The 115,343-nt window shown below is 46.5% G+C and carries 94 protein-coding genes, 3 tRNA genes and 2 pseudogenes (2 of these 99 only partly in view); 37 read left to right on the plus strand and 62 right to left on the minus strand.

The features are described from left to right. From HPS57_RS03940 to HPS57_RS03960, 5 genes are all read right to left on the minus strand, one after another. Window positions 1–733, minus strand: the 5' portion of a protein-coding gene (locus HPS57_RS03940) for a tyrosine-type recombinase/integrase (RefSeq protein ID WP_172180346.1). 74 nt of this gene lie to the left of the window's left edge; only the first 733 of its 807 coding nucleotides appear in the window; its start codon is at window positions 731–733; its stop codon lies beyond the left edge, outside the window. 16 nt (window positions 734–749) lie between these two features. Next, window positions 750–1,259 (minus strand): transposase, encoded by a 510-nt coding sequence (locus tag HPS57_RS03945; protein WP_369811440.1) that lies wholly within the window; start codon window positions 1,257–1,259, stop codon window positions 750–752. A gap of 89 nt (window positions 1,260–1,348) precedes the next feature. Then, window positions 1,349–1,717, minus strand: a complete 369-nt coding sequence (locus tag HPS57_RS03950; protein ID WP_253946449.1) for a helix-turn-helix domain-containing protein — start codon at window positions 1,715–1,717, stop codon at window positions 1,349–1,351. A 319-nt stretch (window positions 1,718–2,036) separates the two neighbouring features. Continuing rightward, window positions 2,037–3,047 carry a GGGtGRT protein gene (locus HPS57_RS03955; protein WP_172180351.1) on the minus strand — a complete coding sequence of 337 codons (1,011 nt, stop codon included), beginning with the start codon at window positions 3,045–3,047 and terminating at the stop codon, window positions 2,037–2,039. An 18-nt stretch (window positions 3,048–3,065) separates the two neighbouring features. Beyond that, a complete protein-coding gene (locus HPS57_RS03960; RefSeq protein ID WP_135939693.1) occupies window positions 3,066–3,767 on the minus strand; it encodes an iron-sulfur cluster assembly scaffold protein in 702 nt (233 codons plus the stop codon). A gap of 275 nt (window positions 3,768–4,042) precedes the next feature. On the opposite strand from HPS57_RS03960, the gene HPS57_RS03965 reads away from it, so the two are divergent. The 7 genes from HPS57_RS03965 to HPS57_RS03995 all read left to right on the plus strand — a co-directional run bounded on the left by HPS57_RS03965 (window position 4,043) and on the right by HPS57_RS03995 (window position 9,541). Then, window positions 4,043–4,558 carry a DMP19 family protein gene (locus HPS57_RS03965; protein WP_172180354.1) on the plus strand — a complete coding sequence of 172 codons (516 nt, stop codon included), beginning with the start codon at window positions 4,043–4,045 and terminating at the stop codon, window positions 4,556–4,558. Beyond that, the gene (smpB, locus tag HPS57_RS03970; protein WP_305849717.1) at window positions 4,542–5,018 is read left to right on the plus strand and encodes an SsrA-binding protein SmpB; all 477 of its coding nucleotides are present in this window, start codon (window positions 4,542–4,544) and stop codon (window positions 5,016–5,018) included. The genes HPS57_RS03965 and smpB overlap by 17 nt, the downstream gene beginning before the upstream one ends. Before the next feature lie 69 nt (window positions 5,019–5,087). Continuing rightward, entirely contained in the window at window positions 5,088–6,620 is a 1,533-nt protein-coding gene (locus tag HPS57_RS03975) for a RapZ C-terminal domain-containing protein (protein ID WP_172180356.1), read from the plus strand. Further along, window positions 6,605–7,246 (plus strand): deoxynucleoside kinase, encoded by a 642-nt coding sequence (locus tag HPS57_RS03980; RefSeq protein WP_172180358.1) that lies wholly within the window; start codon window positions 6,605–6,607, stop codon window positions 7,244–7,246. The genes HPS57_RS03975 and HPS57_RS03980 overlap by 16 nt, the downstream gene beginning before the upstream one ends. A gap of 41 nt (window positions 7,247–7,287) precedes the next feature. Next, window positions 7,288–7,902 carry a deoxynucleoside kinase gene (locus tag HPS57_RS03985; protein ID WP_172180360.1) on the plus strand — a complete coding sequence of 205 codons (615 nt, stop codon included), beginning with the start codon at window positions 7,288–7,290 and terminating at the stop codon, window positions 7,900–7,902. A 39-nt stretch (window positions 7,903–7,941) separates the two neighbouring features. After that, entirely contained in the window at window positions 7,942–8,814 is an 873-nt protein-coding gene (locus HPS57_RS03990) for a GSCFA domain-containing protein (RefSeq protein ID WP_172180362.1), read from the plus strand. 19 nt (window positions 8,815–8,833) lie between these two features. Then, window positions 8,834–9,541 (plus strand): phosphorylase family protein, encoded by a 708-nt coding sequence (locus HPS57_RS03995; RefSeq protein ID WP_172180364.1) that lies wholly within the window; start codon window positions 8,834–8,836, stop codon window positions 9,539–9,541. Between the two features lie 79 nt (window positions 9,542–9,620). Here the strand turns inward: HPS57_RS03995 and HPS57_RS04000 are convergent, their stop codons facing one another. The 12 genes from HPS57_RS04000 to HPS57_RS04055 form a co-directional block, all read right to left on the minus strand. Beyond that, window positions 9,621–10,190, minus strand: a complete 570-nt coding sequence (locus HPS57_RS04000; protein WP_172180366.1) for a very short patch repair endonuclease — start codon at window positions 10,188–10,190, stop codon at window positions 9,621–9,623. 26 nt (window positions 10,191–10,216) lie between these two features. Continuing rightward, entirely contained in the window at window positions 10,217–10,435 is a 219-nt protein-coding gene (locus HPS57_RS04005) for a DUF3791 domain-containing protein (protein WP_135939682.1), read from the minus strand. Beyond that, complete coding sequence (locus HPS57_RS04010) at window positions 10,432–10,908, minus strand: DUF3990 domain-containing protein (protein WP_253946450.1); 477 nt, start codon at window positions 10,906–10,908, stop codon at window positions 10,432–10,434. The genes HPS57_RS04005 and HPS57_RS04010 overlap by 4 nt, the downstream gene beginning before the upstream one ends. Beyond that, complete coding sequence (locus tag HPS57_RS04015) at window positions 10,905–11,123, minus strand: DUF3791 domain-containing protein (RefSeq protein ID WP_172180368.1); 219 nt, start codon at window positions 11,121–11,123, stop codon at window positions 10,905–10,907. Before HPS57_RS04015 ends, HPS57_RS04010 begins: the two co-directional genes overlap by 4 nt. Window positions 11,124–11,159: 36 nt before the next feature. Continuing rightward, a complete protein-coding gene (locus tag HPS57_RS04020; protein WP_172180370.1) occupies window positions 11,160–11,492 on the minus strand; it encodes a hypothetical protein in 333 nt (110 codons plus the stop codon). Window positions 11,493–11,633: 141 nt separating this feature from the next. Then, window positions 11,634–13,232 (minus strand): leucine-rich repeat domain-containing protein, encoded by a 1,599-nt coding sequence (locus tag HPS57_RS04025; protein WP_172180372.1) that lies wholly within the window; start codon window positions 13,230–13,232, stop codon window positions 11,634–11,636. A 389-nt stretch (window positions 13,233–13,621) separates the two neighbouring features. Continuing rightward, window positions 13,622–14,701, minus strand: a complete 1,080-nt coding sequence (thiL, locus tag HPS57_RS04030; RefSeq protein ID WP_172180374.1) for a thiamine-phosphate kinase — start codon at window positions 14,699–14,701, stop codon at window positions 13,622–13,624. Between the two features lie 3 nt (window positions 14,702–14,704). Further along, window positions 14,705–15,877, minus strand: a complete 1,173-nt coding sequence (gene lpxK / locus HPS57_RS04035) for a tetraacyldisaccharide 4'-kinase (RefSeq protein ID WP_172180666.1) — start codon at window positions 15,875–15,877, stop codon at window positions 14,705–14,707. Between the two features lie 114 nt (window positions 15,878–15,991). After that, window positions 15,992–17,776, minus strand: a complete 1,785-nt coding sequence (gene sppA / locus HPS57_RS04040) for a signal peptide peptidase SppA (RefSeq protein WP_172180376.1) — start codon at window positions 17,774–17,776, stop codon at window positions 15,992–15,994. Window positions 17,777–17,857: 81 nt separating this feature from the next. Further along, entirely contained in the window at window positions 17,858–20,008 is a 2,151-nt protein-coding gene (gene scpA, locus HPS57_RS04045) for a methylmalonyl-CoA mutase (RefSeq protein WP_172180378.1), read from the minus strand. Window positions 20,009–20,014: 6 nt separating this feature from the next. Continuing rightward, complete coding sequence (gene mutA / locus HPS57_RS04050; protein WP_172180380.1) at window positions 20,015–21,865, minus strand: methylmalonyl-CoA mutase small subunit; 1,851 nt, start codon at window positions 21,863–21,865, stop codon at window positions 20,015–20,017. A gap of 627 nt (window positions 21,866–22,492) precedes the next feature. Further along, a complete protein-coding gene (locus HPS57_RS04055; protein WP_172180382.1) occupies window positions 22,493–22,687 on the minus strand; it encodes a hypothetical protein in 195 nt (64 codons plus the stop codon). Between the two features lie 284 nt (window positions 22,688–22,971). Between HPS57_RS04055 and rhuM the strand changes: the two are divergent. The 4 genes and pseudogenes from rhuM to HPS57_RS04075 all read left to right on the plus strand — a co-directional run. Beyond that, a pseudogene (rhuM, locus tag HPS57_RS04060) lies at window positions 22,972–23,394 on the plus strand (RhuM family protein); the annotation flags it as partial. 181 nt (window positions 23,395–23,575) lie between these two features. After that, window positions 23,576–26,281 carry a valine--tRNA ligase gene (locus tag HPS57_RS04065; protein ID WP_172180384.1) on the plus strand — a complete coding sequence of 902 codons (2,706 nt, stop codon included), beginning with the start codon at window positions 23,576–23,578 and terminating at the stop codon, window positions 26,279–26,281. Between the two features lie 105 nt (window positions 26,282–26,386). After that, window positions 26,387–26,758: a thioesterase family protein gene (locus tag HPS57_RS04070; protein ID WP_172180386.1), complete on the plus strand. Its 372-nt coding sequence runs from the start codon at window positions 26,387–26,389 to the stop codon at window positions 26,756–26,758. Window positions 26,759–26,818: 60 nt separating this feature from the next. Continuing rightward, window positions 26,819–27,418: a nitroreductase family protein gene (locus HPS57_RS04075; protein WP_172180388.1), complete on the plus strand. Its 600-nt coding sequence runs from the start codon at window positions 26,819–26,821 to the stop codon at window positions 27,416–27,418. Between the two features lie 112 nt (window positions 27,419–27,530). Here the strand turns inward: HPS57_RS04075 and HPS57_RS04080 are convergent, their stop codons facing one another. After that, window positions 27,531–29,558, minus strand: a complete 2,028-nt coding sequence (locus tag HPS57_RS04080) for an alpha-amylase family glycosyl hydrolase (protein ID WP_172180390.1) — start codon at window positions 29,556–29,558, stop codon at window positions 27,531–27,533. A gap of 324 nt (window positions 29,559–29,882) precedes the next feature. Here HPS57_RS04080 and HPS57_RS04085 point away from each other — a divergent pair, with 324 nt between their 5' ends. Both HPS57_RS04085 and HPS57_RS04090 read left to right on the plus strand, forming a co-directional pair. Then, window positions 29,883–30,233 carry a type II toxin-antitoxin system RelE/ParE family toxin gene (locus HPS57_RS04085; protein WP_172180392.1) on the plus strand — a complete coding sequence of 117 codons (351 nt, stop codon included), beginning with the start codon at window positions 29,883–29,885 and terminating at the stop codon, window positions 30,231–30,233. Between the two features lie 40 nt (window positions 30,234–30,273). Continuing rightward, window positions 30,274–30,579: a helix-turn-helix transcriptional regulator gene (locus HPS57_RS04090; protein WP_172180394.1), complete on the plus strand. Its 306-nt coding sequence runs from the start codon at window positions 30,274–30,276 to the stop codon at window positions 30,577–30,579. 132 nt (window positions 30,580–30,711) lie between these two features. Here the strand turns inward: HPS57_RS04090 and HPS57_RS04095 are convergent, their stop codons facing one another. Then, the gene (locus HPS57_RS04095) at window positions 30,712–31,143 is read right to left on the minus strand and encodes a DUF6249 domain-containing protein (protein WP_172180396.1); all 432 of its coding nucleotides are present in this window, start codon (window positions 31,141–31,143) and stop codon (window positions 30,712–30,714) included. A gap of 149 nt (window positions 31,144–31,292) precedes the next feature. Here HPS57_RS04095 and HPS57_RS04100 point away from each other — a divergent pair, with 149 nt between their 5' ends. Then, a complete protein-coding gene (locus HPS57_RS04100) occupies window positions 31,293–31,841 on the plus strand; it encodes an RNA polymerase sigma factor (protein ID WP_172180399.1) in 549 nt (182 codons plus the stop codon). Continuing rightward, window positions 31,838–32,212, plus strand: a complete 375-nt coding sequence (locus HPS57_RS04105) for a hypothetical protein (RefSeq protein WP_172180401.1) — start codon at window positions 31,838–31,840, stop codon at window positions 32,210–32,212. The genes HPS57_RS04100 and HPS57_RS04105 overlap by 4 nt, the downstream gene beginning before the upstream one ends. 430 nt (window positions 32,213–32,642) lie before the next feature. Here the strand turns inward: HPS57_RS04105 and HPS57_RS04110 are convergent, their stop codons facing one another. From HPS57_RS04110 to HPS57_RS04130, 5 genes are read right to left on the minus strand one after another with little or no spacing between them, the layout of a single operon-like run. Continuing rightward, a complete protein-coding gene (locus HPS57_RS04110; RefSeq protein WP_172180404.1) occupies window positions 32,643–33,767 on the minus strand; it encodes an OmpA family protein in 1,125 nt (374 codons plus the stop codon). An 18-nt stretch (window positions 33,768–33,785) separates the two neighbouring features. Beyond that, window positions 33,786–34,904, minus strand: a complete 1,119-nt coding sequence (locus HPS57_RS04115) for an Outer membrane protein SusF domain-containing protein (protein WP_172180406.1) — start codon at window positions 34,902–34,904, stop codon at window positions 33,786–33,788. 21 nt (window positions 34,905–34,925) lie between these two features. Continuing rightward, window positions 34,926–36,176 carry a SusE domain-containing protein gene (locus HPS57_RS04120; RefSeq protein WP_172180408.1) on the minus strand — a complete coding sequence of 417 codons (1,251 nt, stop codon included), beginning with the start codon at window positions 36,174–36,176 and terminating at the stop codon, window positions 34,926–34,928. A gap of 30 nt (window positions 36,177–36,206) precedes the next feature. Next, window positions 36,207–37,943, minus strand: coding sequence for a RagB/SusD family nutrient uptake outer membrane protein (locus HPS57_RS04125; protein WP_172180410.1), 1,737 nt, complete (start codon window positions 37,941–37,943; stop codon window positions 36,207–36,209). 22 nt (window positions 37,944–37,965) lie between these two features. Continuing rightward, complete coding sequence (locus HPS57_RS04130) at window positions 37,966–41,052, minus strand: SusC/RagA family TonB-linked outer membrane protein (RefSeq protein WP_172180669.1); 3,087 nt, start codon at window positions 41,050–41,052, stop codon at window positions 37,966–37,968. A 575-nt stretch (window positions 41,053–41,627) separates the two neighbouring features. On the opposite strand from HPS57_RS04130, the gene HPS57_RS04135 reads away from it, so the two are divergent. The 6 genes from HPS57_RS04135 (at window position 41,628) to HPS57_RS04160 (ending at window position 53,527) form a co-directional block, all read left to right on the plus strand. Beyond that, on the plus strand, window positions 41,628–42,668 hold the full coding sequence (locus HPS57_RS04135; RefSeq protein WP_172180412.1) for a LacI family DNA-binding transcriptional regulator: 1,041 nt from the start codon (window positions 41,628–41,630) through the stop codon (window positions 42,666–42,668). A 79-nt stretch (window positions 42,669–42,747) separates the two neighbouring features. Then, on the plus strand, window positions 42,748–44,055 hold the full coding sequence (locus tag HPS57_RS04140; RefSeq protein WP_172180415.1) for an SLC45 family MFS transporter: 1,308 nt from the start codon (window positions 42,748–42,750) through the stop codon (window positions 44,053–44,055). A 304-nt stretch (window positions 44,056–44,359) separates the two neighbouring features. Further along, window positions 44,360–47,044, plus strand: coding sequence for a 4-alpha-glucanotransferase (locus HPS57_RS04145; protein ID WP_172180418.1), 2,685 nt, complete (start codon window positions 44,360–44,362; stop codon window positions 47,042–47,044). Between the two features lie 433 nt (window positions 47,045–47,477). Beyond that, window positions 47,478–49,616: a glycoside hydrolase family 97 protein gene (locus HPS57_RS04150; RefSeq protein ID WP_172180420.1), complete on the plus strand. Its 2,139-nt coding sequence runs from the start codon at window positions 47,478–47,480 to the stop codon at window positions 49,614–49,616. 24 nt (window positions 49,617–49,640) lie between these two features. Continuing rightward, the gene (gene pulA / locus HPS57_RS04155; protein WP_172180423.1) at window positions 49,641–51,599 is read left to right on the plus strand and encodes a type I pullulanase; all 1,959 of its coding nucleotides are present in this window, start codon (window positions 49,641–49,643) and stop codon (window positions 51,597–51,599) included. Between the two features lie 20 nt (window positions 51,600–51,619). Further along, window positions 51,620–53,527, plus strand: a complete 1,908-nt coding sequence (locus HPS57_RS04160) for an alpha-amylase family glycosyl hydrolase (RefSeq protein WP_172180425.1) — start codon at window positions 51,620–51,622, stop codon at window positions 53,525–53,527. A gap of 191 nt (window positions 53,528–53,718) precedes the next feature. On the opposite strand, the gene HPS57_RS04165 is transcribed toward HPS57_RS04160, so the two are convergent. The 15 genes from HPS57_RS04165 to HPS57_RS04235 form a co-directional block, all read right to left on the minus strand. Then, complete coding sequence (locus HPS57_RS04165) at window positions 53,719–53,940, minus strand: DUF3791 domain-containing protein (protein WP_253946451.1); 222 nt, start codon at window positions 53,938–53,940, stop codon at window positions 53,719–53,721. Window positions 53,941–53,943: 3 nt separating this feature from the next. Then, on the minus strand, window positions 53,944–54,420 hold the full coding sequence (locus HPS57_RS04170; RefSeq protein ID WP_172180428.1) for a DUF3990 domain-containing protein: 477 nt from the start codon (window positions 54,418–54,420) through the stop codon (window positions 53,944–53,946). Next, on the minus strand, window positions 54,414–54,632 hold the full coding sequence (locus HPS57_RS04175) for a DUF3791 domain-containing protein (RefSeq protein ID WP_172180431.1): 219 nt from the start codon (window positions 54,630–54,632) through the stop codon (window positions 54,414–54,416). The genes HPS57_RS04170 and HPS57_RS04175 overlap by 7 nt, the downstream gene beginning before the upstream one ends. A 355-nt stretch (window positions 54,633–54,987) precedes the next feature. Further along, a complete protein-coding gene (locus HPS57_RS04180) occupies window positions 54,988–55,221 on the minus strand; it encodes a DUF2442 domain-containing protein (protein WP_172180433.1) in 234 nt (77 codons plus the stop codon). A gap of 348 nt (window positions 55,222–55,569) precedes the next feature. Beyond that, a complete protein-coding gene (locus HPS57_RS04185) occupies window positions 55,570–55,929 on the minus strand; it encodes a hypothetical protein (RefSeq protein WP_172180436.1) in 360 nt (119 codons plus the stop codon). A gap of 25 nt (window positions 55,930–55,954) precedes the next feature. After that, window positions 55,955–57,544, minus strand: a complete 1,590-nt coding sequence (locus tag HPS57_RS04190; RefSeq protein WP_172180438.1) for an alpha-N-arabinofuranosidase — start codon at window positions 57,542–57,544, stop codon at window positions 55,955–55,957. A gap of 726 nt (window positions 57,545–58,270) precedes the next feature. Then, window positions 58,271–58,723 carry an FMN-binding protein gene (locus HPS57_RS04195; RefSeq protein ID WP_253946452.1) on the minus strand — a complete coding sequence of 151 codons (453 nt, stop codon included), beginning with the start codon at window positions 58,721–58,723 and terminating at the stop codon, window positions 58,271–58,273. A 28-nt stretch (window positions 58,724–58,751) separates the two neighbouring features. After that, window positions 58,752–59,819 (minus strand): type I asparaginase, encoded by a 1,068-nt coding sequence (locus HPS57_RS04200; RefSeq protein ID WP_253946453.1) that lies wholly within the window; start codon window positions 59,817–59,819, stop codon window positions 58,752–58,754. A 438-nt stretch (window positions 59,820–60,257) separates the two neighbouring features. Next, complete coding sequence (locus HPS57_RS04205) at window positions 60,258–60,851, minus strand: hypothetical protein (RefSeq protein ID WP_172180440.1); 594 nt, start codon at window positions 60,849–60,851, stop codon at window positions 60,258–60,260. Window positions 60,852–60,879: 28 nt separating this feature from the next. Then, on the minus strand, window positions 60,880–61,362 hold the full coding sequence (locus tag HPS57_RS04210; RefSeq protein WP_172180443.1) for an RNA polymerase sigma factor: 483 nt from the start codon (window positions 61,360–61,362) through the stop codon (window positions 60,880–60,882). Window positions 61,363–61,530: 168 nt separating this feature from the next. Further along, complete coding sequence (locus tag HPS57_RS04215; RefSeq protein WP_172180446.1) at window positions 61,531–62,202, minus strand: vitamin B12 dependent-methionine synthase activation domain-containing protein; 672 nt, start codon at window positions 62,200–62,202, stop codon at window positions 61,531–61,533. Window positions 62,203–62,428: 226 nt separating this feature from the next. Beyond that, a complete protein-coding gene (hemW, locus tag HPS57_RS04220; RefSeq protein ID WP_172180449.1) occupies window positions 62,429–63,616 on the minus strand; it encodes a radical SAM family heme chaperone HemW in 1,188 nt (395 codons plus the stop codon). After that, a complete protein-coding gene (locus tag HPS57_RS04225) occupies window positions 63,617–64,354 on the minus strand; it encodes a peptidylprolyl isomerase (RefSeq protein WP_172180452.1) in 738 nt (245 codons plus the stop codon). A gap of 69 nt (window positions 64,355–64,423) precedes the next feature. Next, window positions 64,424–65,671, minus strand: a complete 1,248-nt coding sequence (locus tag HPS57_RS04230) for an ATP-binding protein (protein WP_172180454.1) — start codon at window positions 65,669–65,671, stop codon at window positions 64,424–64,426. Window positions 65,672–65,849: 178 nt separating this feature from the next. Further along, window positions 65,850–67,292 (minus strand): alanine/glycine:cation symporter family protein, encoded by a 1,443-nt coding sequence (locus HPS57_RS04235; protein WP_172180456.1) that lies wholly within the window; start codon window positions 67,290–67,292, stop codon window positions 65,850–65,852. A gap of 449 nt (window positions 67,293–67,741) precedes the next feature. Between HPS57_RS04235 and HPS57_RS04240 the strand changes: the two genes are divergently transcribed. Next, window positions 67,742–68,530 (plus strand): aspartate dehydrogenase domain-containing protein, encoded by a 789-nt coding sequence (locus HPS57_RS04240; protein ID WP_172180458.1) that lies wholly within the window; start codon window positions 67,742–67,744, stop codon window positions 68,528–68,530. 99 nt (window positions 68,531–68,629) lie between these two features. Here the strand turns inward: HPS57_RS04240 and HPS57_RS04245 are convergent, their stop codons facing one another. The 8 genes from HPS57_RS04245 to fusA2 all read right to left on the minus strand — a co-directional run bounded on the left by HPS57_RS04245 (window position 68,630) and on the right by fusA2 (window position 80,302). Next, complete coding sequence (locus HPS57_RS04245) at window positions 68,630–69,121, minus strand: tellurite resistance TerB family protein (protein WP_172180460.1); 492 nt, start codon at window positions 69,119–69,121, stop codon at window positions 68,630–68,632. Between the two features lie 14 nt (window positions 69,122–69,135). Then, complete coding sequence (locus HPS57_RS04250; RefSeq protein WP_172180462.1) at window positions 69,136–70,920, minus strand: AAA family ATPase; 1,785 nt, start codon at window positions 70,918–70,920, stop codon at window positions 69,136–69,138. Between the two features lie 7 nt (window positions 70,921–70,927). Then, window positions 70,928–71,419: a CpXC domain-containing protein gene (locus HPS57_RS04255; RefSeq protein ID WP_172180464.1), complete on the minus strand. Its 492-nt coding sequence runs from the start codon at window positions 71,417–71,419 to the stop codon at window positions 70,928–70,930. Window positions 71,420–71,477: 58 nt separating this feature from the next. Further along, entirely contained in the window at window positions 71,478–72,242 is a 765-nt protein-coding gene (locus tag HPS57_RS04260; protein ID WP_172180466.1) for a DUF2971 domain-containing protein, read from the minus strand. 3 nt (window positions 72,243–72,245) lie between these two features. Further along, a complete protein-coding gene (locus HPS57_RS04265; RefSeq protein ID WP_172180468.1) occupies window positions 72,246–74,741 on the minus strand; it encodes an Hsp70 family protein in 2,496 nt (831 codons plus the stop codon). Between the two features lie 15 nt (window positions 74,742–74,756). Next, window positions 74,757–75,683, minus strand: a complete 927-nt coding sequence (locus HPS57_RS04270) for a hypothetical protein (RefSeq protein ID WP_172180470.1) — start codon at window positions 75,681–75,683, stop codon at window positions 74,757–74,759. 28 nt (window positions 75,684–75,711) lie between these two features. After that, window positions 75,712–77,328 (minus strand): hypothetical protein, encoded by a 1,617-nt coding sequence (locus HPS57_RS04275; protein ID WP_172180472.1) that lies wholly within the window; start codon window positions 77,326–77,328, stop codon window positions 75,712–75,714. A gap of 814 nt (window positions 77,329–78,142) precedes the next feature. After that, complete coding sequence (gene fusA2 / locus HPS57_RS04280) at window positions 78,143–80,302, minus strand: elongation factor G2 (protein ID WP_172180474.1); 2,160 nt, start codon at window positions 80,300–80,302, stop codon at window positions 78,143–78,145. A 773-nt stretch (window positions 80,303–81,075) separates the two neighbouring features. On the opposite strand from fusA2, the pseudogene tatC reads away from it, so the two are divergent. Next, window positions 81,076–81,545, plus strand: a pseudogene (gene tatC, locus HPS57_RS04285) (twin-arginine translocase subunit TatC). Between the two features lie 49 nt (window positions 81,546–81,594). Here the strand turns inward: tatC and HPS57_RS04290 are convergent. The 8 genes from HPS57_RS04290 to HPS57_RS04325 all read right to left on the minus strand — a co-directional run bounded on the left by HPS57_RS04290 (window position 81,595) and on the right by HPS57_RS04325 (window position 89,305). After that, entirely contained in the window at window positions 81,595–83,157 is a 1,563-nt protein-coding gene (locus HPS57_RS04290) for an ATP-binding protein (protein WP_172180476.1), read from the minus strand. Between the two features lie 133 nt (window positions 83,158–83,290). Beyond that, window positions 83,291–84,253: a glucosaminidase domain-containing protein gene (locus tag HPS57_RS04295; protein WP_172180478.1), complete on the minus strand. Its 963-nt coding sequence runs from the start codon at window positions 84,251–84,253 to the stop codon at window positions 83,291–83,293. Window positions 84,254–84,319: 66 nt separating this feature from the next. Next, a tRNA-Glu gene (locus HPS57_RS04300) sits at window positions 84,320–84,391 on the minus strand. A 38-nt stretch (window positions 84,392–84,429) separates the two neighbouring features. Then, window positions 84,430–84,501 (minus strand) — tRNA-Glu (locus HPS57_RS04305). 37 nt (window positions 84,502–84,538) lie between these two features. Beyond that, window positions 84,539–84,625 (minus strand) — tRNA-Ser (locus tag HPS57_RS04310). Window positions 84,626–84,920: 295 nt separating this feature from the next. Next, window positions 84,921–85,700: an antibiotic biosynthesis monooxygenase gene (locus tag HPS57_RS04315; protein WP_172180480.1), complete on the minus strand. Its 780-nt coding sequence runs from the start codon at window positions 85,698–85,700 to the stop codon at window positions 84,921–84,923. A 512-nt stretch (window positions 85,701–86,212) separates the two neighbouring features. Further along, entirely contained in the window at window positions 86,213–88,102 is a 1,890-nt protein-coding gene (locus HPS57_RS04320) for an NAD(+) synthase (RefSeq protein WP_172180482.1), read from the minus strand. 57 nt (window positions 88,103–88,159) lie between these two features. Next, window positions 88,160–89,305, minus strand: coding sequence for a DUF2027 domain-containing protein (locus tag HPS57_RS04325; protein WP_172180484.1), 1,146 nt, complete (start codon window positions 89,303–89,305; stop codon window positions 88,160–88,162). A 308-nt stretch (window positions 89,306–89,613) separates the two neighbouring features. Between HPS57_RS04325 and HPS57_RS04330 the strand changes: the two genes are divergently transcribed. Beyond that, complete coding sequence (locus HPS57_RS04330) at window positions 89,614–90,378, plus strand: Fic family protein (RefSeq protein WP_172180486.1); 765 nt, start codon at window positions 89,614–89,616, stop codon at window positions 90,376–90,378. A 137-nt stretch (window positions 90,379–90,515) separates the two neighbouring features. On the opposite strand, the gene HPS57_RS04335 is transcribed toward HPS57_RS04330, so the two are convergent. From HPS57_RS04335 to HPS57_RS04365, 7 genes are all read right to left on the minus strand, one after another. Next, entirely contained in the window at window positions 90,516–91,754 is a 1,239-nt protein-coding gene (locus tag HPS57_RS04335) for an S-adenosylmethionine:tRNA ribosyltransferase-isomerase (protein ID WP_172180679.1), read from the minus strand. Beyond that, window positions 91,754–92,419, minus strand: a complete 666-nt coding sequence (locus tag HPS57_RS04340) for a phosphatase PAP2 family protein (protein ID WP_172180488.1) — start codon at window positions 92,417–92,419, stop codon at window positions 91,754–91,756. Before HPS57_RS04340 ends, HPS57_RS04335 begins: the two co-directional genes overlap by 1 nt. Window positions 92,420–92,566: 147 nt before the next feature. After that, window positions 92,567–93,187 carry a 16S rRNA (guanine(527)-N(7))-methyltransferase RsmG gene (gene rsmG / locus HPS57_RS04345; protein WP_216653372.1) on the minus strand — a complete coding sequence of 207 codons (621 nt, stop codon included), beginning with the start codon at window positions 93,185–93,187 and terminating at the stop codon, window positions 92,567–92,569. A gap of 23 nt (window positions 93,188–93,210) precedes the next feature. Then, the gene (locus HPS57_RS04350; protein WP_172180490.1) at window positions 93,211–93,480 is read right to left on the minus strand and encodes a type II toxin-antitoxin system YafQ family toxin; all 270 of its coding nucleotides are present in this window, start codon (window positions 93,478–93,480) and stop codon (window positions 93,211–93,213) included. Next, a complete protein-coding gene (locus tag HPS57_RS04355) occupies window positions 93,477–93,695 on the minus strand; it encodes a hypothetical protein (protein ID WP_172180493.1) in 219 nt (72 codons plus the stop codon). The genes HPS57_RS04350 and HPS57_RS04355 overlap by 4 nt, the downstream gene beginning before the upstream one ends. Before the next feature lie 340 nt (window positions 93,696–94,035). Continuing rightward, a complete protein-coding gene (locus tag HPS57_RS04360) occupies window positions 94,036–95,103 on the minus strand; it encodes a competence protein CoiA family protein (RefSeq protein ID WP_172180495.1) in 1,068 nt (355 codons plus the stop codon). 39 nt (window positions 95,104–95,142) lie between these two features. Then, entirely contained in the window at window positions 95,143–95,613 is a 471-nt protein-coding gene (locus tag HPS57_RS04365) for a helix-turn-helix domain-containing protein (RefSeq protein ID WP_172180498.1), read from the minus strand. 355 nt (window positions 95,614–95,968) lie between these two features. Here HPS57_RS04365 and HPS57_RS04370 point away from each other — a divergent pair, with 355 nt between their 5' ends. The 13 genes from HPS57_RS04370 to HPS57_RS04430 all read left to right on the plus strand — a co-directional run. After that, the gene (locus HPS57_RS04370; RefSeq protein ID WP_172180500.1) at window positions 95,969–96,667 is read left to right on the plus strand and encodes a NanQ anomerase/TabA/YiaL family protein; all 699 of its coding nucleotides are present in this window, start codon (window positions 95,969–95,971) and stop codon (window positions 96,665–96,667) included. A gap of 536 nt (window positions 96,668–97,203) precedes the next feature. Next, window positions 97,204–98,508 carry a GTPase HflX gene (gene hflX, locus HPS57_RS04375; protein ID WP_172180502.1) on the plus strand — a complete coding sequence of 435 codons (1,305 nt, stop codon included), beginning with the start codon at window positions 97,204–97,206 and terminating at the stop codon, window positions 98,506–98,508. A 33-nt stretch (window positions 98,509–98,541) separates the two neighbouring features. Further along, window positions 98,542–100,215, plus strand: coding sequence for a DUF4954 family protein (locus tag HPS57_RS04380; protein WP_172180504.1), 1,674 nt, complete (start codon window positions 98,542–98,544; stop codon window positions 100,213–100,215). Window positions 100,216–100,267: 52 nt separating this feature from the next. Continuing rightward, window positions 100,268–100,636 carry a hypothetical protein gene (locus HPS57_RS04385; RefSeq protein ID WP_172180506.1) on the plus strand — a complete coding sequence of 123 codons (369 nt, stop codon included), beginning with the start codon at window positions 100,268–100,270 and terminating at the stop codon, window positions 100,634–100,636. 276 nt (window positions 100,637–100,912) lie between these two features. Continuing rightward, a complete protein-coding gene (locus HPS57_RS04390; RefSeq protein WP_172180508.1) occupies window positions 100,913–101,260 on the plus strand; it encodes a type II toxin-antitoxin system RelE/ParE family toxin in 348 nt (115 codons plus the stop codon). Between the two features lie 4 nt (window positions 101,261–101,264). Further along, window positions 101,265–101,576: a helix-turn-helix domain-containing protein gene (locus tag HPS57_RS04395; protein ID WP_172180510.1), complete on the plus strand. Its 312-nt coding sequence runs from the start codon at window positions 101,265–101,267 to the stop codon at window positions 101,574–101,576. A gap of 114 nt (window positions 101,577–101,690) precedes the next feature. Further along, complete coding sequence (locus HPS57_RS04400; RefSeq protein ID WP_172180512.1) at window positions 101,691–104,591, plus strand: M16 family metallopeptidase; 2,901 nt, start codon at window positions 101,691–101,693, stop codon at window positions 104,589–104,591. A gap of 73 nt (window positions 104,592–104,664) precedes the next feature. Continuing rightward, the gene (locus tag HPS57_RS04405) at window positions 104,665–106,284 is read left to right on the plus strand and encodes a fumarate hydratase (protein ID WP_172180514.1); all 1,620 of its coding nucleotides are present in this window, start codon (window positions 104,665–104,667) and stop codon (window positions 106,282–106,284) included. A 134-nt stretch (window positions 106,285–106,418) separates the two neighbouring features. Next, complete coding sequence (locus HPS57_RS04410) at window positions 106,419–107,909, plus strand: aminotransferase class I/II-fold pyridoxal phosphate-dependent enzyme (RefSeq protein WP_172180516.1); 1,491 nt, start codon at window positions 106,419–106,421, stop codon at window positions 107,907–107,909. Window positions 107,910–108,155: 246 nt separating this feature from the next. After that, on the plus strand, window positions 108,156–109,007 hold the full coding sequence (gene speE, locus HPS57_RS04415; RefSeq protein WP_172180518.1) for a polyamine aminopropyltransferase: 852 nt from the start codon (window positions 108,156–108,158) through the stop codon (window positions 109,005–109,007). Window positions 109,008–109,644: 637 nt separating this feature from the next. After that, the gene (locus tag HPS57_RS04420; protein ID WP_172180520.1) at window positions 109,645–111,465 is read left to right on the plus strand and encodes a tetratricopeptide repeat-containing sensor histidine kinase; all 1,821 of its coding nucleotides are present in this window, start codon (window positions 109,645–109,647) and stop codon (window positions 111,463–111,465) included. After that, window positions 111,462–112,088 (plus strand): response regulator transcription factor, encoded by a 627-nt coding sequence (locus tag HPS57_RS04425; protein WP_172180522.1) that lies wholly within the window; start codon window positions 111,462–111,464, stop codon window positions 112,086–112,088. The genes HPS57_RS04420 and HPS57_RS04425 overlap by 4 nt, the downstream gene beginning before the upstream one ends. 290 nt (window positions 112,089–112,378) lie before the next feature. Further along, window positions 112,379–115,343: the 5' portion of a DUF4922 domain-containing protein gene (locus HPS57_RS04430; protein WP_253946454.1), read on the plus strand. It continues 674 nt past the right edge of the window; only the first 2,965 of its 3,639 coding nucleotides appear in the window; its start codon is at window positions 112,379–112,381; its stop codon lies beyond the right edge, outside the window.

Here is a 115,343-nt window from a genome sequence, read left to right on the forward strand (position 1 = left end):
CTATACTCTCATGCCCCATAAGATCAGCCAGTAATGAGATGTCATTGAATTTCTCAAGAAAATTCTTTGCATAACGATGGCGGAACGAATGCGGATAAACAACTTGTGTATTCATTCCATATTTTGCAGCATAATTCTTTAACTGCTGTGAGATTCCTCTTGTAGTAATACGCTCACCAAAGCGATTCAAAAACAGATAACCGGTTGTACGCCCCTCATTACCAAGCCAAACTATCGCCTCTTTACGTAAAGTCTTAGGAATGAACAAACGGCGATTCTTACCGCCTTTGGTGTAAAGGTCAATATATCCAACATTTACATGCTCTATCTTTATCTGAATCAATTCGCTCACACGTGCACCTGTAGCAGCAAGAAAACGCACAACAAAATACCATTCCTTGTTATCCTCCTTCTTCAGCTTATTCTTGAAAAACACATAGTCAGCATTGCTAATTACATTTTCCAAGAATGTCCGCTCTTGCACTTTTACCGACTTCAATCTCAGCCTTGAATGCTTTGTAAACTCAAGGTACTTATTGACAGCTTGAATACGCAGATTCACCGTCTTGGGCTTGAACTCTTCAATTAGATAAGCTTTATAAGCCAACAAGTTCCTCTTGGTAAGTTTTGGAAAACGCGCCTGATAATCGCGAACAGCATATAAATATGCCGCAATAGTGTTCTTCGACATATTACTATCACGAAGAAAAATCTCAAATTGTGTTGTTATCATAAGTTAGTCCACAAAATTAAGCTACATGATTTTTGAAGTTAATCATAAGCCCATTCCCCATTGCTGCCAACGCTCTGTTTGCTGCGTAAAACAAAGTGTCCGGACTCATGTAATCATGCGTCTGAATCCATTTCCCTTTGAGCATCCGCCACAGGATTTCAGCGATGTTCAGATGCGGGGAGTATGGAGGGAGGAAGAATATGTGCATTCCTCGTTTCTCCCATACAGGACACAGTGCAAGCAGCTTTTTCGCCCTGTGGACAGGTGCGTTGTCAAGCACGATGACAGTCTTTCGCCTGATGGTAAAGGAGAAGTTGTCAAGGAAGGCTATCATCCTTTCGGTGTCAATGCTTTTGACGGTAGTAAACCAATGGGTACGGCAACAACGGTCCACCATGGCGAAGCAATTGAGCCGTGCGCCACGTTGGGACGGGACATAGACATCTTCTTTGGAGAATTTCCAGCCGTAAGGCACATACCACTCCTCGCAAAGATGGGACTCGTCTCCATAATAGAGGTCTATCACACCCTTATGCCACAGTTGCTCAAGCTCTTGCAACTCCCACAGCTTGTATTGGTAGAGTTGCGGCGAGGGTTTCCCCTTTGGGCGTTTTCTTATACGTCCAAATCTTGCGCCAATGCGCTTAAAAAACGTCTGAGGGTCTCCTCGCAGGCTGTTTTGCCCGTTGCTGCCTCCCACTGTGCCTTGGCGGCCAAAACGCTTGAGCGGTCTTTCTCTATGGCTTGCCGGATGATTTCCTCGTCCTGCGTGCCGATGATGGGCTTGCGCCCACGGCCCGGTCTGGTTTCCAGCCCGTCTATGCCTTCAGACTCGAAACGTCTCACCCACTTGTTGACAGACACTTGGTGCATTTCCAAATGCTTGCCGACTTTGGGCGAACTTAAACCGTGTGCTTTCAGAAGCACTGCCTTGCATCGCATACGAAAAGAGTGCGACGCACCATTGCGGTATCCGTTTTCCAATGCGGCTTGCTGCATTGGGGTCAATTCTAATGTCTTGATTTTTCCCATATGAAGAGAGAATTTTATGGGTATAACGGATTTTCACTTCAAATATTATCGTTTAAACTATTTTTGTGGACAAACTTATTTACCATACCATATATTATAATAAGAGACAATTCTGTATTCATGTGCCACTTGCAAAAAGGAAAAAAGTCTCTTCAAGGATGAAACCTCAAAGAGACCTTATTATACTTATGACCGTGAAAAGCACGGCTCTATCCTAAAGAGAGAGACGCTTTTGGTGGTCTGCCGCACAGGATTCCCTGCAGCGTGGGATTTACTTGTTCAGCGCGAGAGCAACGTTAACGGCGCAAGCTACAGTACAGCCAACCATTGGGTTGTTGCCGATACCGAGGAAGCCCATCATCTCAACGTGAGCAGGAACAGAAGAAGAACCTGCGAACTGAGCGTCAGAGTGCATACGGCCGAGTGTGTCTGTCATGCCGTAAGATGCAGGACCTGCTGCCATGTTGTCCGGGTGGAGTGTACGGCCTGTACCGCCACCTGAAGCAACTGAGAAGTATGGCTTGCCTGCGAGGATGCGCTCCTTCTTGTATGTGCCCGCTGTCGGGTGCTGGAAACGTGTTGGGTTTGTAGAGTTACCTGTGATAGAAACGTCAACATTCTCCTTCCACATGATAGCAACGCCCTCACGAACGTCGTCAGCGCCGTAGCAGTTCACCTTTGCACGTGGTCCGTCAGAGTAAGCCTTTGTCTTAACGACCTTCAGCTCGCCTGTGAAATAGTCGAACTCTGTCTGTACGTATGTGAAACCGTTGATGCGTGAGATAATCATCGCAGCGTCCTTGCCAAGACCGTTAAGGATGACACGGAGTGGCTTCTGGCGTACCTTGTTAGCCATCTCTGCAATCTTGATAGCACCCTCTGCGGCAGCGAAAGACTCGTGACCTGCGAGGAATGCGAAGCACTCTGTCTCCTCACGGAGAAGGCGTGCTGCGAGGTTTCCGTGGCCGATACCCACCTTACGGTCGTCAGCAACAGAACCGGGGATACAGAAAGCCTGGAGACCGATGCCGATTGCCTCAGCAGCGTCAGCAGCTGTCTTGCAGCCCTTCTTGATAGCGATGGCAGAGCCTACGACATAAGCCCACTTAGCGTTCTCGAAACAAATCATCTGAGTCTCCTCACATGTCTTGTAAGGATCAAGACCTGCCTTCTCGCAAATCTCGTTAGCCTCTTCGATAGAAGAAATACCGTTCTCGTTCAGGGCAGCGAGCACCTGGTTGATACGACGGTCCTGTGATTCAAATTTTACTTCTCTAATCATAGTCTGTTTCCTCCTGCATTATTCTTTACGTGGGTCAATAGACTTAACAGCACCCTGCTCAGGTTTTGTGCGTCCGTATGTACCTGTTACTGACTTAAGAGCCTCGTTAGCATCAACGCCCTTCTTGATAGCGTCCATGAACTTGCCCATGTGAACGAACTCATAACCGCAGACCTCGTTGTCCTCGTCAAGGAACTGCTTTGTGATATATCCCTCTGTAAGCTGGAGGTAGCGTGTGCCCTTAGCCTTTGTGCCGTAGAGTGTACCGCACTGTGATACAAGACCCTTGCCGAGGTCCTCAAGACCTGCACCGATAGCAAGACCGCCCTCAGAGAATGCAGACTGTGTACGTCCGTAGACAATCTGGAGGAAGAGCTCACGCATAGCTGTGTTGATAGCGTCACACACGAGGTCAGTGTTGAGAGCCTCAAGGATTGTCTTGCCAGGAAGTATCTCAGAAGCCATAGCAGCTGAGTGAGTCATTCCTGAGCAGCCGATTGTCTCGACAAGAGCCTCCTCGATGATACCGTCCTTCACGTTGAGCGAGAGCTTGCAGCAGCCCTGCTGTGGGGCACACCAACCAATACCGTGAGTCATACCGGAGATGTCCTTAATCTCCGTTGCCTTAATCCACTTTCCCTCTTCCGGAATCGGAGCAGGACCGTGGTTAGGGCCTTTTGCAACGACGCACATGTCGTTAACTTCCTTTGTATAAATCATATTTTTGAAAAAAAATTATGAGTCATAAGTGATTGTTATTGGCAATAACGCACACTTATTGCTCAGGTTTAATAATTAAAATCCTGAATGCAAAGTTACAAAATTATTTTAAAGAATTAGGAAAAAGGATGAAGTATTTGTTTTTTTTACAGTATTTTTGATGTAAATAAAAATATTTTTCGTAATTTTGCCGTACAAATTTCACGTATCTGCCTTACTGTGCACACACTCCATACAACAACGGAACGGCAGCATACGGCAAACGCTATACCACAATGATACAGGTTACCATAAACGACAAGGCTCTGCAACTGGCGGCGAAAGCCGGAATGGACGAGTTTGTCCAAGTCTTTGTAGATGGCATAATGGACGCCATCGGAGGAGAACTGACAGCTGAGACCATGGCAGAACTGAACTCCGACCAGATTACTCTCATCGCATACTCCATGCTCCGTGAGGAGGTGATGGACGGAGGATTCATCCAACTCATACACAACGGACTGGGAAGGTTCATTTTCTTCAACCCGTTTGCCAAGGCTTTGGCGCAATGGGGGCTTGCCGACCTCGCACGGATCATAAGGAAAGGGCACAAACTGTACAAGAAATACCATGAGGAAATCGAGGTGGAATGCACTGATGAAGAATTCATGGCAATGTTTGAACGCATGCCTGAGTTTGACGACCTTGACGACGCTTTCGTTGCGGACGAAGAGAAATGGACAAGCGAGATAGCGTACTTCATTGACAACAACATAGAGAAATTCGCATCAATAGATGGCAAAGAAGGATAAGATGCCGAAAGGCAAAATCATGATAAAGAACAAGAAGGCGTCGTTCGACTACTTCTTCATCGACACTTACACAGCAGGAATGGTGCTCACCGGCACCGAAATCAAGAGCATCCGCCAGGGGAAAGCATCTCTGGTGGACACATTCTGTTATGTGCATAACGGCGAGATATGGGTGAAAGGCATGAACATCTCACCTTATTTTTATGGTTCTTACAACAACCATGAACAGAAGCGCGACCGCAAACTGCTCTTGAACAAAAAAGAAATAAGATACCTTGAGACGAACACAAAGCACCAGTCGGGTTTCACAATAATACCCATCTGTGTCTACATCAATGAGAAAGGGTTCGCAAAGATGGACATCGCCCTTGCAAAAGGAAAGAAGGAGTACGACAAGCGAAACACTATAAAGGACAAGGAGGACAGGCGCGAAATGGACCGTGCCATCAAGCGATTCTGACAAGTAACTGTTGGAAATTAGTTTACACAGAATTACTTAAATCACAAAATAGTTTTCAATAGTTACTTGATGGAACTACTTAAACAACTTTATACAGACACTTTCGGCATAGAACCGCATTCCATAGAACCGCTGACAGGGGCAGGAAGCAACCGACTTTATTACAGATTCTATGACGGAGACGGAAAGTCTGTGATTGGTGTCATAGGCACATCACAGGACGAGAACCATGCTTTCATCACAATAGCGAAGCATTTCGAGCGCAGACAGCTGCCTGTGCCTCATGTCATTGCCCAGAGCAAGGATGAAATGAGGTATTTTCAGGAAGACCTCGGCTCACGCTCACTGTTTGATGCTGTCAAGGGTGGGCGTGATGCCGGCGGCAGATACAACAACGCAGAGAAAGAACTGCTGAAGCAAACCATACGCGAACTGCCGAACTTGCAGATTCGCGGAGCACGCGAAATGGACTTTTCCGTATGCTATCCGCAACCGGAATTTGATGTCGCCAACGTGCTTTTCGACCTTAATTATTTCAAATACTGCTTCCTGAAAGCTACCGACCTTGACTTCCACGAGCTGAAACTGGAAGCCAATTTCCGTATGCTTGCAAAGGATCTTGTCGCTTTAGGCACAACGGAGAGTTTCATGTACCGTGATTTCCAGGCACGCAACGTGATGCTGGACAAGAATGGCAAACCGTACTTCATAGACTTCCAAGGTGGCAGAAAAGGTCCATATTATTATGATGTGGCATCTTTCCTCTGGCAAGCATCGGCACGCTATTCAGATGCTCTGCGCAAAGAACTCATTGAGGAATATTATACAGCATTGAAACTATACACAGAAGTGCCGAGCCGCAAGGAGTTCAACGAACGACTTCAGCTGTTTGTGCTGTTCCGCACACTGCAGGTTCTCGGCGCATACGGTTTCCGTGGGTATTACGAACGCAAGCAACATTTCATCGAAAGCATACCTCCTGCAATAGAGAATCTGCGACAGCTGCTGTGTGAGAACGATTTCCCTTACCCTTATCTCATGGATATGCTTGCACGCCTCTGCGCCCTGCCGCAATTCGCTCCTGTTCCTGAGCAGCCGAGAAAGCGAGAGGACGGTTACAAGATTGCGGAAAACGATGTCTACAAAGCCAATCCGCAGGACGGTCCTGCCACATTCTCGAAATATGACGGCAAAGGGCCTTTGGTTGTCCGTGTGATGAGTTTCTCTTTCAGAAAAGGCATTCCGGATGACCCTTCAGGAAACGGAGGAGGATATGTTTTCGACTGCCGCTCCACGCATAACCCCGGACGCTACGAGCCATACAAGCAGCTCACCGGGCTGGACGAGCCTGTCATCCGCTTCCTTGAGGACGACGGTGAGATACTTACGTTCCTCGATTCGGTTTACCAACTCGCTGACCACCATGTGGAAAGGTACATACAGCGAGGCTTCACATCACTGATGTTCTGCTTCGGATGCACCGGCGGACAGCACCGCTCTGTCTATTCGGCACAGCATCTTGCAGAACACATACACAAGAAATTCGGTATTAAGGTAGAAATCTGTCACAGAGAACAAAACATACAATGCACATTGCAATAGCCGGAAACATCGGTTCGGGAAAAACAACTCTCACACGCATGCTGGCAAAGCACTACAAGTGGGAAGCAAAATTCGAACAGGTTGTCGAGAACCCGTACCTTGAGGATTTTTATAAAGACATGAGGAGATGGTCATTCTGCCTTGAAGTGTTCTTCCTGAAAGAACGTTTCAAGGATATTCTTGCTATCTCAGAGAACAAAAACACTGTCATTCAGGACCGATCCATATTCGAGGGCGTATATGTATTCGCCAAGAACAACCACGACCAAGGGACAATCTCCGACCTTGATTTCCAGACTTACATGGAGCTATTCGAGCAGATGATGTCTATCGTGAAGATACCGGATTTGATGATTTATCTGCGGGCTGACATCAATCATCTTGTAGCTAACATACAGAAACGTGGGCGTGACTACGAGCAGAGCATCAAACTTGACTATCTGAAAGGCTTGAACCAACGTTACGAGGACTTCATCTGCAACAACTATCCCGGCAAGGTTCTCACCATCGATGTCAACAATATGGACTACGAACACAACCCGCAGGATTTCAGATTTATCACGGACAAGATTGACAGTCTACTGTACGGACTCTTCCCGCTTAAAGAAGAAGATTACAAGGACTGAAACGCTTAAAGAACAAAACATAAACACTTCATACCTTTACAATGCATATAGCAATAGCAGGAAATATCGGCTCGGGAAAGACAACTCTCACACGAATGCTGGCAAAAAGATACGGTTGGACACCACGCTATGAACCTGTGGACAACAATCCTTATCTCTCAGACTTCTACGGTGACATGAACCGCTGGTCATTCAATCTACAGATTTTCTTCCTCAACAAGCGTTTCCGCGAAGTAGTGGAAATAGCGAAGTCTGACGACATAATCATTCAGGACAGGACTATATTCGAGGATGCGCGCATCTTCGCCCCGAATCTTCATGCACAGGGCTACATGAGCGACCGCGATTTCGCAAACTATTCCGACCTCTTCGACCTCATGATGTCACTCGTCGGCATGCCTGACCTCATGATTTACATACGCTCGACCATACCGAACCTTATTTCACAAATAGAGAAACGCGGACGTGACTATGAGCAGACAATGCGTATAGACTACCTTACCGGACTCAACAACCGCTACGAAGAATGGATAAAGAACTACAAGGGCAACCTCATCATTATCGACGGTGACACTTGCAAATTCGGTGACAATCCGAAAGATTTCCAAAAGGTGACGGATATGATTGACCAAAACCACCTCTTCGGACTGTTCTAACAACATTCACACGACAGCAGAACACTTATATTTTAAAACATGGATTTATACACACCAGTCACACTCCCACCCCACGCCATCACTTTGGAAACTGATTCCAAAGTGATGATGCTTGGCTCTTGTTTTGCCGAGAATGTCGGCGGACAGTTGCAGATGCGCATGGGAAATGACAAGGTGGATGTCAACCCTTTCGGTGTTCTCTATAATCCGGCAAGCATTGCACAGGCACTGCGTCTGCTGATGAGGTCTGACTCTAAATCCATCGCTACGGACGAAAAGTATATATTCCATGGACAGGACGGTGCATGGCACAGCTGGCTCCACAGCAGCCATTTCTCCGACATGACAAAGGAAGGCTGCCTTGAAAAGATAGCATCGCGCCTTTACTCTGCAAAAGCGATGCTGAAGGAAGCGACATTGCTCTGCATAACATTCGGAACGACACGCCATTATGTGCATAACAACATCGTCGTAGCCAACTGCCACAAAGAGCCGCAACGATGTTTCACAGAGTCTGAAATGTCTCTTGACGAACTGACCGCCATTTGGAGAGACACCATAAAAGCGCTTTCGGCATTCAATCCAAAACTGCGGATATGCCTGACTGTCAGCCCTTATCGTTATAAAAAGTATGGTTTCCATGAGTCACAATTGCAAAAAGCGAAACTTTTATTGCTTTGTGACAATCTTTGCAACAACGATTATGCAACCTATTTCCCCTCCTACGAAATACAGCTTGACGAACTGCGCGACTACCGATTCTACAAAGACGACATGCTGCACCCTTCCGACTTGGCTGTAAGCATCATTTCCGAAAGGTTCATGGACTGGACTTTCTCGCCAGACATGAAAACGGAAGGCGCAAAAAGACTCAAAGAATATCGCCGCACACAACACAGGCAACTTATTTAACCTTTAATATACAGAACACATGAAAATATGCTATATCGTAGCAATGGAGGCAGAAGCGAAGCCTTTCGTCGAGAAATTCGGAGTTGAAAAAATCGAAGGCGCTTTCGGCAAACTGCCATGCTTGCTCTACCAACACAGGCTTTCGGAGAAGGATTCCCTGTACATCGTCATCAACGGACAGCAGCACGGCTCAAGCCTTATCGGCTGCGAGGCTGCGTCAATAACAACACTCAAAGCCATCGAGACAATACAACCGGACATCGTAATCAACAGCGGAACATGCGGAGCATTCAAAAAGAACGGTGCGGAAATAGGCAAAGTCTACATCGGCAACGGAGTGATGTTCCACGACCGGCGCGTAATGGGCGATGACAAATGGTATACACAATCCATCGGCAACTACCTACTCTCCAACCGTTCCGAAGAGATTGCCACAGCTCTTGGTATGCCAATGGGAAAAGTCACCACAGGCTCTTCGCTCGACATCCAGCCTTGCGACCTTGAAATAATGGCGCAGCACGGCGGCGAGCTCAAGGATATGGAGGGAGCAGCCGTGGCTTTCGTATGCTCACTGCTCGACATCCCATGTCTGCTTGTCAAGTCGGTCACCGACCTCATTGACGGTGGCGAGAACACTCTTGACGAGTTCCTGCGCAACCTTGCCCACGCTTCCGAGGAGCTGAGCAAGGCTAATGTCAGGATTGTAGAGTATCTTATAAGCCATTGAGTTCCTTGAAACAATATTCGTTGAAAAAAAAATTTGTCCATTAGAACATTGTGCTAAGTGTAACGTTCTAATGGACGAATTATTTATGGTAATCGTCAACCTCCGGCTCGGCTGCCATTGTATAGGATGAGTCATCCTCAGGACACTTGTATATTTTCGGCTTGCGCACCGTATCAAGGAATATTTCATTGAGCCTTTGCGACAACGCCATGAGTGTCTGCTCCATGCATTTCGGCTTCAGCATGCACTCCCAGACAACAAGCACACGCCAACCGGCTTGATGATAAGCGGCGTAGTTACGGTAGTCACGCTGCCTGTTACGCGTGATTTTCCTAAGCCAAAATTCCCTATTGGTGTGCGGAATCTTGCAACAGACGCTATCCGTCAGCTCAACTACGCCATGAGTGCCGGGTTCTGTGCCTACAGCCTCAACGTTATGTCCGTGCCAAAAGCAGCCATTGACAAAGATGACGGTCTTTATCTTCCTTATGACAATGTCCGGTTTCCCCAAGAATCCACTGACATAAAGCCGGTAACGCCACCCCTCGCTCCACAGCCAACGGCGCACGACCATCTCGGGCTTCGTGTCCTTAGCCCTTATGTGCGACATGCACTTGTGCCGTTGTGTAGGAGAGAGTTTATCGGACATGGTTTTGCTGTTTTGCTTATCAAGGCTTATTTTTGCTCCTCGTACTCACGCATAATCTCTGCCGCCAAATATTTGTCACTGCGACAATGTAAGTCTGCCACTTCGTCCTGAACAAGCTCTGCAATTTCTGAATTGTAGAATATATCAGTAGCCTCTTCAAGGGAAACTCCATACATTTGGCTCATCTCCATTATGATGCGTGCATATTTTGCATCCATCACTATCTGTTTGCTGTCATCGGTCATAATTTCTTACTTTCAATATACGTTAGACACTGTTGCAACATACGTTCCGAACGGATACAGTATTGAATGTTAGGATGTTCAAATTTCAAACGATTCAATGCAACTTCCTGCGTAATCTGTCCATTGAAATACAAGTCAATTGTCAAAATAACTTTATCGTTCGCTATTCCACCAACCACCATATCGTATTCTTCCGTCTGCCTCCCTGAACGACAGTTTGCCACAAAATCAAGCCATTCCTTGTCGTAAGCAAGAAACTCCCGTACCTTCCACTCATCATTGGCTGCATCCAAGGTGTAAATATTCACATAGGCATTTTGATGGCGACGAATAAAACGCTGTGCATATTTCTCAGCCTGTTCACACATGGATGTGAGATAGAAACCACGCCCAAAATCAAGATACTCACGCGAATGCTTTGTATCAGGATTATCCACTACTACATTTGAAGCGTGGTATAATGTCATTTTCATACCGCAAGAACTCCTTTCTCTTTCATATAGTCAATAATGTCATCAGTAAGGTAATGCGCCCCGAAAGTGTGAAGCACATCATACGATGGAATGATATAGCCATACAGTATACCGGAATCTTTCAGTTTCCGGTATACTATATTTCGTGGCATCTGCAATCGGCGTGAGACCTGCCCGATACAGAAAGTAACAAATTCTAATGTGGTCTTATTCATCCTTTATGGTGCAAAGATTATCTATCAACCTGCGACTTACATGAACAATGATGCAGAAAAATGTTTGATTACCGATATAGCAAAACCTAATACAATTGCATTGGCAAGAATGATTGGAACAGCTTTCTTTTCCTTCTTGCCAACAATTATGACAATCGGAAGGGACATGAGAAAAGAAACTATCGGACCAACCAAGAGATGTGATACATTCAATTGCGGGAGCGTAGTGTTGAAAATGATGAACGTTGCAACTACGTACTGAACGAAAGCCGACAAACAATCTGCCTTATCCATTTTTTTTACAAGCATAGGGACTGCATCGACAATCCCAATCACTATTCCTACTACAATAGTAAATACAGTTTCCATTGTCTTATCTTTGTTTTTTTATTTTCCATTTATAAAACAAAGGTAGCTAATAAGATACAAAATACCAAACAAAATAATGAAAAAATAAACAGGGACACACCAAATCATTGATGAATCCCTGCTTTTATAGTAAAACACCGTTTAGAACTTGTACTTTATAGACTGCTCACCTATCTTTATGATGTAGATTTCACCGCATGTAAGTGCTACCGGTATGGTGGTTGCATTTTCTGTTGATTTCCCTGTGTAGAGTTGCTGCCCGGACATGTTGTAGAGACTTATTGTTTCATCAGCCGATGTACCTGCAATCTCTATGTTTTCACCAACACTACGGATTAGCAATGCACGGTCGGTATTCATATCAATAGCATCAACCCCTGTTTCTACATCTGCAGCCTTTGACCATACCAATACTGCTGTTGCAGGTTCGCTCTGACCGCTTCCACCAACTGTTGCGTATGATGTCACAAGATACTGACCTGTCAAGGATATAGCATCACCACTTTTATGGTTGAACGTGTTTATATCATCGGAAGTTATAGTTGTATGAATCTCTGCACCCTCTGTTTCACATGTCACAACAAGCTCGTTATTTTGGATTGTGATAGATGGAGTTGCACAACTATTGTTTTCCATTTCTATAATGTTTTCAAACTCTTTCCAATGGTTAGCTTGCTCATATAAAGATTTGCAACCATATGGAACTAACAACTTGCATGCTTTTTTGTTTACATAGTGGAATGCAAATAGTCCGCTAGGAGAGTTACTATTATCACATATTGGAGGATTTTTTGCTTTTACACAAATCTCCTTTATTCCCTCACTTACCAATTCTCCATCTATCCTCTCCAAGTTTTCCCCCAAAGTTATTTTTTCCAAATTACTACAACGCAAAAAAGCTCCCTCCCCAAGAAACGTACAGTTGTTTGGCACAATTATTTCTTGGACAATTTTATTGTCACTTACGGCACGTCCTGCTATAATTCTAGTAGTTTCCTTAAATTCTGGCATAATATCAGATTTACAAGAGAGTAATATATAGTCATTCAGGTATACCGCCTTTCTATAATCATTACAAATTGGAGCAAACGCAAATACACTTGCTCCCATATATTCTATATTATCGCCTATAGTGATATCACTAAGAGATGTACAATTACAAAATGCCAAATGCTCAATGCGTGTAACCGAATTTGGTATTACAATATTATTTAATACACTGCAACCTTCAAAAGCACCACAACATATTGTTGTCAACCCTTCTTGCATGGAAACAGACTTCAGTTTACTACAATTAAAAGCATATTCTCCAATAACTATTAATGTTTTCGGAAGGGCTATAGTTGCAATGCCGCACTGTGAAAACGCTCGTTCGCCTATTTCGGTCAATCCTTCTTGTATGGATACAGTCTTAAGTTCACGACATAAACTAAATGCACTATATCCGATAGTTGTTATTGTTTGGGGAAGCGAAATACTTGTAATACCACTACCACTAAATGCATATTCTCCAATTTCTTTAACCACATATGTGTGTCCATTATATCTAATAGACGATGGAACCGTTATATCTCCTGAATATGCTTTGTAAAAGCTTGTATAGTCATCTCCTTCAAATGTCACTGCGACATTGTCAGAATCTAAAATATTATAAAAAACACCATTGCTTTCAATATCATGAGCATTGACTCCTTTCACACACGCAAGAAATCCAATAATAAACAAAAACAGTCTTTTCATTTTTCATTCATGCTCCTTTACCCACAGATAAGAGCTTTTAATATTAGTTAGATACAGAAAGCGTGAGGGCTACTCACTTATCTTTCACTGATGAGGCGTCTGGAAAAGCCTTTGTAGTTGGATAAGAAGCAACTCTCACGCCCGTATAGCTACGAACGCGAGAGTGTCTCTGCTGTCCTCCTACATGACTTTTAGTTTTCCAGACTTTCATCAGTGAGAAATTCAGTAAGACACTTTCGTGTTAATTTTCAATATGTCTGCAATGGAACAAATCCAATGCGAATGCAAAGTTACGTAATTTTGTAAACAATACCAAATATTTTTGTTACAATCTGTTCACAGCACTCTATAAATAAAGCCTATTGAACAATGTGACTACTTATAACAGATTATGCCATGTGATTCCAGCCCTGTGCTTTCAATGGGAACTCATTGTTGTCGCGTGTGACGAGGAGTTGCCCGAACTCAGGCTTTGTGATGTGGCCAATCATCTTAACGCCTTCCAATGCTTCTATCTTTGAGAGGTCGCCGATAGGGACGGTGAAGAGGAGTTCATAGTCCTCGCCGCCGTTGAGGGCGCAGGTTGTAAGGTTCATGTTGAACTCTTCGGCTGTCACAGCAACCTGATAGTCGATAGGAATGTTCTTCTCATAGACACGGCAACCACAGCCCGACTGTCGGCAGATGTGCATCAGTTCGGAAGAAAGTCCATCGGAAATGTCCATCATCGCTGTCGGTCGGATGCCGGCTTTGCGCAGAGTCTCGATGATGTCGCCACGTGCTTCCGGCTTCAACTGACGCTCAAGGAGATACTCTTTGCCTGCGAAATCAGGTGAGAAGGCAAGCATCTCGATTTGCTTGCACTGCTCCGCCTTGTCGGTATATTTAGCCTGTATCTCGCGAATCTGCTGATAATAGACAGATTTCTCACGCTCAAGAATCTGCAATCCCATATATGCCGCACCGAGGTCGCCTGTCACACAGATGAGGTCTGTATCCTTTGCGCCGGAACGATAGACAATGTCCTCCTTGCGTGCAGTGCCAATGCAGGTGATGCTTATTGCAAGACCTGTAAGCGAGGATGTTGTATCGCCGCCTACAATGTCGATGTTCCATTTGTCACAAGCAAGGCGCAGACCATTGTAAAAGTCCTCGATGTCCTCAACAGTGAAGCGTTTTGATAGAGCTATGGAGACAGTCATTTGACGCGGTGTGCCGTTCATGGCAAAGATGTCGGAGATGTTCACCATCGCACTCTTGTAGCCCAGTTGCTGCATGCTTATGTATGTAAGGTCGAAATGCACACCCTCCATGAGCATATCCGTTGTGACAAGAGTCTGTTCGTCACTGTTTCCGGCTATCACGGCACAGTCGTCACCGGCACTCTTCAAGGTGGAAGGGTTCTTTATCTCAATGTCTTTCGTAAGGCGTTCGATAAGTCCGAATTCGCCAAGTTCTTTTATTTCCATATACTATCTGAAGTTTATTTTACTTTTTTCTGACACCTTTTCCGAATCCTTCAATCGGGCAAGGATAGAGTTTTTGGAGTTTTTCTGAAGATACGACAAGATGAATTCGTCAAACTCTTCTGCACCGTCCAACATGAATCCTATCTCTATCGGCAGTGCAAGGATGTTCCTTCGCACCGCATCCGACAGTCCGTCAATGTCTTTCAGGCGTGCCGCATCTTTCTCGGTAGTAATGATTATCCGCGGTTCCGGTATGGTGTCAAAGAGATTGTTTATCTTGTCAATGTCCTTGTCAGTGAACCTGTGATGGTCGCTGAAGGTCATCGGGGTGATGTTCTTTGTGTATTTCCCAAGGTCGAGCAGCAGTTGCTGCGGTGAGGCTATACCTGTCAGGGCAACGATGTTGTGCTTCTCCGATATGTCTTCAAGTCGCATGGCATTGCCTTCCGGGAACACCGGATAAAGTGCGCCATAGTTCAGGGTCGTAAAGAAAAGTTTCTGGTACGGTCGAAGGTCCATGGCTTTCTTTATGACACGAAACTCCATCGGGCGCAAGTCCTTAGGGCATTTGGTGACAATGACAATGTCCGCACGCTCTTTCCCGCTCTTCGGCTCACGCAAGCGTCCTGCCGGGAGCAGTTTATCATAGACTATCAGGCGGTGGTAATCAACAAGGAGGATGTTAACTCCCGGCTTCACATAGCGGTGCTGATAGGCGTCATCAAGGATTATGACATCCGTATCGTCAGTCGCTTTGTCATGTCGCAACCGTTCTATTCCCTCACAGCGGTTGGCATCCACGGCTATGTAGGCACGGTTCTTATCTGTATCGGCACCGTATTTCATATACATCTGACACGGTTCGTCGCCAATGTCTGCGGATGTCATGTTGCCTTCGGCAAGGACATACCCTCGTGTCTTCCGTTTGTAGCCACGCGAAAGGACTGCCACCCTCACACGCTTCCGCAGCAGGCGCACAAGATATTCCACATGCGGAGTCTTTCCCGCCCCTCCGACGGTGATGTTTCCGACGGAGATTATCGGGATTGTGAAACTACGGCTGCGTAGTATTCCCATCTCGAAGAGCATATTACGGAATCTGACACCCATGCCGTAGAGCCAGCTCAATGGTGTCAATGCCTTATAAATCTTTATGAAATCACCTTCCATATTTATATGAGAAACCGGCAGGCAGTGTCTTTGTATGGGCACTTGCCCGCCGGGCTTTAATGTGGCTGCCGTCTGTTGGAGCAGCCAAAGTAGTGGGGTTATTGTATTAACAAGTGAGGATTACTTCATCTCAAGGAAATATGGCATACGTGCCTGAACAGGAGACTGTTCGTTGACAGTGCGCATCAGCATAAACGGTTCATAGTACGAACCAAGAGCGAGACGCAACTGCTCGTCAAGAGCGCTGCCTGTTCCGCCACTGATTTTGTTAAAGAGCTGAGACATCATGTCTGGCATGGCAGGATAATCCACAGTCTTGTAGTCATTGATCTTAGCCAGTTGAGCAGCTTTCTTCACTGCATCATCAAGTCCACCAAGCTGGTCGACAAGTCCGTTCTTCAAACCGTCAGTGGCAAGCCAAACCCTACCCTGTGCAAGCTCTTCCACTTTCTCAACCTTCATCTTGCGTCCGTCAGCAACACGTTTGCGGAAAAGGGCGTATCCTTCATTTATCCATGTCTGCATGGCAGCAATCTCGTCAGCAGTGAGAGGGCGTGACATGGCCACAGGAGAGAATGTGGAGTTAGCGTTTGTCTTGACCTCATCGTAGTGGAACTTCAGTTTCTGTGTCATCAAGCCTGTCAAATCAGGGAATGCGCCAAAGATTCCGATAGAACCTGTGATAGTGTTTGGCTGGGCAACAATCCATGAAGCGTTGCATGACATGTAGTAACCACCGGAAGCAGCACATCCGCCCATGGAGACAACAACCGGCTTCACTTTCTTCAACTCTGAGATGTAGTGCCACATCTGCTCGGAAGCATAAGCATCACCACCGGGAGAGTTGATACGCAGGACTACAGCTTTCACACCATCGTCCTTGGCAAGTTTCTCAAGGTCCTTGCACACATCCTTGCCTACAATCTGTGTTGTGCCGCCCATGGCGAAGCCTTGTACCGGATGCTGTACAATCGAGCCCTCACAGTAGTACACAGCAATCTCGTTGTCAGACTTGTTCTTTACTGGGACATTCTTCATCGCAGCGACACTGAGCTGGTTTATCTCCTTGTCAGCGTCTACTCCGAGAAGTTTCTTCACCTCTGCCTTCACCTGGTCGGCATACAGCATACCGTCGACAAGTTTCTGAGCTTTGAGAGTCTTGGTTGTGCCCATGACCGTAAAACCATCAGCTATCTTATTGAGTTCTGCGACACTGATTTTGCGTGAAGCAGAGATGTCCTTCAGAATATTCTGCCACATGCCGTTGATGTATGCGGAGACTTGCTCACGGTTAGCGTCAGACATTTTCTCCTCTGTGTACATCTCTGTGGCACTCTTGTATGTGCCCACCTTTATTATATTGTACTTCACACCGAACATCGCCATGAAATCCTTGACATACATTGGCTGTGCACCGATGCCATGGAAGTCAAGATGACCATAAGGATTGATATACACCTTATCGGCTACAGAAGCAAGATAGTATGCTCCTTGTGTGAAATACTCGCCATAAGCGACAATCCACTTCTTCTTAGCCTTGAATTCCTTCAGTTTATTGCGTATCTCCTGAATGGTAGCATTGTCAGTGGAAAGTGTACCGGTTTCGATGTAGATTCCTTTAATGTCATCATTGTCCTTTGCCTTGTCAATAGCAGAAAGGATGTCATTGAGTCCTAATGACAGTCCTTCGTCTCCAAGCAATCCTGCGAATGGGTCATCAGCACCCTGTTCATTTATCTGTCCCCGGAGATTGAGGACAAGCACCGAGTTATCCTTAACCTCAGTCTCCGTTGACGATGATGCTGCCATGCCAATAAGGCTGATAATGGAGAATGCAATGAAAATACCTATGCAAAGGAATACGCCGAATACTGTGGCGAGAATGTTCTTAAAAAAATCTTTCATCGTTTTTGCTTTTTATAAAACCTGTAACAGATTACGCTGAGGTCTTCGGATTCCGAAGGCCTCAGCGTTTTTGTGTTTATGTTAGTCCTTATCCATAAGGAGTTCCATCATTGTCTTTGCAGAGTAAGCCACAGAGGTACCAGGACCGAAGATTGCGGCAACACCTGCTTTGTAGAGGAAGTCATAATCCTGTGCAGGGATGACACCACCGGCAATGACCATGATGTCCTCACGTCCGAGCTTCTTCAGCTCCTCAAAAAGCTGAGGGATAAGAGTCTTGTGACCGGCAGCAAGGGATGACACACCGACGATGTGCACATCGTTCTCGACAGCCTCACGGGCAGCCTCGGCAGGAGTCTGGAACAAAGGTCCCATATCCACGTCGAAACCACAGTCAGCATAACCCGTAGCAACAACTTTCGCACCACGGTCATGACCGTCCTGTCCCATCTTTGCCACGAAGATACGAGGACGGCGTCCTTCCTTCTCGGCAAACTCGTTCGTCAAGCGAACAGCCTCTTCAAACTCTGCGTCCTTCTTGTACTCAGAAGAATAAACGCCTGAAATTGTTCTTACCACAGCCTTATAACGTCCTACTATTTTTTCACAAGCGTCACTGATTTCACCAAGTGTACAACGGAGCTTAGCACACTCGACAGCAGCCTCAAGCAAGTTGCCCTCACCTGTGCGTACCACCTCTGTCAGAGCATCAAGTGCCTTCTGGCAAGCCTCATTGTCGCGGTTAGCCTTGAGTTCCTTGAGCGCAGCCTCCTGCTGGAGACGCACTGCAGTGTTGTCAACCTCGAGGATGTCGATTGGGTCTTCATGGTCAAGACGGTACTTGTTTGTGCCGACGATAGTCTGCACTCCTGAGTCGATACGTGCCTGTGTGCGGGCAGCAGCCTCCTCGATGCGCATCTTTGGCACACCTGTCTCGATAGCCTTAGCCATACCGCCGAGCTTCTCGATCTCCTGGATATGCTCCCAAGCCTTCTCGACAAGCTCCTGAGTCAGAGACTCTACATAGTAAGAACCTGCCCATGGGTCAATCTCCTTACATACCTTTGTCTCGTTCTGGATGTAAATCTGTGTGTTACGTGCGATACGTGCAGAGAAGTCTGTCGGCAGTGCGATAGCCTCATCGAGAGAGTTTGTGTGCAGGGACTGTGTATGTCCGAGAACGGCAGCCATAGCCTCGATACATGTACGGCCGACATTGTTGAACGGATCCTGCTCTGTCAGTGACCAGCCTGATGTCTGTGAGTGTGTACGGAGAGCCATTGACTTAGGGTTCTTCGCACCGAAGCTCTTGACAATCTTAGCCCACAACAGACGACCGGCACGCATCTTGGCAATCTCCATGAAGTGGTTCATGCCGATAGCCCAGAAGAATGAGAGACGTGGAGCAAAAGCATCGATGTCGATACCTGCGTTCACACCGGCACGCAAGTAGTCCATACCGTCGGCGAGAGTGTAAGCAAGCTCGATGTCAGCAGTAGCACCTGCCTCCTGCATGTGGTAGCCGGAGATAGAGATGCTGTTGAACTTAGGCATGTTCTTTGATGTGTACTCGAAGATGTCGGCGATAATCTTCATGGAGAATGACGGTGGATATATATAGGTGTTACGCACCATGAACTCCTTCAGAATATCATTCTGGATTGTACCTGCCATCTCTTCGAGTTTCGCACCCTGCTCAAGTCCTGCCACGATGTAGAAGGCGAGGATTGGGAGAACCGCACCGTTCATTGTCATTGAGACAGACATCTTGTTCAATGGAATACCGTCGAACAGAACCTTCATGTTCTCAACAGAGCAGATAGAAACACCTGCCTTGCCGACATCACCGATAACACGCATGTTGTCAGGGTCATAGCCACGGTGGGTAGGAAGGTCGAATGCCACTGACAGACCTTTCTGTCCGGAAGCGAGGTTTCTGCGGTAGAACGCATTGGACTCCTCAGCTGTAGAGAATCCGGCATACTGACGGATTGTCCACGGGCGGAAAGGATACATCATTGAGTAAGGACCGCGGAGGAATGGAGGAATACCGGCAGCGAAGTCAAGATGCTCCATGCCTTCAAGGTCTTCCTTTGTATAGACCGGCTTCACCTCAATGTGCTCAGGTGTCTTCCACACGTTCTTCACACCATTGTCCTTCTGCCACTGTGCGCCGTCTTTCTTCTCGATACCTGCAAAGATATCAATATTCTTAAAATCTTTTCTTGCCATAATCGTTTAGATACCGAGTTTTGAGTTAAACATCTTCAAAGTCTCCAACTGGTTGACCTTGACATGGATAAAGTTCTCTATGCCTGCAGCCTTCAGTTCCTCGGCACATGCCGGAGCACCTGCAACGACATAGATTGCGCGGTTGTCAAGATACTTGAACGCCGGTACTGCATACTCTGCATACTCGTCATCGCTTGAACAGAGGACGACAATGTCTGCACCTGCCGCAACAGCTGCATCGACGCCCTCCTCAACAGTCTTGAAGCCGAGGTTGTCAATAACCTTGTAGCCGGCAGCGGCAAGGAAGTTGCAAGAGAACTGTGCACGTGCCTGGCGCCATGCAAGATTACCGATGGTAACCATGAACGCAACAGGCTGCTTCTCAGCCTTCTCAGTAGCAAGACGGAGGTTCTCGAAGTCCGCAGCGAGGCGTGTTGCCTTGACAGCCTTCAGCGTGCCTTCCTCGCCACATGTGCCCTTACACTCGGAAGCGAGAGGAGCCTTGCCCTCAGAAGTCTCGATGAAGTTAGGGAACTGGTTTGTGCCGAGGATAAACTCACGGCGCTGTGCAGCGTGGAGATGACGCTTGTCGTTTGTAGCGTTGATGTCATCCTGCACTGTCCCGGCCTTTATGGCAGCAAGGAAGCCACCCTGCTCCTCGACATTGAGGAATATCTTCCAAGCCTCTGTTGCGAGAGAAGAAGTGAGCTCCTCAATATAGTAAGAACCTGCTGACGGGTCAACGACAGTGTCGAAATGGCACTCTTCCTTCAGGAGCAGCTGCTGGTTGCGTGCGATGCGCTCAGAGAAATCGTTCGGCTTCTCATAAGCCGCGTCGAACGGTGTGACAACGATTGAGTGGACACCGGCAAGAGCCGCAGACATTGTCTCTGTCTGTGAACGAAGCATGTTCACATAAGCGTCAAAGACAGTCATGTTGTACTTTGTTGTCTCGGCATTCACAATCATCTTGCAAGCGCAGTCGCAAGTTGGATTGTACTGCTTGACAATCTCCGCCCACAGAAGGCGTGCCGCGCGGAACTTGGCAATCTCCATGAAATAGTTCTCGGAAATGCCCATGTTGAACTTGATTTTCCTTGCAGCGAGAGTAGCATCGACACCTGCCTCGACAAGCATCTGCAAGTACTCGGCACCCCATGCGAGAGCGTAGCCCAGTTCCTGCACGATATATGCTCCGGCATTGCTCAGTGCGACAGTGTTGACTGCTATCACGCGGAAGTGAGGATAGTCCTTGACAGCCTCAACGAGAGGCTTTGCGAACTGAAGCACGCCCTCGACATCCTTGCCGCCGAGCATCTTCTCCATTGGGTCCCAATCGATTGAAGCGACAATCTTCTCCTTGTCATAGCCTTTCTTCTCGAAGATGTCGACAAGCATTTCGGCAAGCTCAACGGAGTGACGCTTGCATGTGGTGAAGTTCAGCTCCACGCAGTCGCAGTATATTCCTTCGAGCAGAGTCTCCACGTACTCACGGCTGAGCTGTGAGCCACAGATGTGGAAACCAAGGGATGTGATGCCCTTGTTGAGCACGTCGAGTGCCTTAGCGTTTGCTTCCGCAGCAGAGTCTGCCACGATGTTCTGACGCACATACCATTCATTGTCGAGCTTCTTGTTGCCACGGACAAAAGGAAACTCGCCCGGCATAGCCTCCGGTGTCTGCAGCTTCTCCACGTCTTCCTTGCGGTAGAATGGCTGCACATTGAAACCTTCGTTAGTCTTCCACACCAGACGCTTGTTGAAATCAGCGCCCTTCAGGTCAACCTGAATCTTGTCAAGCCATTCCTGACGTGACGGTGCGACAAACTCGCTGAAGAGTTTTTCGTTTTTTTTTGCCATAATTGTTGTTAAGTTTTATTATGTTATGTTGCGATGTCAATTCATTTTATTATGAACGCACGTAATATTTTGCAAATTTACAGATTATTTCGCAAACATGAGAATCCTACAACGAAATTTAACGTAAGAATAGCATTTATCTATGATAAAACTTTGTTTTTTCATGCAACGCCTGCATTTTTCTCTTGGAAATCCACATAATGACAAGACTCTCCACGCTGGTTTCGAATGCCAACACTTTCTTACCGAATTGTTGTATCATCTGCGTATATCTGCGAAATCTGCGTGACCACCGATTAGAAAACTCACCCATTTTTTAACATAAATATTTGCCTCAAAACAAAATTCAAAAACAATAATCGGAAAATGGCTGAAATTCCACCTTTCCGTCAATCCTCTGTCAATCAACAAGATAACATTTTCCATTCTATCATCATCACCTCAAACGACTGCGATTGATATTGATTTGCAAGGCGATTAGTATTGATTTACAGGACAAAAGGTTATGAATTACACTGCAATTCGTTACTCTTCGCATCACAAACCGTTACCATTCACATCATTTTTCGCTACACATAAGGTCGCAAACATATATTTTCCACCCTCAAAAGCATAATCCTGCCGTTTTCAAGGAACAAGAATTAGAAAACTCACAAGTTTGCTTTGTAAAAACTTTTCATCGGGTTTAACATTTCCGCCCAATAAGAAAACAAATACCAAAGCAGCTAATCTGCAAACATTTTGTTTGGCGTCATACCCATAAAGCATGGCAACCAATTCCTCAGAATCAGCTCGCCAATGAATAAACTCAGCAAGTTCCAAAGCTGAATTTCAAACATTTCACAAAAAATATTTTGCTATATGAAATAAAAGAAATACCTTTTGTAGAAGGGAGAAAGATCCCACTCCACACTCACAAACTATTTGAAAAACAATTGTTGACGGAACAGTATGAATCTGAAAAACATACAACCATGGCAGAAGAAAACAAAATAACAGAATATTAGCCAACATATTGACAACATATTAAAAGACGGGGAGTTGGAAGAAAATCGAACTGTAAAGAATTTCTTGACAGTTCGCCAAGAAGGCAATCGAAAGGTGCAAAGAATACGGCAGCAGAGGTTATCTATAATCGCGTAGACAACGAGAAACCGTTTGTTGGCATGACAAATTTCAAAGGGAATTATGTCACCAAAGACGATGTCAAGATAGCCAAGAACTATCTCTCAGAAATAGAATTGCAGCGCTTGAACCTTCTTGTGTCCGGATTCCTCGACTTTGCAGAGTTTCAGGCATTGGAAATGAATCCTATGACCATGAAAGACTGGATTGATGCGCTTGACAACCAGATCATTGCGCACAAGCGTCAAGTGTTGGTTGGCAATGGAAGCATCTCACATAAGGAAGCTATCGAAAAGGCTGAAAACGAGTTTGAAATTTATCGAAGACGCGAAATGAATCTGTTTGAAAGCGATTTCGACAAAGAAATAAAAAAATGGAAAGGTCAGAAAGGTTTCGGCAAATAGTATGAATGACTATTACATGAAGCGCTTGGTGTTAGTTTTGAAAACAAGACTAACAACTTTTTCTTCATAATATGAATGTTATTATTTTATAATAAACACCTATTTTGAAAAGCTATTCACAAAAAAATCATTAATTTTGTACCTCAAATTGGAAATTAAAAATAAAGATTATAAGAAGAAAATGGAATTAGCAAGCAAGTACAATCCGAAAGATGTGGAAGCCAAATGGTATCAGTACTGGACTGACCACAAGCTCTTTTCAAGCAAGCCTGACGGCAGAGAGCCGTACACGATAGTTATCCCACCGCCTAATGTCACAGGCGTCCTGCACATGGGACACATGCTCAACAACACTATTCAGGACATCCTTATCCGCAAGGCGCGACTTGACGGAAAGAACGCTTGTTGGGTGCCGGGCACTGACCATGCATCCATTGCCACAGAGGCAAAGGTCGTGAACAAGCTCGCACAGCAGGGCATAAAGAAGCGCGACCTTACACGTGAGCAGTTCCTTGAGCATGCTTGGGCATGGACAGAGGAGCATGGCGGCATCATCCTTAAGCAGCTCCGCAAGCTCGGAGCGTCATGCGACTGGGATCGCACTGCATTCACTCTTGACGAGAAGCGTTCGGAGTCAGTGATGAAAGTGTTTGTCGACCTTTACGAGAAGGGGTATATCTACCGTGGCCTGCGCATGGTCAACTGGGATCCGAAAGCACAGACTGTGCTCTCCACCGAGGAGGTCATCTACCGTGAGGAGAAATCAAAGCTCTATCACTTGAAGTACTACGTTGCCGATGCCGACACCAATCCTGTCGTACTGACAGGCGAAGAGGGCGAAGTGTTCCATAAGGACGAGAAGGGCTACTACGCCATTGTCGCAACAACACGTCCGGAGACAATCATGGGCGATACCGCTATGTGCATCAACCCTAAGGATGTGAAGAACCAGTGGCTGAAAGGCCATAAGGTTATAGTGCCTCTTGTCAACCGTGTCATCCCTGTTATCGAGGACAGATACGTGGACATCGAGTTCGGAACGGGCTGTCTGAAGGTCACTCCGGCTCACGACGTGAACGACTATGCGTTGGGCAAGACTCACAATCTGGAGACTATCGACATCTTCAACCCTGACGGAACAATCTCCGAGGCAGGTGGCCTGTATGTCGGAATGGACCGTATGGTTGTCCGCAAGCAGATTGCCAAGGACCTCGAGGAGGCAGGGCTGATGGATCACATTGAGGATTATGACAACAAGGTGGGCTACTCAGAGCGCAACCAGGACACTGCCGTCGAGCCGCGTCTCTGCAAGCAGTGGTTCCTCTCCATGCAGCACATGGCTGACATCGCATTGCCACCGGTGCTGGAAGGAAAGCTGAAATTTTATCCTACAAAATACGTCACAACATACAAGAACTGGCTGGAGAACATCCAGGACTGGTGCATCTCACGCCAGTTGTGGTGGGGACACCGCATTCCGGCTTATTTCCTGCCTGAGACAGAGGACGGCAATGAGCGTTTTGTCGTTGCACTTACCGAGGAGGAAGCGCTTGCGAAGGCAAAGGAAATCGACCCGGCTATCACCATGGAACAGCTCCGTCGCGACGAGGATGCTCTCGACACATGGTTCTCTTCATGGCTGTGGCCTGTCTCACTCTTCGACGGCATCAACAATCCTGACAACGAGGAAATCAAGTACTACTACCCTACTTCCGACCTTGTGACAGGACCAGACATCATCTTCTTCTGGGTTGCGCGCATGATTATGGCCGGATGCGAGTACATGAAGGATATTCCGTTCCGCAATGTATACTTCACCGGTATTGTGCGTGATAAGATTGGACGCAAGATGAGCAAGTCTCTCGGCAACTCTCCTGACGCTCTCGAACTCATCGAACGCTTCGGTGCCGACGGCGTGCGTATGGGAATGATGCTTGCTGCGCCTGCCGGAAACGACATTCTCTATGACGATGCGTTATGCGCACAGGGTATGAATTTCTGCAACAAGATGTGGAATGCTTTCCGTCTTGTCAAAGGTTGGGAGGTTGCGGACATAGAGCAGCCTGAGAGCAACGCCAAGTCCATAGCATGGATGAACGCAAAAATCAAGGCCGATTATGCGGAAATCAATGACCATTTCAGTAAATACCGTCTCAACGATGCACTGATGACAGCATTCAAACTGTTCACAGACGAGTTCTCCGGCTGGTATCTTGAGATGATCAAGCCTGCTTACCAAGCTCCGATTGACCGTAAGACTTACGAGGAGACCTTGGCTATCTTCGACAAGCTCCTGCACGTAATCCATCCGTTCATGCCGTTCATCACCGAGGAATTGTGGCAGCATATCATCGACCGCAAGGACGGTGAGGCGCTCATGGTGGATGTCTTCAAGCTCGATGCTCTCACCGACGAGGAGAAGACCCTCCTTTCACGCTACGAGACAGCGAAGCAGATTATCTCCGGAGTGCGTGGCGTAAGGCAGTCAAAGAACATCGCTCCGCGTGAGCCGCTGACACTGGAGATTGTGGCAAACGAGGCAGATGCCGACACAGAACTCAACACTATCATCAAGAAGATGGCGGGACTCTCTGACATCAACTATGTGCAGCAGAAGGGCGACGGCTCATCATCATTTATGATTGGCACACGCGAATATGCCGTTCCTCTTGGCGACCTCATCGACACAGAGGCGGAAATCGCTAAGGCAGAGGCAGAGCTGAAGCACCTTGAAGGCTTCCTCAACGGCATCCGCAAGAAGCTCTCCAACGAGCGTTTCGTGGCTAACGCACCTGAGGCTGTTGTCGCTCTCGAGCGCAAGAAAGAGGCAGACTCTCTCGAAAAGATAGCTGCTCTGAAAGAGACTATCGCTTCTTTGAGCAAGTAATCGCATCTATGCCATGCCTTCAACGCCTTCATTGGCGCAGGGCATGGCATAATTGTTTTAAATAAATTGACAAGTTTTTTTGTAAGTAAAGTTAGTATTTTCAATATGATAAAAGAAGGATTGACCTATACATCATGCCTTACAGTAAAGGAAAGTGACACTGCCATCGCCCTTGGTTCCGGCGATATGCCGGTGCTTGCAACACCACGGATGATGGCATTAATGGAGAATGCCGCCATGCTTGCTGTCGCCGGCAGTCTGCAGGAAGGAGAGACAACAGTCGGAGGGCATATCGAATCAAGCCACCTTTGCCCTACTCCGGTGGGCAAAACAGTGGAAGCGACAGCACGACTCGTCACTGTTGACGGCAGAAAACTGACATTTGAGATTGAGGCTTATTGCGACGGAACGCTCTTAGGCAAAGGTTCGCACCTGCGCTTCATAGTCAATCGTGAGAAATTCCTTGGCAAACTATAAGCTATTTCTCGGCAAGTCGCATAGAGTTTCTTGAATGATTACAAACAAACTGATTACACTATGAAACATTCACTCACAACATTCCTCCTCGCACTGCTACTCGGTGCAAGTTCATGCACTGCTTCTTCCGATAAGCCGGCAACAGGAAAAAGCGGACAAAACGATACGGAAACCGTCATCAACAATATCATGGCGCGCCGCAGCATACGGAAGTTTACACCGCAGACTGTGTCCCGCGACACACTGGACAGAATCATCGAATGCGGAATAAACGCTCCAAACGGCATGAATGCGCAGAACTATGAGGTGAAAGTCGTGGACGACCCGAAGTCGGCTGCTTACCTTTCAGAAAACATCAAAGGACTGTACAAAGCACCGGTCTATCTGTTCATCGCTGCCAATGATGAGTACGATATGGCACAAATTGACTGCGGACTGCTCTCTGAGAACATCTGTCTTGCCGCCACCGCCTACGGTCTGGGCACTATAAACCTCGGAATGCCTGTCCGTTCCATGAAGGAAAAGTACGACTTGCTTGACAAACTCGGATTCAGTGCGCATTACAATCTCTGCCTTATCGTCGCCCTCGGCTTCCCGGACGAAGCTCCGCAAGCAAAGCCACGCAACAAAGAAAAAGTGCAGTTTGTGAAAGTATTGTAACAATAATGTGCTGCACTTTCAAGCGAAAAGAAACAAAAAAGTCAGGACAGACGCACCGGAAACAGTGCTTATCCTGACTTTTCATTTGCCTTTACCTATATTAAAAAGAGACTTATCGTTTCAAGTATTTCTTTCCATTGATTATATACAGACCTTTATCCAGCTTCTGCATGACCTCCGACAATGCAGAACCCTCAGGCATGGTGTACAGCAGTCTGCCGTCAATGGAGTAAACCTTCGTCGGAGAAGCCACTGTGCTTGTCACAACACCCTCTATTCCGGTCATTGTATCCGTAATGTCTGTGACTGTGTACTTGCCGTTTGTCATTGACGAAGAGAGCACATAGTACTTGTCACTTGTGATAGGACCGATGTCTACAGTCTGCGGTTTGCCGTTGCCCTGATTGAAGATGATGTTGAAACTATAATCAGCTGTGTTCACGTCGAAAGAATGACTGTACCACTGCTTGCCATTGATTTCCGTTGTGGTGGTCATCTTTGTTCCCGGCCATTCACCAAGCAACGACTTTGAACCATCCCATGCGTAGAAATACATGCTGTTCCATCCCGGATCCTGCACATAGACTGTAGCCTTGTGAGGCTCAAAAACCTTTATTGTATAGTTGTATATCACGGTGTTCTGCGGTGTTCCGTTCTTCAGCAAAGCCACTTTCAGTACAGTGGAGGCAGCAATGTTTATCACCGCTCCGCTGTTCACTGCGGTGCTTGAAGCGGTAGGCTCTGTGCCGTCGGTGGTGTAGACCAGTCGCGCATTCTTGTCCTCAGAGATTGCTGTAAGTGTGACATCGATAGAGTTGCTGTAAGTGCCTGACGGTTTGCTTGCCCATGGCGACTCAACATTGTTTGAGAGATAAATCTTGTAATTCTTGCCACTTGTGGCGAGAGTCATATAGCTTGTGTTGTCAGGATTATAGTTTCCTGTGACAAGATAGACATATTTCCCGTTGTCACCGTTGGTCTTCATCACATAATATGCCGGTGCACTGCCGATTTCAAGAATCTTGCTCTGGTTAGTGATGCCTGCAAGTCGGCGGGCGTTTATCATCTGCTTTATCTCCTCCTTGTAGTCCTTCCAATGCTTGAGGAACACACACGGTGTGCCCGGAGAACAGAGAAGATAAGCGTTTGCAGCCTCGATGTTGTTCTTGACAGGGTCGTTCGGCTCCGAAGCACTCCTGTACTGAGTGTCGTGGTTCTCCACGAAAGTCACGGCATAACGTGAGTAAGCATAGTCGTCAACACGGTTCAAACCGGCCTTTGCAAGATTGTTCCATGAGCCACTGTTGCAAGCATCACGCACCGCATAGCGCAATGCGAAGTCAAAAGCAGCACTCTGTATGACACCGTCAACCTTTGTTCCGTTCACCCAATACTTCAGTCCGCCGGTGTTTCCGTCCCAGTATTCGCCCACGGAGAACTCCGCATCGGCCGCCTTGTTGTATTCTCCGGTGTAGGAAGCGGAGTAGCCTTTCACCATGTCATAGCGGTAACCCGCATATCCGAGGTCATTCTTCAGGTATTGGATGTAGTTGATTATGTTCTTCCTTACGTTCTCACTCTTGTGGTCAAGGTCACGGCAACCGTCCCACCCCTCACCTGTGTCGTAGTTTGAGCTCAGCGATATGCCGTTGTTCTTCGCCCAAGTGGCAGTCTTTCCATTGTCATCATTGGCGACAATGTCGGTAGGATACATCGTCCACTGTGTGCCGTTGTAGGTCTCGACAGGATAGTCCACCCACGAACCGTTAACGCCAAGATTGTTGCGGTGGTTGACAACGACATCGGCAATCACGCCGACATTGTTTTTCTTGAACGTGGAAATCATGGAGCGCAGCTGGCTTTCCGTGCCGAAACTTGAGTTTTGGTCGTAATAAAAGACCGGCATATAACCCATGTTGTTCCACGACGTGTTGCAGTTTCCTGAGTTCGGCACCCATACAAGGTTGAAATATTCCGACAGTTCTTGCGCCTGTGACTCAAGATTTGTCCACTGTGTGTCGGTGTACGAGTCCCAGAAAAATCCTTGCAGCATCACCCCGTTATAGTTCGCGGGCCACCCCTGTGCCATCATCGAGGCAGACACGAATGCCGATGCAAGTAAAGTAGAGAGTTTCTTCATGTGTAGGTTTTGTGTTAGTTATACATGTTTTTCTTGTTTTCGTTACAAAGTTAATGTATAATGCAGAGATAAGTATTGATTAATATGTTATTTATATGAATAACCTTGTGCAACCGATTGCAAAACAAGCTGTAAACTACCGTCCTGCGAAAGATGGCACTTTGGAAAAACAAGTTGTAAATATGCGTTTTGACAACAAAAACTTGCGCTCCCCAACCCAACTACCGCCATTCGGCGAAAAATAAGAATAATGGAAAAAATAATCCATGATTTGTTTCCATATATGTAACAAAATTGCTATCTTTGCACACAAATAATAATTCTATGGAAATCAAAGCTAAATTCAAAGTTGCGTATCTGGATGAAGCAGACGAATTCTTGGACTCGTTACCCACTAAGGTGCGGGATAAGATTCTCTATAACATCAACAAATCAAAGTATGTTATTGACCCGGAAATCTTCAAAAAGTTAGGCGACACAAACATTTGGGAATTTCGCACAAGATACAATGGTTTGGCATACCGTATGCTGGCTTTTTGGGATTCAAGGTCGGACACACTTGTTGTAGCCACGCATGGATTTTCAAAGAAAACACAGAAAACCCCATCAAAAGAAATAGCCAAGGCTGAAGCGATAAGAGCTAAATACTTTGAGTTAAAGTCTTCTGCCGAATAGTAAAAAAAATAATCAACATTTTACAAAACCACCACACAACATGAGAATCTATACAGAAGAAGAAATACTTGACAAGCATATCGGACAAATCGGCACTGAGAAAAGAGACAAGTTTGAGGCTGACATTCAAGCATTCCTAATGGGCGAGGCTATCAAGCAGGCTCGGCAGTCAAAGAATCTGACACAGGAACAATTAGGAAAATTGCTTGGTGTGCAACGCGCTCAAGTGTCAAGAATCGAAAATGGAAGAAACCTTACCATCTCAACCATCTCACGTATTTTCAAAGTGCTGAACATCAAAGCTCAACTTGAAATCAGCGGAGTGGGGAAAGTCGCACTGTGGTAAAATGCTCTTACTGAAGAAGACTTTGCCCAGCAAAAGACAAAATTACTAAATACGAAGTTTCAGCAAACGAGCAACTCCCTTGTCCGACAACATATCAAGGACAAGGGATTTGCTCTTTATATACCAGTGCAATTATTCTTTCTTGCCACCCAACTTCAGCTCCACTACAAATGCTATAAGCAAGCCTATGCCGCCAAAGAGCAGGACACTCGCTCCATAAAGCATTGAGCTGACCTCATGAACCATGTTTCTATCCCAACCATTGATGTCCAGTTTTCCATCATTATAGAGATAGCCCGGAATGCCTGCACTGCAAACAAAAAAGCCAACCAACAGTCCCAAGCCCATGCCTGCCAGCAAGCATCCAATCTTCAATGCCGAAAAAGAAAAATTCCCTATCGAGGAGAACCCTATCTTATGCTCCAGCATGTCAGGTGTGAACTTGTCCCCCATTTTCTCGATAACGGTCAACCGCTCTTTCTTGCAGACAAAGAGCTCGAACAACTTGTAAATTCCTAAAGTGATGACTCCAAAGAGTGCAGGAACCATAATAAAATCCATCATAATCGTATTCGTTTTTTTAAGTTAATGAAATTGTTTACTTCTACCCCTTTAGACGCAACACCACCGCATAGGTTACACATTTGTGGAAAAAATATTTTTTCTTCAGCAGAATGTAACCTTTTTCACCAGTCTGCGTCTAAACAAATGAAATGAAAGACGAAGAAGCACATATCATCCAAGCAACATTAAGCGGAAAAACATCCTGCTTTGAGCACTTCCTTGACAAGTACGGGCAACAGGTTTTCACACTGATTGTCCGTATCGTGGGCAACCGGGAGGATGCGGAAGAACTGACGCAGGATTGTTTCCTCAAAGCCTTCAACCACCTTTCATCCTTCAAGAAAGGCAGCAGCTTCTCCACATGGCTCTACCGCATCGCCTACAACACGGCAATCTCCACCACGAGAAAGAAGAAACAGGAAACGCTGATAATGGATGACACGCTGCTCGCCAACATCTCGGACAAGCAAGTGGACGATACGCTGAACGACGAAAGCGAAGAGCAGATAGCACGGCTTAACATGGCAATTGAAAAACTTGACGCTGACGAACGGGCAATCATCACCTTATTTTATATGGAGAACAAAACAGTCTCTGAGATTGCCGACGTACTTGACATTACAGAAAACAACACAAAGGTGAAGCTGCACCGCATACGCAGAAAACTTCATGTACTCATAACACAACAGAAAAAATGAACGAAATAAAAAAAGACAAAGGATTGGAAAAAGCCATAAGGAAACAGCCAAAGCCCAGCCTTTCCTCAAACTTCACCTTCCGCACCATGCAGAAAATCGAGGAAGCCGCATGGCTTCGCGAAAAGAGGACGGAGCGCCTGACGTTCGCGGCCACCATAGCTGCCTCTGTATTCCTTGCGGCATGTGGCATCGTGTGCCTATCCCTCTATTGCGGTGACATGGTTCGCAAATATGCATCGGCTGCCGGCAAACCGGAAATCAGTGACATACCGGGACTGTCCTTCTATGCATTGTTCCTCATGGCATTCATCCTTTGCCTGTTGTTTGACAACCTGATGAGGAAGCTATATTTCAAGCGGCATTCCGGATAAGCAAGCTGTAGTTTGCATAGTCCCAAGTGTCAAAAACCAGAATACAATAAGTGACACTATGAAAGGTAACCCTTCGCATTGCAAAAGGTAACGCTTGACTTAGTGAAAGGTAACGCTTTGCACTGTCAAGTGTTACCTTTCGTTATATCAACCATATTTTAACATCTGTTGGATTTTTAAGATTGCATAAACAGTGATTTACCTAACACTTTGCAAACAGTTTATTTTATTTACTTACAGATTGACAAAAGAGATATAAGACCACCAACATCAAAAGCTGTTTCTTTCCCATATCACAAAGAAACAGCTTGGCACGATGCGACTGCATGAGAGACTTGCACCCGACCATTCCTACACATGGTGAACAAAAAAACACAGGAACGGCATTTTAATCTGCCATTCCTGTGTTTGCATTAAATAGAGATAGGAGTTACTGCTCAGCCGCTACAATAATGACAAGACGGTTGTCATTGTTTGCAGCCTTAGGCTGTACTGTGTCGCCATAAGAGCTTACCTCAAGGCGTGAAGCGTCGATGCCATAAACGTCTGTGAGTTTCTTTGCGACATTGTCAGCACGCTTCTTGGCGATGCGAGCGTTGATTTTTGCATTGCCAGTGCCCTTGTCGGCATAGCCCTTGACAGTAGCGTTTGCTGTCGGATGAGCCTTCAGCCATTCTGCTGCCTCGGCGATTTTCTTGTTCTCAGCCTCTGTGCCCTCTGACTTGTTTATCTTGAAGAAGATTTCCTTTTGAGTTGTCTCCTTAGCCTTAACTACAGGCTTTGGCTCTTCCTTCTTCTCGACAACTACAGGCTTTGGCTCTTCCCTTACCACAGGAGCAGGTTCTGGAGCAGGCTTCACAACCTTCTTTGTCTTATGACCGAACTTGTATGTTATGCCGATGAATGCCTGCACCTGCCAATCCACTTGGTCGTTGAACTTGAGGTTGTACTGGTCATTCTTGTAGTTGGCGTCAGCCTCGAACATGATTGAGAAGTTCTTGCTGAAGTTATACTCCACCTGTGTGCCAACGCGGCCGTTGCAAGAGAAGCGGCTTGGCACTCCCGGATGAGGTCCTTCGTAGTATTTCAGTGAGCTGACATAAGCATTAAACTCATCACGCTCCCAAGTGTAGTTCATTCCGAATCCTGCAAGAAGATTCCAGTTCCATGAACGGTTGACACGCTTTGGGTTGATGATGTTTGTCATGTTGAACAGCAAGTCGATGTCCGCAGTTCCGGCATTGAACTTATAAGCGTAGTCGTTTGGGATGAAATCGTAACGGCTTGCCTTGAATCCGCCCTTGTTCTGATAGCCTGTGACATCAAGTCTGACACCAAGATATTGGTTGAAATACTTACCGAAGTAAATGCCATACTGAGGTGTGACGAGGTCGGTAAAGTTGTAGTGAGTCAGTGTAGCCTGTGCACCGCCTTTTATACCAATGAAATAGTGTCCGCCCTCAGGGTCAACCACTTTCGTTTCCTGGGCATTGGCAACGGTGGACATTCCAAGAAGGAATGCCACTGATGCTGCTAATGATATTATTTTTTTCATAGTCTCTACGTTTTTGGGTTATTTGTAAAGTGCGCCACCGCCATTAAGGTTAAGGTAAACACGCTGTCCTGCCTTGACATTCACGCGAGCCTGGTCACCACCGTTGCCACGGAAGTCAACCTCTCCGGTCTCAAGTCCTACGAACTCTGACTGCCACCAGTCTGCTCCGGGAACAGCAACATGCATACGGACTGCTGCGTCAGCCTTGAACTTAGGTGATATGAACACGCCGCTCTCTTCGGTAGGAATCTCGAACATTGCGTCAGGCATTGCTGCGTCCCATGCTCCCCATGTATCACCAATGAGATAAATCTCAGGCTTGTTGATTGTCACTGTCCTTGCTCCGTCAGTGTTGTCAACGATAAGCATGTACCAGCCGGCATTGCCCACCTTGATGTTATCACCGCCGGAAGGGTTCATACCTGCATTGTCAGTTACTGTGGCTGACATTCCGAAGTCATTGCCCCATCCTGCCTGTGGAGCAAACTTGAATTCCTCGCCTTCATGCAGATAGACGATTCTCCAAGACATGGTAGGATGACCATTGACAGGAACCAAAGGAAGCCATGTGCCACCCCAGCCATAGTTGCTGCCGGTAAGGTAAAGAACAGGTTCTGTGTCAAAGATATAGCCTGCTGCAGGAACATCAGGAATAACCTTCGGTGTTACAGCGAACTGTATTGTTCCGACATTGGCGCAAGTAGCGTATCCATCGACAAGCATCTTGACAAAGACATTACCGTTAATGTTGTACTGCACAGACTCTGCATTGTCGCCCAAAGCTTCTACCACAGCGTCATTGAGGTCTGCCACAGTAGCCACTCCTGATGCGTCTATGGAAACTGTTGCGGTAGCCGCTGCCGTTGCGGCCGTAGGCACAAGCTCTACATAGCGGTCTGTGACCTGAACATTCTCAGGAATATCCCCTTGGAAGTTCACCAATGATACATTAACAGTACCTGCGTCTTCCAATTCGCCCACATTAATGGAAGCGGTTGCTGTCTGGACACTGATGTTAGGCAGCTCCATTGGAGTCTCTGGGTCATTGTGCTGAGGTGCCGACCAATCAGTGTAGTCATCGTTGCAGGAAACAAGTCCTGCGGCGATAACAACTCCGTATAATAATTTCTTAATCATAATGTTTTCTGTTTTAAGATTTTACAATTTTACAATACTGAACACACCATTGATGTCATTGAATGAGATGCAGTACTTGCCTGTTGTGAGTGTGATGTCGCCACCACCCTTTTGGCCTACAGCGTTCAGAACTGTTCCGCCATTGCTGTCGTAACCCCAGTTTACACCAGTTTCCCAATCACCTGCAGTCTTGATCTTGAAAGTAGCTTGTGCATCGGTAACGTCCAAGACATAATACCAAGCGTGATTCTCAACACCGTCCTTGTTGTATGCATTCATCGGAGTGTCTCCCCAACCATTGAATGAGCCTGCAATGCAGATATTGCCATAGTTCTCAGGTGCAATGTCCTGCTTAACCATTGTCGCAGTGTTGTTTGCAGTATTCAGTGTTATGAGGTAGTAGCCATCGGCACCGGCTACGATGTGACCGCCGTCACCGCCACCATTGCGATAGTTAATCTTGTCGTACTGGCTGCCGTCGCCTGTCATGCCATAATCCCAGTTGAAGTCGGCACGTTGAATCTTGAAGCCTGCCTCATCGCTCTCACCGTTTTCTTTGTAAGGACCTGTAATGAAATAGTTCAGATAAGTTATTTCACCTGTGCCGGTCTTCTTGTCATAAACAAATGCTGGGTCAAGGAACATTGGCAGAGCGTCAACACCGATGTCACTGCCCCACTTGCCGCCAAACATGTTACCAACGAAGTACCACATCAACGGAGTAGCATCCTTCAACTCGATGTAATATGGATTGACGTTAATTTTCACAGAGTTTGAAGCTATAGGGTTAAGCTTCTTGTCACCCTCTGCAACGTAAGCGTTCACGCGGAGGTAGACAGGGCACACCTCAGGTACATTTGCTTCGTCCCATTTGGTCAGTTCCATGATTGCTTTTGCCAAAGAAGATGATGGCAATTCAATATTGCAAGTGGTGGCAGTCTCGTTAAGGATAACATAGTCTGCAACCTTCTTATTCTCCTCATCGGCAGCCGCTTCGTCTGTTGACACATTGTAGCTGTCGGTTGTTGACACCTGTACCTCGTATGTCGCATTGATAGGAGCATTTTCAGCCGTGTACTTAGGCTGTGACCATGACAGTTCAAGAGTCTGTGTCTTTGCAAGGTCAACATCAATGTTAGCGTATGCAGGTGTGTTGAGGACAAACTCTGTCGGCTGAATCAGCGTAGGATTAGAGTCGTTGTCGTCCGAACACGCTGTGAACATGCTTGCTGTGGCAAGCAACGCAGCTCCAATAAATATTTTGTTTTTCATATTTATTCTTTGTTTTTAGGTTCGATGTTATTATTCTATCTCACTATAGCCGTCAATCTGAACGATGGAAGAGTTTGCCATAACCTCAGATGTAGGAATAGGATAAACATTGCGGTACTTAGGGAATGCTACGCCATTGGCATTTCCACCCTTAAACGCCCAGTTGTATGTAGCCTGTGTGCCACCAAACTGGTTATAGCGGATAAGGTCAGGACGACGCAGACCTTCACAGTACATCTCGCGGGAACGCTCGTCAAGCACGTCGTTCAGAGTATAAGAGCTGCGTGTGCCGGCATGTGCACGGTTGCGCAAATCATCAATGTAGCCCTTTGCTTTCAGTGAAGACTCTCCATTAAGGTGCATCTCTGCCTCGGCAGCATTGAGATAAGCCTCTGCCACACGGAACAGGAAGAAGTCAATGTCCACATCGTATGAATCGTGTGGTGTGGCTCCTGTAGAGTAATTGTTGTGCCACTTTGTTGTAACCAGTCCCTGATAGAAGCTGGAGTTGTCGCCAAGGTCGAGTGTACGAGTGTCGGAGTCTGAACCCTTGCCCCAAACGAGGGCACGGTCATCAATACCCATGGCACGGATTTCAGCTGTTGACTTTCCTACGAATGTCTCAGGGTTGCTTGTAAACTTAGCTATAAACTCAGGACGCATACGCATACCTGACCAGTTGTTGCCGGTAGTGCCCGCAGTCAAGTCTGTCACGTTCTTCATTTGGTCGTTCCACAATGCAGCGATGAAGAACAGAGAGCCACCCCAGCCCTTTGTGATCTTACCGTCCTGAAGCAGTGGCAGAATAGCCTCACAGCTTGCGCCGTTAGAACCATTGTCGCCCATGAACAGGAGGTCGTATGGCTTGTAGCCGTTGTCCTTTGCCGCCTGTGACATCTTGCTGTCATCGAAGAGAGAATAAGGAGAATTGATAACCATCTCCGCATACCTCAGAGCCTCACCCCAATAAGGGTTGTTCTGGCCGTCGTTGTTCAAATATGTTCCGGCATTGAGGTACAGACGGCTGAGGAGCAGCCATGCCGCAGCCTTGTCCACACGTCCGTAGTCTGCATCAGTGTCAACCTCAGGTTTAGCCTCAAGCAAATCAGCCTCAGCAGTCTTCAGCTCACCCTCCACCCAGTGGAACAGGAACTCTCTGCCAAGCTGCAGCAATTCCGCACGTGTGTAAGTCTTTGACGCATCAAATTTTTCATTGTACACATGAGCCTGCTGTGGCACAGCCGATGTGATTGTCGTGATGAACGGTGCATCGCCAAAGAAATCCAGCATCAAGTAGTAGTTGTATGCACGGATAAGACGAACCTCTGCCATCATTGTCTTGTCAGCATTCTGTGCAGCCTCAAGATTGATGTAATGATTGCAATATGTGAGGTTAGCCATCAGTCGGTAGTACAGGAACTTCAGTGTAGCAGTTCCCGGCACACACTGGTTGTAGCTAATGTCAGTGATGCCACCGTCAGACCACCAGCAGATAGACTCATCGGTTGGCAGTTCATTGAAGTTGAATATGTTTCGCAACAATGTTGACTTACCGTTGTCATCAATGGTGAAGTCAGCGTTGCCGTCAAGGCCTTCCATTATCAGTCCGGCATAGCACTTGCTGTACAGAGCCGTAATGTTAGGAGTCGGTTCTACAGTAGGGTCAATGTTTCCCTTGTCCAAATCGCTCATACAAGAAGACAATCCGGCAGAAGCAAGCAGGACTGCTGCCAATGGAAGCGTCTTTGTCATTTTATGTAGTTTCATAATATATCTCTTTTAATTAAAGTTAGAAATTAAGGTTCAAACCGAAGATGAATGTGCGTCCGCGTGGGTAAACACTTCCTTCATAACCACCGTTCTGCTCAGGGTCAAGACCTTTGTACTTTGTTATTGTGAACACATTTGAGCATGTAGCATAGAGACGACCGGAAAGACCGTTGTAGTTGCCACCCTTGAGTATGTTCTCAAAGTTGAAGCCCAATGTGATGTTATCACACTTCAAGAAACTTGCGTTCTGCACGAAATAGTCGCTGAGAGCATAGTTGTATGAAGTCCATCCGAGAGCCACGAAGTCAGCTGTGCTGTTCTCGTAATAGCCCTTAGAGTTATAAAGAGCTGATGTGTTCGCCTTGCCAGACTCTATGCCATTGTACACATAGTTGCCGAAACTTGCGCGGAAGTTTGTTCCGAGATCCCAGTTCTTGTAAGCAACCTTCAGGTAGAAACCGCCTGTCCAAGGAGCCACGATGTTCTTATAATAGTAGCGGTCGTTCTCGTCGATAGCACCGTCGGAGTTACGGTCAACATAGCATCCCTGGATAGGACGTCCTGCCTCATCATAAACCTGCTGGTAAACCCAGAAAGAGTTTGCAGGTCTGCCAACCTGATGATAAGTAATCTGCTGGTCAGTGCCAACCTTCATACCTGCGTTGATGACATCACGTCCGCCATAGAGTTCCTTAATCTTATTATGGTTGTAAGCGAAGTTCACACCCATGTCCACATACCATCCGTTGCCCTGTACAGGCTTGCCGGAGATAGCAACCTCGACACCTGTGTTCTCAAGTGAACCCGCATTAAGCATGATAGCATTGTCAAAGTTCTGACCCGCAGGGATTGTAGGAGTACAGAGCAAGTCTGTGGTCTTACGATAGTAGGCATCGGCACTAAGTGTCAAACGCTGCTTGAACATACCATAATCAATACCAACATTGTATGTCGTTGTTGTCTCCCATGTAAGATCCTCATTGTAAGGCAGTGGCTGATAGATGTTACCAGGGTTGTTAGGACCTACAGGATAGAGGTGGTCTACAGTTGTATTCTTCTTGTAAATCGCTGTATAGTACTCTTTTCCTGTATCCTGCTGACCTGTCTTACCCCAGCCAAGACGCAGCTTCAAGTCACTGATGACATTGTTGTCACGCAAGAAAGCCTCATCCTTCACACGCCAAGCGAAAGCAGCTGATGGGAAGAAGCCCCAGCGATGACCGTCGGCAAAGCGGCTTGAACCGTCATAACGAGCTGTGAATGTGAAGAGGTAGCGGTTCAAAAGTGTGTAGTTTGCACGTCCAAGCCAGCTGACAAGGTATGTCTGTCCCTTCCAGCGAGCTACAGAAGAACTGTTCTCTGTGCCTGCACGTGGAGTGCCATCGTCGTAGAAGCTCTCGTTTGTTGAAGGATAGAAAGACTTGTTCCAGCTGTTTCCCCAATACTTCAAGTGGCTGTACTCGTAACCGAGCATAACATCGAAATGATGATCGTCGTTGAAATCCTTGTAATACTGTGCGTAGCCTGTGGCTGTCACGTTGTATTTCTTCTCAACATTCTCACCTATGCCACCGTAATAGAAGCCGTATGTTGACTTTGGAAGGTTGTCTGTGTACTCACCACCATCGGCATACTCACCGGCAAAGTTTGCATGCAGGCGGATATCCTCAAGTCCGTGAATCTTATAGTCAACCTCAAAGTTACCAAGCAGCACTGTACCCTTCTTCTTCCAAGTGTAGTTGTTTACAAGCTCTACAGGGTTGCGTGGTGCATCGTCGTTACGTGCATAAAGGAATGTAGGGTCATACTCTGTTGTGTTCTTTGTCCACTGCCAGTAGTATCCCCAGTTCTTAAACTGCTCGTCAGTGCTGAACACAGGACGTGTAGGGTCCATGCTTGTTGCAGCTCCGATAGCATCTGTACCGCCTGGTCTGTTGCTTGAATAAGCGTACTTTGCATTGATGTTCAGGTTCAGGTGGTCATTCAGCAATGAAGGATTCAGTGTGAATCCTGCTGTGAAACGGCTGTAGTCAGAGCCTTTCAGCACACCTTCCATATTTGTATAGCCAACACTCACGCGATAAGGCATTGACCAAGCATCGTTGCCAACACCACCTGTCGCTGTGATGTTGTGGTCATGGCTTACACCGTTGCGATAGATTTCCTTCTGCCAATCAGTGTCGTATGTGCCGGCAGCGAAGTCCGGTGTGCCATCAGCATTGAACTTCTTCCAACCGAGACCAAGGTAAGCAGGAGAGTCCTCGCCATAATAATTCTTGATATGGCTTACATACTCCTGTGCGTTCATCACGTCAAGCTTCTTTGCCACTGTGCTTACAGAAATGTTTCCGCTGTAGGAAATCTTCGGAGCCTGATTCTTGCGTCCCTTCTTTGTGGTGATGATAATCACACCGTTAGAACCACGTGAACCATAGATAGCTGTCGCAGAAGCATCCTTCAACACTGTGAATGACTCGATGTCGTTAGGGTTCACAAGCGACAAAGCGTTACTCATGCCCTTTGTGGCATTGTTGTCCATAGCCATACCGTCGATGACAATGAGCGGGTCATTGCTGGCATTCAAGGAAGCACCACCACGGATACGGATCTGCGCACCTTCACCAGGAGCACCGGAATGGCTTGAGACATTCACACCGGCAATTTTGCCCTGAATCATGTCCTGTGCACTCACCTGCAAGCCGTGGTTCTTCTCGTCCGGCTTGATGGCTGTCACAGAACCTGTAAGGTCATTCTTCTTTGCCACACCGTAACCAATCACCACAACGTTTTCAAGCATTTTCGCATCGTCCTGCATAGTGATGACAACGGAAGGACCGTTGACAGTCACTGTTGCCTGCTGATAGCCAACATACGACACGGAGAGCTTGTCCCCCTTGCCAGCATTGATACTGAAGTTGCCGTCAAAATCACTCACGGCACCTGCATTAGAACCTGCCACACGGATAGTGGCACCGATAATCGGTTCGCCTTGTGCGTCCTTTACATGTCCATTGACAGTAACTTGCGCAAAAGCCCCGACTGCCAGAAACAACCCTAATATGAGAGTTGCCAGCCTGAATGGAAATCTGATGTCTGATTGCTTCATCATTACATTCATAAAAAAGATATTATTAAAAGTTAGTTAAACACTCTTTCTGTCTTAAAAACAGCCCATTGGGCAGTGATTTCAGGTTCACGATGCAAAAGTAGATGTTTTTTCCATTTCTTTAAGGTTTTTTCTTCACCTTTCGAACACTTTTGCAGGATTAACGGTTGCGCAGCTTCTAAACTTGTTTTTATTAAGTTAATGCCATAACTCTTCAGTTTAATAGATAACTTTGCACTCAACAAAACTCAACAGGACTAAAACCTTCTTGTTGGAGCAACCTATAACCACCTAACCTGAGCGGACACTCTCCTGATGAACAACGTGTACATTATAATAATGCCCACGTTACCGGTGGACATGACAACAATTAAGGAAATGTGAGACACGAAACGCAAAATGTTTCGCGAAATTCTTGCAAATGCCAAGAATTTTTCCGAATTTTGTAACAGAGTCACACCTGCACGACACCGTGTCCTGCGACTCCCTCCCACCGTCATGCTTGCGAACAGCGAGAATAACGACTTTTTATCTAATTAAAACAACTATCCTGCCAACAGGCGAAAGAAACGCAAATGAAAGAAAATACACAACTCACGATGAAGGATATCGCCAAGCAGTTCGGCGTATCGGTAACGACTGTGTCACGTGCCTTGAAGGATTTTCCGAGGATAAGCCTTGCAAAGCGCCGGGCTATCCAGCAATATGCGAAGGAGCATGGCTTCACGCCTAACGCCATCGCCGTATCATTACACAACAGCAGGATTAAGCCAATGAAAGTCATCGGAGTGATTCTCCCGGAGTTCGTCCATTACTACTTCTCCTCTGTCCTCGCAGGAATAGAGGAGATGGCAAGCCGTCACGGCTACAGGATTATGGCGGCACAGAGCATGGAGGAGTATGAGCGCGAAGTGCGGATATGCCAGTCCTTCCTTGAAAACAAAGTGTGCGGAATCATCGTCTCACAAGCCAAGAACACAAAGCAGTACGACCATTTCCAGCGGCTGATTGACAAAGGCATCCCACTTGTGTTCTACGACCGCATCTGCACCGGAATAAACGCCAACCGAGTGGTTGTCGACGACTATTGCGGAGCATTCAATGCCGTGAGCTACCTCATCGAAACAGGCTGCCGGCGCATAGCCTTCTTCGGTTCGGCGATGACACTTGAAATCTCAAAGAACCGTTTCAACGGCTATAAGGATGCACTGCTGAAATACGGGATGGAAATGGACAAGAATCTTGTGCACATCTGCGACAATCGCACCGATGCGGAGCAAATTACCCCCCCCATTTTGTTTTCTGACAATCCGCCCGACGGCTTCTTTGCCGTCAACGACGACACAGCCATCGGCATCCTTTATGCAGCCAAGAGAATGGGACTGCGCGTGCCCGAGGATGTGGCCATCTGCGGGTTCACCAACGGCCAGCGCGCAAAGGCATGCGACCCTATGCTCACCACCGTTGACCAGCATGGACAGAAAGTCGGTGAGGAAGCGGCGTCAATCATCATAGGCAAAGCGGAAAAGACCATCCCTTACGAGAAAGTGGAGAAGAGGATTGTCAGGACAAAACTCATCATCCGCGGCACAACAAGACAGCCGGAAAAGGAATGAACCCGGCAGCGGAAAACCGCAGAAAAACTACCTGAAAAATAATTACCCAAAACCAATAACTAAAATAAATGATTATAAAATGAAAACAAGACCTGATTTGTCATTCAGCAAATTATGGAATCTGAGCTTCGGATTCTTCGGAGTGCAGATTGCCTATGCCCTTCAGAGTGCGAACATTTCGCGCATATTCGCCACTCTCGGGGCTGACCCGCATTCTTTGAGTTACTTCTGGATACTGCCGCCGTTGATGGGCATTGTCGTGCAACCGATAGTCGGAACGTTGAGCGATAAGACATGGTGCCGCTTCGGGCGCCGCATCCCCTACCTCTTCATCGGTGCTGCCGTGGCAGTGCTTGTCATGTGCCTCCTCCCTAACGCGGGTTCTTTCGGGCTGGCGGTAAGCACCGCCATGTGCTTCGGACTCTGCTCGCTGATGCTCCTCGACACAAGCATCAACATGGCGATGCAGCCTTTCAAGATGCTTGTGGGCGACATGGTCAACGAGAAGCAGAAGACTTTGGCGTACTCCATCCAGAGCTTCCTCTGCAACGCCGGCTCACTTGTGGGCTACCTGTTCCCGTTCATCTTCACAATCATCGGCATAAGCAACATTGCCGAAAAGGGTGTTGTGCCTGACTCGGTGATATATTCTTTCTACATCGGTGCCACCATACTGATACTTTGTGTCATCTACACCACCGTGAAAGTCAAGGAGATGCCGCCAAAGGAATATGCCGAATACCACGGTCTTGACAAACCTTTGGAGGATGAGAAGGTAAACTATCTCACGCTCCTCAAGAACGCTCCGTCGGCTTTCTGGACAATAGGACTGGTGCAATTCTTCTGCTGGGCGGCATTCATGTACATGTGGACATACACCAACGGTGCTATCGCCGAGACTTGCTGGAACACAACTGACGTAACGTCATGCCACTATCAGGAGGCAGGCAACTGGGTGGGCGTGCTTTTCGCCGTGCAGGCTATAGGCAGCGTCGTGTGGGCTATGGTACTGCCGATGATACGCAACCGCAAGGTGGCTTACTCCCTCAGCCTTGTCCTTGGCGGCATAGGCTTCTGCCTCGTGCCGTTCATCCATGACCAGCACGTGCTGTTTGTGGCATATTTCCTTATCGGATGTGCATGGGCGGCAATACTTGCCATGCCTTTCACATTGGTGACAAACGCCCTCGAGGGTTACGGCCACTTGGGTGTCTACCTCGGACTGTTCAACGGAACGATATGCGTGCCGCAGATTATAGCCGCTGCATTGGGCGGCGTACTGCTTGAACTTGTCGGCAGCGCACAGTGCAACATGCTCTTCGTGGCAGGAGTGCTGCTGATGATTGGTGCTGCATGTGTGTTCATCATAAAGGAGAAAAACAAATAACATAGGAAAAGAAGAACAACAAAGAGCCACACTTTGGCAAGCTGACCGCAAAGGCATCATCAGTGCTTTGTAACCATATAGTTTTCAGTAACTTACAAATCGCATTACAAAAGGTAACGATTTACACTGCAAAAGGTAACACTTTGCATGGTAAAAGGTAACACTTTACAAGATGAAAAGTAACCTTTCGTTTTTTGAAAGATTACTGTCTGTTTTATCACTTGCATAAGCACGATAAACTGACATGGAAACAATGGCTTGCAAACTGTGGTTTCACAACATAGATTAAATTAAACCAATCATTATGAATATAGAGTTAAGATTGTCATACAAGACAAAATACGGAGAGACACCGGTGGTCAACATTACCGGCTCCAACAAGAGAGAGATTGTCGGCAAGTATGCGATGGCCACACAGGATGGGTATAATTGGGCATGCAAATTGGACATGCCGCTGTCGCAGGGGGACTCTTTCGAGTACCATTACGCTATCATCTGCAACGATAAGGTTATGCGCACGGAATGGCTTGTGACGCCTCACCGCCTTGACTTGGCGGCAAATGCCGGCAGTTACCGTGTGGAGGATTCATGGATTGACATGCCCGAGGACGCTCATCTGTACAGTTCCGCATTCACCGATGCCGTTGCAGGACAGCAGGTTACGGCATGTCCGCCGGTGGATTTCAAGAAAGCATTATGCCTGAAAGTGCGCGCTCCGCAGCTTGGAAAAGGGCAGCGGCTTGCGCTGATTGGCAGCAATCAGGCACTTGGTGCATGGGACATAGGCAAGACAGTGCCCATGACGGAACATTCTGCAAACGAGTGGGTTGCATGGATTGACGCTTCCGACTACACCGGCAAAGAGATGGAATTCAAGTTTGTGGCACTCTCCGATGAGAAGGACGCCACGCCTATGTGGGAGACATGCTTCAACCGCACACTGTTTGTGCCGGCGATTGAGGACGGTTGCGCACTTGTGCAGAGCCTTTCGCAGACAGCCATGCCTGTTTGTCCGTGGCGAGGAGCAGGCACAGTCATCCCTGTGTTCTCCCTCCGTTCCGAGGGCAGCTTCGGTGTAGGTGACTTCGGCGACCTCAAGATGCTTGTCGACTGGGCTGCCAAGACACACCAGAGCATCATACAGGTGCTTCCTATAAACGACACGACAATCACACATACATGGCAGGACTCTTATCCGTACAACAGTATAAGTATCTTTGCGCTGCATCCGCAGTACACCGACCTTCGCCAGCTGCCAAGCCTTGGCGACGCAAAGCGTCAGAAGCACTATGACGAACTTGCGAAAGAACTTAACGCACTGCCACAGATTGACTATGAGCGTGTCAACGATGCGAAGATAAATTTCCTCAAAGAACTGTTTGCTGAAACAAGCAAAAAGGTGCTGAAAAGCAAGGAGTTTGACACATTCTTTGAAGCAAACAAGGACTGGCTTGTGCCTTACGCAGCGTTCTGCCACTTCAGGGACATGTACGGAACGGCACAGTTCAATGAATGGCCTGACCACCGCAGCCTGTCGGACGAAGAACGCAGGGAGTTTGCAAACCCTGCGACAAGGATGTATGCGGAGGTCTCTTTCTGGTACTTTGTACAGTTCAACCTCGACAAGCAGATGCGCGCGGCACATGAATATGCACGTGCGAAAGGCGTAATCCTCAAGGGCGACATCCCTATCGGAATAAGCCGCGAGAGCGTTGAGGCATGGGTGGAACCAAAATATTTCAACCTCAACGGACAAGCGGGTGCTCCACCGGATGCTTTCTCGACAAACGGACAGAACTGGGGCTTCCCTACTTACAACTGGGAAGAGATGATGAAGGACGGCTGCTCATGGTGGGTGCGGCGCTTCAGCAAGATGGCGCAATACTTCGATGCTTACCGCATCGACCACGTTCTCGGATTCTTCCGTATATGGGAGATACCTGCAAATGCCGTGCATGGCCTGCTCGGACAGTTCTCTCCGTCACTCGGCATGACACGCGAAGAGATAGAAAGCTACGGACTTTGGTTTCAGGAAGACCTGTTCACAAAGCCTTTCATCACCGATTGGGTGCTTGACCGTATGTTCAATGAGCATGCCGGAGAGGTGAAAGAGTTGTATCTCAACCGTTGCGGTGACAGATATGAGATGAAGCCGGAATACGACACACAGCGCAAAGTGGAGGCTGCTTTCCGTGGAAAGACCGACGAGAAGGACATCTGGCTTCGTGACGGACTGTATGCTTTGATAAGCGATGTGCTCTTCCTGCGCGACCATAAGGATGCCAACCTTTATCATCCGCGCATCGCAGTACAGACTGACTTCATCTATGAGTCACTGTGGGATTGCGACAAGGCTGCTTTCAACCGCCTGTATAATGACTATTTCTATCGCAGGAACAATGATTTCTGGTATCATGAGGCAATGAAGAAACTGCCGAAACTCACTCAGGCGACCCGTATGCTGGTGTGCGCCGAGGACCTCGGAATGGTGCCGGAATGTGTCGCTCCTGTCATGAACGAACTGAAAATCCTAAGCCTGGAGATTCAGTCCATGCCTAAAGACCCGGCTGTGGAGTTCGGCTACCTGGAAAGAAATCCATACCGCTCTGTCTGCACCATATCCACTCATGACATGTCCACACTGAGACAGTGGTGGGATGAGGACACGGAACGCGCGCAGAAGTTCTACAACACAATGCTCCAACATGGCGGTTGCGCGCCTCATCCGCTACCGGGCTGGCTGGCAAACGACATCGTGACACGCCACCTTCACTCTCCTTCGATGCTCTGCCTGCTGTCATTGCATGACTGGCTCGCCACCGATGAGGGATTGCGTCTTGCCGATGCGGATGCCGAACGCATCAACATTCCGGCTAATCCGCGCCACTATTGGCGTTACCGCATGCACCTCACGCTGGAGCAACTTATGGCTGCCGAGGAGTTTAACAACAGCATCTCGTCACTCATAATGGAAAGCGGAAGACAGTAAACATATTGTTTGGCTTTTAAGTTACATTGTAAATTAATTTACACTCAAACAACAAGTTTTAGTAAAAATACAGCTTAAATACAAAGTAATTTACAATATTTACTTATAAGCAAATATGACTGTTCTTTAATAAAGATGCAACATGGATTGCGCAGACAAATGTGGCAGAGCCACAATCCTTATGGTAATCCCTGGCTTCAGCCATGGGGCTTACAAAAAAAGGTTTCAGTTGTGTGGCAGAGCCACAATCCTTTATGCTTGAAAGACACTCTGCAACAATAAAAGAGTGTGGTTCCACCACACAACATATATCAGAGATTCCAACACCCCATGGCTAAAGCCAGGGATTACCATAAGGGCTGTGGCTCCGCCACATTTGCTCGCGAAACATGAAAAGAAAGTAAATTTATCACATTAATAATATACAACAATCATGAAACATAAAAGCATATTATTGGCGTTGTTGGCATCGCCGCTTATGGCAATAGCACAGACTGTGACATCGCCTGACGGCAATGTGGTGGTGAAATTCTCACTTGCCGACGGTGGAAAACCAACGTATGAAATGACTTACAAGGCTAAGGATGTGGTGAAACCAAGCGGTCTCGGTCTGGAACTTGTGAAGAGCAAGCATGCAAGCAAGGGCATGAAGGAGACTGATCTCATGGATGGCTTTAAGGTAAAAGACACAAAAACATCTTCATTCGATGAGACTTGGACTCCTGTGTGGGGCGAGACACGCACCATAAGGAACAACTACAACGAGCTGGCTGTCACACTCACACAGCCTGCAACACAGCGCGAAATCCTCATACGCTTCCGTGTCTATGACTATGGTATGGGACTTCGCTATGAGTTCCCACAGCAGAATGAGTTGAATTACTTCATCATCAAGGAGGAACATACTCAGTTTGCAATGGCAGGAGACCACACTGCGTATTGGATTCCGGGTGATTATGACACTCAGGAATATGAGTATCAGATAACAAAAATGTCAGAAATCGGCAAGGTGTTCGACAAGGTTTATGAGCGTTATGCCGACAACTCGTCTACCACAACGTTCTCAAAGACAGGTGTGCAGACATCACTCCAGTTGAAATCCGCTGACGGTCTGTACATCAATATCCATGAGGCAGCTTGCCTGAACTACCCTACCATGCATCTCAACCTTGACCCTCAGACAATGACTTTCGAGTCATGGCTCACACCGGATGCCACAGGTATGAAGGGTTACATACAGACACCGTTCAACACTCCGTGGCGCACGGTGCTTGTGAGTGACGACGCACGCGACATGCTTTCATGCAAACTCACACTGAATCTCAATGAGCCTTGCAAGATTGAGGATACATCTTGGATTCATCCTACAAAGTATTGTGGCGTTTGGTGGAACATGATTGTAGGTGCGAAGTCATGGAGCTATACCAATGATTATCCTTCAGTGAAGCTCGGAATCACCGACTATGCTAAGTGCAAGCCTAACGGCACGCATGGTGCTACGAACGAGGAGGTGCGCCGATACATCGACTTCGCAGCGAAGAATGGTCTCGACCAGGTGCTTGTCGAGGGATGGAACGAAGGCTGGGAGGACTGGTTCGGTCATCAGAAACTTGACGTGTTTGACTTTGTTACGCCATATCCTGACTTTGACATCAAGGCTCTTAACGAGTACGCTCATTCAAAAGGCGTGAAACTTATGATGCACCACGAGACAAGCAGCTCGGTCATCAACTATGAGCGTCACCTTGAAGATGCGTTCAAACTTATGAACAAATATGGCTATGACGCTGTCAAGACGGGTTATGTCGGTGACATCATCCCACGTGGCGAGTATCACTACAGCCAGCTTATCAACAACCATTATCAACGTGTCGTTGAGGAGGCTGCAAAGCATCATATAATGGTTAACGCACATGAGGCATCACGTCCGACAGGCCTCTGTCGCACTTGGCCTAACCTTGTAGGCAACGAGAGCGCACGAGGCACAGAGTATGAGGCATTTGGCGGTAGCGTTCCGTACCACACAGTGATGCTTCCGTTCACACGTTTGCAGGGCGGTCCGATGGACTATACTCCGGGAATCTTCGAGACACAGCTGTCTTCATGGAGCAACAACAAGAGTTTTGTCCACACCACTCTTTGCGGTCAGCTCTCTCTTTACCTTGTGATGTACAGTCCTTTGCAGATGGCTGCCGACCTTCCTGAGCACTACGAGAAGTACGATGACGCATTCCAGTTCATTCGCGATGTGCCATGTGATTGGGATGACTCACGGTATCTTGAGGCTGAACCGGCACAGTACATCACCGTGGCACGCAAGGAGAAGGGCAAGGACAACTGGTTTGTGGGCGGCAAGACAAACGCTGACGCACGCACAGCTGTCGTGAAACTCGACTTCCTTGACAAGGGACGCAAGTACGAATGCACACTGTACAAGGATGCGGAGAATGCCGATTACGAGAAGAATCCTAAGGCTTACACCATCACACGCCGTACTGTAAAGAAGGGTGATGTCATAAAAGTGAAGGAAGCACGTGGCGGCGGATTCGCCATGAGCATAATGGCAAAATAAGCGTTTATCATAAAAGACAAAGAAATGGAAGCAAAAAAAATATTTCTTTCCTGTGCCATTGCGGCAATGAGCTATAACGTTTCCAATGCGCAGCAGTTTGATGAAATGGTCTATTCGCCACAGTCTACGACCTTCAAGCTCTTCGCTCCCAACGATGCGAAGGACGTAAAGGTGCGCCTTTATGGTAAAGGTCATGGCGGAAAGGCTGTCAAGACCGTAAAGATGAAGCGCACCGGCGACTGCCAATGGACAGCCGTCGTGCCGGGAGACCATAAGAACAAGTTCTACACTTTTGACACCGGACGTGGTGAATCGGCAGGAATCTTTGCGCGTGCCGTCGGTGTGAATGGCAAAAGGGGGGCTATCATCGACCTTAACGACACAGACCCGGCAGACTGGGAGAACGATGTCCGCCCTGTGATTAAATCGCCTGTAGACCTTGTTATATATGAGATGCACCACAGGGATTTCTCCATTGCACGCAACATCAATATCGATGCCGGCACTCCAAACGACATAAAAGTGAAAAGGGCTGCCACGGAATATCCCGGCAAGTTCCTTGCTCTCACGGAGGATTGGAGCATAAACTACCTGAAATCCCTCGGAGTCAACGCCATACATATCCTTCCTTCGTTCGACTATGCTTCTGTGGACGAGACAAAACTCGACACACCTCAGTACAATTGGGGATATGACCCGGTGAACTATAATGTGCCTGACGGCTCTTATTCCACTGACCCGTACAATCCTCATGTGCGCATCCTTGAGTTCAAGAAGATGGTGCAGGCACTTCACAAAGCGGGCATCAGAGTCATTCTTGATGTGGTCTACAACCATACTTTCGACATCGACGGAAGCAACTTCCAGCACACTTATCCGGATTATTTCTATCGCAAGACTGCCGACGGAAAGTACTCTGACGGTTCAGGTTGTGGCAACGAGACTGCCAGCGAGCGTGAGATGATGCGCCGTTTCATTGTCGAGAGTGTGAAATATTGGATTGAGGAGTACCACATTGACGGCTTCCGCTTCGACCTTATGGGCATCCATGACATCGAGACAATGAACCTTGTGCGTGCCACTGTGAACGAGATTGACCCGACAATCTTCATCTATGGCGAGGGCTGGAGTGCCGGAACGTGCGCTTATCCGCAGGACAAGCTTGGCATGAAGGCAAACATCGGTATGATGCCGGGTATCGCAGCCTTCAGCGATGAGATGCGCGACGCACTCCGCGGCCCGTTCAGTGATGATACGAAAGGTCAGTTCCTTGCCGGCATTGCAGGAGGGGAAGAGAGCATAAAGTTCGGCATTGCGGGAGCCGTGGAGCATCCTCAGGTTGACTGTGCAAAGGTAAACTATTCCAAGAAGCCATGGGCTTTGGAGCCTTCACAGATGATCAGCTACGTAAGTTGCCATGACGACATGTGCCTTGTCGACCGTTTGCGTGCAAGCATCCCTGACATAAAGGACGATGAACTCATACGCCTTGACCTTCTTGCACAGACGGCTGTGTTCACATCGCAAGGCGTTCCGTTCATTCTCTGTGGAGAAGAGATGCTCCGCAACAAGCAGGGGGTGCACAACAGCTATAACTCTCCGGACTCCATCAACCGTCTAAACTGGAACAACCCGATACGTTACAGCAATGTCCTCGACTACTACAGCAAGCTCATTTCCTTGCGCCAAAACCACCCGGCTTTCCGTCTTGGCAGTGCCGACCTTGTGCGCAAGCATCTTGAGTTCCTGCCTTCACAGGACGCACTCGTGGCTTTCCGCCTGAAGAACTATGCAGGACGCGACGACTGGCGCAACATCATCGTGGTGCTCAACGCCAATCGTGAGGCGCGCAATGTGGACATTCCGGAGGGCAAATACACAGTTGTCTGCCGTGACGGAAAGATTGATGAGAACGGATTGGGCACTGTAAACGGCACGAAAGTGACAGTTGCGCCACAATCTGCGCTGATAATACATGATTAAAACATAATAACATAAGCAACATGAAACGAATATTATTCCTTGCAGCACTTGTGTTACAGACATTTGCAATGAAAGCAGCGACAGCGAAAATCGACAGGATTGAACCAGCAAACTGGTATGCCGGACTGAAGAATCCGTCACTCCAGCTTATGGTCTACGGCAAAGACATCGCTACGGCTGATGTCAAAGTGGATTATCCCGGTGTAAAGATTGACAGCCTTGTGCGCCTTGACAGCCCGAACTATCTTCTTGTTTACCTCAATGTCGGTGGCGCACAGCCGGGCACAATGACACTGAACATCTCTGGAAAGAAGGTGAAATACGAACTGAAACAGCGTGAGATGAGCGGTGACAAGCGTAAAGGCTTCACCAATGCCGATGTCCTTTACATGCTCATGCCTGACCGTTTCGCATCGGCACTGGCACCTACAAAGAAGAAGAATGCCACAATCCCGATGAAGACAAAGTACACCGTAGACCGCACAAAACCTTCGTTGCGCCACGGTGGAAACATCGAAGGCATACGCCGGCATCTTGACTATTTCACAGAACTGGGCGTGACAGCACTCTGGTTCACACCTGTTCTTGAAAACGACTCTCCTGACAACAATGGCAACAGCACTTACCACGGCTATGCCACAACAGACTATTACCGAGTAGACCCACGCTTTGGAAGCAATGAGGAATACCGCCGGCTGATTGATGAGGCACACACAAAGGGGCTGAAGGTGGTGATGGACATGATTTTCAACCACTGCGGATATGACCACCCATGGGTTTCCGACATTCCTTCAAAGGACTGGTTCAACAAGCCTGAATGGCTTAAGTCGGTCAAAGAAGGAGAGACTCCGGACGCTGCGGCAGCAAAAAGCGCGCAATATCTTCAGACAAGCTACAAGCTGACTCCTGTGCTCGACCCTTATGCAAGCAAGGTTGACATGAGCGAGACTGTCGACGGTTGGTTCGTACCGACAATGCCTGACCTCAACCAGCGTAACAGCCATGTCATGAAGTATCTCATCCAAAACAGTGTTTGGTGGATAGAGACAGTGGGAATCGACGGCATCCGCATGGACACTTATCCTTATGCCGACGCAGAGGCTATGGCTTCATGGATGAAGGAACTAAACAGCGAGTACCCTAACTTCAATGTTGTGGGCGAGACATGGGTGACAGAACCGGCCTACACCGCTGCATGGCAGAAGGATTCCAAGGTAGCAAAGGTGAACAGCAACCTCAAATCCGTAATGGACTTCAGCTTCTTCGAGAAGATAAACATGGCAAAGAACGAGGATACTGACGCATGGTGGAACGGCCTGAACCGCATCTACAACAGCTTCGTTTATGACTACCTCTACCCTAACCCGTCAAGTGTCATGGCGTTTATCGAGAACCACGACACCGACCGTTTCCTTGGAGAAGGGTGCGACACAGTGGCATTGAAGCAGGCTCTCGCCTTGCTTCTGACCGTCAACCGCACACCACAGCTGTACTACGGCACAGAAATTCTCATGAACGGCACAAAGTCCGTGACCGACGGCAATGTGCGCAAGGACTTCCCGGGAGGATTTGAAGGCGACACTCGCAATGCTTTCACTGCCGAAGGACGCACAAAACAGGAGAACGCAATGTTCAACTGGCTCAGCCGTCTCTTGCATTGGCGTCAGGGCAACGATGTCATCATCAAAGGCAAACAGACGCAGTTCATCCCATTCAACGGCATCTATGTCATAGCAAGAACCCACAACGGACGCACCGTTATGACAATCCTCAACGGCACACGCAAGCCAGCCACAATGCCGGTAAAGCGTTATTCCGAAGTGATTGGTAATGCCCAAAAGGTGAAAGATGTGCTCACAGGACGCTACTACAACCTGTCCGCCGACCTTGAGCTTCGTCCGCGCCAAGCCCTTGTGCTTGAATGGTAAAGACATTTTCCCATGAACCTATTGGGAAAACGCCATGAACCATCCCTCTTTTTGAACTGAACAACACTGAGAAATATAGCACCGAGGCTGTGTCACCTTAAGTATTGTGATACAGCCTCGGTGCTTTTTCTATATGCCAAAATAAGTCAAACATATTGTGATGCATGAATATTGCCACACATCAGATGTTCCTACGACTTATTGCTTAATTTATCCATGCGGATTATCTCCTCTGCCAAATACAAGTCACTGCGACAATAAAGCTCTGCAATGCCTTTGTCTATCAAGTCAAAGAGTGGAGAATTATAAAACATATTCATCGCATCCCCATAAGAAATGCCGACTTTGACAGACAATAGTTCTATAATCCTTGCATACTTCATATCCAATGTCAAACGGTCAGTTTTACTCATTGCCTATATATTTAGTTTTCTACAGTCCGACAATCTAAGGCATAAATCAATAGCCTTCCGTGTAATGAAACATATTTGATGATTTGGTTTGTGATAAACCAACTGCTGAAGAGCTTGTTCCAATGTATATATCCCTGTCATAAAGAAATCTACAGTCCGATATACTTTATCATTTGCCACACCACCTTCTATAATATCAAACTGTTCATATTCCGTTCCTCCTTTACGGCAACTGCAAACGAAACGCAACCATTCTTCATCGTAGCTGTCAAAAGTCTTTATCCGCAAATTTGAACATGGAGTATAGTCAAAAGTATGCAAATAGGCATCATGTCCAAGTGCAACAAACCGTTCCCCATATTTTATAGCCTGTTCCTTCAATCGGGTTGTATAAAATCCTCTGCCAAAATCAAGGTTTCCACGAGAATGAACAGTATCAGGAATATTCAACTGAACGTCGGATGTATGATAAACTAACATATATCCTGCCCTTTCCTTTTCATTATTTCAATAATATCCTGCGCAACATATTCAAGGCTGAAAGTATGAAGCACATCATAACATTTTACCAAATAGTCATCAATTACCCCTGCAGCGTTTATCCGATTGTATATACATGACGAAGAAACTCCCAACATTAAAGAGAGCGTCCCTATCACTGCCGTTATATATTCTACATGTTCCTGCCTCATAGACTATTGGTTTTGAGTTTTTAATGCCACAAAATTACACTTTTTTGGAGATAAAACCAAATGTTTCGCACACTTTTTTGGAGATAAAAACACGCAACCTCTACACTTTTCCGGAGATAAATTCATGGTTTTAACACACTTTTCCGGAGATAAGGCACAACTGTTTGCATAAAAATCCGACTGACACTTCGGGATAAATGTCAGCCGGATTGAATATTCTCAGCCTTTGATTACTAAGGAAAAGTTACTTCACCTTCAGCACTATGATATGTCTATATTCATTGGAACAATTAAAATGCAGCAAATTATGCAAAGGAAATCCTATGCTATGTTGCCAAAGCCTAATGCTCTTCACTTACATATCCGTACCGTGTTCAAACAAATATTCAGGTGCGATGTCAGCACCATTTGCCCAAAAAACAGTACCGTCCACACCATAGCGTTCAAACTCTTTTGTGTCTTTCAGTTCCTCGTAAGCCGGAAAAGCCAGCAAAGGGGTTAAGTCGACTTTCTTTTTCTTGTCGTTGTTGAATGTGCAAAGCAGCGTGTAGCCACCGGTGTATTCTGCTGATGTAACTTGTAATATCATGATGTATCGTTTTTATCGTTTGACTTTCTCTATCTTCTCGCCACGTTGCGCCTTATCCCACAACTCCATAAGTTGCGCCTCGTTTTCATCCATGTATTCGTTAATAATCTTTATTGTCTTGGTTGAACCTTTGCCTTCAACAATATGGTAGTGATTGCAAAGCCATCTCCATTATAATTTCCAAAGATAAAATTCATCATCCTCAAATAAGCAAGAACATCTATACACGACAAAGCAGTAACACCTGCAATGTGTGTTACTGCTTCGTCGTGTTATATTTAGTAATCAATACTACAAACATCATTCATCGCAATTTGTAACAAATTGCCGTAAGCAAAATAACTCATACTATTCAAAGTTGTAGTATCTGACTCTAAAATTGGCAAGATTATCAAATAGCTCACGAATATCCAAACCCATATATTTTGAGTCCTTGATTTCTCTACCCTCAAAAACTTTTCTTCCTGGATAGTTATCTTTGTCAATAGTATATGACGATATTTCTATTACCTCTTTGACAAACCCATTATAACAACCAAGAATATGTGTCGCAGCATCTGCCTTATCGTCTGAGATTGGCCAATATTTCCGTGTGCACTCTTTGATTGTTTCACGATATAACGGATGTGTTGTATCTTTGCTTAGCATTGCTTCGTATGACTGCTTGATATTTACAAATATCAGTTTGTCCGCAGGATCAATTCTCATAATATCGTATTTTAACAACCACAAACTACTTCACAGTCAACACAACGATAGACTTCTCAGGCATTTTGACAGTCAGTTTGCCGTTCTTGAGCTTCACATCCTTGAATGCCGCAGGCTTCACACGCTCCGGATTGTCAAAGTCGTTGTAGTCACCGATGTTCTTGCAAGCAAGGATGCGTGCTTCCACCTTTGAAGCTTTAGCACCGTCAAGGTTGATGGCAACCTCACGCTTCTTGTCAAGATTCACATTGGCAAGGGCAATAACGATGCTGCCGTCAGCAGTCTTCGCAGCAGAAACACTCATCTCCTGCAAGTTGCGATAGCCTTTCTCGTTGCTTTCGTCCATGTCCTTGTTCATGTCGTGACGCACCTTCATCACACCACAATTCATGTCGGAAGGAAGATATGTAGCTTCCTGGAACGGCTTGTACATCTCGAAAACATGGTAGGTAGGTGTGAGAACCATGTGCCCCTTGCCCTTTGTGTCGGTGAGAATCATTGACTGTAGCACGTTAACCACTTGCGCGATGTTAGCCATGCGCACACGGTCGGTGTACTTGTGGAACACGTTAAGTGTGAGCGCTGCAACGAAAGCGTCACGCATGGCATTCTGCTGGAAGAGGTGTCCGCTGACAGTGCCCGGCTCTTCATCCCACCATGTGCCCCACTCATCGACAAGGAGACCTATCTTCTTTTTCGGGTCTTTTTCGTCCATAATAGCACAATGCTTCTTTATGACATCCTCGATTTCAAGGCATTTGCCAAGCGTCCAATAGTACTGGTCATTGTCAAACTTTGTCGCAGAGCCTTTGCTTCCGTTCCATCCTGAGACTGTGTAGTAGTGGAGTGACAAACCGTCCATCCTCTGTCCCACATTGTTCATGAGCACCTTTGTCCACTTGTAGTCATAGTCGCTTGCTCCGGAGGCTATCTTGTAGAGCTTGTTACCGTCATAGTTGCGGCAATAAACGGAATAGCGACGATAAAGGTCACTATAGTATTCCGGACGCATGTTGCCACCGCAGCCCCAGCTCTCGTTGCCAACTCCGAGATATTTCACCTTCCAAGCCTTGTCGCGACCGTTCTGACGGCGCAGCTTAGCCATAGGAGTGTCGCCGTCACTCGTCATGTATTCCACCCATTTCGCAAGTTCCTCGACAGTGCCGCTGCCCACGTTTCCGCTGATGTAAGGCTCACATCCGAGCTTCTCGCAAAGGTTCAGGAACTCATGAGTGCCGAAGGAATTGTCCTCGATTGTGCCACCCCAGTTGTTGTTCTGCATCTTCGGACGTTGGCTTTTCGGTCCGATTCCGTCCATCCAATGGTACTCATCGGCAAAGCAGCCGCCCGGCCAGCGCAGCACAGGCACACTGAGATTCTTCAGCGCATTAAGCACATCCGTGCGGTAACCGTCCTCGTTCGGGATTTCCGATCCCTCGCCTACCCACAGGCCGCCATAGATGCATGTGCCGAGATGTTCCGCAAACTGTCCGTAAATCTCCTTATGGATTTTCTCCTTTCCCTGTCCGGCATGTACGGTTACTGTGACATCCTGCGCCGCTGCAGGGGAGAGAAAAGCAGCAAACATCATTGCTGTGATTACTTGTTTCTTCATTTTCTGTATAGTTAAGTGTTATTTGTTTAGAATCTGCTATCAAAGTGCAAATTTACACAATATATTTGAGAAACACCACTTTTGGTGGCAAAAAAAATCAGTTTTCCTGCCCTATCACCATGTTTTCCCACCTTTTCTGTCACATAATTGGGCAGCAAATGCGAGATTATCACTGAATTTTATGCACACGAAAATATTGCATGAGTTTTCTAATGCTCTATTTATCATAACGGGAAAAATATGCGTTCTTCATGCGAAAAATCATGCTTGACAATGCCAAAGGTAACACTTCGCGCTGCCAATAGTTACCTTTTGCAATGGAAATGATAACGTTTTGCAGTGGAAATAATAATGATTTACACACCAAACGGTAACGAAATGCTGTGTTTTTTGTATAGAAAAACACAGCAAAATAATATAACATACTAATTTACAGAACAATAGCAAATAAACGAATTTTTCACGATTTTACAACTTTTCCTTTTCAAAAAATCTACAGACGATTCTCAGAGGGCAAAAACAGCGTGAGTTTTCTAATTTTATGCCTTATCCGAAGACTGCGCAAGAGTGACAACCCGAACCGGCAGCCATACAAAAAAAGAATCTCCACAGCCGATAAAAACTTCTCTTCGCTATGGAGATTCTTGTCCATTTTGTCATATTCCGGCACGTAAACCGCGCTATTGCCATTACGGCAAGAGCGACTTTCAGCAACCGGGAAAGTCATTATTTGTTCTTCTCATAATAGTCCAGCGCAGCCTTTATGTTCTTCTGCACTGCCGTAAAGCTCCTTGTCGCGCCTGTGCAGCCGTCGACTTGCTGCTTCTCGGCGAGCTTCCTTGCCTTGCTGACCTTCAGATTCTCGTAGAGTGGCAGCAGGTTTTTCTTTATCCGTGCGAAATAGGAGACTGTCTCCATGTTCTTCAACGCCATCACTTTCTTTACCTCATTGTTCTTGATACGCACCTCCAACGGAGTGCCTTTGCGATGCCCGCGGGCGTTACAGATGGTCGTTGTGCGCACGACATAAGTGCCGTCGGCATTCTTTGTCATCACCTCGTCGGCGGAAACCGTTACGGAGCACAGCAGAAAAGCCACTCCACACAGTGCCAACATCTTGCTTCTTGTGGCGGAAACCATGCGGGAAGCCATGGTGTTCAGCATGCCGGTCTTCATCATAATCCTAATAATTAATATGTATAGTGCATCAAATCGTTATCTCTCCTGCCAGGCTTCGGCACATGTGCGAGCGCACAACGGCAGGGTCGGAGTGGCGGGCGGTGAGGTGCATGAGCTTTGTCACGGCGGCTTCTATCGTTGAATCGTAGCCGGAAAGCACACCGCTCTGCTGCAGGTGGTAACCGGCATCGTAACGCCCCATCTCCACTCGTCCTGCCATACATTGTGAGATGTTCACCACAGTGATACCGCGCTCGGTCACTTCCCTTAGGATGTTCGTAAGCCATGGACGCTGCGGAGCATTGCCGGAGCCATAGCTGCGCATGACAATGCCTTTCAAATCGGGGATGCTCAGCAGATGACTGACAATGTTCTCCTGTATTCCGGGGAATATGGAGAACACGATGACATTGGGATTCATGTCAAAATGCGGACGGACAGGCTGCGAGAAGTCCGGCGTAAGAATATGGTGGCACGCGAAACGGAAGTTCACTCCGGCATCGCAGAGGTGCGGATAGTTGAACGACTCGAAGGCATTGAACTGGTCGGCGTTCTGCTTCGTGCTGCGGTTTCCGCGCAGGAGATGTCCGCTGAAATAGATGCAGACTTCCGGAATCGGCGACACTCCCTCGGCAGTGGCTATGGACGCAAGCTCAAGACTTGTGATAAGATTCTCCTTTCCGTCAGTGCGCAACTGCCCTATCGGCAGCTGTGAGCCGGTGAGAATGACCGGTTTGGTGAGGTTCTGGAGCATGAACGACAGTGCGGAAGCTGTGTATGCCATGGTGTCCGTGCCATGGAGGATGACAAAACCGTCATACTTGTCGTACCTTTCCGAGATGATGCGTACGATGTCTGACCATGGCGTGATGTCCATGTCACTGGAGTCTATCGGCGTGGCAAACTGGTAAATGTCCACCGAAGCCTCTATCTGCTCCAGCTCCGGCAGGTCGTTCAGCAGATGAGTGAAATCCAACGGCTCCAAAGCGCCTGTCTTGGGATTGTGTCCCATGCCTATTGTGCCGCCGGTGTACACGAGAAGTACACGTCCTGTACGCTTGAGTGAGCTATGCAGTGTCATTGCCATTTCTTCCATTTTATTCAGTTTTTCAGAGCCGTCCCACAGCTGTCAGCGCAGTGGATTGTGCTAAATTCCCCACCATGAAAAGCTCTATTTGACTGCAAAATTAACTTATTTTTTTTGAAAAACGAAAGATTATCATGTATTTTTGGATGTTGGAAAGAAAAATAAGTGTCATGTCATTGCGCCTTATTTTGCGCTGATTGTCAGCACGCTACATGCTCATAACGTACGACTTTGCCCTGTCAAAGAGGATTAATGGCAAAAAGAAAGCAAACAATCGGATACGCTTGCAAAACGATATGGCAAAAAAACAGCGGCAGACGCACACCGACTGCACCGCAAAGGGCACTCATCGGGCACATCTGCCGCCATAATCAAACGGCAATTCACTGTTTTCCCATGCCTTCGGAGGATTGTTTTCCCCGGCTCAAAGGTGTGGAGGCAGGGGCGTTATGCCTGCTCCGTAAGTTCGTCTATCTGGCTTATGACATCATTGACGTTGCGCATCATCTTGAGGAACATCCTCAACCCAACGAAAAAGCCAATGACTCCGCCCACTCCGGCACCGACAAGGAAAGCGTACTTCTCATCCTTTTCCGCCGCACCGTTAAGGACTTCAAGGGTGAGCCACGTACACCACAGTATCAGCATTGGCACGCTGACAAAGAAATACCTTATCTCACGCTTCTTGAATCGCACCAGACGGCGGCTCTCTTCGATAAGGTTGCCGGACATGATGTTGTCGGAACTGACAAGTTTCTTGTTGCAATAGACAAACACAAGGCAGCATAACAGCAGCACTTCCGTCGCAATGACAAACAAGGTTGACAGTGGGAAGAGCACCAAAAAGTCAAAGGCTATCAGTGCCATAGCCAAGATTCCCATGATGCCGACCTTATAAAGATAGCGTTCCACATCGTTGACACGTGTGCTCATGGTCTTGCGCATCAGGCGTTCGTTGGTGATTTCCTCCTTGGAAAGCTTGTTTTTCAGAATCTCAACCTGAGATTTCAACTCCTCAAATCCTTCTATATTCTTATCCATATTTATTGCTCCTGTAGTTTTGTTGTTATCAATCATTGTTGTTCATTTTCTTCAGTTCTTCCTTGATTCTCACCAGACGCACCGACACATTCTTTACGGAAATGCCGACAACGGCTGCGATTTCGTCGTATGGCATACCTTCCAGCCACAGCATTACTATGGCGCGGTCGAATGGTTTCAGCCTGTGGATGCGGTCATGAAGCATCTTTATCTGGCGCGAATCCTCATCGTGCGTGTCGTAAAGGTTGATGTCCATCGAAAGGTGCACTGACTTGTTGCGCTTCCGTTTCCTGTCGGCAGAGATGCAGGTGTTAAAGCTCACACGCCATATCCATGTGCTTACCTTGCTCTCTTCGCGGAAGTTCCCCATGCCTTTCCACAGGTTTATGAGGACTTCCTGAAACAAGTCGTCCGCCTCATCGGCATTCTTCGCGAACATGTAGCACACGGAGTAGATAGCGCTTTTGTTACTCTCCACAATGTCTGCAAACAGTCGTTCATTCTTTTCCATATATCATTTGTTTTTTTGATTGTTCTGCCCATTAGACGCAGAATAGCACTGTAAAACTACAAAACAGTAGCAAAAAATATTTCTTTTTGTATAAAAAAACGGCACAGTGAGACCACCAATGCCGTTTAATGTTTTCTATTCTGATAAAGAGTTTCCATACATTCTCCCTCACCGCTTCTTGCGTTTGTAGCAGTTTTCGTAGTTGCATAGTCCGCAGGTGTATGGCAGATAGCGCACGTTCTTGCCAAGACCGATGACACCGCTGACGGACTTTATCGGCATCATCAAGGATGATTCCGTAAGGGAAACTCCGCATGTCTCGCCTTTGAAGAGTGGGAACAGCTTCTGCTGTTCCATGACATGCCAGCCGCAATAGCCGGGAGAGAAGCGGTTTGTCCTGTGCCAGCCGAGCTTGTCTATCTGCGCCTGCAGCACCTCTTCCATCTTGTCAGCACAGCGTTCGACAAGGGCACTGCCGATGGAGTGCGCAAGATAAGCGCGGAACATGTCCTCACCCATGCCGTCGGAAGCATCTTCTTCCGGTTTCATGAAGCGTTCCATGAACTCCTGATACTCCTCGCCTGCCGTGCAGATGAAGAAACAATATGCCTCCGCCCTCTCCAACTGGCGGCTTATGATCCTGCCGACATCAAAGCCTTCGAAGTCGCGCGTCACAAAGAAAGACATCCTCGGACGCAGCCAACGGCGTATATCGGCAAGCATGGCGTCAACTTCCGCCACGACATCTGTGTCTGGCCGGTTGTCACCATATCCCATAAGGTCATAGATTTCCTTGACATTCAGGTCAAGGTCGTTGTATGTCAGTTCTTTCGTTGTCATTGCTTTATGAAAATGATTGTCATTCGTAAATAAGGCGAGGCCGGTATTTGCTGCTATTCTTCTAAGTACCTGTTGAAAATTAATTTATACTAAGACTCAGTTATTTTTTAGTCGTTTTGTGTGCGGAATCGAAGGAGCAATGCGGGCATTGTGACTGAGTGACAAGCACGAAACGGCAAAAAAGAACAAGTTTTAGTACAAACACAACTTTAATATAAAGTAATTTTCAATAGGTACTTATCAATATAAGGTCGCTCATGATGTCGTCCGAGACGAAAATCCCTGACTCTGTAAGATGCAGTCTGCCGTCATCCATTGCCAAAGTGCCGTTGTTCAGATGCCGTTCCGATTGCAAAAGCAAGTATTCTCGCTGCTCATCCGGCAGGCAATCGAGAGGGATTCCGCCGCTTGTGCGCAATGCTGTGGTGATGATGTCGTTATAGCGCATTGTGGAATCTATGTCCTCACAGTCTCCGCCTATACCGTTTTCCGTCGGCACTTCGTCATGTATGAGGCGAAGATATTGCTTCACATCACTGACATTCCACCACCTACGACGCCCGTTATACGAATGGGCAGCTGCGCCAAGTCCGAGATACGGCACTTGGTTCCAATAGGATGAATTGTGCCGGGACAGACGGGAGGGCAGGCAAAAGTTGCTTATCTCATAATGCATGTATCCATTTTCCTTCAGCCGCCGGACAAGAGTCTCATACATTTTCCTTGACAACTCCTCATCGATTTCCGTCACTTTCCCTTGCTCCAGCATACGGAACAACGGCGTATCTTCCTCGTACATCAGCGAATAAGCGGAGATATGCTCCGGGCGCAAAGCAACGGCGGCGTCGATATCCCTCTCCCACTCCGCCAATGTTTCTGACGGGAAACCGAACATAAGGTCTATGCTGATGTTGTCAATGCCATTCTTCCGCAACAGAGTGACAGCCTCTTCAACCTGTCGGGAAGTATGGCGGCGGCAGAGCCAACGCAGCCTTTCATCGCTGAATGTCTGTGCTCCCATACTGACACGGTTGATTGGAGAACGCCCAATCCATTCGGCAAGCTCCGGCGTGATGTCGTCCGGATTGCACTCCATTGTCCATTCCTCCACGCAACTCGTGTCCGTACGCTCACGAATGCCATTGACAAGGTTGTCCAACAGTGGCGTTCCGAGTGAGGAAGGAGTGCCACCGCCAAAATAGATAGTGGAGAAACGCTCATTTTCCGTGAGCGTTCCACCACTCCGGTGCCGTGAGCAAGGGAACAAACCGCTGTCCTTGTACGTGCGGTTGTCAAGCTCCTGCAGCACGGCACGCACATAGTCCTCCTGCAGATTCAGTCCCGTAGTGGAATAGAATCCGCAGTATATGCACCTTGAAGCACAGAACGGAATATGTAGATAAAGCCCTGCCAATTACTCAAGAACAGTGACTTTCATAACAATGTCATCAACAGGACGGTCGCCGGGCTGTGTGGCTGTCTGCTGAATCATCTCCACAACGTCAAGTCCTTCTGTCACTTCACCGAACACTGTGTACTGGCCATCGAGATGCGGAGTACCTCCGACAGTGGAATAAATCTGCTTCTGCTCCTCTGTAAGTCCACCGACACCCTGCTCCTTCGCAATCTTTTCAGTCTCAGCAATGAGCTTTTCCTGCAACTCCATCAGACCGGTTTGGTCGCGGTTCTTGCGCATCTGCAGAATCTCTGCACGATGTCCGGCAACGAGTTTGTTGAAAATGCCCTGCTGTGCCTGCATCTCCAACTGCTTTGAAAGCTGTCCGAGCTGCCCTTCTTTGTAGACATCTCCCCAGACAATATAGAACTGGCTGCCTGAACTTCTGCGCTCCGGATTGACCTCATCGCCCTGACGAGCAGCAGCAAGTGCACCTCTCTTATGGTACATTCCCGGCTGTATTTCCGCCTCAATGGTGTAATCCGGGCCTCCCGTGCCATAGTGCGCGCCCGGTGTAGGGTTCTTTGAATCCGGGTCACCGCCCTGAATCATGAAGTTCTTTATCACACGATGAAAGATTGTTCCGTCATAATACCCTTCCTTGGCGAGCTTCAGGAAGTTGTCACGATGCAACGGTGTCTCGTCGTACAGGCGCACAATGATGTCGCCAAGCGTTGTTGAAATCTTTACGTTCATATTTGTTTTTATTGTGTTATTCTGTTATTCTTGTTCGTCTTAATCCTATAATCAATGCACAAGAAACTGCTACCCAAGGAATTGCGCAGCATGAATGGCAGTGATGTTCTCTCCAAGCTCTGCCACATTGACATCATTGCTAAGCACAAAACTGTGGAGCAAAGGCTTGTCAAGCAGTGGTTGCAGCGTGCGCAAATGGCGCGCATCGGTTCCCTGCACATGCTCCGTCAGCTTTATTTCAAAGGCATAATAACCATCCTGTGTCTCCAAAAGCAGGTCTATTTCCTTACCGTCGGAAGTACGCAGATGATACAAGAACACATCCGCCTCTATCTGTTTGATTTGCTTGTACATCTCCGCAATGACAAGACTCTCAAACTCATTGCCGTTCGGCATTGACTGTTTGCGCAACACAGCCTGCAGGATGCCATTATCAAGATAATGTATCTTCGGCGACTTTACCAGCCTTTTTGCCGTGTTTCTTTCCCAAGGCTGCAATGTGATGGTCTGGTAACTCAGTGTCAAGTATTGCAGATACCGTTTCACAGTTGTCGCACTCATACCTATGTGGTTGGCTATCGCCGAGACATTGCACAACGAACCTGTCTGCAACGCTAACAGTTGCTGCAGCTTACTGTAAGGCTCAAGGTCCTGCATGGCTGCCAAATCCCTCACATCACGCTCAAGATAAGTCCTGATATAATCAGCCAGCCAACTGCGTTTCTCAGCGTCTGTCCTACGCTCATCACAGAGTGCAGGATAACCGCCATAAGCCTTATAATGCTCCCACGCCTCCATTTTCCTTGCATACATTGGGTCAATCAGGAACGAAGGGTACAATGCCGGCAGCTCCTTTGTCTTCAACAAGGTCTGGAACGGTGAGTCCGGCACAGTGTCATTCCAGTCTGTTGTCTCTATCTCCGGCAATGTCAACGGAAAAATTTCCTTTATCGTACAACGTCCGGCAAGGCTTTCCTTCACCTTATTTAATAGCAGCAACTGACTCGAACCAAGCAAAACATACCGTGGCTCGTCCCATTGGTCATACACCGACTTTATGCTTTCCACCAGCCGAGGACGCTTCTGAACCTCGTCAAGCACAGCCTTCGGATACAAACTCCTCCACTGTGACGCCGTCAGTCGAGCATATCCGTCTGCTGCAACGGGATCTTCTATTGAAAGATATGTATAGTCTTTTAATCCGTTGCGTACTATAGTAGTCTTTCCGGTCTGTCTCGCACCCGTCAAAACCACTATCCTGCCGTTCACACTTTCAGCAGTCCTCGCTATGTCACCGACTATGTATCTTGCTTTCATCGCTGTTGTTTTTATTTACCGGCAAAGATACATGTTTTTCCTTAAACTACCAAATCATTCAACCAAGAATGTCGGATATTGGCGTAAAATCCGACATAAAATGTTTAAATTTACGCCAAAATCCGACATCGAATGTTGGATTTTACGCCAAAATCCAACATTTAAGTGCCTGATACTACTATTCCCAACACTCTATTTCGTCGGCAATATCGGGCATCATCGACTTCTTGAAGACAGGCTCTTTGATGCCGGATTTCTTCTGCTCGCGGTAGTTTTGCAGCAGGCGGAAAGCGTATTTGCCCAACAAAGCGATGGCAACAAGATTGCACATCGTGAGGAGTGCCATACAGAAATCGCCTATCATCCAGACAAGGTCGAGGCTCACCAGCGCACCGAACATGACCATCACACCGGCAGAGGTTATGCGATAGGCGGTCATGACGGCATTGCTTTTCGTGAGGAAACGGATGTTTGCCTCGCCATAATAGTAGTTGCCGATGATGCTGGAGAAGGCAAAGAGGAAGATTGCGACAGCTATAAAGACCGGCCCTAAATCACCGATTTCGTGCCCCAACGCACTTTGTGTCAGGGCAATACCATTCAGTGACGTGTCCCTGTACGCACCACTAAGCAGTATGATGAATGCCGTGCATGAACAAACAACTATGGTGTCCGTGAACACTCCGAGTGCCTGAATCAGACCTTGTTTCACGGGATGCGACGTGCGTGCTGTGGCTGCGGCGTTCGGAGCAGAACCTTCGCCTGCCTCATTGGAGAACAATCCGCGCTTGATACCGTTCATCATCACCGCCCCGATACCGCCACCGGTCACTTGCGTGATGCCGAAAGCGTCCTTAAGGATTATGGAAAACATCTCCGGAACGAGGCGGACATTGGTTATAACGATATATACTGCCAGCAGGAAATAGCCTACCGCCATAAGCGGAACAATGACACTCGATACTTTCGCTATGCGTTGTATGCCACCAAAAACCACTAACAATGAGAGGATTACGAGCACTATTCCTGTCACGGTCGTATCGAAACCGAACGCCACATTCATCGCTCCACAGATAGTGTTCGACTGTATGGAATTGTTTGATAGTCCGAACTGAAGGGTTATGAGCACGGCAAAAAGCTGCGCCATCCACGTTTTCTTCAATCCTCGCTGTATGTAGTACGCCGGACCACCGATGAAAGAGTCTTTGTTACGGAGCTTGTAAAGCTGTGCGAGGGTTGACTCCACGAACGATGTTGCTGCCCCGATAAGCGCAATAAGCCACATCCAAAACACCGCTCCCGGTCCTCCTATGGCAATGGCTGTTGCCACACCTGCAAGGTTTCCGGTGCCGACACGCGAGGCAAGCGACACGGCAAACGCCTGAAACGATGAGATATGCCGCTCCTTCCCTTTGCCGGAAGCATCGCCCTTCATGGTGTCCTGCCCCGTCTCCACCGCCGAGTCCGTAAGCAGGCGTATCATCTCAGGAATCATGCGGAACTGCATGAAGCGTGTCTTCACTGTGAACCACACGCCGCAGGCTATCAGTGCGATAACGAGAACGTATGTCCACATTATATCGTTGACATCGGTGAGCAGAGTGTTTAGTATGTTTTCCATATCCAATCGGGCTTACAAAATGACATTATAGCTGCAAAATTAATGAAAAATATTATCACATCCAAACAATATCGGGAATTTAGTTGTAATGCTGAAACATTACGTTCCGTTTTCCCTGCATAGCTACCTGCAAAACGAAAAGCACAAATACGTTTTTACCGCCATAACTATCTCAAATCCACCATATTATCCTCAACAAAACCAAAGGTATCACTTTGGTCGGCAAAGTGTTACCTTTGACCAAGCCAAGCATTACCTTTGGCAGTGCAAAGTGTCACCTTTCATTATGTCAGTAAATGCTCTCGCTCGGAAAACTCAAATAAAATTTGGTTTTCTCTCGACTTATTCGTAACTTTGGCTATGTCAGATTGGCTACGCCGAAGGTACTCACGCTCGGAAAACCCAAATAAAATTTGGTTTTCTCTCGACTTATTCGTAACTTTGTACACATGGAAAAATTAGTAATAGTAGGATGCGGAAAGTTGGCAAATATTGTTGCCGACGCGATTATCAACGGTTTGCTGCCGGAGTATGACTTGGTGGGAGTATGTTCACGGACGCTTTCCAAGGCGGAAAGCATTGCGGAGAAAATGAGAAAGCATGGGAAAGACTGTGCGGTGTGCGAATCCTTGGACAGTCTTTTGGCACTGAAACCTGCCTATCTTGTGGAGGCAGCCTCCCCTGCCGCAATGCGTGAGCTGGCTCTTCCGGCATTGGAAAATGGGACATCTATCGTAACTCTGTCCATCGGTGCGCTGGCAGACAAGGAGTTCTGCGAGCAGATTAAGAGCGCCGCAAAAGCCAATGGCACAAGGGTTTACATTGCTTCGGGTGCTACCGGAGGATTTGATGTCTTACGCACAGCATCACTTATGGGCAACGCTTCCGCCCGTTTTTTCAACGAGAAAGGGCCGGATGCGCTAAGAGGGACTGCCGTTTATGACGAGACTTTGCAGACAGAGCAACGGACTGTGTTCGCAGGAACGGCTGCCGAAGCCATCAAAATGTTCCCGACGAAGGTTAATGTCACTGTCGCAGCCTCCTTAGCGTCGGTAGGTGCGGACAAAATGCAAGTGACGATGCAGTCCACTCCGGGCTTCAAGGGCGACACGCAACGTGTAGAAATAAAGAACAATCAGGTGCATGCCGTGATAGATGTTTACAGTGCCACATCCGAGATTGCCGGCTGGTCGGTGGTAAACACCTTGCAAAACATCATGTCCCCGATTGTATTCTGATGACAAGTTTATGAAACAATTTCCGCCAAGGCTCGCGAAAACCTTGGCGGAAATCGTTATGTTGCACTCGATTTGGTGAAAGCAGCAAATTTTCATAATTTATCCAACAGAATTATTCTGGTCATCATATTCTGCAAAGTTTATATTACTGAATACGACATTTCCCCACTCAGGGTCTTCCACTACATTAATGTCAGGAAACAAAAATTCTTCGATATCAGGATTCACAGCAAGAATTTGTTCATCAGTCAATGACAACCGGCTGCGAATTTTCTTGAAGAATTTGACTTCTGAATATTCTATTTTATTATCAGCATATATTGTCCGGATAGCAAAGTCAACAATGTTCAGTTGCTCTTCAGCAGAAAGTTCCTGCATACTCAGTTCTTTCAGGTACTGTTTCAGAAATAGGACTCCTGTTGAATTGATCGAAACAACATATTCATTTATCGTTGCTTCAATGTCCATACCTCTAAATATTTCTTGCTCAGAAGTTATGCTATTAACCAATGCAACTTCCTCTTTTGCTATATCACCATCACAAGCCATGCAGCAAAAAATGGTTTTCAAGTACAATTCATTAGTTTTCATATCGTTTTGTATTTTTATCTGAATCCGATTTTAGGTCTTTTCCCTGATTTGTTTACTTCTTCTCCATTCATTTGCGCCTTGATTGCTTCATAGCGTTGAAGTTCTTTTATGGCCAATGATGGTCGAACTGTATTAATAGTGTCCTTCAAAATGCCCATAGTTATCTTTGAACGTTTTTTGAGAGCTATACGTGCAGCGTTGTTCACAATCAGTTGTATATCCGCTGAGACATAGTTCTTTGTAAGCGCTGACAACTCATCATAATCCAGTCCGAAATCATAAGGTCTGTTCTTAAGATAAAGCTCGAAAAGGGCTTTCCGTGCGGCATCATCCGGAACTCCTATATAATATTTCTTTTCCAAACGACCGGCACGCAATATGGCAGGGTCTATCATGTGGGGAGAATTTGTTGCTCCGATGATAAAGACACCTTTCTCCCCTGTTCTGTCCATCTGTGCCAACATTTCGTTGACAGCACTTCTTGACATTTCATGCACATTTTCCTCTCGATTGGGAACTAGTTCGTTAATCTCATCAATAAAAATAATGGTAGGCGCATTTTCTTCCGCCTCCCTGAACATCTTGGCTATATTCTCTTGCGAAGCATTAACATAACGGCTTTTAAGTGTAGCAGGTGTAATAAACATAAAATTAAACCCAACTTCTTCTGCAAAATGCTTGGCAAAAAATGTCTTGCCGCACCCTGGAGGACCATATAACAGCATTCCGTTAGGGATAGTAACACCATATCGCTCATATTCTTCCGGATGATGCAAAGGTTCGATTATTTCTTCTTGAAGCTGCAATTTTAACTCATCCATTCCGGCGATAGCAGAAAAACCAGGACCTGCTGCTTTATGAGAAAGCGAAGTGTTCCCTGTCTTATCAGCCTTATTATCTTCGTTGGCTTTAATCTTCCGACATGTATCCTGCCTTTCAACCTTTATTTCGCCTTTAATGGCTTGGATAAATTCATTTGCAGACTGGAACCTGTCCTCCACATCATAACTCAATGCTCTTATTATGCAATTTACAAATTGCTCATCAAGTTCGAAAATATCCTTTTGTGGAAGTCGCAAAGGTTTATTGCGTTCTTCAAGAATACGCTCCACCTTATCTCCTTTGAATCGAGACAAATCGACAAACCATGGCAACTCACCATAAAGCAGTTGGTACATAATCACACCAACAGAAAATATGTCCGATTGGATTTGGCTCACACCGGAGAATCTTTCCGGTGCAAGATAGAATGGACTTAACTCATTCAAATCAGGCTTTACTGGTGGCTGATTGAGAAAACATGCATGTCCAAAATCAATGAGCTTCAAATCCGCCAATCCGCCAACCATATTGAGCATTATATTCTGAATAGTTACTTCTCCATGTATAATTGGAATAATAAGGTTATGAAGATAGTCCAAGGCTGACAAAACGGCAACTGCTATTGTTTTTATATCATATACACTAAACTGGTTATCACGCACTAGCCTTTGAGAGAGTGTTTCCCCACTTACAAACTCAGTTACAATGTAAGTTCGCTGACCGCCATTCACCATGATGCTGCCGGAATCAACAAAAGAGCATAAGTTGTGATGGTTGAGTTTCTTGGATATTTCCACCTCTACAAGATTTCCGCTATCATCAATTTGGTAGCGATTAAGCTTGGCATAATTGATAAGCTTCAGAAAGCGTGTTTTTCCACACTCGTCTTTCACACGATAGGTTTCCGCATAAAGGCTTTCCTTATGCGGAAACACTACTGTATATTTTGATATTTCATCATTCTTGTTATACAGCATAATTCAGTTATATTAATGTTAAGCCGGCACAAAAAATCACGAAAAAGACAATTAAAGTGAGACATCCTTTATTACTTGGCTGCTTGCCATTCGTCAAAGCAGAGATGTCATATTTCTCTATTTTGCCTCCTTTCAGTTCCCCTCTATAATATTTCTGAATAGTTTCCTTGAAAGTCTCCCAATTTGCAATCCGAGGTGCTGTTGCATAATAACTTCCTGCTCCAAACATTTTTGCATATCCTGCTGTGTCTGCATCTATTCCATTATCATGAAAAGGCTCCCACCAAACTGCAAAGCCCTCCTTCACATCAACATACATAAACGGATAAGAAGCCTTAAATGAAAAGCCACAACTATTGCATGTACAAACGTTGATCTCATCATTCATCACAAGATTGCGATTGGTTTCATGTTCTCCCCATATTGTCCTGAAGAGTTTAACCGGATATTCTTTCCCGCATTTCGGGCATTTTATTGTTGCGTCTATTAGTTTACTCATAGATATATTAAGTTTTATTTATCTTGATTCATGTCTGCTTGATTTTCCATATTGATATTTATTGATACGGTACACACGATGGAATAATATCTAAGTCTTGAATCCCCAACTGCTTAAAGATTCTTATGATTGAGAATGACGTTTTATCAACATCAACTTTAGGACCTAAAGTTATCGACTTTATCGCAGAAAGAGGCACACGAAATTCTTTATAAGGAATCAATGTATTTGCAGCAGCCCTATAACTTTCATCAAATCCACTATTTATGACTATGCGCCATTCCTCTTCTTCACAAAATGCTTTGTGTTTATATTTCATCATACCAAGCAATATACGTGACACGACAGTAACATCATGAATCTCCGCATTATTACGCATAGCCTTAATCAAGGTTTGAATATCTTCACTCTGTTTTAGTTTACTGGCAATATCTTCACTTGTTGTATATTCACATTGTACAAAAGAATATTCATCTAGGCTCTTTATCTGCCATTTATTAATGTTTGCAAAGGATCCTTGTTCAAAACCAATTGCCACTCCTACAGCATTATTTGCATATCCACGCCACATATTTAAGTCGTCTTCCTTGCTCGACAATGAGAATACATACGGATATCCATTCAGCAATTCACATGTTTTGATTACATTTTCAGGAATATCACAGATTTTTAAAGCTTCGGTGAGCAATTTTGCTTCTTTTGAATCATTCAAATAGTAAGCATGGGTAGCCCTGAGAACTATATAATTCTCAGGGTTACCTTGTACATTTGCGTTTTGCAGGATTGCAAGTAGTGTTTCTAATGTCGTATAATGATATAGCATACCCTATCCTTTTAGCAAACCACCAGCATCAGCCTTTTCGTCATCCGGCATACAATCAAACAGTCCCCTGACTATTGGATGAAGTTTGTCTACAGTTGGATTGCTGTTTATTATCTCCATTCCTTGATTAAGGAGCTGTCGCGCACGGCTTGCATTCGTCCAACGTATGGCACCGAATCTGTCATTATAATGTTGGATAAAACCTGCGAGTTGGTACAGCATCGTAAGATGCATGAAGAGTGAATGGATTTGATCCAACAATTCCCGCCCAATTTTAACATCCTTAGAACGAATTACTTGGTCGGTCTGACGGCGTAATTGTTCAACAACTTGTGAAGTCTTTTCGTTTCCAAGTTCATCTTGTGCTTTTTCCAAACGGTCAAATTCCTCACGCAGCTCTGCATCCAAGCGGTCCCATTCTGTGGCATCGTCTTTATCCTCAATGCTGCGAAGAACCTCTTTCAAATGCTGTAGCACAGCTTTCTTTTCAGAACTATTGGCAGCTTCTTCTTTCACTGCATTCAATTTTTCCTGCAATTCATTGGTATTTATACCGACCTCATTCAGTCGGTCTATGCTATGCTGTGCTTCCACGAGGTCTCTATTAATAACCGCAACTGCATCAGCAATGGATTGTTTCTTGCCTGTGAAAAACTCTTTCTCTACCGTTGTGTCAGTAGCCAAGAAATGTACTTCAAGCGTCATCTGTTCGGAAGTATCCACTTTCATTGTCACATCCACAGAAGAGTTCTCAGTAATCAAAGAATCAACATCGTCACCTGTTATAATAATGTCGGCAACGTATTCATAAAGAGAAGCACTCCTACCTTCTGCTCCATTAAAATCGTCAACTTGATATACAGGAATCTTAAGTGTATCACTCCCCACTCCTGGACGCAGCTGACCAGTAGTCTTCAAGTCGTTGATTACTCCGACAGCAGGTACTGGTTTGTTTTTCTCAAGGCCTTTCGCCATACGGAATACAGGACGCTTTTTCACATCGCTCCACGTGGCAATACCTATATTGTACGGAAGTGGTGCCGCACCAACTTTTGAACCCTGAATAATCGTGATTTCATTTGGAAAGCACGGAAGTCTATTACCTTTTTCATCGTATGCTATTACAGCAAACGAATTTGGTTTTGACTCAAGAAGATTGGTTTCAATGACATTGCCAATGATGTCAATTTCCACTTTGCCACTCGACCAGGCCTTGTCACTTCTTTCCAATTCTACATACACTTTGGAATAGTCGCTGTCTGCTGACAGTTTCGCACTTACCCATTCTGTGGTTTCTACAGAAGTTGACTCATACCCAATATCCAATTTTACCGTACCAACTTTGATTTCCTCATCATCTACAGCTGCATCCATCGTTGATGCATAAAGTGCCGCTCCTGTTGCAACAGCTGTCATCGGATCTATGCTTGTATCCACATTGGGCGTTATTTGTTCCATTAACATCTGACGAATTAATGGAGAATGCGTTGGACCACCGACAAGAATCAATTTGCTAATTTGAGTTCCTTCAAGATTATTTCGGCTTAATAGGTTCTTGCATATATCAACAGCTTTTTGGAAATAAGGGCGCATGACATCAAATACCTGAGCTTGTGTAAGAGTCAAGTCCAACTCTATCTCCTCTCCATTCTCGTCTTCACCCAATTCACCAAGATCAGAAAAAATGTCTTCATGGTCTTTAAACGACAACTGATTCTTTGCTTCTTCAGCGAATGTCTTCATCGCATCACGGAGAACCTCTTTCTTATCAGCATTTGCGATTGTCTCACCCAATTCATAGTTCTGCATTAGGTAAGGAATGATAATGTTGTCCACAATAGCATAGTCCAGATTCTTTCCACCAAGGTAGTTGTCTCCCTCGGTATCAAACACCTGCATAATACCATCTTCAACCTTTAGCAATGCTGCATCAAATGTTCCTCCACCAAAATCGAATACCATCCAAATGCCATCTTTCTCGTTAGTGGACAATCCGTATGCCATAGCTGCAGCGATAGGTTCTTGCAATAGTTCGCATTTTGTAAAACCGGCCATCTTTGCAGCTTCCATTGTCGCAGTCTTTTGCCCCACAGTAAACTTTGCCGGAACAGTTATCACTACAGAAGAAATTTTCTCATTTGTCACGAATGACTTTAATGTCTTCAAAACTTCGGCGGACAGCTCTTCTGAAGAATAATCTCTATCCATATAAGAACTATTATACCTAGTATTAGTTCCCATAGTGCGCTTAAACTCAACGTATGCATTTGAAACTCCAGCCTTACCAACTTTAGCCGCCTTAAGTTTGCCACTCTTCATGTCATTGAAAGCAGAATCTCCCGCCTTAACACTTTTCTTCTTGGTAAAAGAAACACATGAAGGCATAGTGTCCTTGAGAACATCTGTCTTGATTACAACTGGTTCCCCTTTTTCCATTCTGCATATTGCAGAGTTTGTAGTACCGAGGTCGATACCATAGTCAATTTTTAATCTTGCCATAACTGATATATGCTTTTAGTCTGATTGGCTCACCTCTATTTGTGCAGCCTGAATCATTATTTGTTTATAATTTACCTGAGGTTTAATAATTCGAGTGATAATTTGTTGTCCAGTCTCCAAAGACTCGTCAGTAACAAATGTAACATCAGCCTTCATACCTGGTTGATATTGTTTACCAAGCATATCAACTATTTCATAGTCGTTAGCTTTGAAATTATCTTTAATTCGTTGGACACCCTTTGCCAATTGCTTGTAACCTTTAACGGACGCGTCCATACGAGATAAATTCAACTCTATTCGGACTATCTCCCTTGCCACTTTAAGAGCCAGCGAATGGTCTGTTCCTGTCGGTGTTAAAGCTTGCTGAATATTTATCTGCTTTTCCATTAAGGAAATCATCTGATTATCCAGCTTGGCTGACTCTTCTTGTATCTTTATGTAAGACTCTTTTAAGGATTCCTGAATCTTACGTATCTCATCAATAGATGATGAACCACGTTTTACCTTTTTACCAATGTTAGCTATGGTAATTCCCACAACAGTAATGATAATCATTATAATTGTTACAATCCACAATGTCCGTGTCAATAGCACATCATTTGTTGACCGAATATCCTCATGAGTTTCTAGTAGATTCAGACTAAGCTCTTTCTTGTCTGAAATCTGATTCTTGGACAATTCCACAGTCCTAATTCGTAAACTGTCACAAGCCTGTGATAATGCACAATATTTTTCTTGCAAAGAGTCAATAGCAGATGTTAATGAACGAACGTTTTGGTTGGAAGCTTTTAATTCCATTCCCAATTGGTTATTTTTCGTTTCAACATTTTCTATGCGTTGTTGAAGATTTGCTATGTCTGTTCCTGTATAGCTATTTTGAGCCTGTACAGAAATGCAAGACAAAGAGAAAATGGAACAAATTATTAACTTTCTAATTTTCATTTTATTAATTATTATAGATTATTATGAATTAGTCCTCGCTGAAAATAGCCTTGAGTATAGGGCCAGCAAACATTAAACCGAGAATACAACCTGTAACGAATCCTTCTCCTCCATTAAATAACGCCCCTATGAAGCCGACAAGAAGAGCACCAATAAGGTATGCCAGCCAACTTGGCATTTTCCCGGAAGGCGGAGGTGTAGGAGGTGCAACGGTGTCTGGTGTAGGAGGAACAATACGTGGTGCACGAGATCCGTCGTATGTGGTTGTAGATAATCCAACTTGCTCACACATATTCTTTAGCGACTGTCTGTTTGTGTTATACCTATTGGATTTAAATTCAACTTCCATATCAAACCCATCCATAATCGTTGTAGCTTTCCAAGCAATCCTCAGAACAGTTCTCAAAGAGGATAACGCAACTTCTCTGTCCACAATCATATTTAATTTGAATGTCGGGTCATTTTGCAGAGCATTCACCTCCTCTATGACGTTATATAAGGCTACATTCACCACTTGCGTGGAAAGTTTAAGGTAAAAACTATTCGTTGAACCCAACTTTATTTTGATTGCTTGAAGATGGGGTTTCGTATTGGTCAAGAGGGTAATGGAGTGGCAAGTCTTGTCTGGAAGACTGTTGGCTCTCCTCAATTCATCTTGAACGGCATTGGCTTCCGTAAACACTTCTTGAGGAGGAAGACTATCGATAATTTTCTTGAGGATATCAACATTTTCCTTGCACCTGTCCTTCGCCATTTTACCCACAACAATACTTTGAGCATACGATTGGAGTTTCATCGCCTTTTGGGCAGCATCTTTTGCCTCCGAGCCGTTGAAATAATCTATTCCACACTGAAGGATTGCCAAACCGAGTTTGTCAGCGATTGTTTGATAACGTATGTCTGAAGCAGGCAAGTTTTTTTTGAGTTGCGTAAGTGAGCTTTTTGTGGATGCCATCAACTTTTCTCCGGCTTGCAAGCGGGCTGTTGCTCCTTTACCTCTTGACGCTTTTGCCGTCTCAATAGCATTCGTAACAGAATCAATTAGAGGGTTGATTGTTTTTTCTGCGATATAATTTCTCCATTGTCCATTCGTTATTACATTCGTGAACGACTGCATGTCGACCTTGGCCTCAAATAATGAATCAATAAGCATTTGCCAAAGAGGAGTTTCTATTGATACACAATCACCTATTACCTGCGCTATGAAATCTTCTGAAAAACAAGAGTATAATATTTCTGCATAGCGGATAGCAGAAACCCAATCTTCGCTAATACACGCCAATACAAAATTATTCTGAAACGAAGAAACATTATTTTTGTTGTTCCAGATAGTTTTGGCCATTTCCACATTACCAACCATTAGATGATTAAAAGCAATACTATCAAGCGGAGTGGAACTCATCCACCAGAATTGAGCAAACCTAATTTGGTCAATTGGAAGTGTAAGTTCTGATTCGGCATTAGCAACAGTTTCCACTGTGCGGTCTATGTTTGGCAATATATTGGGCAAATCTAAAGGAAAAGACACAGTCTTCCCCACTTTCAAGAAGGCATTCATCTTTCCCTTATTAGCTACACGCTCTTTGATTGGAGAGTTTGAATAAACACCCAAGTAGCGATAAGGATTCTTGGCGATAATATCCATGGCCAATTATCATAGAATTTATGCAAACTGGCTGCCATGGCTTGCGGTTAACATATATAGTGGTTTGCGATGTACGTACATACAAAAAAGGTGTGGAGCCTGTACTGTTGCCCGTTTCACGATGTAAGGCTCTCGCATTGCCCTGTTTGTCGAAACGAGCAACGCAAAAAGCCCCACGCCGATAGCATATTATAATGATATATAACCATACCACTTTAGTAACCATAATCGTAGTTACCAAAGACAATTGTGGCTGCATATCTATAATATACATCCCATAGGGCGTTCACGTTGCTTTGTTCTTGACAAACAGTTTGAATTTGCGAGATTCTACATCGTCAAAACCAAAGCGTCAGTTAAACGCCTTCTCAATATGTATTGATTCCCCTTCCCTACCCGCTTCCGCAGTCATGCCTTTTATGAAAAGAGGTTTGCTTCCGCTCGGCGTGGACTTATAGAACCTTTACCGGAGAGCCCGAGGTGGCGCTTCCTAACAAGGACAATAAGGAAATCAGATACAAAAGTAATGAATTATTCTTAAATTTGAAAACTTTTTGAATATTTTTTATGTTGTCAAGCAAAATTATCAAGAAAATGACAATTGCTGATTCTGATATGCCACTGACTTTGGTGGATATAAAACAAAAATAACGCATGCCACCTCATGTGCTTATAAACTTTGTATTCACAAACAAACCATAATACATAAAAAGGTGGTCGTGCTGTCTCAGCATGACCACCTCAGTAAAAAAATCACATGATGTTTGAATATATGTCCGGGAACTCCTTACTTTTCCCGAAATACATATATTTTTTAGTCTTCATTTGAAGTCTCTGACTCATGAGCCTTTATAAGTCCCTGTTGCAAATCTGCCGGTACAAGCTCATAGGAAGCGAACTTTGTCGTGAATGATGCACGACCACCTGTGAGAGAACTGAGAGCGATTGAGTAGCTGGAAAGTTCCTTGAGTGGAATCTTCGCCTGCAATTTCTGATAGCCGTTCTCTGTGTCCATGCCCATAATGAGTGCACGGCGTCCTTGAAGATCGGACATGACATCACCCATATAGTCTGCCGGAACATAGACCTCAAGGTCGTAGATAGGTTCAAGAATCTTCGGTCCAGCCTCCTTGAACGCATCAGCAAAGGCATGGCGTGAGGCAAGCATGAACGAAAGTTCGTTGGAGTCTACCGGGTGCATCTTGCCGTCATAGACTACGACACGCACATCACGTGCATAAGAGCCTGTCAGAGGGCCGCGCTCGATGCACTCCATGATGCCTTTCAGGATTGCCGGCATGAAGCGTGCATCGATAGCTCCACCCACAACAGAGTTGAGGAATTGCAGCTTTCCGCCCCAAGGAAGGTCTACCTCTTCGCGTGACTTGATGTTCATGCGGAATTCCTGACCATTGAAACGATATACCGTTGGGTCAGGCATACCTTCTGCGTATGGCTCGACAATGAGGTGAACTTCACCGAACTGTCCTGCTCCTCCGGACTGCTTCTTGTGACGATAGTCAGCGCGTGCAGCCTTGGTGATTGTCTCGCGGTAAGGAATGCGTGCCTCCTCAAACTTCACATTAATCTTCTCATTGTTCTCAAGACGCCACTTCAAGGTGCGGAGATGGAACTCTCCCTGACCATGAACAATAATCTGGCGGAGTTCCTTGCTCTGCTCGACAACCCATGTCGGATCCTCCTGACGCATCTTAAGGAGAGCTGCCATCATCTTCTCTGTGTCGGCAGTGTTCTCCGCAACAATAGCGCGTGAGTACTTTGAGTTAGGAAATTTGATGAAATCAAAGTGGTTCTCGCAGTCCTTTCCGTTTAGGGTGTTCCCGGTTTTTACATCTTTCAGTTTGACTGCACAGCCTATATCTCCGGCTTTGAGTTCATCAACAGCAATTCGCTGAGCACCGGCACATACATATATCTGTCCGATACGTTCCTTTGAGCCACGGTCAACGTTTGTCAATTCGTCACCGGTCTTGATAGAACCTGACATCACCTTGAAGTAAGCAACCTCACCGATATGAGGCTCGATGCCTGTCTTGAAGAAATAAACCGATGTCGGTTTGTCGGAATTGCACTCTATTTCCTCACCGCGAGTGTTATGAACCTTCGGCATCTCATCTACGAAAGGTACGACATTGCCCAAGAACTCCATAAGTCGGCGCACACCCATGTCCTTGCCTGCACATACGCAGAACACTGGGAATATGGAGCGTGTGACAAGCCCCTTGCGTATGCCTTCACGCATTTCGTCCTCGGTAAGTGTTTCTGTCTCAAAGAATTTGTCCATCAATCCCTCATCATTCTCAGCAGCAGCCTCGACAAGAGCCTTGTGCATTTCAAGCGCTTTGTCCATCTCCTCTGCCGGAATATCCTCAATGACAGGTGCTCCGCCCTCAGGCTTCCAAGAGTATTTCTTCATGAGAAGGACATCAATAATGGAGTTGAACTCCGGACCTTCATTCACAGGATACTGCACAGGAACGCACTTGTTGCCGTAAATCTCGCGCAGGCGCTCTACCACATTATTATAATCACACTTCTCGGAGTCAAGCTGATTGACAAGGAATATAACCGGTTTCTTCAGCTTTTCTGTATAGCGAAAATGGTTTTGTGTACCTACTTCCGGGCCATACTGTCCGTTGAGCAGCAGCACACAGGTGTCTGTCACATTAAGTGCCGTTATCGCCGCACCGACAAAATCGTCAGAGCCCGGACAGTCTATGATGTTCAGTTTCTTATTGTTGTACTCAACATGGTAGACAGTCGAGAACACACTGTATCCATAATCTTGCTCTACGGGGAAATAGTCACTCACCGTTGTGCCGAGGCTTACACGACCACGACGCTGAATCAGACCTGCCTCGTAGAGCAGGGATTCAGTGAGGGTTGTCTTACCGGAACCATCGTTGCCAAGCAACGCGATATTCTTAATCTCATTAGATTGATATACTTTCATAGCGATTCGTATATTAGGTTATTAGATTTTGGTATCTTAGTCTTAGATTCAGGGGTAAAATTACGTATTATTTCTGTAAACTCCAAAATATCTCCCAATCTTTTAAAACATATTAAGGATATTATGAAAATTGACCAATATCAAAAGAGTTTCATTACATATATTAATGTACTGAAACCTCACAAACTCTGGAATTGTCAGTGTCCGGCAGGAACAAACAAGTTTGTCAACAAAAACAGGTTATTTGTTGGTATCGGTAAAAACGCAACGATGCTTTAGTGCAAAAGTTTTTCTGCTAAGGAATCCCGCATGAGAATATGCATGAGTTTTCTAATTCCGTCGGTCTTCGAGGAGGTGGTGATACAAGTTATTCAATACAATCAACCGACATGATTTTCCTTATCACCACTAACACATTTAACGAGCCCTCTTAAAGAACAATCTCACCAATACTGACATGCAAGAGCTTTGCCGCTTTTTATGTTTTCTTTACCGAACAACACCAATAATTGAAAATATCCGTGAGAATCCGCGTAATCTGCGTGACCTTCATCTCTCTGCGTGGCTTGCGTTCATTCGCTGTTGAAAAACACCGCACAATTAGAACGAAAGAGCTTCCAAATAAAAAACTTTCAAACTTTTTAGGATTTCTTCAAGAAGACTGCAAAGGGTGTATTGCCAATTATCGGCGCAGTAGTGTTAGCTAGTAATCCTGTTATTGCAAAAGCAGCAGACGAGGCTCCTATGGGGTGTAACGTCGGTTGTCAATGTTCATGCTCCGGTTCGTGGCACCTGCGCTTTACGACAATGAAAGGAGGTATTCCGTACGCATTGTTGTCATTGTTTATCTCATGTTCATTATTGGGGTCTGATGAGCTACTACGTGCTATTCCCTATCTCTTTCAGATTCCTTGGGACATACAGCGTTGCAGAGCGTGTCCACTCTGCAATAACTCTTGACAGTTATGTATCGACTTTCACAACACTGACATTGCTTATGGGAGTTGTGTTTCAATTACCGGTGATAGCCTTCACACTTGCAAAGATGGGAATTGTTTCCTCAGCACTAATGTCAAAATACAGGAAACACGCTTTCATGGCAATAATGGTTGTCGCTGCCGTGATAACACCACCGGACATTATGACACTTGGAGTTGTTGCAATACCGCTATATCTGCTGTACGAAATCAGCATAAAGGTTGTGAAAATAGCAGGAAAACAAGGAACGACAAGCAGCAAATGAGGAACGATTCTTCTGTGGTTCGTTCCTCATTTGCTGCTTGTGAGTATATTTACTCCTCAATAACCCATCTGTCAAGTGTGTGCGTGTCTGTGTCGAAATTTATGCCGACTTTTACTATTGGAAGACCAGACAAGGCGAAACGCTTGTCATACTGCTTCAGATTTATTTGTTCTATGGCTATCTCCGCAGTCTTATCCAATTTAAGTTCGATGACATATAGCTTCGTCTGTGCACGCATTACCATATCAACACGCCCGGTAGCTGTGCGAACCTCTACATCAAGATATGCTCCAAGGAGAGAAAAAATTATGTAGAGAACCTGCTGCCAATGGCCTTCATAGTCGGTATTGTCGCAATAAGGGACGGTGGAGAGGAATGTTTTCAAATGCTCAAGCGCACATTCAAAGTCATCATTATGTATGCACTCATACATTCTTCCTATTGTAACCATGCCCTTCATTTTATACTGGTGCAGATAGGATGGCAGCAAACTTTCCAACAGTCCGGTTCTCACCTCTTTGTTTGGGAAGTCAAGATGATAGATTTCCGTTGTTGGTGAATAGTTTTTTATAGTTATGTACCCACTCTGATACAACAACGGCATAATGCTTGTCATCTTCTCTGTCGGTGCATCGAAGTCCGATGCCATAGCGTCAACACCGCCTATCTCTGACGGACGGACACCGTATTTACGCAACATCTCAATAAGATAGGTTGGTGTGCCGGAGCCGAACCAGTAAGATTTCAAGTTTTCATACAGCATGGCATTAAGTAGGCTGAACGGATTATAGATGTCCGGAGAGTTTGGAGTAAAATGATAACCGTCGTAATTATCCTTCAGTTTCTGCATCAACTGCTCGTAAGCCAGCCCCATGTTCGATGCCATATTCTCCACTTCGGTACGCATCTGTGTCTGTAGTTCATCACTGTTTATGCCACATATGGACGCATATTGTGGCAACATACTTATGTTACTGATATTGTTCAGCTCACTGAATATGCTCAACTGAGAGAATTTTGTGATACCGGTAAGGAAGACAAAGCGAAGATATGGGTCACAGGCTTTCAGTGGACTGTAGAAGTTGCGCATAATGTTGCGCAACTTTGGCAGATTATCTTCCTCATGCATAACATCAAGCAAAGGCGCGTCATACTCGTCAATAAGCAAAACAACCTGCTTGCCGGTCATTTCATAAACACGCCTAACCAATATATCCAACCTATTGCCACTACCTATTACACCATTCTCACAATGATAAATGCGTTCATATTCACCAACCTGCAATCCAAGATAATACTCCAACTGCTCATCATCAAGATGCTTGTTGCGACTCATATCAAAATGCAGGACAGGATATTCATTCCATTCTGTCTCCAAATCGGCAATGGCAAGACCCTCAAACAAGTCCCTGCGCCCCTCAAAATAGCTCTTCAGGGTACTGACAAGAAGAGACTTTCCAAAGCGACGCGGACGGCTGAGAAAATTATACTTTGCAGGACTTTGAACAAGATTGTATATCAGTCCAGTCTTGTCAACATACAACAAGTTTCGTTCACGCAGTTCGGAAAATGTCTGAAGCCCAACGGGCGGTTTTCTGAGTGATGCTTTCATATCTGTACTCTTATTTTGCTGCTAAGTTACACATTTTTCCACAAACAGGCAAAAAAATCACCATATTATATCTCACATTCAAAAAAAATATGCGGTTATTCCGCCGGCACAAACGCCAGGGAAAGCAACAAAATCAGTAAACCCTGATTCTGTCTCCCACACGAATCGTATTAGCCGGTGTCATATGATTCTTCTTATAAAGCGATTTCAGGCGCACTCCATACTTCTGCGCAATGTCATACATCGACTCGCCTGCACGCACCACATGAGGGCACTTCTTGTACCTCTTATCAGCCTTTGTACGCTTCTTCTCAAAATAAATAATGTCACCAGGCCTTAGGACATCACGGCGGTCACGCTCGTTATAACGTGCAAGTTTGCGGTAAGAGATGTCAAACTCCTTGGCTATACTCTTGAATGTGTCACCCTGCCGTGCTATAACATAGTAGTTGCGGTTATTCATTTTCACTTCATGCCCTCTCCTTACAGCAGATGCCCCCCTCGAAGAAGTTCCACTTGAAGCTGACTTTCGTGACACTGCCGAAGAGCTGCCACCTCTGACATTCGCCGGATTATACGACTTAGCCCTGTCCAAAGGAGACAGATTGTAACATTCGATAATGTCTATGAGCAACTGGGCATACTTAGGATTTGTGGCATATCCACAGGATTTCAGGCCGCGTGCCCATCCTTTGTAGTCTGTACGTGAGAGAGAGAACAGACGGCTGTAACGGCTACGGCAGAGAAACTTAGAATGATCCTCATAGCTATCATAGACAGACTTGTACACACGGAAGCACTCGCCCGTCTCGTCATCGTCATGATACGTCTTTGCCCCAGTCCAGTCATGGCACTTGATTCCGAAATGATTATTGCTCCTGCGTGCCAGTTCACTCTCGCCCGCACCACTCTCAAGAAGTCCCTGGGCAAGGGTGATACTTGCAGGAATACCATGCTGCAACATCTCGCAGATGGCCAAATCCTTATATCTGTCTATATAGCTTTGATAGCGTTGGTTCCATTTCACAGGAGGCAACGCTGACAAGATGCATGGAATAAAGGCAAGAATTACAATGAGGTATGCTTTACGAATCATGATATACAATTAAAAGATAAAAAATAAGGCGGTGCAAAAAAATGCATCGCCCTGCTTCTTCTTTTGTAGTGGATAGGGGATTCGAACCCCTATGGCAAGATTGAGAATCTTGAATCCTAACCCTTAGATGAATCCACCGAGTTATCGTTTTTCACTTTCCTTCAGCCCTTCTTTTGTAGTGGATAGGGGATTCGAACCCCTATGGCAAGATTGAGAATCTTGAATCCTAACCCTTAGATGAATCCACCGAGTAACATGTAAACCGTCAGCCTCTGCCGGCAGTTGCGGAAGGTACTGGATTCGAACCAGTGGTACGGAGTCCCGTACGTCAGTTTAGCAAACTGGTGGTTTAAGCCACTCACCCAACCTTCCAAACCGTTGTTACCTTTATGGGCGCTCCGAAAAGCGACTTCCTAAAAAGCGTGTGCAAAGGTACGGAAAAAATCTGAGACTGTAAAATATTCACGCATATTTCGCACTCCTATTAAAGTTTTTTAAGGATTATCAGTATAAAGACATTGTATTTTGTCTGATATTTGTCGTTTTCCTTTATTTCGCACCGAAGGGTTCTATATCCCATGAATACTGCTCGTTTGTGAGGTAGCCACATACATATATTGTAGCAAGCTAAGGTCAGAATTGCCTAATTGAGAATATTCCATATCGGTTACATTTTACGGAATATCGCCGGCATTGCCGAAGGGTTCATCGGGAACATATCCACGAGGTCAAGATGCTTGACCATATGAAGCGTGCCTTGCTTGTAAGTCTGAAACCACGGTGTTGAAATATGATGGCGGTAGGCTTCCATGTCTTGATAAATTTCAAGTATGCGCACTTTGCTTCCGTCTCGTTTCTGCACCATAGGATAGATGCACACCACACCCGGTTCATTGGCTACGGAGCTGGCTCCGACTGTCAGGGCTGCTTTCATATATTCGTCAAGATATTCAGGATGAACATCTATCTCGGATATACGCACGAGCATTGAGTCCAAGCCCATATTCGGATTTCCGGATTGAAGCATATCGGTTTCATCGACCTTCCCGTACCATTCGACATGCGACTTGTCGCTTATCTCGGATATAGTCAGCACCGTGCATCCGCTCCGGTTTGATGCTCCGTTCCAATGTTTCACATTCGCTTTGGATATGACAAAATCGCCTTTACGGAGAAGTTGCAGAGGTTTTCCTTCCTCCTGATACACACCTTCTCCGTCAACTACGAACATCGTCTGTATGGCATCGGGATGTATATGCCAATCATTATGCGCACCTTGAGGATACTCTATTCTGTACGTGGATGTTTTGGCAGATTTGTGCATTTCAAGCATGGACAATGTGTCGGTGTAATGCTCGTTCTTGACTTTTACCCATTCGCCACTGTTCTGTGCGCTCACGGCATAAGAGAAAAACAAGGCTGATAGTATCAACAATTTACTTTTCATTTTCTTGGAGATGAAATATTTTCACTGCGTTCTCTATAAAGAACAAGGACTTGTATTGCGGCAACTTGCGGTTGTTTTTAGCCAAAGGGACAAGACACGGTTTCATTTTTTATTCATCCGTTTTAATTGATTATTTTAGTAAATGAATTTAGCAATCATTTCTGTTACGGATGCAAAATTAGGAAAAAATATCATTCTGAGTTGTATCTGAATTTCGGTTTGTTGTACCAATATTACGGATTCTTATTGTTGTTACACCGACTTTCCACATTATCGACAAACTTTCCAAAAAAAAACAAAACGCTAAAACATCAAAAAACATGGATTTATGACTTTACAACTTATCCATAACCGGCATAAAAACGAAAGGTAACCTTTTGCATGATGAAGTGTAACACTTTATACAGCGAAAGGTAACCTTTCACCATGCAAAAGGTTACCTTTCGTTTGTCACTATGTGGCACAAGTCCACAAATTATGCTATCTCGCTAAAAATCAATCGTTTTGAAACGCTACTCCAATATCCAGAGAGCGTTGGATGCATCGGAAGGCATGCGCCAGTCGCCACGTGGGGACAATGACACCGCACCTACCTTCGGACCGTCAGGGAGACAGGAACGCTTGAACTGTTGTTGGAAGAAACGGCGCATGAATGTGCGCAGCCAGTGCTTGATCACATCATCGTCATACACGCCGGCGAATGCTTTCTGTGCCAGAAGCATCAGCTTTTCAGGCGAGAATCCGAAGCGCAGGAAATGGTAAAGGAAGAAGTCGTGCAATTCGTACGGCCCGACAAGGTCTTCCGTCTTCTGCTTGATGTTTCCGTTCTCGTCCGCCGGAATAAGCTCCGGAGAGATAGGTGTGTCGATGATGTCCATAAGGGTTGCCTTGGTAGACTTGTCCACCTCGTAGTCAGCGACATACTGCACAAGGTAGCGTATGAGGGTCTTGGGCACAGAGACATTGACACCGTACATGGACATGTGGTCACCGTTGTATGTCGCCCAACCAAGAGCGAGTTCCGAAAGGTCACCTGTGCCTATGACAATGCCGTTCACCTGATTGGCAATGTCCATGAGAAGCATTGTGCGGTAGCGTGCCTGTGAGTTCTCGTAGGTGACATCGTGATTGTCGATGTCATGCCCGATGTCTGTGAAATGCTGCTTTACGGCATCCACAATACTTATCTCGCGCTGTGTAATTCCAAGGTTTGTCATCAGCGATACGGCATTGTCATGCGTACGGTCGGTAGTGCCGAATCCCGGCATTGTTATGCCGTGGATGCCTTTGCGGTCATAACCGAGTTTATCAAATGTGCGCACACAGACGAGGAGGGCAAGCGTGGAATCCAGTCCGCCGCTTATGCCGACAACCACATCCTTGCACCGGATGTGCGTCAGTCGCTTGGCAAGTCCCATCACCTGTATGTTGAAAATCTCCTCGCAGGATGCTTTCATGTCCTCCGACTTCGGGATAAACGGATGCGGCTCGTATGGGCGTGTAAGCTCAAACTTACGCTTCAGCGCGTTGTAAGCGTCATCGTCAGGTTCAAGAGAGACAATCTCCGCATGCTGCATCTGTGTGGCTTGGGCACGCCCGAAGGTGGTGTTTGTGCGGCGTTCGGTGCGCAGGCGCTGCACATCAACCTGCCCGATGACAAGCTGAGGGTCAAGGGAGAAACGCTCGGAATGCGCGAGTTGCACACCATTTTCATAGATTATGGCATTTCCGCCATAGACAACATCCTGTGTAGACTCCCCGAATCCCGCAGAACTGTAAACGTATCCGCACATCGTGCGCGCACTCTGTTGTGAGAGGAGCGACAGCAGATATTTGTGCTTTCCTATCAGTTCGTCGGAAGCGGAAAGGTTAAGGATTATGTCAGCGCCTGCCGTTGCAAGGCGGCTTGACGGCGGAAGGGCAGCCCAAAGGTCTTCGCAAATCTCCACTCCGAAGGTCACTCCTGACGGAAGACGGAAGAGAAGGGGCTCGGCGGAGACAGCCTCAACGGAGAACCAGCGCTTCTCGTAGAACTCATTGTAGTTCGGAAGGTATGTCTTGTGGACATAATGGCGCTCGCCGTTGCAGATGACCGCGGCGGAATTCATCAGTCTGTCGTCCTGACGATGAGGAGCACCGACGACAAAGGTTATCGCCCTGCCTATGCTGAAATCGCAGAGAATGTTCAGTGCTTCGTCGGAAGCGTCAAGCAGATGCTCACTGCGGAACAGATCCTGGCAAGTGTAGCCTGTGACGGAAAGCTCCGGGAACACAAGGAGCTCCACCCCACTCTGCTCTGCCTTCTCTACAAGTCGTTCTATCTCCTCTATATTATATGCCACATCGGCAACGCGCACTGACGGTATCGCAGCTGCCACTGTTATGAATCCGTGGTTTGTCATGTTGTTCTTATTGCTTGGGGATGTTTCTTCCCTGTTTATACTAATGTTATGCGGACATTACTTTATTGTCACCTGTGTCGCGCCATATCCGTACTCTTGGAATGACGCATCCTGCCATGTACAAGGGCGGTAGCGGTAGTTGAGCTCATGGATTATGGCATGGCGGAGCACTCCCTCGCCCTTTCCATGAATGAAGATTATCTTCTTTCCCTTCTCGTGACGGTGGTTTTTCATCACCTCGCGGAACTTGTCAAGCTGATAGTTGAGAATGTCAGACGACGACATTCCTCCCGTGCTGTCAAGGAGTTTTTCTGCGTGAAGGTCAATGACCTCAGCCTCCTGCAAGCCATGGCGTGAAGGAGTTGTGTTCATTTTGGTGAGTTTCTCAAGCTCGTCCGGCTTGGCATACATTTCCTCTTTCAGTCCGTCCGGGTCAAGATTGATAGAGCGTGTGACCTTGTCATTCTCGACAATGGTGTAGAGCAGTGCCGGCTCTTCAAAGAAATCGTTCGGCTTGAATGTATGGAGCTTGTAGAATTTCACCGGGTCTATGCGCATCTGCACACTAAGAGGGTTCTTCAATGCGAAAGGCTTGTCCTCCTTGAATGCCACCATCTGTATGCACACACGGCTCAATGCGTTCACCTCACGCTGTGAGAATTCCTCGATGAATTCCTTGGTGTTCGGTTCAAGCACGCCTTGTTTGCGGAGGTGCCAGTTGCTGTTCTCCGCAGAAAGGTATGTGTATTGCAGATAATAGTTGGAGTCATTGACAAGATAAGCGTCAAACTGCGTGTCGGTGACTTTCTTTATATCCTCCGGGACAAATGCGAGATAGGCGCTGAGAAGGTTGCCGCCCTTGCGCTCTTCGACAGGAGCCTTGAACGTGATGTCCTTCATTGAAGGGTCGTCGTCATTGGCATCACGCGTCATGTCGACATCCTCGTCAAGCCCTTCATTAAGCATCGCCTTCATGCTTCGTCCGTCAGACTGTATCTGCCGGCGGCGTTCCATGCTCTGCATAGCCTTCACCATGTTGCTCGTTGAGTAGCTGTCGGCGGAAGATTCCACAACAACTTCGTTTATCGGGGTGGGAATCTGGAAGCCGTCCGCATCCTCTACATATACTATATTTCCTTTTATTGCAGCGACTTTTCCGCCACCTTTGTCAAAAAGGAAACTCACTTTATCTCCTATTTTCATACTTTATTCGGTATAACTTGTTTATCATCAATGTTTTATCCCACACAAAGAACATTGCGAATGGCAACACCACCTTTTTAGAACTCTTTTTGTGGGCTTTATTATGCAAAGATAGCAATAAGTCCAACAACAACCAAATGTTTTCAAAGGAGATTATACTTTTTATTAATTTTTCCTTGCTTACGTGTCTTTTTTTGATATTTTTGACTATCTTTGCAGAAGATAAGCTACACCTCAGCAATAAAGAGCAAGCTCTATTGCATTCGGTTTGCATTATCTTTGCAGAAGATAAAACGAGAAAGATAGCCATGAACGAGAAACTTAAACAATTGCTTTGCGAATGCGATATGCTTAGAAAACGCTTGTCAGAGCTTCGCCCATTACCTGTGGAAGCTCTGCAAAAGATTGAGGATGCATTTGCAATAGAATACACATACGAGAGCAATCGCATTGAGGGGAACACCTTGACATTGCAGGAAACGGACCTGGTCGTGAACGAAGGTGTGACCATTGCCGGCAAATCCATGCGTGAACATCTTGAAGCTATCAACCATGCCGAGGCGATCAGCTATATAAAGGATTTCGCAAAAGACGACATTGAAATATCGGAAAGCACAATCAAAGACATACACGCCATTATCCTGCATAGCATAGACAGGAGCAATGCCGGGCGGTACAGGAATGTGCCGGTCATGATTTCGGGCAGCAGACACGTGCCACCGCAGCCATATATGATAGAGCCACAAATGGAGCAATTCATGGCAAGGTTTGCGGAAATGGAGAAGCAGAAGGCACATCCTGTAATCATTGCAGCTTATCTGCACGATGAACTTGTACGCATCCACCCTTTCATTGACGGCAACGGACGGACATCAAGGCTTCTGATGAACTTGTACTTGTTGCGCTCCGGTTATACATTGATAACGCTCAAAGGCAGCAACGAGGAGAAAATAAACTATTACAAGGCATTGGAAGCATCACATACAGAGAACAATCCGACCGATTTCCAACATTTGGTTGTGTCGGCGGAAATAGCATCACTGCAACGATATTTATCCATTCTCGGAGGATAAAATGCTGATAGCGTGGCTTGCAGACCGGCATTCTCACAAGCAATGGCAATACATGCGACTTGTTTTTCTCACAAACAACCAAGCCCCTGTCTCCTTTTTGCGGAAACTGGGGCTTGGTTGTTTCTTTTTGTTTGTTATCATTCTCCGTCAGGAATGAGCAGGGACGAATCGCCATAGCTCAGGAAACGGAAATCATTCGCCAACGCATAGTCGTAGATTCTGTGCCAGTCGTCACCAACAAGGGCGGAGACAAGCAGCAGAAGTGTTGACTGCGGCTGGTGGAAGTTTGTCACAAGATGTGACACAATGTGGTATTTGTAGCCCGGAGCGATAATGATTTGCGTGGAAGCATTCAACACTTCCAAACCGTTCATAACAAGATAATCGCGGATGGCTGACAGCGATTCCGTTGCGCTTATTGGGGAATACTCCTCCGCACTCTCATAGGGCTCCCACTGTCTGACGTGCAAATCTGTGTCTGTCACGTTCTCCGGATGGCGCAATATGTGGCAACCTATATAATAAAGGCTCTCCAAAGTGCGCACGGAAGTAGTGCCTACGGCTATCGCACGGCAGCCATGGGCAAGCAACCGCTCTATGGTATGCAGGCGAACAGAAACATATTCGGTGTGCATGTCATGGCCACTGACAAGTTCCGACTTAACAGGACGGAACGTTCCTGCACCGACATGAAGGGTGAGCTCCTCACGCTCTATGCCGTGGCTGTCTATGTCAGAAAGCACTCTTTCCGTGAAATGAAGCCCTGCCGTTGGAGCGGCGACGCTGCCTTTTATCTTGGAATAGACCGTCTGATATGTCGTCAGGTCACTCTCCTGAGTGTCACGGTTAAGGTAAGGCGGTATCGGCAGCTCGCCGGCAGCGTCTATAACGTCGGCAAAACTTGCATTGCCTGTCCAGCGAAGGCGCACAATCTGGCTTGTGCCCTGTGTGCCAAGATGCTCCGCAGAAAGTGTAGTTTCCTCGCCTTTCACAAGGAATGTGCGGTGCAATGCACCCTCTTTCCATTTCTTAAGGTTACCTATCAGGCACAGCCATTCGCACTCTCCGCAAGTTTGGAACATCCGTTCATAGTCGGCAGGAGCATGGGGCTCAAGCAGAAACACCTCAATCAGCGCACCTGTCTCCTTGCGGAAATGCAGGCGGGCACGTATGACACGAGTGTTGTTGAACACAATCAGCGCACCTTCCGGCAACAATTCAGGAAGATTAACGAACTGCCTGTGGCTTATGTCCCCCTTGTCATACACCAGCAGTTTGCTATGGTCACGTTGTTCAAGCGGGAATTTCGCTATCCTTCCGTCAGGAAGAGGATAGTCATAATCTGATATTCTTATGTTTTTAGGATTGTTTGTCATCATGCGATAATAAGTGCTCTGAAAATACCCACAAGCACTGTCAACAGGAAAATATTGGCAATGAGGTTCATGTCAGCAAGCGCATAGCCCGTCCTTGTGTATTGCGAGGAGATGAAATGCAGCTTGTCCGTAACCTTGAAATAGAAATATCTGTATCCGAAATACACACCCGTGCCGACAACAGCTCCCCACAGCAGCCCGACAATGATGTCCGACGGATAGTGCATGCCAAGATACATCCTCGTCCAGCAGTTTGCCAGCGACCATACGACCAACGCTGTTGTCAGCCGCCAGTTTCTCATAAGGAGCGAGAAGAAGACACAGATTGACATGGTGTTCGCCGCATGTGCCGAGAAGAAACTATAGTTTTTGTCCGCCACTCCGGGGACAATGTCAAGCAGAGGGCGTATGTCCGGGTCGTTGAGAGGACGCGGACGCATCACCATCGGCTTTATTATACCGTCAGCCATGCCGTCGGCAAAGAGCACACACGCTCCTGCTGCAAGCACGACAAAGAGTATCTGCGTCATCGTCTCATTGTTCTTCACTGTCACAAAGAACAATGTAATATACAGCGGAATCCATGTCAAGCCTGACGTGAGGAACAGTGCCAGCTCATCAAAGAACAGCGAATGTTCTCCCGACAGCAATGGCATCCACCACATATCTATTTGTGTTACAGTTGAAAAGTCCAAAGCTTGGTATATTCAATTATATCGTTAAAAATCATTCATGGCAGCTTTCACGCACACAACAGAAGACTTTCCGCCTTATGTGTCGCGGCAACTGCCGGAAAAGCAACGCCCATTCTGTCACAAAGGAAGATAGACAAGATATTTTTCCTCGAACCACTCTTCCTTGAAATACGCCGTCAGCTCCGTCTTCTCCGCTATGCGGATAAACGGATGAATCTCAGCATCAAGATTGCCGCCCTTCAGGACAATCACCCCGTTAGGCATTGAGTTCTTCTGCTCTTTGGCAATGTTCTTGCGCACAATCTTCACCAAATCAGGCAAAGGCATCACGGCACGTGAGACAATGAAGTCGTATTTGCCCTTCTCTTCCTCACCCCTGATATGGCAGGCGTCAACATTCTCCAGCCCTATCGCATCGGCAACCTCCTGCGCTACACGCACTTTCTTGCCAGTACCGTCAATCAGGCGGAACTGCACCTCCGGGAACATTATCGCCAAAGGCACTCCTGGGAATCCTCCACCGCAACCGAAATCCAGCACTTTGGTGCCGGGGCGGAAGCGCAAAGCCTTCGCAATAGCCAGAGAATGAAGCACATGGTGCTCATAAAGGTTATCGATATCCTTGCGTGAGATGACATTTATCTTTGCGTTCCAGTCATGATAGAGGGCGTCCAGCTGTGCAAACTGCTCCTTCTGCTTGTCCGTCAATTCAGGGAAATATCTTAGTATCTGTTCCATAATTTAATCTTATTTTCTACATATCACTTACCGAACAATTCAGAGTGGCTTCCCACTCTCAACACCTTGATGTGGTCATCCTCAATCCATATCAGCAAAAAATCGCCCTGTATATGACATTCCAAACATCCTTGGTATTCACCTTTCAATTGGTGGACATGATAGCATTCATCCAATGCTACATCATTTGCTAACTTATATAGCACATCAGACAGCATCTTAACTTTTTTAGGTGTATGCTGCAATTTCTTCAAGTCCTTCTTTGCTTTCTTAGTAAAAACTATCAGCTTCATAGTGCCATGATACTATTCATTAGGGATTCCTTAGAGGAAGCGTCAAGTGTTCCTGCAAATTCCCCACGTCTCGCTTCCTCAATAGCCTGGCGAGTTTCCGCATTAGGCATATCCTCATCGTCATTAATAATGGTGATGCCGTTCATGCCGGATATTATCTTTAGCAATCTTGACAATATGTTCGGGTTGTCAGCTTTTATCGTGATAGTGTTCATATCATTTTATTTTGTTGGTTTGACAATGATAGTGAAATATTTATGCAAAAGTACATCTTTTATTTTTAATATCCAAATAAAACAGCGGTTCAAGAACATTTTTTAGGACAATCTATGTCTGTTTTTATTGCGCATAACAACCATATTATCTTAATTTCCGCAACAATGCTGCGGAATTCCAACCACTTATTAGATAGCAACCATCCAATATTGTCTACACTGTGGACGATATTGGAATAGGCTAACCATTGGCTATCCTATTCCATTTTTTAGACAAAAATATTGTTCTTTTTCAAGAATAATACCACAATACATTACATTTTCATAGTGATAATGCACATTAACTTTCCAAAATGGTGCACTCACAGTTATCTTCCCCATTCATATATTCATCCATTTCTTCCTTATTAAGCCAAAAACACTTACAATCTTTCGCTCTTGAAGTGTCCAATTTTTCATATCGTGGAATCTGTAGATACTTATACAGTTTGCATATATGCCCACTATCATCGTAACTTTCCACATAATTCTCACACAATATACAGTTTTTTATACCATGTTTTTGATATCCAATATATTTGGAATAATCATATATGCCAAAGGATACTGGAGTATGGAAACAAATATCCAATAAAGAATTATTTGTCTTACGTAATTCTTTACAATTACAACTATCTTGATAACATCTGGATTTTCCAGACCGAAACAAAGAATAACGAACGAATTCTATTTCCGAACACACATTCTCATTGTTATCATCACCCGTCTTAAACCCATAGAACCCAACTTTGCAAATAGATCGCGAAAATCCATTTTCTACAATACAATCTATATCTGCTTCTGTCTCAAGTTTAATTTCTATAATTTTATTACCGCTATGTAGCTTTTGTTCGTCACTTGCATGAGTAACCCAAAACTCCAAATAAATTGGCATTCTTTCAGGATTTGTTGATGAAAAAATCTTCAAATCGGAACGACGATTAATATTGTCGTATGCTATTTCTTGTTCACAACTATCGTAATACTCCTTTATATCAAACTTTTTATCCTCACATGTACAACAATCACCATATTTCAAGAACTTACACTCGTCAATAAATTTGCAATATGATGTATAAGCAAAAGACATGTAGAATTCTTCATTTTGCAAAAAAGCCTCACGGATCTTTTCTTTTGCAAGAAGATGAAGCATCGATTCATAAGCATGTTCGCATTCTGTTTCTGACTGATGAGCAAAATGATGTCTCCTTTTTTCTCCTTTCTTTGCCATCAAAGGTTCTTTACACGCAGGGCAGAAGCATCCACATTTGTTTCCATTAGGCACATCATCTACATAAACTAATTTTCCATCAGCATCTATTGCATGAGTCAACAGTCTCGTTTTGTAAGCATTTTCAGTCTTTTCCATAACACATCGATATTAATAAATGATTTAGTTTTTTCATAATTACATATCATTAAGTTTAACGAATTCGATTTTATAACCCATCGCATTAGCAATTCGCGAAAGGATATCAATACCCACAGATTGCTTTCCTTGTTCAATACGGCATAGGTTTGCAGCATCTATTCCTGTAAGGGAAGCCAACGCTTTTGCCTCCAAATGATTTTCTTCCCGTATTTCCCTTATGCGGTTTCCTATCCTTATTCGCTCTTCATCCTTGGAAGTACCAACGCCCAAAGGCATCTCTAATGAATTTCTAACAAAGCACAAAGAGAAAATAGAGAGCAAATCATCCTGAGGAGACAAGTCCGGTTTCTTTGACAAAAGTTCATTTATTGCATGGAGATAGTAATTTTGCGCCTGCAAAGGAAAATTACTATTGAACAATAATATTGTAACTTCCCCAGTTGAATGGTGCAGCCTTATCTCAGATTGGAAATTCCTTTTAGCCTCAAATTCAATAGTTTCAATCATAGCTTACAATTTTTCTGCAAAGATAATACAATTCACTCTAATTGGCAAATAAAACAATTACAAAATTGTCATATATGCCAATTTTTATACCAATCACATCATTAAATAAAACAAACAGTAGCCACTATGTGCAAATTCCACTGCATTTTTCATAATTCATTCCACAAACACAAATTAGACTAAAAACAAGATTTTGTCCACAATGTAGGCGAAATTCAAATAAGGCAGCCATTGACTGACCTTTTTTCAACTGTCCTATTTGTCATTATTTCCCACATTTTGTTTGTACAAACGGAAAAAATAAGTAATTTTGCAGGCAGAAGAAAAACAAAGAAAGATAAAACATTAAAGGACAATGAAAAAGACAATACTATCGTTGCTCGCGCTCGCCACCATGACGGCTGCCAATGCACAGGAAATCTACACGGCACAATTCACTGATTCCGCCCTTGTCCGCAAGGCGCAGGCGTGGGTCAAATCGGGAGAGTGGAAGAACGGATTCACAAAGGCAGAGCCTGACAACAGCGTGAATCTCACGGACTTCTACATCCAGTGCAACCGCGAACCGGAGACTTGGAAGGCTCTCTTCGCATGGCTCGAAAAGACGGATTTGCTCGCCATCCCTGCCGGAAAGCACCTCATCCCCGGCACTGACCTCATCGTCAGCGTGGAGGACAGCCAAAACGACGACCTCAAAAAGCGGAAGACGGAGAGCCACCGGTACAACTGCGACTTCATGTTTGTCGTGAAAGGCACTGAGGGTTTCCGTCTCCTCGACCACAAAAGTTCCACCCAAAGCACTAAGTATCAGTATGATGTCGTGCGTTACGACTACGACCCTGCCAAGGCAAAGACCGTCGAGTCCACACCGGGACGCTTCCTCATCATGTTCCCCGAGGACTGGCACATTGCCAAAGTAAAGACATCAAAGCCTGACCAGAACATCCGTGTCATAGTGGTGAAAATGCCGTACCGTTACAGAGACAGTCGGGAACGCACAGGAAACAGGCAGGAATGCACAGGACAATGTTGCATGAAGAAAAGGCAAAAATAAGAAAACTCAAGGCGTTTTTGCCCTCCGAGAATCGCGTAAAAACAAACGAGAAATGGCAAACTGCAAAATTGTGCGTATTTTTGAAATTTCACTATCCCTTTGAATATCAAAGCGATAATTACTACCCACACTGCCTGCAGCCATAAAAAGTCTTGTAATTCGATACCTTTTTCACACTAAAAGGCACTGAATTGCAGGACTTTTCGTATTGATTCATGATACAAAAGGCTACCAATCGCATCATAAAGTGATACCATTGACATTGCGAATGGTATCACTTCACGTTATCAACCACTATTTTCCGTCAAAAAGAACACTACTTTTCCCATTATGATAAACAGAGGATTAGAAAACTCACGCTTTTCTTACGAGCTTTGCAGCAAAGCTGTTTTGTAAGCAAAACGACTTATGCTTTCCAGTCAGACAAGATTCCAAAAGAATTATTTTTGTTATAATTCCATAATAAACGCGTGCGTGTGGTCATATTATAAAATAAATTCCGTAACTTTGCATACTATAATGTATATTGTTTTTTAATGAAAGAATTTGTAATATCAGAGACGAGGTCGGAGACAGCGGTGCTTGTCGGCATCATCACTCCGCGACAGAACGAGGCGAAAACGACAGAATACCTTGACGAACTGGAGTTCCTTGCCGACACTGCCGGTGCGCGTGTGGTGAAGCGTTTCACACAGCGCGTCCAAGGACCGTCGTCCGTAACATACGTGGGAAAGGGCAAACTCGAGGAGATTGCCGAATACATAAAGCAGTGCGAAGACGCCTATGATGAGTGGCAGGAGGAGTTCCATGCGCCGGAAGAGGGCGAAGGGCCGCAGCCGGTGGGCATGGTGATCTTCGATGATGAGCTCTCCGCGAAGCAGATGCGCAACATCGAAGCGGAGCTAAAGGTGAAGATTCTCGACCGCACATCGCTCATCCTCGACATCTTTGCCATGCGTGCGCAGACGGCAAACGCCAAGACTCAGGTGGAACTTGCACAGTACCGCTACATGCTGCCGCGTCTGCAGCGCCTGTGGACTCACCTCGAACGACAGAGCGGTGGTTCAGGAGGCTCGGGCGGAAAAGGCGGTTCGGTTGGTCTGCGCGGACCGGGCGAGACTCAGTTGGAGATGGACCGCCGCATAATCCTTAACCGCATGTCGCTCCTGAAAGAGCGTCTCGCAGAGATAGACAAGCAGAAAACCACGCAGAGAAAGAACCGCGGACGGCTTATCCGTGTGGCTCTCGTGGGTTATACCAATGTCGGAAAGTCTACAATCATGAACATGCTCGCCAAGAGTGAGGTGTTTGCCGAGAACAAGCTCTTTGCCACTCTTGACACAACCGTTAGGAAGGTGGTCATCGACAATCTGCCTTTCCTCCTCGCAGACACTGTGGGATTCATCCGAAAGCTCCCTACCGACCTTGTGGATTCGTTCAAATCCACACTTGACGAGACACGCGAGGCTGACCTTCTGCTGCACGTTGTGGACATTTCGCATCCTGACTTTGAGGAGCAGATTACCGTCGTCGAGAAGACTCTCGCCGACCTCGGATGTGCCGACAAGCCGTCGATGATTGTCTTCAACAAGATTGACGCTTACTCATGGACAGAGCATGAGGAGGACGACCTCACTCCTGTGAAGAAGAACGAGATACCTTTGGACGACCTGAAGAAGACGTGGATGGCGAAACTCAATGACAACTGCCTCTTCATTTCGGCAAAGGAGAAGGAGAACATCGACGAGTTCCGCGAGACCATCTACAAGAAAGTCCGTGAGATGCACGTGCAGAAATATCCTTACAACGACTTCCTCTACGGTGACTATTCCGAGGAATAACAGACAAAAACAAACCACAAAACATATCGCCCTATGTACCGCGAACTGACAGAAATAGAGAAAGAACAGCTTGAAATACAAGGCTGCCGTTGCCATGACTGGAGCAACATCGAAGTGGCAGAGGACTTCACTCCTCTGCATATCTACAACACATTCTTTGAAGGACACATCCGTATCGGTGCGGACTGCAGGATTATCAATGTCGGAATCATACGCTCCACACCCGAAGCGACATTCGGCGAGGGCGTGACTATCAGTGTCCTCAACGAAGCAGGTGACGGAAACCTTGTCCTTTACTCTGACCTTACAGCGCAGATGGCGGCACTTATGGTGCGTAATGCCTGTGACACAGCAGTTTGGGAGCGTTTGAAAGGCATGGTTATGCAGGAGATTGACATCACACGGCAGCCATGCACGACCATCGGCGACGGTGTTTCCATCACTGACACACGCGAACTGACCAACGTAATCATAGGCGACAAATGTGAGATTACCGGTGCTGCAAGGCTCTCGGAGTGCACACTGAAAAGCACATCCGAGGCGAGCATACTCGTCTCTGACGGTGTTATCTGTGACAACTGTATCATACAGGCGGGCTCTTCCGTGACCGATTTTGCCAAGCTCTATGACTCTTTTGTCGGTGAGGCGTGCCACATCGGACGCGGATTCACATCGGAAAACTCTGTGTTCTTTGCCAATTCCCACATGGACAACGGAGAATCATGCGCTGCTCTCTGCGGCCCGTTCTCTGTCTCTCACCACAAATCGACACTGCTTATCGGAGGAGAATATTCATTCTACAATGCCGGTTCGGGCACGAATTTCTCCAATCATGCCTACAAAATGGGACCTATCCATTGGGGCACCCTGATGCGCGGCTCAAAGACAGCCAGCGGTTCGCACACGCTTTGGCCTGCACAAATCGGCACATTCTCCATGCTCATGGGCAAGATTCAGTCGCATCCGGACACACGGAAGCTGCCTTTTTCCTATCTCATAGCGCATGAGAACGGCACATATCTTGTCCCGGGACGCAACCTTACGACAGTGGGAACATACCGTGACATAGAGAAATGGCAGAAGCGCGACCGCCGTCCGAAGAACGGAAGAAAGTCTCTTGTGCAGTATGATTGGCTCAATCCGCTTGTCATCCGACAGTGTATCGACGGCATACAGACTCTCGAACAACTGCAAAATGAGCAAGGCGAGGATGTTGCGGCATACCAATACAACGGCACTTTAATCAAGAACCAATCGCTGCAGAAAGGCATCCGCTACTACGACCTTGCCCTGAGGATGGCGATGCTTGCAGCTCTTGAGGAGCACGAGGCGGCTCTTCCCCACTCCACTGTCGGCGCAGGAGAATGGACAGACCTGCTCGGTATGCTTGCACCAAAGGCGGAAGTGGACAGCATCCTTAACGACATCCGTAGCGGAGAGTTGGCGGACATCAGCGATGTGGCTGCCGCATTGGAGCATATACATAATGATTATGCAGAGCACAAATGGGCTGCCGCTTACCGCACCATACTTGATTACAAGGGACTTGACTCTCTTACGGAGGACGACCGCGAATGCCTCCTGCAGGAATTTGCCGCCGCACGCCGGGAATGGCTTGACTCTATCCGATGCGATGCAGAACGCGAACATGCTCTTGGTGATGTAGAGGACAGCACTCTCAAAGACTTTATCGGGAAGATAAACTGATTGCCGGCCGTTCCATAAATTAATAATTGTATAAGAAAAAAACTCGGAAATCATGTGCAGAATAAAGATAACAAAACTCGGAATGCGTAACGAAATTGACGTAAAACTTGACGTTTATTATTTCGAAGACGGAGGTTACACTGTGGCATACAATCCTTCTTTGGACATAAGTGCTTATGGCGACAACAAGGATGAAGCAAAAAGTGAATTCACTGAACTTCTGCGGATATATTTCGAGGAATGCATAAACGACGGAACTCTTTGCGAAGACCTCCGTAATCATGGGTGGACAACCGGCGAAAATGGAATGCATTCCCCTGACTTTGAAGAGCAATTAAGCAGGAATTCTGTACTGAAGCAAGTGGTTTCAAGTTCAAGAGACTATACAAAGAAAACTTACCCTGTAACGATGTGCGTATGAGTCCAAGAATGTCAAACATCCCATTACGAGATGTAAGGTTTTTCCTTAAAGCAGTAGGCTGCATAAAGAAAAGGACAAGCGGAGGGCATTAAATATGGCATAAAGAAGGTATCACGCGCCCCCATTGTCCTGCAAACCCACAAGGATCCTGTTCCACTGCATGTCGTTCAAAACAACCTGCGGACTCTTGGAATGACACTCGATGACTTTACAAAAGTAGTTTATGGAGTATAAACATCTCATATTCATAAAGACTCAACAACCAAAAGCAATCCGATGGAACTGAAACGCAAATTCAATGTTATATTCGCAAAAGAAGCAAGAGAGTTCATTCTCTCTCTTCCTCTATCGGCAAGAAAGAAGATAGCGTACAATATTGACAAAGTGTCCTTTGGGGAAATAGACAACACACTCTTCAAAAAGCTGGAAAATACGGACATTTGGGAATTCAGAACCCTCTACAATAGCAAAGCCTACCGACTGTTAAGCTTTTGGGATACAGAGAACGACACTTTTGTAGTAGCCACCAACGGCTTTATCAAGAAAACGCAAAAGACTCCGAAAAAAGAAATTGCCAAAGCAGAAGAAATAAGAAAACGATACTTTAACAAGAAACAAAGATAGCGATATGGAAAAGGATTTTTATACTTTTGAAGAGATAAAGGATGAGACATTTGGCATAGTCGGCACTCCGGAAAGAGACGCTTACGAAGCCGAACTAAAAGCATCCCTAATCGGGAAAGCTATTAAGAAAGCACGCACTGAACACAACCTGACACAAACGCAGTTGGGAGAAATGATAGGCGTACAGAGAACACAGATTTCAAAAATCGAGAACGGACGCAATATTACATTCACGACACTTGCACGGATATTCAAAGCCATGGGATTAAACTTGGATTTGGACATGGGCACATTAGGACGTGTTTCCTTATGTTGAAATGTTGACTGTGGAGATAACAACATATAAAAGAATCCTTAAAGCCATTTTTGAAAAAACATTCCGGCGTAATTCCATAAATTAACAAGCAGAAAACATACAAACAATAATATCATGAAAAAACTGTTTCTACCAATCGCTGTCTTTGCGATGGTCATGACAATTAATGCCAAAGAGCACAAGTATGTCACTGTTCCGGGCGATCCTATGCAGACAAGGCTGTACACCATGCCTAACGGTCTGAAGGTCTACCTTTCCGTAAACAAAGAGAAACCACGTGTGACAGCGCATATCGCCGTCAACACAGGACACCGCAACGACCCTGCCGACTGTACAGGTCTCGCCCATTACCTCGAGCATCTCATGTTCAAAGGCTCAAAAAAGTTTGGCACAACAGACTATAATGCAGAGAAACCTTATATCGACAAGATAACATCCCTTTACGAAGAGTACCGCAAACTCACCGACCCTGCGGAACGAAAGGCGAAATATCACGAGATTGACTCCGTATCGCAGATTGCAGCACAGTACAATATTCCTAACGAATACGACAAACTCATGGCTGCAATCGGTGGCGACGGCTCAAACGCTTACACATCATTCGATGTGACATGCTACACGGAGGACATCCCTGCCAACGAGATACAGCGCTGGGCAGAGATACAGTCCGACAGATTCCAAAACCTCGTAATGCGTGGCTTCCACACCGAATTGGAGGCTGTCTATGAGGAGAAGAACATGTCGCTGACCAACGACGACTCGAAACTCTTTGACGCTGTGTTCGCGCAACTCTTCCCTTCTCACTCCTACGGCACACAGACAACCATCGGCACACAGGATCATTTGAAGAATCCTTCACTTGTGGAAATACAGAAATACTATGACCGTTACTACAAGCCTAACAACATAGCAATCTGTATGGCAGGAGACTTCGACTGCGACAAGGTCATGGATATTCTTGAAGAGCAGTTTGGTTCATGGCAGCCGGGCAAGGACACCACACCGCGACAGTTTGCGAAACAGCCTCTGTTCACACAGCCTAAGGACACCACCGTTGTCGGTCAGGAGAAGGAACAGATAATGATGGCATGGCGATTCGACGGCGCTGCGTCCCACCAGTGTGACACTCTAGAAATCATCTCTGACATCCTGATGAACGGACGCTGCGGACTCGTTGACCTGAACATCAACCAGAAGATGCTGATGCAGAGTGCCGAGGCAGGCTCTTTCTCACTGAAAGACTACAGCATCCTCATCATGGGCGGCGCACCAAAGGAAGGTCAGTCGCTTGACGAGATACGCAACATCCTCCTCGGCGAAGTGAAGAAGCTCAAAGCCGGCGACTTTGACGACGACCTTATCATATCCATCATAAACAATAGGAAACGCCAGTATCTGCAGAAGATGGAGAACAACAGCTCACGAGTAAGAACAATGGTGAACACTTTCATCAACAACCAACCGTGGAAAGACCAGGTTCACCAAATCGAACGCATGTCAAAAATCACAAAAACTGACATCGTCGCTTTCGCAAACAAATACCTCACCGACGGCTATGTCTGCGGATACAAATTGAAAGGCGAGGACAAGAATATCAAGAAAATCGAGAAACCGGCTATCACTCCGATACCAGCAAACCGTGACAAGGCGTCAAAATTCCTCACCGACATCACCTCTCGCACCACAGAACCTATACATCCGCAGTTCGTAGACTTCAACACCGACCTGACAAAGGTCACCACAAAGACCAAGCTCCCTATGCTCTACGTGCAGAACAAGGAGAACGGACTCTTCCAACTCGTCTTCCGTTATGAGTTCGGAGACCGTGCCGACGTGCGCTACTCTGTCATAAACGACTACATTCCATTGCTCGGCACATCAAAAATGTCCAACGCACAGATTAAGAAGCAGTTCTACAAACTCGCCTGCGACTACAACATCTCTGTCGGCAATACCAATGTCACAGTGCGCCTTGCCGGACTTGATGAGAACATGGAAGCGGCTCTCGCACTCCTCGAATCAATCATCAACGACTCAAAGGCTGACAAGAATGTCTATGACCTCTATGTCGAGAACACTCTGAAAGAGCGTGCCGAAAGTAAGAAAAACCAGCGTACATGCTTCTCTTACCTTTGGGAATATGCTATGCACGGTGCAAAGAACGACTACACAAACATGCTTTCCGAAAGCGAACTGAAAGCCACTGCTCCGGAAGTGTTCACCGATTTGCTGAAAGGTCTCTCACAAATGAAGCACACAGTCCTTTACTACGGCCCACGCTCCGTGAAGGATATTGCAAAATCTGTCGAGAAGAACCATAAGGTTGCAAAGCGTCTTGCCGATGTTCCTGCAAACAAGGAGTGGGCATGGACAACCACTGAGACTCCGCAGGTCATCATCGCCCCATACAAGGCGAACAACATCTACCTCCGCATGCTCAACAATGAGAAGAAGCCGCTTGACGTTGCAGCAATCCCTACGACACGACTCTTCAACGAATATTTCGGAGGTGGCATGAACGCCATCGTCTTCCAGGAACTCCGTGAGACACGAGGACTGGCATACAATGCGGCAGCATTCTACTCCACCCCTTCACGCAAGGAAGACCCGCAGTATTGGGTTCAGCACATCATCTCACAGAACGACAAGATGATGGACTGTGTCAACACGTTCAAGGAAATCACCGACAACATGCCGCAGACAGAGGCGAACTTCAACATCGCCAAGCAGAGCATACTCAAGAACATCGCTTCCGAGCGCACAACAAAGATGAACATCATCTACAAGTACCTCAACGCACAGCGCATGGGTATCGACCACGACATCAACAAGGACATCTACAACGCAGTGCCTGACATGACCCTGCAAACCCTTGTTGACTTCGAGCAGACCAACATCAAGGGAAAACCTCTGCATTATGTCATCCTCGGCGACGAGAAAGAACTCGACATCAAAGCCATTGAGCAGGTTGCTCCGGTGAAGCGTGTGACACTCGAAGAAATCTTTGGCTACTGATTATCACAACATTACATATAATAAGCAATTATAACTACATATAAACAACAAACAATAAAAACATAAAAGAAAAATGGCTAATCCGGAATTCAAGTATGCGCCAATGTTCCAGCTTGGCGAAGACAAGACAGAGTACCGCCTCATCTCCAAGGAAGGCGTAAGCGTTAGTGAGTTTGAGGGCACACCAATCCTCAAAGTCTCAAAGGAAGCTCTTGAGCTCCTCACAACTCAGGCATTCCACGACGTGAACTTCATGCTGCGCCGTGAGCACAACGAGAAAGTCGCAGAAATCCTCAACTCTCCCGAAGCATCCGACAATGACAAGTATGTCGCACTGACCATGCTCCGCAATGCCGAGGTGGCTTGCAAGGGTCAGCTCCCTTTCTGCCAAGACACAGGCACAGCTATCATCCACGGCGAGAAGGGACAGCAGGTGTGGACAGGCTTCGAGGATGAGGAGCCTTTGGCAAAAGGTGTCTACAACACATACACCGAGGACAACCTCCGCTACTCACAGAACGCACCACTCGACATGTACAACGAGGTGAACACCCGCTGCAACCTCCCTGCACAGATTGACATCGAGGCTACTCACGGCATGGAATACAAGTTCCTCTGCGTAGTGAAAGGTGGCGGCTCTGCCAACAAGACCTATCTCTATCAGGAGACTAAGGCACGCATCCAGAATCCGGGCACACTGATTCCGTTCCTCGTGGAGAAGATGAAGAGTCTCGGAACTGCCGCTTGCCCTCCTTACCACATCGCTTTCGTTATCGGCGGAACAAGTGCTGAGAAGAATCTCCTCACCGTGAAACTCGCCTCCACAAAGTTCTATGACACCCTGCCTACGACAGGCGACGAGACAGGACGCGCTTTCCGTGACATCGAACTCGAGAAGCAGCTCCTTGAGGAAGCTAAGAAAATCGGTTTCGGAGCACAGTTTGGCGGCACAGCGTTCGCTCACGATGTGCGCGTAATCCGTCTTCCACGCCACGGTGCATCCTGCCCTATCGGTCTCGGCGTGTCATGCTCCGCTGACCGCAACATCAAGGCGAAAATCAACAAGGACGGTGTTTGGATTGAGAAGATGGACGACAAACCATACGAACTCATACCTGAGGCTCTCCGTCAGGCAGGCGAAGGCGACGCTATCTCTATCAACCTCGACCAGCCAATCACAGAGGTCTGCAAAGAACTCTCCAAGTATCCTGTATCCACACGTGTCAGCCTCAACGGCACAATCATAGTGGCACGCGACATCGCTCACGCTAAAATCAAGGCACGCCTTGACGCAGGCGAGGGAATGCCACAGTACTTCAAGGACCACCCTGTGCTCTATGCAGGCCCGGCAAAGACTCCGGAAGGCATGCCTTGCGGCTCTATGGGCCCTACAACAGCCAACCGCATGGATCCATACACAGATGAGTTCCAGGAGAATGGCGGCTCTCTCGTGATGATTGCCAAGGGCAACCGCACACAGGTTGTCACCGACGCATGCAAGAAGCATGGCGGATTCTACCTCGGAAGCATCGGCGGACCGGCAGCGTTCCTCTCCTCAAGCAACATCAAGTCTATCGAATGTGTCGAGTATCCGGAGCTTGGCATGGAGGCAATCTGGAAAATCCGCGTAGAGGATTTCCCTGCTTTCATCCTTGTGGACGACAAGGGCAATGACTTCTTCAAGCAGTTCTAAGTTTCGCCTCGCTCAGGTTGTGGGTTATAGGTTGTGTGTGTGAGTTTGGTCAATATTGACAATACTGTCAGCACTGTCAATATTGACCTATACACCACAAACCCTCAACCCACAACCCTTTTTTACCATATATAATGACAAAAGAACAACAGATTCAACCGAACCTGATGGAGCAGAACAACGCTCCCATTTACGAGGCTTTGAAGGAATTCTCACGCAAGCACGTCGTGCCCTTTGATGTTCCCGGACACAAGCGTGGCAGGGGAAATCCCGAACTTGTGAAACTCCTTGGCAAGCAGTGTGTCGAGCTGGATGTCAACTCCATGAAACCGCTTGACAATCTCTGCCACCCAATCTCCGTAATCAAGGAAGCGGAATCGCTTTGCGCCAAGGCTTTTGGCGCAAAGCATGCCTTCCTTATGGTCGGAGGAACGACAAGTGCGGTGCAGACCATGGTGCTCACGGCATCCAAGAAAGGTGAGAAAATCATCCTTCCGCGCAATGTCCACCGCTCTGTCATCAACGCTCTTGTCGTCAACGGTGCAACACCTATCTACGTGAACCCCGACACCGACAAGCGTCTTGGTATTGCCCTCGGCATGAAAATCTCACAGATAGAGAAGGCCATCGAGCAGAATCCTGACGCCGTTGCCATCCTTGTCAACAACCCGACATATTACGGCATCTGCTCCAACCTTAAGAAAATCGTGGAACTCGCCCACGCCCACAACATGATGGTACTGGTCGACGAAGCCCACGGCACTCATTTCTATTTCGGGGAAAACATGCCAATCTCCGCCATGGCGGCAGGAGCGGACATGTCCTGTGTGTCCATGCACAAGAGCGGTGGCTCACTCACACAAAGCTCTGTGCTGCTTACAGGCGGGAACGTGTCACCGGGCTATGTGCGGCAGGTCATCAACCTGACACAGACAACCTCCGCATCCTACCTCCTTCTCGCGTCACTCGACATCTCACGGCGTAACCTTGCCCTGCGTGGCAAAGAGGCTTTCGCCAAGGTTGTCGAAATGGCTGAGTACGGCAGGCAGGAGATAAACAAAATCGGAGGATACTACGCCTACGGTTCGGAGATAATAAACGGGGACTCTGTCTATGACTTCGACAAGACCAAACTGTCAATCTTCACCCTCGACATCGGTCTTGCCGGCATCGAGGTCTATGACCTTCTGCGCGACGAATACGACATACAGATGGAACTCGGCGACATCGGCAACACCCTCGCCTATATCTCCATCGGCGACCGAATGCGTGAAATGGAACGCCTTGTCTCCGCACTCTACGACATCCGCCGCCGCTACCACAAGGACCGCACCGGCATGTTCGACCATGAGTACATCAACCCTTCCGTCGTCATGACACCACAGGAGGCGTTCTATGCGCCGAAGGAAGAGATGCTGCCCATACGCGAATGCAACGGCAGGATATGCACGGAGTTCGTCATGTCCTATCCTCCGGGCATCCCTATCCTCGCCCCGGGAGAGCGCATCACACAGGAGATTATCGACTACATCCTCTACGCAAAGGAGAAAGGATGCTCCATGACAGGTCCTGAGGATGAGAACATAGAGAGGCTTAATGTCATTAAGGAAGCCACAACATATTAATATAATGTGGATGAATTTTGCATAAGTAACTGTTGAAAATTAGTTTATACTAAAACGCAGTTGTTTTTTAGTCGATTAGTGTGCGGAATCGAAGGAGCAATGCGGGCATTGTGACTGAGTGACAAGCACTAAGCGGCAGAAAAGAACAAGTTTTAGTACAAACATAACTTAAATATAAAGTAATTTACAATAGTTACTTAAAGCAACTTAACAAGTGGTTTTTCAAAATTAATATACGAATAAAATATGGATTTCTGGTTTACCGAACGACATACAGAGGATGTCCAACTGAGCATCCGACTGGATAAGCATATCTTCTCCGAAGAGAATGACAACAACAGGATTGACATATTCGAATCGCCGGAATACGGCAAGATTCTTACTGCCGACGGCTACATTGTCATGACCGAAAAGGACGAGTTCATCTACCATGAGATGATGACCCACATCCCTATGGCCGTGCATCCCAATCCGCGCCGCATACTTGTCTTCGGTGCAGGTGACGGCGGTGTGGTGCGCGAGCTGCTGAAATATCCTGAGGTGGAACGCATTGACATGGTGGAAGTTAACACAGGCGTTGTGGAGGCGGCAAAGAAATATCTGCCGTTCTCTGCCGGCGGACTTGATGACCCGAAGGTCACAATCCACCAGCAGAACGCTCTCCGCTACATCCGCCATATCGTCGGCGAATACGATGTGATAATCATTGACTCGGCAGGCTACTACGGACCGGGCGAGAGCCTTCTCTCACGAGAGTTCTACGGCTCATGCTACAAGGCGCTGAAGGACGACGGCATCATGGTCAACCAGCACCAGTCGCCGTTCTACGATGAGGACCGTGTGGAGACACAGAACGCCCATAAGCGCATCGTCAACTCCTTCCCTATCAGCCGTGTCTATCAGGCGCACATCCCTTCCTATCCTTCAGGCTACTGGCTCTTCGGCTTTGCCTCAAAGAAGTACCACCCAACGGACGACCTTGATGCAAAGCGGTGGAACGAACGCGGCATAATCACCAACTACTATACCACCAATCTCCACCGCGGCTCTTTTGCACTCCCTGCCTATGTGGAGCGCTTGCTGAAGCGCGTTGAGTAGGATTGCGTAAGTAATATACAAAAACAAGGAATCACTCACATAAAGCAATATGAGTGATTCCTTATTTTTTTCATGACCGTATCAATGCGTCACCAATCCAACAAGACACAAAAGTTTGTGCCATGATTCCACACACACCATACGCACAAGAGACAGTACACCCACATTGCTCAGCAAAAGCAATGTGAGTGCCTCTCTGTCAGCATCCTGACATATATAAATGCTCTCTCATATACATCATGCATCTTCTTACCATTTGCACAACTCCCCTCCACCAGCCATCAGAACATGAACGGAGGAAGCACTACTCCAAGGAAGCGTCGCCACACTTCGACTCATGAAATGATTCTCATAAACAGCATAGAAGAGAAGCCGCAACAATAAGACTTAATTCCACTGCAAATTTAATAAAAGAACATCATAAAACATCCATTTTTGCTCTCTCCTGTATAGAAAACTACGGAGTTCCGTAGCCAAAATGTCATGAAAACAAAAAAATAACAGAGAACACATCATTTAATTATAAAAAAAATGTATCTTTGTAGACGGAAAGATACCACAAGAGTGTAGCAAGCACTGTTACACATACACTCATGACAGAAAAAGAAGCATCACCATACAAAAAGACTAAAACCGTATGAAAAACATATCGTATCACGTTATTGCATGGTCAATAGCCCTCTGTACGGCAGCTTGTTCCCAAGAAACCAAGACCGACACAACCGACCGTGCCATAGCATTGCTTGAAAGTGCGCAGACACTCTCCAACCAAACCGTAAACTCACAAGCGCTTGTCCTCCTTGACAGTGCCATGACTCTCTCCGACGGGAACGACACTTTGAAGGCATACATATACGCAGAAAAAGCGAACTGCCTCTTGAACAGCGGACGCATGAAGGAGGCACTGCCATTCGCAAAGCAAGCTATCACGCTCGCAGAGAAACTCAACGACTATGAGGTCCTTATCAACCAATACACAACATCGGGAATACTCTACCGCAGGATCAATCTCCCGGACTCCGCATTGATAGCCTACCGCAAAGGTCTCGACATAGCAGAGAAGGTTGACGCTAAGGACTACGTAGCCAATCTGTACAACAGCATATCCGTGCTGTACACGGAACAAGACCGCTACAAGGAGGGCATCGAATACGCAGACCTCGCAATAAAATGGGCAATGGAAGCGAAAGACCAAATCGAACTGTACTCTGCCGTCGCCACAAAGTCAGCGGCAATGATGCGTATGGGACGCTACAAAGAATCCATTGAGGCTATAGCCCCTGAGTTTGACAACATCCTTGCCCTCAATCACGCCCCAATCATCCTGAAAAGCGTCGGACCAATGTTACGTTCATTGGTGGAAATCGGCAGGATAGACGATGCGCAGACCTATATGCAGAAGATAAAGCCAATACTGCAACTTGCCGACTCTACAAACAGCGGTGTAATAGGAATCCTCCAGATAGAAACCGCCATACTGCACGCACAAGGGGAGTATCGCAAAGAAATAGACTTATGGAATCGCTTGGAAGCACTTGCGAAACATAACGGAGGAATACCACAGAACACATTCCTTATCTCCAAATCATCATGCTATTCCAAACTCGGAGACACAAAGAAAGCCTTGGAACTCATGACTGAAGCCTACGCCATCGCCGACTCATTGAAGAACAATGGCATGAGCCGCCAGATGTCGGAATTCACCATAAAATACAAAACACAAGAAAAGGAACTGATGATAGCAAAACTTGCTGCGGAACGTGCAAACCAGCAGACGCTGATAGCCATACTCATACTTGCCCTTGTCCTGCTTGCCGCTATCATACTCTTCACACTATACCGCCGACATATCACACGCAAGGAGAACGAGCTTGCCTTGCAACGACGCTTCATCGAAGGCTTGGAAAGCGAGCGAGCAAGACTGGCACGCGAACTGCACGACGGTGTATGCAATGACCTTCTCGGTGTGCAACTCGCCTTGAGCACAGGAAAAGACAACGCCTCTCAAATGGTGAAGCATATAATGACCGATGTCAGACAGATTTCCCACGAGCTCATGCCGCCACGCTTCAATATGGAGAATGTGGCACAAATCTTGTCCGACTATATCGACAACCTCCCATTGCCCGACTGCAAAGTGGACTTCCGCTGCGCCCCTTCCAAGGATGATGAGCAATGGAACACGGTCAACACTGCCGTGAGCTTCGACATCTATCGCATCGTGCAAGAACTGACCGGCAACATCGTACGCCATGCAAAGCCGTCATTCATCAACGTTGCCATTGAGAAAAACGACTGCCACATCACACTCTCCGTAGAGAACGACGGTGCCAAAGACAACAGCGACGGACAAGGAATAGGACTGCAAAGTATGGGTGTGCGCGTGAAAAGCCTTAACGGTGAAATATCACATACAGACATGGGGAACGGCATATACAGAGTGGAGGTGACATTATGACAGAACTTAGACAAATCATTGTTGTTGACGACCATCCCATAGTACGCAGCAGTGTGGCGGCTTTCCTTTTGAAAAAGTGTGAAAGGACTGTTGTGGCAGAGGCTGCAAGCTGCAAAGAGGCTGTCGCACTTGCAAAGAACGGTGATTACGCTATCGCCATCGTCGACCTTGAACTCCCTGACGCCAAAGGGACGGAAATCCTGCACAAGATGCAAGAAGCATGCCACACATTGCGGTTCATCATCTACACCATGCACGAGGAGCCATGGCTCGTCCGCGAACTGATGGAAGCGAAAGCTGCTGCCATAGTGCTTAAAGGCGAGGACACAATGGAACTGGTGGCCGCTGTGGAGTCTGTGACAACAGGAATGCCATATTTCAGTCCGCGTTTCCTCTCCCTTGCCACATCAAAAGGCGGACTCTCAGAACGCGCATTGGAGGTTCTGCAACTGATAGCCAAAGGAATGTCCAGCCGCGAGATAGCGAAACAGATTTTCGTCAGTGAGAACACCATCGAATACCACCGCAAGCTGATTCTGCGCCACCTCGGTGCAAAGAACAATGCTCATGCCGTAAGCATTGCCATTGCCCAAGGACTGATAAAAGGGGACACTACCTGCTAATGACATAAAATAGTCAAAAACACTGATTTACACATACTGAAACAAAAGGTGACACTTTACCGGATAAAGTGTCACCTTTTACATGGTAAAAGGTAACCTTTCGCATAACAAAGTGTAACCTTCTGTGAAACGTGTCATTAGTGGTGGAATTCTGATACACTGCATGAAAGGAGAAAAAACGCAAAAACACTCCGCAAAACAGGCATTACTCAAAAATATTTATTATCTTTGCAAGAGATTCATTCTTACAAACATGAAACGCCTTTAGGGCATAAAACAGATTGATGACTATGATAGCACGTATAGACAGTTTTGTCACCTCGGAAAGCCTTGCCTCACAGCTGGCGGACAATGCCGTGGTGAAACATACCACGGTACTTGACTGCGCGGAAATCAACGCAGGCGTGACAATCAACGAAATAGCACAGAAAGCAAAAGCGGACTTCACCCTTCTTGCCATAAAGTCCGTGCCACTGACCTTAGGACAGTATGCCATTGAGCGCATGCTGCGCACCGCCATCGAGACAGGAGCGGCTATGGTGTACAGCGACTATTACAAGACACTCGGCGGAAAGCGTGAGAAGCATCCGACAATAGACTATCAAGAGGGTGCATTGCGTGACGATTTCGACTTCGGTACACTGCTCCTTATCCGCACACCACTGCTGAAAGAGTATGCCAAAAGCCACTCTTCAATGATGCAGGGACTGAAATTCGCTGGACTTTATGCCTTGCGCCTGTGGCTGTCAACGAAAGGGGAACTGTTCCACCTTGACGAACTGCTTTACACTGAAGAGGAACTTGACAACAGGAAATCAGGCGAGAAACAGTTTGACTATGTCAATCCTCGGAACCGTGATGTGCAGGTGGAAATGGAGAAGGTTGTCACACACCACCTTGAACAGATAGGGGCGTTGGTGGACCCTGAGGATTATATCTCTCCGGATTTTGGCGAACAGGAATTTGAGATTGAGGCATCGGTTGTCATCCCTGTGTTCAACCGCGAGAAAACTGTCCGTGATGCGGTGGAGTCTGCCTTGGCTCAGGAAACAAAATTCCCGTTCAATGTGATTGTCGTGGACAACCATTCCACTGACGGCACAACAGAGACTCTTAGCGAACTGGCAGCGAAGGACAACCGCCTGATACATATCATTCCCGAGCGTGACGACCTTGGCATAGGCGGATGCTGGAACGTGGCGGTGGATTCTCTCCACTGTGGAAGGTTTGCCGTGCAGCTTGACTCTGATGACTTATACTCTTCCCCAAGGACATTGCAGCAGATTGTCGATGCATTCTACCGCCAGAAGGCTGCCATGGTCATAGGCTCTTACCGTATGTGCGACTTCGATCTCAACACGCTCCCTCCTGGTCTCATCGACCATAAGGAGTGGACGGACGAGAACGGAATGAACAATGCCCTGCGCATCAACGGTCTTGGAGCACCTCGCGCATTCTTCACCCCAATCCTGCGCCAATACCGTTTCCCGAACACAAGCTACGGTGAGGACTACGCTCTCGGGCTTGCATTCTCACGCAAGTACCGCATCGGACGCATCTATGATGAACTGTACCTCTGCCGTCGTTGGGGTGGCAACAGCGATGCGGCACTCTCCGTAGACAAGGTCAATGCCAACAACATGTACAAAGACCGTCTGCGAACCATGGAACTAAAGGCACGCATTGCCATGGAGGCACGTGCCGACCGTCTTGACGGCAACAGCACGCCTGATGCAAGCACGGCAAAGCTGCAGCGTTTCTTCAACCGCCAGCTTGAACTTTGGGACGATGCACGCAAGAGATACATTGACCTTAACGGTGTGCAGGTGAGGGACATCACCGATGACAGTACAGGCACACTGCTCAAACTGCAGTACAATCCGGCGCGCATTGTCTCCACAGGGGCAAGCATAAGCAATGCTGCGATTGCCAAGCGCCCGTGCTTCCTGTGCAAAGATAACCGCCCACAGGAGCAGATGGTGAAGCATCTTGACGACACACTTGACATGCTTGTCAATCCGTTCCCTATCCTTCCGACGCATTTCACACTTCCTTCCAACACCCACAGACCACAGCTGATAAAGGATGTGCATACAAAGATATTCCGTCTCTTGGAGCATTATCCTGACATAATGGTGTTCTATAACGGCCCGAAATGCGGTGCTTCATGTCCAGATCATCTGCATCTGCAGGCAGGAACATCAGGAATCGTGCCGCTGCAGAAGCAATGGGCAAGGCTTTCCCGTTCACTGCACCGGATTGTAAAGCTGAACGACTGTGAGGACATCTCGGCAATCAACGATTATGTCTGCCCTGCATTGCTCCTTCGTTCACGCTCCGAGAAAGGCTTCCGCCAGATGTTCAAGACTGTCTATGATGCACTGCCTGTGCAGAAAGATGAGACAGAGCCAATGATGAACATCATCGCTTGGCGCAACGGCGAAGAGACACTGACCGTCATCTTCCCACGTAAGAACCACCGTCCGGCATGCTATCCGAGCCCGATGGTGTCCCCGGGTGCGCTTGACATGGCAGGACTGATAATCACTCCGCAGGAATCGGATTTCAACACAATGATTTCTCAGACAGCCGCCGATATCCTTCGCGAAGTGGCTCTGTCACAAAAGGAAATGGAGAAGGTAATCACACAAATTGCCGGAGAAAAGAAAAACGATGACGAGAACCTAAGATACGAAAAAGTGCCGCACGTCACTGTCGGCATCATCTCAGGCGAAGAGATACGCTTCTCGCTCAATTCCCCTTATGTGGCAAAGGGCGAGACGATTGTCGGAGAACAGACCGTGAAGCATTCGGAGGGAAGCATCCTGTGGAACGGCAACGAATATCGCGAACTGTCATTTGTCCCCGGAAAGGCGGAAGGCTCAAAGGTGGAGGCGTCGTTCACTATCCATGATGTTACAATCGGTGTCAACTTCCATTGGGAACGCCTTGAGGAACAGACATTCAAAGGTTCACTGCGCTTCGTTGTCCATGAGGGAAAGGTGTGCGCGATAAACGAACTTTCCGTCGAAGACTACCTGACGAGTGTCATTTCTTCCGAGATGTCGGCAACCTCTTCCTTGGAACTCCTGAAGGCGCATGCCGTAATCTCACGCTCATGGCTTCTTGCCCAGATTCAGCACAGGCACAGCAGCCAGGGGCAGAGTGCAGGATTCTTCTCGTTCATCAAGAAGGACAACGAACTCATACGGTGGTATGACCGTGAGGACCACACTATCTTTGATGTCTGCGCCG

It is taken from the genome of Palleniella intestinalis, from assembly GCF_013166595.1.
In the GTDB taxonomy this organism is placed as follows: Bacteria; Bacteroidota; Bacteroidia; order Bacteroidales; family Bacteroidaceae; genus Prevotella; species Prevotella intestinalis.

Excerpts from the sequence above, each read along its gene's own strand:
- HPS57_RS04095 (WP_172180396.1), bottom strand. The coding sequence starts at position 31,143 with ATGATGGATTTTATTATGGTTCCTGCACTCTTTGGAGTCATCACTTTA.
- HPS57_RS04100 (WP_172180399.1), top strand. The coding sequence starts at position 31,293 with ATGAAAGACGAAGAAGCACATATCATCCAAGCAACATTAAGCGGAAAA.
- HPS57_RS04390 (WP_172180508.1), top strand. The coding sequence starts at position 100,913 with ATGGAACTGAAACGCAAATTCAATGTTATATTCGCAAAAGAAGCAAGA.
- HPS57_RS04115 (WP_172180406.1), bottom strand. The coding sequence starts at position 34,904 with ATGATTAAGAAATTATTATACGGAGTTGTTATCGCCGCAGGACTTGTT.
- HPS57_RS04365 (WP_172180498.1), bottom strand. The coding sequence starts at position 95,613 with ATGATTGAAACTATTGAATTTGAGGCTAAAAGGAATTTCCAATCTGAG.
- smpB (WP_305849717.1), top strand. The coding sequence starts at position 4,542 with ATGGCAAAGAAGGATAAGATGCCGAAAGGCAAAATCATGATAAAGAAC.
- HPS57_RS04200 (WP_253946453.1), bottom strand. The coding sequence starts at position 59,819 with ATGGAAGAAATGGCAATGACACTGCATAGCTCACTCAAGCGTACAGGA.
- HPS57_RS04025 (WP_172180372.1), bottom strand. The coding sequence starts at position 13,232 with ATGAAAAGACTGTTTTTGTTTATTATTGGATTTCTTGCGTGTGTGAAA.
- HPS57_RS04380 (WP_172180504.1), top strand. The coding sequence starts at position 98,542 with ATGTACCGCGAACTGACAGAAATAGAGAAAGAACAGCTTGAAATACAA.
- HPS57_RS04275 (WP_172180472.1), bottom strand. The coding sequence starts at position 77,328 with ATGGATATTATCGCCAAGAATCCTTATCGCTACTTGGGTGTTTATTCA.
- HPS57_RS04240 (WP_172180458.1), top strand. The coding sequence starts at position 67,742 with ATGGAAAAATTAGTAATAGTAGGATGCGGAAAGTTGGCAAATATTGTT.
- HPS57_RS04230 (WP_172180454.1), bottom strand. The coding sequence starts at position 65,671 with ATGAAAGCAAGATACATAGTCGGTGACATAGCGAGGACTGCTGAAAGT.
- HPS57_RS04370 (WP_172180500.1), top strand. The coding sequence starts at position 95,969 with ATGAAAAAGACAATACTATCGTTGCTCGCGCTCGCCACCATGACGGCT.
- HPS57_RS04080 (WP_172180390.1), bottom strand. The coding sequence starts at position 29,558 with ATGAAGAAACTCTCTACTTTACTTGCATCGGCATTCGTGTCTGCCTCG.
- HPS57_RS04150 (WP_172180420.1), top strand. The coding sequence starts at position 47,478 with ATGAAACATAAAAGCATATTATTGGCGTTGTTGGCATCGCCGCTTATG.
- HPS57_RS03980 (WP_172180358.1), top strand. The coding sequence starts at position 6,605 with ATGCACATTGCAATAGCCGGAAACATCGGTTCGGGAAAAACAACTCTC.
- scpA (WP_172180378.1), bottom strand. The coding sequence starts at position 20,008 with ATGGCAAGAAAAGATTTTAAGAATATTGATATCTTTGCAGGTATCGAG.
- HPS57_RS03995 (WP_172180364.1), top strand. The coding sequence starts at position 8,834 with ATGAAAATATGCTATATCGTAGCAATGGAGGCAGAAGCGAAGCCTTTC.
- HPS57_RS04250 (WP_172180462.1), bottom strand. The coding sequence starts at position 70,920 with ATGCTGTATAACAAGAATGATGAAATATCAAAATATACAGTAGTGTTT.
- HPS57_RS03960 (WP_135939693.1), bottom strand. The coding sequence starts at position 3,767 with ATGATTTATACAAAGGAAGTTAACGACATGTGCGTCGTTGCAAAAGGC.
- HPS57_RS04355 (WP_172180493.1), bottom strand. The coding sequence starts at position 93,695 with ATGAACACTATCACGATAAAAGCTGACAACCCGAACATATTGTCAAGA.
- HPS57_RS04315 (WP_172180480.1), bottom strand. The coding sequence starts at position 85,700 with ATGAAAAGTAAATTGTTGATACTATCAGCCTTGTTTTTCTCTTATGCC.
- HPS57_RS04145 (WP_172180418.1), top strand. The coding sequence starts at position 44,360 with ATGAATATAGAGTTAAGATTGTCATACAAGACAAAATACGGAGAGACA.
- HPS57_RS04290 (WP_172180476.1), bottom strand. The coding sequence starts at position 83,157 with ATGAAAGCATCACTCAGAAAACCGCCCGTTGGGCTTCAGACATTTTCC.
- HPS57_RS03955 (WP_172180351.1), bottom strand. The coding sequence starts at position 3,047 with ATGATTAGAGAAGTAAAATTTGAATCACAGGACCGTCGTATCAACCAG.
- HPS57_RS04140 (WP_172180415.1), top strand. The coding sequence starts at position 42,748 with ATGAAAACAAGACCTGATTTGTCATTCAGCAAATTATGGAATCTGAGC.
- HPS57_RS04335 (WP_172180679.1), bottom strand. The coding sequence starts at position 91,754 with ATGACAAACAATCCTAAAAACATAAGAATATCAGATTATGACTATCCT.
- HPS57_RS04085 (WP_172180392.1), top strand. The coding sequence starts at position 29,883 with ATGGAAATCAAAGCTAAATTCAAAGTTGCGTATCTGGATGAAGCAGAC.
- HPS57_RS04225 (WP_172180452.1), bottom strand. The coding sequence starts at position 64,354 with ATGAACGTAAAGATTTCAACAACGCTTGGCGACATCATTGTGCGCCTG.
- HPS57_RS04260 (WP_172180466.1), bottom strand. The coding sequence starts at position 72,242 with ATGCTATATCATTATACGACATTAGAAACACTACTTGCAATCCTGCAA.
- HPS57_RS04425 (WP_172180522.1), top strand. The coding sequence starts at position 111,462 with ATGACAGAACTTAGACAAATCATTGTTGTTGACGACCATCCCATAGTA.
- HPS57_RS04295 (WP_172180478.1), bottom strand. The coding sequence starts at position 84,253 with ATGATTCGTAAAGCATACCTCATTGTAATTCTTGCCTTTATTCCATGC.
- HPS57_RS04135 (WP_172180412.1), top strand. The coding sequence starts at position 41,628 with ATGAAAGAAAATACACAACTCACGATGAAGGATATCGCCAAGCAGTTC.
- HPS57_RS04385 (WP_172180506.1), top strand. The coding sequence starts at position 100,268 with ATGTGCAGAATAAAGATAACAAAACTCGGAATGCGTAACGAAATTGAC.
- pulA (WP_172180423.1), top strand. The coding sequence starts at position 49,641 with ATGGAAGCAAAAAAAATATTTCTTTCCTGTGCCATTGCGGCAATGAGC.
- HPS57_RS04160 (WP_172180425.1), top strand. The coding sequence starts at position 51,620 with ATGAAACGAATATTATTCCTTGCAGCACTTGTGTTACAGACATTTGCA.
- HPS57_RS04340 (WP_172180488.1), bottom strand. The coding sequence starts at position 92,419 with ATGTGGTGGATGCCATTGCTGTCGGGAGAACATTCGCTGTTCTTTGAT.
- HPS57_RS04265 (WP_172180468.1), bottom strand. The coding sequence starts at position 74,741 with ATGGCAAGATTAAAAATTGACTATGGTATCGACCTCGGTACTACAAAC.
- HPS57_RS04350 (WP_172180490.1), bottom strand. The coding sequence starts at position 93,480 with ATGAAGCTGATAGTTTTTACTAAGAAAGCAAAGAAGGACTTGAAGAAA.
- HPS57_RS04170 (WP_172180428.1), bottom strand. The coding sequence starts at position 54,420 with ATGTTAGTTTATCATACATCCGACGTTCAGTTGAATATTCCTGATACT.
- HPS57_RS04130 (WP_172180669.1), bottom strand. The coding sequence starts at position 41,052 with ATGAAGCAATCAGACATCAGATTTCCATTCAGGCTGGCAACTCTCATA.
- fusA2 (WP_172180474.1), bottom strand. The coding sequence starts at position 80,302 with ATGAAAGTATATCAATCTAATGAGATTAAGAATATCGCGTTGCTTGGC.
- HPS57_RS04165 (WP_253946451.1), bottom strand. The coding sequence starts at position 53,940 with ATGAGTAAAACTGACCGTTTGACATTGGATATGAAGTATGCAAGGATT.
- HPS57_RS04120 (WP_172180408.1), bottom strand. The coding sequence starts at position 36,176 with ATGAAAAACAAAATATTTATTGGAGCTGCGTTGCTTGCCACAGCAAGC.
- HPS57_RS04325 (WP_172180484.1), bottom strand. The coding sequence starts at position 89,305 with ATGAAAATAGGAGATAAAGTGAGTTTCCTTTTTGACAAAGGTGGCGGA.
- HPS57_RS03990 (WP_172180362.1), top strand. The coding sequence starts at position 7,942 with ATGGATTTATACACACCAGTCACACTCCCACCCCACGCCATCACTTTG.
- HPS57_RS04065 (WP_172180384.1), top strand. The coding sequence starts at position 23,576 with ATGGAATTAGCAAGCAAGTACAATCCGAAAGATGTGGAAGCCAAATGG.
- HPS57_RS04330 (WP_172180486.1), top strand. The coding sequence starts at position 89,614 with ATGAACGAGAAACTTAAACAATTGCTTTGCGAATGCGATATGCTTAGA.
- HPS57_RS04235 (WP_172180456.1), bottom strand. The coding sequence starts at position 67,292 with ATGGAAAACATACTAAACACTCTGCTCACCGATGTCAACGATATAATG.
- HPS57_RS04000 (WP_172180366.1), bottom strand. The coding sequence starts at position 10,190 with ATGTCCGATAAACTCTCTCCTACACAACGGCACAAGTGCATGTCGCAC.
- HPS57_RS04255 (WP_172180464.1), bottom strand. The coding sequence starts at position 71,419 with ATGAGTAAACTAATAGACGCAACAATAAAATGCCCGAAATGCGGGAAA.
- HPS57_RS04410 (WP_172180516.1), top strand. The coding sequence starts at position 106,419 with ATGACAAAAGAACAACAGATTCAACCGAACCTGATGGAGCAGAACAAC.
- HPS57_RS04320 (WP_172180482.1), bottom strand. The coding sequence starts at position 88,102 with ATGACAAACCACGGATTCATAACAGTGGCAGCTGCGATACCGTCAGTG.
- HPS57_RS04020 (WP_172180370.1), bottom strand. The coding sequence starts at position 11,492 with ATGGAAACTGTATTTACTATTGTAGTAGGAATAGTGATTGGGATTGTC.
- HPS57_RS04185 (WP_172180436.1), bottom strand. The coding sequence starts at position 55,929 with ATGAGAATTGATCCTGCGGACAAACTGATATTTGTAAATATCAAGCAG.
- hflX (WP_172180502.1), top strand. The coding sequence starts at position 97,204 with ATGAAAGAATTTGTAATATCAGAGACGAGGTCGGAGACAGCGGTGCTT.
- HPS57_RS04360 (WP_172180495.1), bottom strand. The coding sequence starts at position 95,103 with ATGGAAAAGACTGAAAATGCTTACAAAACGAGACTGTTGACTCATGCA.
- HPS57_RS03975 (WP_172180356.1), top strand. The coding sequence starts at position 5,088 with ATGGAACTACTTAAACAACTTTATACAGACACTTTCGGCATAGAACCG.
- HPS57_RS03965 (WP_172180354.1), top strand. The coding sequence starts at position 4,043 with ATGATACAGGTTACCATAAACGACAAGGCTCTGCAACTGGCGGCGAAA.
- HPS57_RS04180 (WP_172180433.1), bottom strand. The coding sequence starts at position 55,221 with ATGATATTACAAGTTACATCAGCAGAATACACCGGTGGCTACACGCTG.
- mutA (WP_172180380.1), bottom strand. The coding sequence starts at position 21,865 with ATGGCAAAAAAAAACGAAAAACTCTTCAGCGAGTTTGTCGCACCGTCA.
- HPS57_RS04205 (WP_172180440.1), bottom strand. The coding sequence starts at position 60,851 with ATGGATAAGAATATAGAAGGATTTGAGGAGTTGAAATCTCAGGTTGAG.
- HPS57_RS04110 (WP_172180404.1), bottom strand. The coding sequence starts at position 33,767 with ATGAAAAAAATAATATCATTAGCAGCATCAGTGGCATTCCTTCTTGGA.
- HPS57_RS04090 (WP_172180394.1), top strand. The coding sequence starts at position 30,274 with ATGAGAATCTATACAGAAGAAGAAATACTTGACAAGCATATCGGACAA.
- HPS57_RS04175 (WP_172180431.1), bottom strand. The coding sequence starts at position 54,632 with ATGAGGCAGGAACATGTAGAATATATAACGGCAGTGATAGGGACGCTC.
- HPS57_RS04270 (WP_172180470.1), bottom strand. The coding sequence starts at position 75,683 with ATGAAAATTAGAAAGTTAATAATTTGTTCCATTTTCTCTTTGTCTTGC.
- HPS57_RS04395 (WP_172180510.1), top strand. The coding sequence starts at position 101,265 with ATGGAAAAGGATTTTTATACTTTTGAAGAGATAAAGGATGAGACATTT.
- HPS57_RS04005 (WP_135939682.1), bottom strand. The coding sequence starts at position 10,435 with ATGACCGATGACAGCAAACAGATAGTGATGGATGCAAAATATGCACGC.
- HPS57_RS04010 (WP_253946450.1), bottom strand. The coding sequence starts at position 10,908 with ATGAAAATGACATTATACCACGCTTCAAATGTAGTAGTGGATAATCCT.
- HPS57_RS04405 (WP_172180514.1), top strand. The coding sequence starts at position 104,665 with ATGGCTAATCCGGAATTCAAGTATGCGCCAATGTTCCAGCTTGGCGAA.
- HPS57_RS04195 (WP_253946452.1), bottom strand. The coding sequence starts at position 58,723 with ATGATGAAGACCGGCATGCTGAACACCATGGCTTCCCGCATGGTTTCC.
- HPS57_RS04210 (WP_172180443.1), bottom strand. The coding sequence starts at position 61,362 with ATGGAAAAGAATGAACGACTGTTTGCAGACATTGTGGAGAGTAACAAA.
- HPS57_RS04400 (WP_172180512.1), top strand. The coding sequence starts at position 101,691 with ATGAAAAAACTGTTTCTACCAATCGCTGTCTTTGCGATGGTCATGACA.
- HPS57_RS04190 (WP_172180438.1), bottom strand. The coding sequence starts at position 57,544 with ATGAAGAAACAAGTAATCACAGCAATGATGTTTGCTGCTTTTCTCTCC.
- HPS57_RS04215 (WP_172180446.1), bottom strand. The coding sequence starts at position 62,202 with ATGACAACGAAAGAACTGACATACAACGACCTTGACCTGAATGTCAAG.
- HPS57_RS03985 (WP_172180360.1), top strand. The coding sequence starts at position 7,288 with ATGCATATAGCAATAGCAGGAAATATCGGCTCGGGAAAGACAACTCTC.
- HPS57_RS04125 (WP_172180410.1), bottom strand. The coding sequence starts at position 37,943 with ATGAAACTACATAAAATGACAAAGACGCTTCCATTGGCAGCAGTCCTG.
- HPS57_RS04070 (WP_172180386.1), top strand. The coding sequence starts at position 26,387 with ATGATAAAAGAAGGATTGACCTATACATCATGCCTTACAGTAAAGGAA.
- speE (WP_172180518.1), top strand. The coding sequence starts at position 108,156 with ATGGATTTCTGGTTTACCGAACGACATACAGAGGATGTCCAACTGAGC.
- HPS57_RS04245 (WP_172180460.1), bottom strand. The coding sequence starts at position 69,121 with ATGAAAACTAATGAATTGTACTTGAAAACCATTTTTTGCTGCATGGCT.
- sppA (WP_172180376.1), bottom strand. The coding sequence starts at position 17,776 with ATGAAAGATTTTTTTAAGAACATTCTCGCCACAGTATTCGGCGTATTC.
- HPS57_RS04015 (WP_172180368.1), bottom strand. The coding sequence starts at position 11,123 with ATGAATAAGACCACATTAGAATTTGTTACTTTCTGTATCGGGCAGGTC.
- thiL (WP_172180374.1), bottom strand. The coding sequence starts at position 14,701 with ATGGAAATAAAAGAACTTGGCGAATTCGGACTTATCGAACGCCTTACG.
- HPS57_RS04105 (WP_172180401.1), top strand. The coding sequence starts at position 31,838 with ATGAACGAAATAAAAAAAGACAAAGGATTGGAAAAAGCCATAAGGAAA.
- HPS57_RS04075 (WP_172180388.1), top strand. The coding sequence starts at position 26,819 with ATGAAACATTCACTCACAACATTCCTCCTCGCACTGCTACTCGGTGCA.
- rsmG (WP_216653372.1), bottom strand. The coding sequence starts at position 93,187 with ATGGAACAGATACTAAGATATTTCCCTGAATTGACGGACAAGCAGAAG.
- HPS57_RS04420 (WP_172180520.1), top strand. The coding sequence starts at position 109,645 with ATGAAAAACATATCGTATCACGTTATTGCATGGTCAATAGCCCTCTGT.